Raw genomic sequence first — 115,343 nt, 5'->3', positions numbered from 1 at the left:
GCTATGAGTGGCAATAGAAACACCTGGCATATTTCCTGCATAGCCAATTCCATGAATGTGCTCGATTTTTCCAGATGTAATTTCTTTATAGAAGTCTTGCGGATTCGTATTTGCTGTTTTTGTATTTTTTGGTTGAGATTGCGCCGTTCCTTTCTTAACTGGTGCTGTTTCGACGTTGCTAGAACATCCTGAAATTATTAATAAAGAAGTAATTGCTAACCCTGTTGCTACATAATGTTTCAAATTTGTAGGCCCCTTTCCTATATACGTGATTTTAAGTATATGGAATAAATGTCAAGAAATTGTGGAGTGGTATGCATAATTTAGCGTGGAAGGGACCTTAGTAATGAAAATTCTCCTTTGGCTATGAGTACTATTAATTGACGAAAAATTATAACAATAATAGAATGAATTGTATTGATGATTAGTTTCACAAGCATACATAGAACACTAGGGGGATTATTATGAAATCAACATTTTTTGCTCAAAATAGAGAACGATTAGCAAACACATTACCAGAGGGATCTATTACGATATTATTTGCGGGACAAGCACCGCATATGTCAGCTGATGCACATTATAAATTTGTACCGAATCGTAATTTTTACTACTTAACGGGAATCGATGAACCAAATGTTATTTTTATGCTGAAAAAGGTTGGAAGTAGTGTTGAAGAAACACTTTTCATTGAAAAGTCAGATCCAGTAATGGAAAAATGGGTCGGTAAAACAGTTTCTAACGAAGAAGCAGAGAAAATTTCAGGTATAAAGAAAGTTGTATATTTAGATAGCTTTGAAAAGACAATGTCAAATATACTTTTTACAGAAAATGCGAAGCATCTATATTTAGATATAGAACGTCGTGATTGGAATGGTACGGAGACAAAAACATTAGCATTTGCTAAACATGTAAGAGAAAAATACCCACACGTAACAATTGGTAATGTATATCCGAACATTTGTGAATTACGAGTATTTAAAACAGAGGAAGAAATTGAAATTATTAAAGAAGCGATTGCTATAACGAAAGACGGTATTTACAACGTACTTAAGCATGCAAAAGCAGGCATGATGGAGTATGAATTAGAAGCACAATTTGATTTTACACTGAAATCATCTGGCATTAAGCACCATGCGTTCAATACAATTTTGGCGAGTGGGAAAAATGCTACAGTTCTTCATTATGAAGATAATGATGCACAAATTCAAAATGGTGACTTAGTATTACTAGATTTAGGTGCTCAAAAAGACTACTATAACGCTGATATTAGTTATACATTCCCGGCAAATGGAACATTCTCTAGTCGTCAAAAACAAATTTATAATATTGTATTAAAAGCATTAAAAGAAACAACAGCGCTTATTAAGCCAGGATTAAAGTTCGCTGCATTAAATGAGCATACAAAAAAGGTACTGGCAGAAGAGTGTAAAGCAATTGGTTTAATTCAAGAAGATGAAGAGTTATCAAAATACTATTATCATGGTGTCAGCCATTTCCTTGGTTTAGATACACATGATGTAGGAACATATAAAGATAGAGTGTTAGAAGAAGGTATGGTTATAACAATTGAACCTGGTCTTTATATTGAAGGAGAATCAATTGGAATTCGTATTGAAGATGACATTCTTGTAACGAAAGACGGGTATGAAAACTTGTCAAAAGATATCATTAGGGAAGTTGAAGAAATTGAAGAATTTATGAGTGTAAATAATGAACATGTAAAAGGAAACCAAGCTGTAGTTAAATAATAAAAGAGTCATCACTAATTTATTTGAACTTTATCTCGAACCGTGGACAATTAAAAAATCCATGATTCGGGATAGGGTTCTTTTCTTCGAAATACTAATCTTTAATTATTAATCCTAATAAAGTAGCAAACTGAACAGCTTGATATGTTGATACTTTACATCCTCTTAAATCGTTCACTGAAACTGTAAGTGTATCAAAGGTAGAAGAACTAATATCTATCCCCTTCAGTGATGTCTGATCAAAATTAGCTTCATCAAGACTACATAATTGGAATTCAACTTTTTTAAGTTTACAGTCAAAAAAATCTGCATTATTTAATGAAGTTTCATTGAAGATGATTTTTTCTAGTTTGGAATTTCCAAATGCTGCTAAATTCAAAATTGAATTCTCAAATTTAACATTTCCTAAGCTAGATTCTGTGAAATTTACTCCGATTAATTTACTGTTTTTAAATTCGACTCTGTGAACAGAAGAATTGCTTAAATTAACATTTGATAAATCACAGTTTTCAAAACAAACATCTGTAATATCAATATTGCTAAAGTCTGTATTAGTAAACTTACAGTTTTTTATCACCGCATCATATAATCGCACTCTATCTACACATTCATTTTCGAAAGTGGAGTCTATAATTTCACACACTTCCAATGTTGGATCTTCTTCATAAAAAATATCTTGAAAATTCTTTGAAGATAACTCTGGTGAAATTTTTGGTCTATCAATTTTCATCGTATATCAATCCTCTTCTATTTGATATATTTGTGTAATTTGAGTCTATTGTCTTCTTGTAAGGAACATTAGTTCTTATTATACAAAAATGTAAGTTCTTTTGTGAAGAGCATTTTAGCTACATTTTTCTTATTTAATAATAGCAGTGTTATTGTTTCTTAAGAAATAACGTCAAAACAAATACGAGAACGGCTAGTATAGTCGCTACAAGGAAAATATTTTGTATTTCTAAAATATTCGCCTCTTGTAATGTCTCCGCTTTTAGTAATCTTCCAATTAGCTTACGTAAGATCTAATTACATCTCCTTATTTTCTTGAAAATCAACTTCTATAATGATTTTGAAAAAGAAAAAGGAGGGATTTTCCATGAAGCGATTTGTATTAACAGCCGTTACAGTCTCTGTAATATTTTTAATTGCTGCCTGTTCTGTGACGACAAATATAACAAATGATCATAAAAATATGAATGATAAAAAAACACTACAGACTGAAACAGCTACAACACCATTGAAAGTTGAAAAAGGACCAGAAGTTACTTTAATAGCGAAAGAAGAAAAGCAAAAATTAAGTAACGGTGTTATTGTTCCAGTCTGGACATTTAATGGCTCATCTCCTGGTTCAGAAATTCGGGTGAAAAAAGGTGAAAAGGTGAAAGTGACATTAAAAAATGAATTATCTGCACCAGTATCTATTCATTGGCATGGATATCCTGTCCCAAATAACATGGATGGAATTCCAGGCGTGACACAAGATGCAGTTGAACCAGGAAAAAGTTTCACTTACGAATTTGAAGCGAACGTACCAGGAACGTACTGGTATCACTCGCATCAAGATTCTGTAAATCAATTAGATAGAGGTTTGTATGGAGCGCTCATTGTAGAAGATACAAAGGAAAAATATGATAAAGATTACACATTAATGTTGGATGAATGGGTTACAGATAAAGAAGAAATGAATAAGCAGTTAAAAGAAATGACAAAAGGGCAAATAGGTAATAAATCTAAAGGTAATGAAAATGGGGAAAAGAATGATGATAAGAACGGCATGGATCATTCTGATATGAACATGGGCAGTGATAAAAAAGACTCTAGTAATATGGAAGGAATGGACCATGGAAATATGAAGATGGAAGGTCATGATATGAGTATGTACGATTTATTCACAATCAATGGAAAAAGCGGTGATTTAGTAGCGCCATTAAAAGTGAATAAGGGAGATAACGTTCGTCTTAGACTCGTCAATGCTGGTTATCTATCACATGATATACATGTTCATGGCCATGATATAAAAGTAATTGCGACAGATGGTCAACCAATAAACGATCCAAAAGTTATAAAGGATAAAGTAATTTCAATCGCACCGGGTGAACGTTATGATATTGAATTTACTGCTAATAATCCTGGGAAATGGTATGTTGAAGACCATTCGAAAAATAAAGGTGCAAAAGGAATGAAAGCTGTTATTGAGTATGATGGCAGCAAAGAGATGAAAGATAAAACAGACGAAAAAGAAAAATTACCGAAAGTAGATATAATGAAATATGGTACTAAAAAATTAGGTAGTTTCACGTTAAATCAAGAGTATACTGCCACATATAATATGGACTTAAATACGCAAATGAATGGAAATGAAATGGTATATACAATTAACGGAAAGGTATTTCCGGATATTGACCCAATTCAAGTAAAAAAGGGTGATTTAGTAAAAGTGAAGTTGGTAAATCGTTCTAAAATGGATGATCACCCAATGCATTTACATGGTCATTTCTTCCAGGTGTTGAGTAAAGATGGAAAACCGATAGAAGGTTCTCCGATTGTTAAAGACACATTGAATTTGAGGCCAGGAGAAGAATATGAAGTAGCCTTTGTAGCAGACAATCCTGGTGAGTGGATGTTCCACTGTCACGACCTACATCATGCTTCAGCAGGGATGGTAACGGAAGTGAACTATACAGATTATGAATCTGGTTATGTTCCAAACCCTAATATTCCTAATAAACCAGAATAATGTGAAAATCATGTAGTTTATTAATGATGAAAGCAGTTATCTTAATAGGTTGCTGCTTTTATATGTCATGTTGTGAATTGGGAATATTATTTTTATAAAAGTTTAGATAATACGAGAAGGTTATCCTGTAGAAAGAGTTTACAAGGTGAGAATGTTTTTTGTTATTTAAGAATTAAAAAACATGGTGGTTTTTGATTAGAAGTGGATAAATTTATTGTATTATATTGTAGTTCCACAAGATTGAATACTTATATTTGACCTTTCTTTTATTTTATACTACAATTCGTAGTGTGAAAGGAGAAGTCAGATATTCAAGCAAAATTATGAGTTAAATGAAGAAGGATTCAATTATGATTTTTTTATTTTTGTAGTATTAATTATAGGTGATTATTTTTTCGGTATTTTTTTGGTAATTAAAACTACATTGTGTAGTGTTCGATTGAAAGAATGAGAGGATTTTCAGAGTGTTATGAATTTAAATTTCTTTTATTACTAGATATAGATTATTGTGAATGATTAGAAATTTAATATGGGAAGTAAAAGAATAATTTTGCTGAATGGTTTAAGTGGGAAAAATATAATGATACTTGAATGTGTTTATAGGAAGGTGTTTTGTACTTATGAAAAAGATTTTAGCTAGTGTAGCAGTAGCTTCTGTTACAGGAAGTGTATTTATTAGTACTGCTCAAGCGAAAAATACTGTTATACCAAAAGACACGAAGCATGAGCAAACGACTGATGTAGTAAAATATGAAAATCAAGTAACAGTAAATACAAATGCTCTACGTGTCCGCACACAACCAAATATGTCTAGTGCAATAATGGGACGCGTGTATGAAGGAGAAGTTTTACAAGTTATTGGAGAAGAAAACAGTTGGCTGAAAATTAATCATAAAGGAAAAACTGGCTATGTAAGTAGTGAATTTGTTTCGGGAAATAATGTATCAGCGAAGACAAATGTAAGCATGAGTCGTAGTAAAACTGTAACTGCTAATGTATTACGTGTTCGCACACAGCCAAATACGTCTAGTGCAATAATGGGGCGCGTATATGAAGGGAAAGCTTTACAAGTTATTGGAGAAGAAAACGGTTGGTTAAAAATTAATCATAATGGAGAAGTAGGTTATGTAAGCAGTCAATTTGTAATAGACGGTAGTTCAAATGGAAGCGACAATAACAATGGAAAAGTTCAAGTAGCGAGTGGCAATTACAAAGTTAACGTATCTTCTCTCCGCGTACGTACAGGTCCAAGTACTTCCCATGCAATTTTAGGCTCTATACATAAAGGACAAGTTGTTCAAGTAACTGGTGAAATTCAAGATTGGGTCAAAATTAACTATAGTGGACAAACTGCTTATATTAGTAAAGATTATATTTCAAAGAGTGGTTCTAATGCAAATGTAGACCAAACAAATGAACAACAAAAGAATGTTACGGTTCAAACTGACGGCACATACATTGTAAACGCTACTTCTTTACGTGTTCGCACGGGCCCTGCTACTTACCATAGTGTAATTGGTGGTGTATTAAACGGACGAATATTGCAAGTAACTGGCGTTGAAAATGGCTGGTTGAAAATTAATCATAATGGAAGAACTGGTTATGTAAGTAGTGAATATGTAAAATTCGTTAAAGGAGGTACACCATCAAAACCTGAAACTAGTAATCTATCTACTGGGGCAACAGTTGGTGACTACTATGTTAACGTAAACGTGTTAAATGTAAGAAACGGCGCTGGTACAAATCATGGTGTAATTGGTGCATTATCAAAAGGAATAAAAGTACAGGTTCTATTTGAACAAAATGGCTGGTTGAAAATTAATTACAACGGTAAAAACGGTTATGTATCAAGTGAATTTTTATCAAAAACAAGTGAGACTGATGCAGAGAAGTGGCGGCAATCCCAAGAGGTAAATAAAACAAATGACTTTATTCAACCAGCTGCAGGAAGATATACTTCTAGATTTGAGAAACGTGGTGGGAAAATGCATCATGGATTAGATATTGCTGCTTCAGGAACAGTGCCGGTTGTTGCTGCCGCAGAGGGGGTAATCACTCGCTCTTATTATTCTACAAGCTATGGTAATGTTGTGTTTATTTCTCACAATATTAACGGACAAACATATACGACTGTATATGCTCATTTAAAGAGTCGTCCTGTTTCTGCTGGTCAAAAAGTGAAGCAAGGACAACAAATTGGCATAATGGGGAATACAGGACAATCTGAAGGACAGCACTTACATTTTGAAATCCATAAAGGTGAATGGAATGCAAAGAAGAGCAATGCTATGGATCCAAAAATATATATTGGTTAATTGAAAATTTATCCCGCACTAACGGGCAGTAAGCCCCACGTCTCAAAATTCAGCGAAAGCGAAGAAGTTAGGTTGGGGATCAACTGCCCGTAAAAGCCCGATTGGTGAGGGCTGATAATCAGTGGGGATGAACAAAACCCCTACTGATTAAAGTTTCGCTTTATTATTTCAACCTGGAATAGTATATTTTCTCAAGCAAAGAGAATTTCATAGATTTAGAAGTTTTGAACTAACAATTCAAAGTGTTTTTATCTTTGTCTGTTAAGAAATAAAAATAATGAAATCGATCCCCTCTACTATGATGAAATAGTAGAGGGGATCGATTATAGTTGTTAATGTTTATGTTGTTCTTCTGTGGAAGAGGTGGGCGGGATATGCTCTGGGAACGTTACAAATATAGTCAGGATAATTACTACACCAATTGACAGTAATAATGGAAAACGTCGCTGAATAACAGCAGAAAAACTTTCTGATAAAAACTGAATCATACATGACATAGTTATTGTTATAGTAAGTAAAAGGCTAATGAACAATATACTATGAGCTTGTTGAGCATTTAACATTTCTGTAATCATTGCTCCCATCATACTTGCCATTAATCCAGAAAACATTCCTTCTAAAGCAGTATATAGGTGAAAACGTAGACCCACTAAAAAACCGATAAAACCACTAATTAAAATAGCAAGTAAAGTAGAATATAGTAATTCCCCCTTAAAGAGAATGCCTAAATAAAAACCAATACTTAAACCGATACTCATACTAAAAGACATAATAAATACCATATACTCCATTAGGGTACCCTTACGTTTAGAAATATTGGATGTAATAAGAATTGAGGTACAGCAAAGTGTTAAGGTAGTTAACGTATAAGCAAACATTATGATACCTCCTTGTCCTATCGTTCATTTCATCATATGTGTACTTATGATAATTTATATCTGCATATTATCTGCACAATTTCATAGATGTAGGCAAAGGAACGCTTGATTTTTTAGGGCGTCTTTTTTAATTGTAAGCATGTGAAAGAAATTGTTATATTATGAGTTTCTATTGTGAAGCCATAAAGAATAAGCGTATAATATTATAGGTCTCCCATTTGCGAGACAAACCGCGAATGATAAATAAGATTGTTGTTTTATCATCGCTTCTAAACATATAGACAATGAAAGTAACACTGGAATACAGATAGGGAGTTATAAAATGAAATTAATTATTGCCGAGAAACCAGATCAAGGGTTGGCTCTTGTTTCACAGTTTAAATATCGCCGGAAAGATGGATATTTAGAAGTAGAAGCGAATGAGTTATTTCCAAATGGAGCGTACTGTACATGGGCAATTGGTCATTTGACGCAGTTATGTAATCCAGAGCATTATCACGCAGAGTGGAAAAAATGGTCACTTGATACGTTACCGATGATTCCTGAACGATTTCAATTTGAAGTAACAAAGTCAAAGTATAAGCAATTTAACGTTGTGAAACAGCTGTTACATAATCCACAGGTAACAGAAATCATTCACGCAGGAGATGCTGGGCGTGAAGGGGAACTGATCGTACGAAATATTATTAATCTTTGTAACGTGCAAAAGCCGATGAAACGTCTATGGATTTCATCTTTAACGAAGCAAGCTATTTACCAAGGATTTAAAAATCTACTTGATGAATCAGATACAATTAATACGTATTACGAAGCATACACAAGATCTTGCGCTGACTGGGTTGTTGGTATGAATGCATCACGTGTCTTTAGTATTTTGTTAAAGAAAAAAGGAATGAATGATGTATTTTCTGCTGGTCGTGTCCAAACACCAACGTTAGCATTGATTGTAAAGCGAGAGAAAGAAATTGAAAACTTTAAGTCAGAGCCTTTCTGGGAAGTGTTTGCAACCTTTAATATAGAAGGAAAGAAATATGACGGGAAATGGGAAAAGGATAATGAATCCCGCTTAAAAGACCCTGATATGGCGAATAAAATTGCGGCATTTTGCCAAGGGAAACCGGCTGTTGTGAAGGAAATGAAAACGGAGCGTAAAGAGTTTCAGCCGCCGCTTTTATTTAACTTATCATCACTGCAAGCAACGGCAAATAAAGCCTTTAAGTTTTCACCGAAAAAGACGCTTGATATAACGCAAGCACTATATCAAAAAGGGATTGTTTCTTATCCACGTTCAGATTCTAACTATGTTACACAAGGAGAAGCAGCGACGTTCCTTGATATTTTACAGAAGTTAAGTCAGTTTGATGAATATAAAGGCTTATTACCGGCTCCGGTTGAATCCATTATGAATAACAAGCGTTATGTAAATGAAAAGAAAGTAACAGATCACTACGCAATTATTCCGACAGAGCAAGTTACAAACCCAAGCAGACTATCAGGTGATGAAAAGAAAATATACGATATGATCGTAAGAAGGCTTATTGCAGCTCATTATGAAGTTGCAATCTTTGACTATACAACAATCATTACGCTTGTAGATGAACGTGCTGAATTCATTTCAAAAGGAAAACAGCAAATTCAAGAAGGTTGGCGTAAAGTTATTTTCCAAGACGATAAAGATGACGAAACCATTCTTCCAATTGTAGCTGAAGGCGAAGAAGGAAAAGTTGTAAAGGTGAAAGTGAAAGAAGGAAAAACACAGCCACCGAAGCGCTATACAGAAGGACAACTTATTACGTTAATGAAAACAGCTGGTAAGTATTTAGAGAATGAAGAGCTGGAGAAAGTATTAAAGAAAACAGAAGGTTTAGGTACGGAAGCGACTCGCGCAGGTATTATTACGATGCTGAAAGACCGTAAGTATATAGATGTAAAGAAAAACCAAGTGTATGCGACTGATAAAGGAAAAGTATTAATTACCGCAATTGGTGACAAAATACTAGCTTCACCAGAAATGACTGCGAAATGGGAACAACGTCTTGCGGAAATTGGTGAAGGTACAGCTTCACCAGCTACATTTATGGAACAGACGAAAAAGCTATCAGCTAAAATTATTGAAGATGCAGTGGAAATGTCAGAGAAATGGGACTTTACTGGATTGCATGTTGAATCGATTGAGCGAAAAGGATCGAAATTTACAACAGGTAAAAAGGTTGGTAGCTGTAAAAAATGTGATGGCGATGTAATTGATAAGTCAACGTTTTACGGCTGTTCTAATTACAACACGACACAATGTGACTTTACCATCTCGAAGAAAATATTAAGTAAAACAATTTCGCAAAAGAATATGACAAAGCTATTAAAAGGTGAAAAGACCGATTTAATTAAAGGCTTTAAAAAGGGCGAGAAAACATTTGATGCGAAGTTAGAGTGGAAAGATAATAAGATTAATTTTGTGTTTGAGAATTAAGTTGTTTTAACAAATAAAAATATGATAATTAAAAAATATCCTATAGAATAGACGCTTAAAAAAGTCTATTCTATAGGATATTTTTTTGAATAAGTAGTACTATATATTTTTGTTTGAAATGAAATATACAATAAAAAAATCTTTATAATTGATAATTATTTATTGTAAAACAATAAATTGTGTATTAAAATCATTATCATAATAAATCAGTGAGATGCTTTTTATAGAAAGGTAACAAAGCTGTTTTTTATTAGAGGAGGTAAAATTATGAACAATCAAAATTTGATTATCGAAAATATGGATAACCCTCATGAGTTGGAGAAGATGTATAGAAAAGATCCGAAAGCTTTTAAAAAATCATTCTCACAAGCATGGGACCAAAATCCTGATTCCCAGGTTCTAGCTGCTTGGTATGAAAGGTTGCATTTCAAGGAGAAGGTAAATAAAGAAAAAACATCTTTGTTTCAAAAAGGTTTCTTATTCATGGGCCTTTTAGCTATTCTGGCCGGCATAAGCACTAGAATCATTTTCCACTTTGTTGAGCAGGAAGCAATTGCTCCAATTAATTTGGCTTTTGGTGTAATTCCCTTTATTGCTGCTTATTTTGTTTACAATAATACTCCGAAAAAAAGTATTATTTATTCCCTTGCAGCGTTGTTCCTAATTTCCGGGTATTATCTTAATACGCTGCCAGTAAATTATAAAGACAGTACCATACTTGCGTATTTACATCTTCCTATATTTTTATGGGGCTTAGTAGGGCTTGCATTTACAGGAAATGAATATTCAAAAGGCAGTACAAGATTAGCCTATATTAAATTTAATTTAGAATATTGTCTTCTCTACGGGAGCATGGCAGTGAGCGGAATGATACTTGCGGTATTCACCATGCGTTTATTTAGCTTTGTTGACTTAGATATAGGAGAATTCTATTTTAGTAATGTTGTTTTATTTGGAGCAGCGGCTCTCGCTATTGTGACTGCATACTTAGTATCAATGAATCTTAAGCTTGCTAAAAATATTACACCATACATATCTAAAATTTTTAGTCCTCTCGTCCTGATTACCTTGCTTATCTATCTTATAACGGTAATTTGGGTCGGAAAAAATCCATTCTTGGATCGCAATTTCCTAATGGCCTTCAACGGAATACTGCTTGGCGTATTGGCTGTTACTATATTTTCTATCGTTGAGAGTGACTCGGACGAGAAAAAGAACATTTCAGATTATATAAATTTTTCCTTAATTGTTCTGGCGCTTATTATTGACACTGTCGCATTGTCAGCCATAGTATTCAGACTTTCTTCTTACGGGATTACACCTAATAGACTTGCTGTTTTAGGTGTAAACATACTGGTCTGGGCAAATTTAATTTGGATTATGTTTTCCTATATGCGTTTCTTGCAAAATAAATCAGGACCAAAAGCTATCCAAGATGCCGTTACGAAGTATTTGCCAATATACGGACTTTGGGCAGCTTTCGTTATATTTACGTTTCCTATCATTTTTAATTAGAAAGGATCTGTTAATGTAACGAAAAGTTAATTCTCTATAACATATAAAATTTTTAGAGCCGATCAATTTATAATTGGTATTATTACGTTTGTAGTTTCGGTAATTTCATTTGTATTGATAAATAAGAAGTAAGTGTTGTATGTAATCTTTCCATAATAAAAAACGTCCCAAAATGGGACGTTTTTTATTATGCATATTGCCGTTTTTTCTTAATAAGCAACAAAACTTGTGACACACAAGCTAGTACCGGTAACTCAATCAATGGTCCAATAACGAGTGCAAGTGCGATAAGAGGTTCGTCTGGAAAAGCGGTCACAGCGATAGCGAGTGCAACAGGTGAGTTTCTTGCTAACGTTGTTAAGCTTAGACTTACTGTATCTATGTAAGATAAATGCATCATGCGCCCGATAAATTGTCCTAGTAAAAAATTAATGATGAAGAACAATAGAACAGGAACGAGTAATAATAAAACGACATTCATATTTTGCAGTAAATATTTACCTTGTGATGCAAACATCGCTACTATTGCTAAACTTAAAAATATAATTTGAGCAGAGCTGAAAAACGGAATGAGTTTATTCTCGAGAGTTTCAGCTTTTTTCATTTTATTCATAATGAACTTTGTAGCGTGTGCAAGTATAAATGGTAAGACGATTACGATAACAATACTTTCTACTAAAACAGAAATCGCTACAGTTTTCATGACACCAGCAAATAAAAATAAATAAATGGGAAGGAGCAGTACTTGCAAAATTAAATTTACAGGTAAAATTGCAGTAGAAAGTGCTACATTACCTTTCGCTATTTCAGTAAAGATTAAGTACCAATCTGTACATGGAGTAACCATTAACATTATAAATCCAACCCAAAGTGCTGGATGATCGGAAAGAAATAGTGCTCCTAACCCCCAAGCGAGTAAAGGTGTCCATAAGAAGTTAATAGTAAGACTTGTTCCAGCAAATTTTAAATTGCGAAATCCGTTTTTTATTTCTTTTAATGGAATGCTGAGGAATAATCCATATAGCATGAAAAATAAGAAGGGGACAATAAATTTGTCTGAATACGTATGTATCATATTAAATTGTCCGAGTACGATGCCGCATGTAACAGCAAAAAGAATAATAAAAGTTTGAAGCTTTTCTATAGTGCTCATGAATAAATCCTTTCTATATATGAATTTTCCTCTCAAAGTTTATTATACAAGTAATAAAGATGTATTTGGTGTTCAATTGTATTTTAGTTAATATTTTTAAGTTGAGATTTTATTTTTTATTAAAAGTTACTTGACTAAAGTAAGTGACTATATTACAATCACTTACATAAGGTAATTAAATAACAAAAGTTGTGATAGCGTAACTTAAGGTATCTATTGGAACTTTTTCTTAGAATAAGAATTTTTATGATGATGAATAATGAATATGAAAAGAAAGATTAGGTGAAGAAAATGGGACTATTTAGCTCATTATTTGGTAAAAAAGAAGAAAATACGAATGTAGAGGGGAATAAAAAAATGTCAAAAGTATTATTTGTAAAAGCAAACGATCGTCCAGCGGAGCAAGCAGTTAGTTCAAAAATGTATGAAACATTTGTAAGTACTTATAAAGAAGCAAATCCAAATACAGAAATTACGGAATTAGATTTATTTGCATTAGATCTTCCTTATTACGGAAATATCGCGATTTCAGGTGGATATAAACGTAGCCAAGGCATGGAGTTAACTGCTGAAGAAGAGAAGGCAGTTGCTACAGTAGATCAATATTTAAATCAGTTTTTAGAAGCTGATAAGGTTGTATTTGCATTCCCATTATGGAACTTTACAGTACCAGCGCCATTAATCACATATATTTCATACTTATCTCAAGCTGGAAAAACGTTTAAATATACAGCAAATGGCCCAGAAGGTTTAGTTGGTGGTAAAAAAGTAGTTGTGTTAGGTGCTCGTGGTTCAGATTACTCTTCAGAGCAAATGGCTCCTATGGAAATGGCAGTTAATTACGTAACAACGGTACTTGGATTCTGGGGAATTACAAATCCAGAGACAGTTGTAATTGAAGGACACAATCAATATCCAGATCGTTCACAACAAATTGTTGAAGAAGGTCTAGAAAACGTTAAAAAAGTAGCAGCAAAATTTTAATTCATGATAGTAAATGGAAAAACCAACATGGATGACCATGTTGGTTTTTTAGTCTATTTTTCATGTTAAAAAATGTATATTTATAAAATAAAAGAAAAGTTCGAAAATAGTATTGCAAAATATTATATAGCAAACTATAATGAGTTCAAGAATAGTTGATACTTAAATTAAATATTCAGAAAATTCAATTAGTTAAAATTGGAAAATGAGATAAGGAAACTTGAATGGGGGTTATATTATGGCGAATAAAGTACCGTTTTCGTTCATAGTAGTTATTGGATTAATGTTATTTGCACTATTTTTTGGAGCGGGAAATTTAATTTTCCCAGCGATGCTTGGTCAATCAGCAGGAGAGAATGTATGGATTGCTAACGCTGGATTTTTAGTAACTGGTGTTGGATTACCATTACTAGGTGTGCTAGCATTTGGTTTTTCAGGTAAAGATGATTTGCAGTCGTTAGCTAGTCGTGCTCACCCAGTGTTTGGGATTGTGTTTACAACAGTTTTATACTTAGCGATTGGTCCGTTATTTGCAATACCGAGAACAGGAAATGTTTCTTATGAAATTGGTCTTAAACCATTTATGCCAGAAGGAGTAGGTTCTACACCTTTAATTCTTTTCACAATTATATTCTTTAGTATCACTTGTTTTTTTTCGCTAAATCCCGCGAAAATTGTCGATATTGTTGGAAAAATCTTAACACCAATTAAGTTGACTTTCATCGGTATTTTAGTAATCGTTGCTTTTATACATCCGATTGGAGATATGCAAGCACCAGTGGAAGCTTATACATCACATGCATTCTTTAAAGGATTCCAAGAAGGATACTTAACGATGGATACGCTTGCATCATTCGTATTCGGGATTATCATTATCAATGCTATTAAAGAAAAAGGTGCGAAAACGAAAACACAAATTATGGTCGTTTGTGCAAAAGCGACAATTATTGCAGCATCTATTTTAGCAATTATCTATACAGCACTTTCTTATATGGGTGCTTCAAGTGTTGCAAAACTTGGACATTTAGAGAACGGCGGAGAAGTATTAGCGAAAGTTTCTAACTACTATTTCGGATCATATGGCGGAGTATTATTAGGATTAATGATTACAGTAGCTTGTTTAACAACTAGTGTGGGACTTGTATCAGCATGTTCTTCATTCTTCCATAAGTTATTCCCAAATGTTCCTTACAAAGCAATTGCAATCACGCTATGTGTATTTAGTGCAATTGTTGCAAATGTAGGATTAACACAGTTAATCGCAGTTTCTGTTCCAGTATTAACAGCAATTTATCCACTAGCAATCGTATTGATTTTCTTAACATTCTTCCATTCATTATTCAAAGGAAGAGCTGAAGTTTATCAAGTGAGCTTAATCATAACATTTATCATCAGCTTATTCGATGGATTAAGTGCAGCTGGAGTTAACATTGAAGTAGTAAGCCAAGTGTTCACTAAATTCCTTCCGATGCAGGAAGTAGGATTAGGCTGGATCTTCCCAGCGATTATCGGTGGATTTATCGGATATGGACTTAGCATTTTAAAAGTGAAAAACCAAGTTCAACCAGCAACTAGAGCGGATAAGAAAATAGGTTAAATAAAAAAAGTTATAGAACTTGTTTCTATAGCTTTTTTTGTTACTATTAATAATGAGAAAAAATAAAGTAGTAGGGGAAATAAAATGAAAAAAACAATTGATCATATCGGAATTGCAATTCGTGATATAGATAGTACGATACGTTTTTATGAACAGATTCTATCAGGAGAATTAATAGATCGTTACGTAAGTGAGACAACAGGTGTAGAAAGTGAAGTAGCCATTCTTGAAGTGGATGGAGATAGAATTGAATTACTTGCACCGACAAATAACACCACTTCACCAATTGCCCGATTTATAAAACAAAAAGGTAAAGGTGTACATCACGTTGCGTATCGTGTCGATGATTTAGATGTGGCTCTAGAAGAGTTAAAAGAACAAGGTATTCGGACATTAGAGCATACACTACGCATTAATAAGCACGGTAGAAGGTTAATTTATCTTAACCCAGCGGATACTGAAGGAACGATTATCGAGTATTGTGATTATCCGGAAGAGAAATAGGAGAAGGATATTTTTTTAAAGGTGTTACGTAATAACGTAATACCTTTTTATTTATGTATTTCACATTTTCTTCACAAATGATTCACGATAACTTTTCTTCTTTGATAACTTACATAAATATATTTTATGATATAATAACAATCGGCTTTAAAAATGTAAGTTGTATCCATCATAATAGTTACTATTATATTGGAAGTTTAGAGGTGGAAGAGAAATAAAGAGTTATACTTTATAGAAATTTATATTTAATCAGGTTAATATTTCTACGGAGAATCAAACTTTGGAAGTTAAAGGAATGAAAATAGAGCAATGAGGAAGAAAGAAGTGAAATGAGTGTGAAAGTAATGAGAAGATTAGGGACATGGTTATTACTTGCATGTGTGCTTATCATATTGATACCGAAAAGTGCATCTGCTCATGCGTACGTTGTGAAATCAAACCCTATGGAAAATGAAACGTTGAAGAGAGCACCATCTGTTGTAAAAATTGAATTCGATGAGGACATACAAGTTTCACGTTTTAATACATTGTACGTGAGAGATAAATCAGGTAAAAGGGTCGATTTAAAAGATGCTCATATTGATAAAAAAAATAAAAAACTATTAGAAGCCGGATTAAAAGAAAACCTCAAAAATGGTCTCTACTCTATTCAGTGGAAAGCTATTTCAGCTGATGGACATCCAATTCAAGGGGTTATTCCATTCCGTATTGGATTAGCGGAAGCGGAAACAGACGATGTACAAGTGGAAGAAATGGGGTATGTTCCGCAAATTGATATGATCATGGAACGTGGAATTTTATATACAAGTTTCTCACTATTTATAGGAGTGCTATTCTTTAATCTTATTATGTATAAAGGGAATGCAACCTCGGTTCAATCAAGGAGTAAGAACATAATATGGATTTCCTTATTAGGGATATTTATTAGCTTGTTATTCAATCTACCACTGCAAGCGAAAATAAATGCTGATGTTTCGTGGCTAGAAGCATTCAATCCTTTACTATTAAAAGAAACATTACAGCTTTCTGTTTTTGGTTATGTATGGATTACTCAAATGGTTCTCATTAGTACGCTTATAATTGTTACGTATTTTGCGGTGAAGCATGAGAAGTTTTCGTCGTTTAAAGTATGGAGTATTCCAATACTATTGTTTATAGGGTTACTTGTTATGAAAGCCTTTAATAGTCACGCATACGGTTTAAAGTTTAAAGACATTGCTGTCGTTATGGATTTTCTACATTTATTCGCAGCTTCATTATGGGTTGGTGGTTTATCATCTATTATTCTTCTTTTACGTAAAGAGGATAACAAGTGGCATATGTATTGGGATATGATTAAGCGTTTTTCACCGTGGGCAACAGGTGCTGTTATCGTGATTTTAATAACAGGCCTTTTTAACAGTACATTTTTTATTCCAACAATCCACTCGTTATTTGATACGAAGTATGGATTGGCTTTATTAACAAAGATACTTTTATTCATTTTCATGGGGATATTGGGAATTATTCATTATATGAAAGGGAGAATGCGAGCGAAGCAAGGATTAGGTGCTACGGTGAAAGTAGAGTTTATCATTGGAATTATCATTTTCGTAATTGTAGCTTTTATGACAAACGTACAAACACCACCGATGCCTCCTACTGGACCTTTTACAGAGAGTAAACAATTAGATAATGGATATGAAATGACGCTAAATGTAAGTCCTAATAGAGTAGGACAAAATATATTCCATATTACTTTAAAGGATGAGAACGGACAACCCGTTACTGATATGGAACAAATTATATTAACGACTCAATCGTTAGATATGAATATGGGAAAAGGATCATTTAAAGTTTCGGCAGTTTCACCGGGAGAATATGAAGCAGAAGGTATGTATATTAACATGACAGGAAACTGGAATATACAAGTACACGGATTAACGAAATCGCTTGATAGCTTCGATACGGATTATAAATTTATTGTAGGTGGCAGATAAAGTGAAACTTTAAGCAGCCCTCATCAATTGGGCTACCCGGCGAATAGCGGGATAAAGAGTAGGTATAGATAAAAAGGAGCTAATTGAAAATGAAACGCATAAAAAAATTAGGAACAACAATGATCGCAACAGTAATTGCAATGGGAATGTTTTCGTTACCTGTTAGTGCGCACGTTACTGTGAAGCCAGCAACTTCTGACATCGGTTCTTGGGAGACTTACACGATAAAAGTACCAGTTGAAAAGAATATAGCAACAACAAAAGTTACACTGAAAATACCGTCTGGTGTGGAATTCCAACAGTATGAACCAGTGCCAGGGTGGAAAATGGAAGAGCAAAAAGATAATGCCGGAAAAGTGAAAACTGTAGTATGGGAAGCAATAGGAGAAGGGATTTTACCCGGTCAGTTCCAGCGATTTACTTTCGTCGCTAAAAATCCGGATAAAGAACAAAAAATAGCTTGGGATGCATATCAACAATATAAAGACGGAGAAATTGTTGAATGGACAGGCGATGAGAGAGCTGAAAAACCGCATTCACTTACTACAATTGCAAAAGGTACGTCATTAACAGGAGAACATGGTGAAGTATCTAATGTAGAAAAGAATGAAGGTACTAGTAATATGCAATTGATAGCGATTGTTTTATCTATTTTGGCGATAGTATCGTCGGTAAGTGCGTGTGTTCTTGTAGTACGTCGTAAAAAGTAAGACGTAAGAAAGAGCCTACAAACAGTAGGCTCTTTCTTACGTTTATTTCATTTCAACTTGCTGCCTTACAGCAAGTGTTTTCGGTTTCATATTTACAAAACAAATACTCACAACAATAAATAATAGTCCGATGAATAAGCTAATGGTAATAGCCTCATGTAAGAAAATTGAACTTACAATAATAGCTATTAGTGGAATGAGGAAGGTATAAGCCCCAACTTTACTTGCTTCACCAGCTCCAACAAGTGTGAAGTATGCAAGCCACCCCATTGCAATAACAAAGAATGAAATAAAGAGAAGTACGCTAACAAATGGCATACTCCAAGCGATACTAGACCAGCTTTCAAACTCTGAACCAAATCCAATTAAGCAAAGACCACCAATAATAAGCTGAAGTGTTACCATCCAAATGGCATTCACACGGTGACCAGTCTTCTTAATGAATACTGTGCCAAGTGCCCAGCCAATAGCGCATCCTAACGCGAGAAGGATTCCAATAACAGAAATATGTCCTGTTAAACTGCTTGAGCTAATAACGCCTACACCAATAAATCCGAGAACAAGCCCGAAAATTTTCAAGCCGTACATTGATTCTTCAAGCCATATCCACGAGAAAATACCGAGTAAAACTGGTTGTAGAAATACAATGGCGGAAAATAACCCAGCAGGCATATATTGAAGGCCGACAGTTTGTAATCCGTAAAATATAATGATGTTAAGTAAGGAAGAAATAACGTATAAATGCCACGTTTCTTTTAAATGTAACTCTTTGTATTTCGGTAATGCGAACAGAAGTAAAATGAATCCTCCAATTAAAGTTCGAACGCCTGCAAATAAAACAGGTGGTGTATAATGCAGGGCAAACTTTGATAAAGGCCAATTGATTCCCCACATGAAAACGAGAAAGGTAAGGATGATGGCCGTCTTAGTTCGAGAAAGCTGTGTCACTGAAAGACCTCCTTGTTGTTATTCATTTCACTATGATATGATATCGACTGTAATAAATAAAATGAATCTTTTTTATGAGGAGTATAAGTGATTAGTTATGACCATTACACAACTGCAAGTATTAATAAAAACTGTTGATTTAGGTAGTTTTACGAAGGCTGCCAGGGTGTTAAATATGACGCAGCCAGCTGTTAGTCATGCGATTTCAAGTATTGAGTCAGAGTTAGGAGTTACTATTCTTATACGTGATAAACGAAAAGGGCTACTCGTTACGGATGTAGGAAATAGGATTCTTGTACATATTAGAGAGATTTTGAACGGTGTAGCGAAGATTGAACAAGAAGTTGCGATGGAGAAAGGACACGAAGTGGGGACGATTCGAATTGGGAGTTTTCCGAGTGCTTCTGCACATTTCTTACCGAAAATGATAAACCATTTTAAGGAGAAGTATCCGAGCTTAGAGGTCGTTCTTTGCGAAGGAACAATTAAAGAAGTTGAAGATTGGTTAATATCGAGGGTTGTTGATATAGGAATTGTTATTTTGCCTAATAAAGAGATGGAGATTGTCCCGTTAACGAAGGGGAAAATGGTTGCTATCTTAAGAGAGGATCATCCTCTTTGTAAGAAGGACTCTATTACAATTCGTGATTTGGAGAATGAACCGATCATATTATGTAAGGGCGGATACGAACCACCCATCATTGATATGTTTAAACAAGCCAACGTACCACTTCGGGCTGAGTATGTAATTTCTACCGTTACTACAGCTTTAAATATGATTCAAGAAGGATTAGGCATTGCAATATTAGCTGAATTATCTTTAACGAATTTACCACATAATGTGCAAACGAGAGAATTGGAACCGCAAGTATGGAGAGAAATTGCTTTAGCTGTTCCTTCATTAAAGGATTCTTCAATCGCTGTACAGCTATTTATTGAAGAATTTCAAGCGCTATTTGCAGAATAAAAAGGGGTGTCTCATATATCATAATGGGGCACTTTTTAATTTGCTTATAAAAAATCTATGAAAAGGATTGACTTATTTTTTAGTTGTAACTATAATGATTACATCGAGGTGGTGATTACGATGAAAATTAGTAGCCGCTTTTCCATAGCTGTTCATATTTTATCTATTTTGAAAAACAATCCATCTTCACTTTGTACTTCAGACTATATGGCTGAAAGTGTAAATACGAATCCGGTAGTCATTCGTAAAATGATGTCGTACTTGAAACAAGCTGGCTTTGTTTACGTAAATCGTGGACCGGGTGGCGCGGGATTACTAAAGGATTTACATGAAATCACATTGTTAGATGTGTATCATGCAGTGAACGTAGTCGAAGAAGACAAGCTATTTCATATTCACGAGCAACCGAATCCAGATTGTCCAATTGGGGCGAATATTCAAGCGGTGTTAGAAATTATTTTAATTCAAGCGCAATCCGCGATGGAAGAAGTTTTGAGAAATATTACGATGGGGCAGTTGTTTGAAACTTTGCAAGAAAAAATGAATGTTTAAATAATATTTATATTTTTTTATCATCAATGTAACTGGTTTGATTACAACGATAAGGTAAGGTGTAAAAGTTATGACTGTAAAAATGAAAGTATACTCAGATTTTATATGTCCGTTTTGTTTTTTAGCAAAAGGTCCATTAGATGAGGTAGCGAAAGAGAAAGATGTAGAGATTGAATGGATGCCATTTGAATTACGTCCAAGTCCATATTCAAAAATAGATCCATGGAATGAACCAGAAAAATTAGGTTCATGGGATGCTTTCATTCTTCCGACAGCGAAGAAGTTAGGAATTGATATGCGCTTGCCACGTGTTTCACCACATCCATATACACATTTAGCTTTCGAAGGATGTCAATTTGCAAAAGAACGTGGACTAGGTAATGAGTATCATCACCGCGTATTCACAGCATTTTTCCAAGAAGAGCAAAACATTGAAGATATTGATGTGTTAACAAAATTAGCGGTAGAAATAGGACTTCCTGAGGCGGAATTTAAAGATGCTTTAGTAACTCGTAAATATAAAGAAAAGCATCAAGAAGCAATTCAACACGCATATGATGAAGCGAATATTATGGCTGTTCCAACTGTCATGATTGGAGATGAAGTCATTCAAGGGCTTGCTAGTAAAGAAACACTAGAAAGGGTCATTGATAAAGAAATTGAAAAGGATAAAACAAATTCATTTGAAGGTATGCAATGTAATACCGATGGATATTGCTAATTCGCTTGTTATGAAATAACAAAATAAATTATAAAACAAACATTTGGAGGAATTAAAATGTCAGCAACTACAACAAACTTAAAAGAAGCAATCGTGAACCGCCGTTCAATTCGTAAAGTAACAAAAAATGATGCAATTACGAAAGAAAGAATTGAAGAAGTGTTAAAAACAGCTTTACACGCACCAACATCTTTCAATATGCAAAGTGGTCGTATGGTTGTATTAATGGATGGAGAGCATGAAAAGTTTTGGGATATCGTTAAAGAAACACTAAGAGCACGCGTACCAGCAGAAAACTTTGAAGCGACTGTAGAAAGACTAAAAGGCTTCCATGCAGGTGTAGGAACAGTTCTATTCTTTGAAGATCAAGCAACTGTAGAAAAAATGCAAGAAAATGCTCCATTATACAAAGATCAGTTCCCATTCTGGTCTCATCAAGGAAATGCGATGTTACAACATACTGTGTGGATGCTATTATCTGCTGAAGGAATTGGGGCCTCATTACAACATTACAACCCAATCGTAGATGCTGAAGTGAAAGAAACTTGGAACATTCCGGCAGAGTGGAGCTTAGTAGGTCAAATGCCATTTGGTGAACCAAACGAACAACCAGCAGAAAGAACGTTCTTGCCTACTGAAGATGTAGTGAAATTTTATTAAGAAATACAATATGTAACGAGAAGGAAGCTGTGCTAAAAAACAGCTTCCTTTTTTGTAGTGGTGTTAATTTATGCGCATTTAGGGAAGAAATATAAGAAATAATACGGTGAGAAGGGAATTAGAAAAATGAATGATGAGAAAAAATATACAGTGGTAGGTACTGATGTTGAGGAAGTAAAGCGTTTAAATAAAAATTCAGGATTAACGTATAATCAAGTGAAAGAAATGTTAGCAAAGCAAATGCAAAAAAAGAAGTAATTAGATTGAAATCTTTCATTTTTTCATTTAGCATTTTGATTGGAGAGAGTTAAGTAAAAGGTAACTCTCTTTTTTGTATAGCTAAGCATCTTATAGAGTGGAGGAAGCAACATGAAGAAATGGGTAAAGGTAACGCTGTCTATCACTGGAGGCATTGTCTTATTAGCGTGTGCCGGCGGATATTACGTGTATAAAAATTATTTTCCAAAGGAACCTGAGCGTATTGTATATGATAAAGAAAGAGTGCTACAACCGATACATAATCAGCTTAAAGGAATCAATATAGAAAATGTAAAGATAAAAGAAAAAGAAGTCGTAAATTCGACTATAGATGAGCTTCAAAAAATGATTGATGATGGAAAGTTGTCATATGAAGAATTAACGAGTATTTATCTCTTTAGAATACAAGAACATGATCAAAATGGAATAACATTAAATTCTGTTACAGAGATAAATCCTAATGCGATGGAAGAAGCAAGAAAGTTAGATCAAGAGCGGGGGAGAAACAAAAAGTCGAATTTATATGGTATTCCTGTCGTTGTAAAAGATAATGTACAGACGGAAAAAGTGATGCCGACTAGTGCAGGAACTTATGTATTAAAAGATTGGATTGCAGATCAAGACGCAACAATTGTGAAGCAGTTGAAAGAAGAAGGAGCATTTGTTTTAGGAAAAGCGAATATGTCTGAGTGGGCGAACTATTTATCTTTTACAATGCCAAGCGGGTATAGCGGGAAGAAAGGACAAAATTTAAATCCGTACGGTCCGATTACATTCGATACTTCAGGATCAAGTTCAGGATCTGCTACAGTAGTTGCAGCAGATTTTGCGCCGCTTGCAATTGGAACAGAAACGACGGGATCGATTGTTGCACCAGCGGCGCAGCAATCAGTAGTTGGGTTACGTCCATCTTTAGGTATGGTAAGTAGAACAGGAATTATTCCATTAGCTGAAACTCTTGATACAGCAGGACCTATGGCAAGAACAGTAAAAGATGCAGCAACACTATTTAATGCAATGATAGGTTATGATGAAAAAGATGTTATGACAGAAAAAATGAAAGATAAAGAAAGGATTGATTATACAAAGGATTTATCAATAGATGGATTAAAAGGGAAAAAGATAGGGCTTCTTTTTTCTGTAGACCAACAAGATGAAAATAGAAAAGCAGTAGCAGAAAAAATTAGAAAAGACCTTCAAGATGCAGGTGCGATATTAACTGATAATATCCAGTTAAGTGCTGAGGGTGTAGATAATTTGCAAACATTAGAATATGAGTTCAAGCATAATGTAAACGACTATCTTTCACAGCAAAAGAATGTACCGGTAAAATCGTTAGAAGAGATTATAGCGTTTAATAAAAAGGATAGTAAAAGACGAATAAAATACGGACAAACATTAATTGAAGGGTCTGAAAAATCTGCTATAACGAAAGAAGAGTTTGAAAACGTAGTGCAAACGAGTCAAGAAAATGCAAGAAAAGAGCTAGATAGGTATTTAGTAGAAAAAGGTTTGGATGCTCTAGTTATGATTAATAACGATGAAGTCCTTCTATCAGCTGTAGCTGGTTATCCGGAATTAGCGGTTCCTGCTGGATATGATAAAAATGGAGAACCAATCAGTGTAGTGTTTGTAGGGAAACAGTTTGGTGAAAAAGAGCTTTTCAATATTGGATATGCGTATGAACAGCAGTCTAAAAATAGAAAATCACCTAGTTTATAAAAGATTATATGAAAAATAACTGGAATCCACCGAAATTATGTTGGTGGATTCCAGTTAAACGAATCTAACAATATGAAAAGAAAAAAAGGATTCTTCTCAATTAGTAAGAAAGATTGTCTATAGGAGTTCATAAAATGTAATATATTCAATTTCCATCCATTGAAGGGGGAGGTTAATTCTTAATGAATGAAGTAAAGAGTTTTTTTCGAAGTAGAGGGTTTCAACGGTTTCTCGTTTTAATAATAGTAGCGCTTGTATTATACGCATTAAAAAGTATGATTAATTTAATATTAATTACGTTTATACTGACGTTTTTAATGGATCGATTTCAACGTTTTATTTCAAGAAAATTGAAAGTAAACCGGAAAATTGTTATTGCATGTTTATATATAATACTAGTTTCCTTTATAGGCACAACATTATATAAATATTTACCTGTGCTGACGATACAAATTTCACAATTAATTTATCAATTTAAACTGTTTTTTCAAAATCCACCTGATAATGAAATCGTTAAATATGCACTTTCGACAATTAATGGGATGGAAGTATCAAAATATATAGAACAAGGTGTAGACGTCATATATCAATCAATAGCAAATATAGGGAAGGTAAGTTTACAAATATTATTATCTCTAATTTTAAGCTTATTTTTCTTATTAGAAAAAGAGCGTATTATTACATTTACATCAAAGTTTAAAGATAGTAAGTTAAAAATCTTTTATGAAGAAATTGCATATTTTGGTGAAAGATTTGCAAGATCGTTCGGCAAAGTAATTGAGGCTCAGTTTTTAATTGCCGTTGTAAATTGTATTCTTACTGTCATTGCATTAATCGTTTTAGGATTTCCACAGCTACTTGTATTAGCTGTTATGATTTTCTTACTAGGGTTGATTCCTGTTGCAGGTGTGATTATTTCTTTGTTTCCACTTTGTATCATTGCTTACAACGTAGGCGGAGTTATGTACGTAGTATACATACTCGTATTCATAACAGTAATCCATGCTCTTGAAAGTTATTTTTTAAATCCGAAGTTTATGTCTGCAAAAACAAATTTACCAATATTCTACACATTTATGATTCTTATCTTCTCAGAGCATTTCCTCGGAATATGGGGGCTTATTATCGGGATACCAATCTTTATCTTTTTATTAGATGTACTTGATATAAATAATGAGGATGCGACTAAAAAATAAAAAATGATAGAAAATCACTAAAAAGTCATAGGAGATAATGAAAATAAAAAGCAATCCAAAATAAATTGGATTGCTTTTTATTTTCATTAAAGAACCGGAGCCATTGTTTCTTTCAATACTTGAACAGAGTGGTCGAATTTTAATTCTTCATCTTCACTTAATTCAACCTCTAAAATTTCACGAACACCGCCGCGATTTAAAACAGCAGGTACCCCGATATAAACATCTTTTTGACCGTATTGACCTTCTAAGTAAGCTGATACAGTTAATACACTATTTTCGTCGTTTAAAATTGCTTTTGTAACACGTAGAAGTGACATACCGATACCATAATAAGTTGCGCCTTTACGCTCAATAATATGGTAAGCTGCATCACGGACGTTTATGAAAATTTTGTCTAAATCTTCTTGATTATACGTGTTGTCTTTTTCAAGCAGTGTTTGTAGTTTTTGGATACCAACGGAAACATGACTCCAAACAGGAAGTTCAGTATCGCCGTGCTCTCCGATAATATAAGCGTGAATGTTGTGTGGACCAATATCGAAGTACTCACCTAACATATAGCGGAAACGAGCAGAATCAAGCGTTGTACCAGAACCGATTACACGTTCTTTCGGTAAACCAGATTCTTTCCAAGTTACGTAAGTTAAAATATCTACAGGGTTTGTTGCGATTAAGAAGATGCCATCAAATCCGCTATCCATAATACTGCGAACGATTTGTTTGAAGATTTTAGCGTTTTTCTCAACTAAATCTAAACGTGTTTCGCCTGGTTTTTGTGGTAATCCAGCTGTAATAACTACAAGGTCAGCATCTTTACAATCTTCGTAGCTGCCTTTCCATACTCTAGTTGGAGCTGGTGCGAATGGAACAGCATGACTTAAGTCCATTGCTTCCCCTTCAGCTTTTGCCTCATTTACATCGACTAAAACAAATTCTTCAGCTACAGCCTGGTTAATCATGCAGTAAGCATAACTACATCCAACTGCTCCTGTTCCTACTAATACAACACGGTTAATACCTTTTTTCATTTCAAAATTCCTCGCAATTTCATTGATTTTATTATGTAAGATAATACGTCTTACTTCTATAGAGTCATATCTAGTTTATTACATTTTATAAAAGATATTCAAGTATTTGAAAATGTATCCGTGCAAATCAGCGAACAAAACATAGGAATTCAGTGAACCGAATATAATTCAGTAAAATCCTTTGTAAAAGGGGAAATGGCATGGGGAATCCATTAGCAATGGAAGAAATGCTTCATATTATTCATGCAGGGCTTGTTAAAAAGAATAACCCAAAACGGATTACGATTGCAGGTGCAGGGATTTCTGGATTAGTTGCAGGTTCTTTATTAAAAGAGGGTGGGCACGAAGTAACGATTATAGAAGCAAATAACAGAATAGGTGGCAGAGTGTATACGATTCGGGAACCATTTAGTGTGGGTTTATATTTTAATGCGGGCCCGATGAGAATCCCTGACACCCATAAGTTAACCTTAGCGTATATTCATAAATTTAAACTACCTTTAAACCTTTTTATAAATAAAACTTTTGCAGATATCATTTATACGAATAACATTCAAACGAGATTGAATGTGTTTGAAAATGATCCAAGTGTACTTGAATATCCGGTTTTGGATAAAGAAAGAGGAAAAACGGCAGAAGAGCTAATGATTGAAGTATTAGAACCAATACTAAATTACATTAAGAAGGATCCTGATAAAAACTGGCTTATCGTTGAAAAAAAGTATAAAACGTATTCGCTTGGTTCATTTTTAATGGAGTATTATTCAGATGGTGCGATAGATATGATTGGGGTACTTCTTGATATGGAAGCTTATATGGGAATGTCCTTAATTGAAGTATTACGTGAAATGATTTTCTTTACTTCAACAACGAAATATTATGAAATAACTGGTGGAATGGATAAGTTATCGAATGCATTCTTACCACAATTAAGGGAACATATTTTAATGCCGTATAAGGTTGATAAAATTATACAAGAAGATAATAAAGTAATGTTACAAGGAAATCATGAACAAACGTTAGAGCAATTTACAATAACAAGTGATTTTGCTATTATTACAATTCCATTTTCAGCGTTAAGATTTGTAGAAGTTCAGCCATACTATTTATTCTCTTATTTTAAAAAAAGAGCAATTCGTGAATTAAATTATATTGCTGCAACTAAAATTGCAATAGAGTTTAAAAGTAGATTTTGGGAGAAAGCGGGACAGTGTGGCGGTAAATCTATTACTGATTTACCGATACGGTTTACATACTATCCGAGTTATGGCATTCATACTCCAGGACCAGCTATCGTTATAGCAAGTTATACGTGGGCAGATGAGGCGTTAACATGGGATAGTCTCCCGCAAAGAGATCGTATTCGTTACGCATTAAAAAATTTAGCGGAAATATACGGTGACATCGTCTATAGTGAGTTTGTCACTGGAACATCTTTTAGCTGGAGTAAAAATCCGTATTCTTGCGGTGCATTTACAGCTTTCGAACCAGGCCAAGAGCTCGAGTTATTTCCGTATATTACACCACCATCTGGAAAAGTACATTTTGCAGGAGAGCATACGACATTAACACATGGATGGATGCAAGGGGCAATTGAGTCTGGAGTTAGAGTTGCATATGAAGTAAATGAACAGTGAATCTCTTATATTTACAAAAGGTCATTCTTTTAATAAAATGATAAATATAAATCGTAATTATTACGCTTTGAATACATTTGAAGTAAAGAAATGGATGGTCGGTTGAATGAATAAAGTGGAGATTCATATATTAGGTGGTTTTTTAGGTAGTGGAAAATCAACATTATTACAAAATTTATTGTTAGCAGAGAAAAAGAAGAATAGAAAAGTTGCAGTATTAATGAATGAAATTGGTGAATACTCAGTAGATACAGATATTATTGGAAAAGAGAATGTTTTAAGAGAACTTCTTAAAGGATGTATTTGTTGTACGTTAAAAGAAGAGCTTGAAATACAATTACATTCGTTATACCAACAAGAAAGACCAGATGTAATTTATATAGAAACGACAGGTGTTGCGCATCCAATTGAAGTGTTAGACGCGTGTGTCTCGCCAATTTTAGCTCCTTTTCTGGAAGTGAAATCAATTGTAGTCGTTTTAGATGCAGTAAGGTGGTTAAATCGAAGTATATTAAGTGCAAATGTACAACAGCTATTGCATGAGCAACTGAAATTTGGTAGTCACATTCTTGTTAATAAAGCAGATTTACTAACAGATGAAGATAAGAATACAGTATTTGAAGAAGTAAAGGCAATAAATGATCATGCGAAAATGTATGAGACAAAGTATTGTAATATATCTTTAAAAGATATAGAAGAAGCAGAATTTCCAAATGATGAGGAACACGAGACACTACATGTCAAACAGCATTTACATATACAAACAATGACATATCAATTTACGAAACCGATTGATCAAGACAAATTATATGAATGGCTTTCGAATTTACCAGATAGTATTTATCGAGTGAAAGGTTTTGTGAAATTCCATGGAGATAAATACCCTCACCTATTCCAATATTCGTTCGGAGTACCAACTTTATTAGAACAAGACTTCGGTTTCCCGACAAACTTAGTAGTAATAGGAGAAGGACTAGATAAGAAACAATTGGCTGAAGGGTTAGAGAAAGTAGAACTTAACTCTAATTAAGGGGAAAAGACTAACTTAAAAATAAGTTAGTCTTTTTGTATGGTCATTACTGAAATGAAACAGTATTTTCAATTGGATTGCAGAATATATATTGATTGTATGTTCGTTTCCATTACATAGGAAGGTGATTATATATTTGTGCCGAATGTAGAGGGTACTACAAGAGTTTTCCATTATCTATCGAATTAGTTAGTCATGATTACGGACAGGGGATTTTGGCGTGTTTGATTCTATCAGAAAGTAAAGTATGGGGAGGATCACAATGTCGATGAAAAAACGTAAGTGGCTAAAAACAATGTTTACTGGTTGTGTTTTAGGTTCGTTATTAATAACGGCAGCTTGTTCAGGAAAGAAAACAAGTACAGAGGATGAAAAAACGATTAAGGTAGGAGTCCTTGCTTCTTTAACAGGACCGCTAGAATCGTATGGAAAACAAACAGTGAACGGATTTGAATTAGGGTTAGATTATGCAACTGGTGGAACTGGGAAAGTAGATGGGAAAAAGATTAAGTTTGTTGTAGAAGATACAGAAACGAAAGCGGATGTAGCAGTTAAAAAAGCTACGAAGTTATTAGAAGAAGAGAAAGTTGATTTTTTAGTTGGATCGTCTAGTTCAAGTGATACGTTAGCGGTTTTACCACTGGCTGAAGAATATGAAAAGATTATGGTTGTAGAACCGGCAGTTGCGGATAGTATTACCGGGAAGAACTGGAATAAATATATTTTTAGAACTGGAAGAAGTTCCTCACAAGATGCGATTGCAGGAGCAGCAGCAATTGCGAAAAAAGATGTAAAGATTGCAACATTTGCCCCAGATAACGCTTTTGGTCGTGAAGGGATTGCTGCATTTAAAGCGGGTGCGAAAAAATTAGGTGCGAGCATTGTGAATGAGCAATACGCGGATACAAATTCAACAGATTTTACAGCGAATATTCAAAATATCATTAGTTCAAAACCAGATTATTTATTTATCGTTTGGGCAGGGGCAAATTCACCTTGGAAACAGTTGAAAGATATGAATGTGGAAGCGCAAGGTATTAAAATTTCTACAGGTGCGCCAGATATACCAGCATTAAAAACAATGGATGCATTAGTAGGTATGCAAGGTTTTTCTGTATATTATCACACACTTCCAAAAAATAAAGTGAATGATTGGCTAGTTGAAGAGCATAAAAAACGTTTTAATGGTGTAGTGCCAGATTTGTTTACAGCGGGAGGAATGTCAGCAGCAATTTCTATTGTAGAAGCCTTAAAGAAAACAAAAGGTGATACAGATGTAGATACCTTGATTAAGAAAATGGAAGGAATGGAATTTGATACACCGAAAGGAAAGATGAAGTTTAGAGAGAAGGACCACCAAGCGATGCAGACGCTGTATTCTATCACATTGAAAAAGCAAGATGGTGTTGATTATCCGGTGCCAGTGTTAGAGCGAGAATTAACGATGAAAGAAACAGAACCACCAGTTCAAAATAAATAGACTGAATTTTCTGTTGTTTTTGTATAAAGAGGGGGGACCCTCTTTATACATATTTCCTTCATACTCACGGCTTTAAAGGGAGGGATTTCGTGACACATTTGCTAGAGACGAAAAATCTTAGTGTATCTTTTGGTGAACATCAAGTTATTAAAGATGTAAATTTAACTGTCCAAAAAGGAAAGCTCATTTCTATTATCGGGCCAAATGGTGCGGGGAAGACAACATTATTTAATTTATTAAGTGGACAGATTTCACCTACAACAGGTGAAGTGTATTTTAAAGGGCAAGATATTACAAAACTATCGATTTCAGATCGAACACGCTTAGGAATCGGTCGCTCTTTTCAGCTTACAAACATATTCCCAGAATTAACGGTACTTGAAAATGTCCGTTTAAGTGTTCAATCATTCGTACAAGATTACTATAGTTTTTTCCCGAGTTCAGCAAAATTAAAGCAACAAGTTGGAGAGGCGAGACGTTTCTTAAAAACAGTATTACTTCACGAGAAAGAGAACATATTAGCGAAAGATTTGGCACATGGAGAGAAAAGAAAGCTAGAACTTGCGATGTTATTAGCTTTAAAAACGGATGTGTTATTACTTGATGAGCCGACGGCAGGTATTTCGGTTGAGGAAGTCCCTGCTATATTACAAGTGATTGAAAATATTAAGAAACATCCAGAGAGCACAATTGTACTTATCGAACACAAAATGGATATGATACTAGGTTTGTCAGATCATCTTATCGTTTTATTTCATGGAGAGTTATTGGCTGAAGGATTGCCAGAAGAAATTATGAAAGATGAGCGTGTACAAAGTGCTTATTTAGGGGGATTATATAGTGGCACTATTACAAGTGAATAATATAGAAACGTATTTAGATCAGTTTCATATTTTGCAAGGAGTATCTCTTGCTGTTGAGAAAGGGACGATTACTGTACTGTTTGGTAGAAATGGGGCAGGAAAAACAACGACATTACGTTCAGTGATGGGGTTTCACCGCATTGCAGATGGTGAAATTTATTATGATAGTGCAAAAGTGAGTGGATTACCTACACATTTAATTTCAAGGAAAGGAATAGGGTATGTACCAGAAAATCAAGGTATTTTTCATGATTTGACAGTAGAAGAAACTTTCGCTCTTGCTAGGGGAAAATGTGAGGAAGTAGAAGGGAAAATAGAGTGGATGCTGGAACTATTTCCGGATTTAAAGCAGTTTTGGAATAAGAAAAGTGGGCTCTTGAGCGGAGGGCAAAAGCAAATGTTGGCTATTTCAAGAGCGTTTATTAATAGTGATGGATTATTACTTATTGATGAACCGAGCAAAGGGCTATCCCCGATAATGGTGGAGAAATTAATGGTAGCTATTTTGAAGATGAAAGAGAAAACAACAGTTTTACTTGTTGAGCAAAATTTTATGATGGCCAGTCAAATTGGCGATTATTTTTACATTATGGATAACGGACGAATTGTTCATAACGGTTTTATGAATGAATTAAAAAAGGATAAGGAAATGTGTCATAAATATTTAGGAATCTCTTAACATGAATCCGAGGTGAAAAGGATGGATGTGTTAATCAATTTATTTGTAAATGGGATTTCAACAGGGATGCTCATTTTTTTGTTAGCATCAGGTCTTTCACTTATTTTCGGTCTAATGAGCGTTTTAAACTTTGCACACGGTGGTTTATTTGCATGGGGAGCATTTACAGGTGTTTGGTTATTTAATATGACAGGAAGTTATATATTAGCTTTAGTTGGAGCAGTAGCCATGGGAATGTTCCTAGGATTTATTTTAGAAAGGTTTCTTATTAGACCGGTATATGGAAATCATGTTCGACAGCTGCTCGTTACGCTTGGAGGAATGCTCGTTCTTAGTGAGTGTATTAAAATATTTTGGGGGCCAAACCCTATTAGTGCAAAATTACCGTTATGGTTACAAGGAAGTTTTACATTCGGAGGTATTATATTAATTAAATATCGTCTATTCGTTATTTTAATTGGGATAATTATTTACATTGCACTACTACTATTACTCAAAAAGACGAAGATAGGTCTTATGATCCGTGCAGGTGTAATGGATAAAGAAATGGTTCAAGCGCTTGGTATTAATGTAAAAGCGATATTTTCTTTCGTCTTTTTATTAGGGGCAGGGATGGCAGCTTTGGGAGGGTTCTTATTAGCACCGTATTCGGGCGTTATTTTCGCCGAGATGGGCATGCAGTATGCAATTTTAGCTTTTATAGTAGTAATTATCGGTGGATTAGGAAGCGTTCAAGGTTCAGCTATTGCTTCTTTAATTGTCGGATTAGCTGGTGCTTTTACAGCGTATTTTATACCAGATTTATCACTTGCAATTAATATGTTAATGTTACTATTTTTCTTAATAGTGAAGCCAACTGGACTTGTTGGTGAAAAGGGGTGAAATGGTGAACAACACATCGGACCGAATTAAAGTATACTTCGGAGTATGTATGCTCATTTGTTTAAGTGTATTTCCGTTCGTAAATGATTCACGGAGCCTGTTAATTTTGTTCACTCAAATCTTCATCTTTGCTATTTTTGCAATGAGTTTTGATGTATTGCTTGGGTATACAGGAATTGTATCGTTCGGTCATTGTATGTTCTTTGGGATAGGAGCATATGGGGTAGCGCTTTTATTTGATCGACAAGGCGTATCAATAACGAACTTTTTAATTGGAATAGTAGCTGCAATTATCGTTTCAGCAATCGTTAGTTATATAATTGGTTTGCTTTCTTTACGATTGAAAAGTCATTTTTATGCAATGTTAACACTTGCTATTTCACAGTTATTTTTCGTACTTGCTGAAAAATGGCGTGGGCTTACTCACGGAGGAGATGGTTTTACATTTGGGGTACCAGACGTATTCCGTGATCGTTTTACGTTTTATTATGTAACACTTATATGTTTACTGATCATTTTTGTTCTGTTACGTCTTTTCACCAAATCTTCTATTGGAAAAGTATTAAAGGCAATTTCCCAAAATGAGCAACGTGTTGAAGCACTAGGATATAAAGTGCTTCATTATAAAATTATTGCTAGCATTGTTGCAGGAGTAGTAGCTGCGATTAGCGGTGGTTTATTTGTTATCACATTGCGTTTTGTTAATACGACTGTATTTTCAATTGAAATGACATTAAATGCATTATTGATGACGATGATAGGTGGGGTTGGAACGTTAATTGGAGCAATTGCAGGAGCTGGAATTATTGAATCTCTAAAATATTATTTATCAGAACTAGCTACAGAGTATCCGATCTTTGAACGATGGACGATTATTCTTGGTTTATTGTACATTATCGTATTGCTAGTTTTCCCGAAAGGATTAGTTGGCACGGTTAAGGGACTGAAGAATATGAAACGGAATAAGAAGGAGAAAAGTGCAGAAGTGGAGCAAAATGTGTGAAAAATCAATTGTATAGAATATGAAAATCCCTCTTTTAGATTCATAAAGGAGGGATTTTTTATTAACCAAATAGTTCATCAGGGATTTGTTTGAAAGAGTTTTGATTTGTAAAAAAATGAACAGCTAATTTCTCAACTGGAACATCTTCAATTGGTACCAATTTATCATTTTTAATCGGCAAAAAGGCTATCCCTTTTCCGTCCTGAATAAACTCTTCCATAAGCGAATAAGAATCTAATTGTTGAAGTTGACGCTGAGATAAATTATTTTCTTTTAGAAATTGTATCGTCTTATTTCTAAAAGGGCACTTTTTGTCATTGCTAACGAAGAAAATTTCTTTTGAATAATCAATGGTACATTTTTCTTTCGCTTTTAATAAGCCTACAGAAATTGAGGTCGTGAACACTTTTTTAAACGATGCGTCAGGATAATCCTCATAAGTTATGACCATATCAACTTTTTGTTGCTGCAGTAATTTTTGCAAATGACTACTACTTTCTACATATATTTGATAATTTCTAAAGTTTTCTTCAATACGCTTACTTAAATAATTTGTCAAAATAGATTGTGACGTCGCTATTATATAAGAAGAACCACTCGTTTTAATTTCATCTTTTACTTCTTCTAATAGAGTTAATATTTGATTCGTGTAATCTAATAAAATGTCACCAGAAGGTAATAAGGAAACGCCTTTGTTATCTCTATGTAGTAAGGGCGTTTCTAATTCTTGTTCTAATTTTTTGATTCTTTCAGTTACGTTCGGTTGAACATAACCTAACTCTTTAGCAGCTTTACTAATAGAACCCTCACTGGCTACAGTTTTGAATATAATAAGATCATTTATTTCCATATATCTCAGCCCCTTATGCACTATCATTATAAATGATACCAAACATAATTTATACCTATTTTACGTTAGCTGCTTATCGATTTATCATAATGTATATAAGATTGAAAGCGAGTGATAAACATGATTGGAATGCAATATAAGGTCATTTTGCCAAAGGATTATGACATGGAAATTATTAAGAAAAGGGTAAAGGATAATGGTTATAAAACTGATGGTTTCCAAGCACTAAATTTTAAAGCTTATTTAATTACGGAAACGGAGAAAGACGGGAATTTTTATAACTGCTATGCACCTTTATATATTTGGGATGGTCATGAAGGGATGAATAAATTTATATTTGAAGGGTACTACGATAATATTTTACAATCTTTTGGATGGCAACAAATACATATAGGTGTTCCATTAGTTGTTAATCTAAGTGATGATTTTAAGAAATGTAAGTATGTTGTTGAATACGTGGGGAGTATTTCTCAAAAGAATTCATTGATTGAAACTCAATTTAACTTTTTTAATAAGAATGTCCAGAATACAGAAAATTGTAAAGGGAATGTAATAGTGTATAACCCAGATAAGTGGGGATATAGTCAGTTTGAATTTTATGAAGTAAAGCCTGAAATTGAAGAGATAGAGGATATTACATTATATGAGGTTTTACACATTTCACAGTAGATGCGGAATTGAAATAGAAATAAATTATTTATAAAAAATCCATTTTGATTCAAGTAATAATGTTCAAAATGGACTTTTCTTAATTATCTTATGTATATTCAAAACAAATTACTGCTTTTCTTAATTCTTTATTAAAGAATAAGTAAATACGATCGGCACCATAAGCTTGAAAATAATATCCTGTAACAAATCCAACATATGTAAAGGGATGTCCATATTCATCTTTTGGTACATATAGAAGATTCGTAAAGTCAAAAATTTCGTCTTCGTTATCACAGTCTTCTAATAATTCTTCACCTTCTTCTGTCATAAAACGAATATCATCTAGGATACCATTTACCACAGGATAATTTAATCCCCAGCCATTTGTTTGTTTTTCAGCAAACTCTTGTTCTAATACTTCTACAGATGTTATTTCTTTTCCTAAGCTAGAATAAGGATAAATTTTTTGATTACGTTGAAAATACTCTTTACGGATTTGATAATCTCTTTTATTACGCTCATAGGCTTGTTCTATTATGTCAGAATTATTTTGTTCGATTTCGAAATAATTCCAATCCGCTTCAAATTTATATTTTCCATTAATGACATCGAATCCTAATGTATCTGCTTTCGTAAAATTTGTGTGAAATGGTTTGGTGAAATCACCCACGCAACCATCATGGATTTCTTTTGCTGACACAATATGTACCCATTCGTCTAATTCCGGTTCAATACATTGTAAGTTTATAGAACAAATGGGTAAAAAGTGCTTTTTATGTTGTTCCAAATCATCATAAAATATGTCTTCATATTCAGGGAATGGTTGTATAAATTGTTTAGAAATATGCATGTTCTGCCCACCTTTATATTAGTGATTTGTTTAATTTTATCATTTTATTTTAATTTTTTCTTATTTAAAAATTTATGATACACATAGTTAAGGGAATAAAGAGTTCGTAAGTAAGGTGGATGTCTTATTGTTAAAATTTTATCATATGTCGAACAGTTGAGAGATGAAGCAAAGTAAGACTTCATACTTATACATAGCTTTATTACATTCGACACATAACGACAATATGCTGTTCATTTATCTGTTAGTATAATATATAGTTTTTGGGAATTTTTATCATTTTTACATTGGGGGAAGGGAATTTATGTTTAAAAAAATCGCGACAGTCACTTTAGCAGGGACGTTAGCTTTCAGTTTATCGGCATGTGATGAGAAGAAAGAAGTAGCTAAAACTGTATCAAATAATACGAAGGAAGAGCAAAGTAGTGCCAAAAAAGAAAATACGAAGAATGAAGATACAAGAGAATATAATGTTGAAAAAACTACTCAAATTAGAAATCAAAAATTAACAGTCCATAAAGTACAAATAGCACAAGTGGCAGAATATGATAAGCTGGAAAAAGGTAATGAGTTTGTTATTGTTCATGTTACAGTAGAGAATATTGGTAATCAAAAAGTTAGAATTAATCCATTAGATTTTTACCTTGAAAGAGGAGATGGAAGTATCGTGGACCATACATTTTCAACTAGTAATAAAAACGTTTTTAAAATTAAAGATGTAGATCCAAACGGTAAGATAACAGGAGCCATAACGTTTGAAGCGAAAAAAGGTGATTCTAATCTTGAATTAATTTATAGACCTGATGTTATGTCTAAAGAGGAAGTAAAGGTAGAACTTAAATGATATATCCTGTAAAAGCCCAATTGGTGTAAACAAGGTTTTTTATGCAAACTTATACAGGTTTTACATGAAGACGGTATGCTCAAATGAATTTACGTTACGATAAAAGAAAATAATAGATTAGATGGTGTGAATTTCAAACATACTGTTTTGAAAACAAAAAATAAATGCATGATAAGGATTGGCGTTGGAGCTTAATCCTTTTTTTATGAAGATGTAGAGAATGGCAAGTAGACCTAATACTACACGAGTGATGCCTTTAGTTAAGTAAAAGTAAGTTGAGTTATATAAAAAATGTGATTTTCTCTTGCATTACTATCACTTGAGTGGTAAAGTGATAGTAAGATTCACGATAGGAAGTGATCAAACATGCGTGATAATACGATAGGATCATTAATATGGTTACGTTTAATACGATTTACGAACCAAAGTAATCAAATGTCAAATGAGTTTTTAAAACGTTTTGATTTAACGACAGCTCAATTTGATGTGCTTTTGCAAATACGTACGTATCAACCACTAACACAAATGGAGTTAGCTGAAAAGGTAACTGTTACACAAGGTGGCATTTCTCGAATGTTAACTCGTCTTGAAAAAGAAGGATATATTGTACGAAAACAAGATTGGAAAACGAAAACAATTAGTCTTACAGAGCAAGGAGAAGCAGCTTTAGAGAGAGCATTGCCAGAACAACTTGCATTTCAATCTTCGTTTTTTGATGATGTATTAAATGAAGAAGAGCAGAAAATATTATATGAGCTGATGACGAAAGTTCATAAGCATAGTAAAAAAAAAGAATTACCGCAAGAGTAATTTTTTTTACACCATCAATTGACTAATCAAGTGATGGTGTAGGTAATACGGAGATAAACTTGACTTACCAACGTTTTTAGAAAAAAACTAATACTACTTTATTAAAGGGGAGAGTAACTATGGAAAAATACCGTATAGATACAAGAAAAGGAATTGAGTTTGGATTATATTCAATTGGTGATCATGTTTTAAATCCACATAATGGGGAGAAAATTACGCCAGAGAAAAGAATTCACGAACTAATTGATACAGCTAAGTTAGCAGATGAGGCAGGACTTGATGTGTTTGCTGTCGGCGAAAGTCATCAAACACATTTTACAACGCAAGCTCATACAGTTATTTTAGGTGCGGTCGCGCAAGCTACGAAAAATATAAAAATTGCAAGTTCAGCAACGATATTAAGTACATCTGACCCAGTTCGAGTATATGAGGATTTCGCTACAATTGACTTGATTTCTAATGGACGTGCAGAAATTGTGGCTGGTCGTGGATCTCGTATTGGGGGATATAGTTTACTTGGTTATGACGTGAATGATTATGAAGAATTATTTGAAGAGAAGATGGATCTTTTATTAAAAATTAATAACGAGGAACATGTAACATGGAATGGACAGTTCAGAGCACCACTCGCACATGCATCGGTGATTCCAAGAGCGAAAAATAATAACTTACCAATTTGGCGTGCAGTTGGAGGTCCACCAGCTAGTGCAATTAAGGCCGGACGTGCAGGTGTGCCAATGATGATAACAACACTTGGTGGTCCAGCAATTAACTTTAAAGTGTCAGTAGATGCTTACCGCGAGGCTGCTCAGCAAAGCGGATTTGATCCAGCTAGTTTACCAGTTGCGACAACGAGTTTATTTTATACGGCAAAAAATTCACAAGATGCACTTAGTGAATATTACCCTCACATTAATGCTGGTATGCTTACACTGCGCGGTGATGGGTATCCGAAACAGCAATTTACAAATGCAATAGATTACCGTGATGCTTTAATGGTTGGTAGCCCACAACAAATCATTGAGAAAATGCTTTACCAATATGAATTGTTTGGCCAACAACGCTTTATGGCACAAATTGATTTTGGCGGTGTACCATTTGATAAAATTGAGAAAAATATTGAATTCATTGCTACTGAAATTTTACCAGCCGTTAGAAAACATACAGCAAAATAAATAAAAAAACTGAGAGTTTAATCGACTCTCAGTTTTTTTATTTGTTCTGGAAAAATGACAAAAAAATGAACTTTTAGTCGAGGAAGAGGGAAGTTATTTTCTATTTTTGAATAACATTATTTCGAGTTTGAATTTTGAAAATACATTTTTCTCTTGACAAAAAATAAGCATTTATCGTGGGTGCTTTCGAGGACATTTTTCCGAGTAAAAGTCAAGCGTATGAAGAAAAAACGATTGTTTTATAGATATAAAAGTAAGAAGTATATTGAAAAAACACATTTTGCTAATGAGAAAAATCTGATTCAAAAAAATGACAAAAGACATATTTCAGACAAAATGATGTCAATAATACGTCAAAAATAACCTGAATTTACTATGCAGGTATATTATACAATTCGATTAACGAATAAAACACTACAGAAATAGTAAAAAGGTAAAAAATAGCATTACAATAGTTTGAAAAACTGAAACTTCATATTTTTCGACAATACATACAAAATGTTTTTGTCTTTTCGTATTTCTTAATAATTGAGTTTGATAAGATTGCTCAATTAACTTTTATTATAAAAACTATGAAGGAAGTGATTTTAGTATGGAAACGCTCGAATTGGCACGAATACAGTTCGCATCAACAACGATTTTCCATTACTTTTTTGTTCCGCTGTCAATTGGTTTAGCTTTTATTATTGCGATCATGCAAACGTTGTATGTGGTAAAAGGGCAAGAGGTATATAAGAAGATGGCAAAGTTTTGGACGCAATTATTCCTTATTAACTTTGCAGTAGGTGTAGTAACAGGTATTTTACAAGAATTTCAGTTTGGTATGAACTGGTCAACGTATTCACGTTTTGTAGGTGATGTATTTGGTCCCTCGCTTGCAATTGAAGGATTACTGGCATTTTTCATTGAGTCTACATTCCTAGGTTTATGGGTATTCGGTGAGGACAAATTACCGAAGCGAATTCACTTAATGTGTATTTGGCTCCTTTCAATTGGAACGATGTTATCAGCATTCTGGATTTTAACTGCAAGTGCATTTATGCAGTCACCTGTCGGGTATGAAATGGCAGCTGATGGTCGTGCGCAAATGAATGATTTCTTAGCCATTATTCAAAACCCACAACTATGGGTACAATTCCCGCATACAATTACAGCGGCAATTGCAACAGGTGCATTCTTTATTGCTGGTGTAAGTGCATGGAAAATTACAAAAGGACAAGAAACTGTAGTATTTAAAAAATCTTTCCGCATTTCTATCATTGTTGGAACAATTACAACGGCGCTTGTATTATTCTTTGGTCATGCACAAGCGCAACAATTAATTAAGACACATCCAATGAAGATGGCGGCAGCTGAAGCGCTATGGAATACAAGTGAGGATCCAGCACCATTTACAGTATTTTCGAAAATTGATACAGAGAAGAAAGAAAATTCGTTTGAAATTCAAATCCCTTATATGCTAAGTCTATTATCGTATGATAAGTTTAGCGGTCAAGTTGAAGGGATGAATCAAATTCAAAAACAATATGAGGAAAAATATGGACCTGGAGATTATATTCCTCCAGTGCATACAATGTTTTGGAGTTTTAGAGCGATGGTAATGAGTGGAACATTCATGCTTCTTCTAGGAGCTTACGGATGGTTCTTATCAAGAAAAGATCGTTTAGCTGAAAAAACGTGGTATTTAAAATTAATGGTGTATGCAATTTCTCTTCCATTCATCGGTAATACAGTAGGGTGGATTATGACTGAAATGGGTCGTCAACCTTGGGTAGTATTTGGGGTAATGAAAACAGAAGATGCTGTATCACCAAATGTAACATTCGGTGAAGTATTATTCTCACTTATTTCATTCACATCAATGTATTTAATTATGGGTGGAATTTGTGTGTACTTATTTGTTCGTACCATTAAGGGCCACACGAATAAGAAAACGAAAAAGGATTATCAAAGCCATGATCCATTTGATAAGGAGGAAGAGTATGTTATCTCTTAATGAGTTGTGGTTTTTAGTTATTGCAATCTTGTTTGTTGGATTCTTCGTACTGGAAGGTTTCGATTTTGGTGTAGGAATGGTTTCGAGGTTTTTAGGAAAGAATGATTTTGAAAAACGAGTTTACTTAAATACAATAGGACCGTTCTGGCACGCGAATGAAGTATGGCTTGTTTGTGCTGGTGGAGCCATGTTTGCGGCATTTCCGCACTGGTATGCAACTTTATTTAGTGGTTTTTATATTCCATTTGTATTTATGCTTCTTGCTTTAATTTTAAGAGGTGTTTCTTTTAAATTTCGTGCGAAAATAGATAATCATAAATGGAAGAGTGCATGGGATTGGGGGATGTTTATTGGAAGTATGTTACCTCCTATCCTTTGGGGAGTTGCGATTGCAAACTTTATGGTAGGTGTACCTATTGATGAGAGTAAAAATGTTGTAGGTGGATTCTTGCAATTACTTCATCCATTTGCGTTACTTGGAGGAGTAATGTTTCTCCTACTATGTATTGTTCACGGATTACAATTTCTTACGATACGTACAACTGGTAAATTGAGAGAACGTGCACGAATTGCTGCAATAAAAATTGCACCATTTTCATTAATTACACTTCTTGTTTTTGCTGGTGTGGGGTTATGGAAAACCGACATTTTCACTGCTCATGGAACAGAATGGATTATGGTACCAATCGGAGCTTTTGTAGCACTATTAGTGTCCACTTTATTAAATAAAAGAAGAAGAGATGGTTGGGCTTTCTTTATGACGAGTTTAACAATCATTTTACTAAGTGCGAGTGTATTTATCGGTATGTTCCCACGTGTTATGATTAGCTCTTTAGGAGCAATGAATGATTTGACAATTTACAACGCAGCATCAGGAGCTTATGCATTAAAACTTATGACTTACTTTGCGATTGCTATTTTGCCTTTCGTTATCGGAAGTCAAATATGGAGTTATTATGTATTTAGACAACCTGTTAAGTCAGACAACGATTTGGAGTACTAATGAAAAGAAAAAGAGGACTTCCGTCTTATCCCGGTAGCCGTATTTTATATGTAGCGTTAACGATTATTAGTATTTTAGAAGCTTTTAGTATTATTGCGCAAACAATCTTTTTAGCACGAGCTATTACGTTTTTATTTCATGGAGAGACAGTACAAACAATATTAAGTGAAGTTGTGTATTTTGGTATCGCGTTTGCAGCGCGTAACATAGTAGTTCGAACATCACAAATATTAGTGGAACGTTTTGCTGAAAAAACAGGGTCGTTACTAAGAAAACAATTGATAGAGGCATATTTCACATTAGGTCCAAGGTATGTTCAAACTGTTGGAACTGGTCATCTGGTTACCTTATCAATTGAGGGGATTGAGAAATTTAAAACATATATTGAATTAACGATTCCTAAAATGATTAGAAGTAGTATCGTTCCAGGTCTAATTGTACTATATGTTTTTACGCTAGATATTGAGTCTGGAATCATTTTAGTTGTAACGATTCCTATCGTGATCATATTTATGATTCTTCTCGGATTAGCAGCGCAAAAAATGGCAGATAGTCAGTATGAGATATATCGTGTACTTTCGAATCATTTTGTAGATACGTTAAAAGGTTTAGAAACATTAAAGTATTTAGGGAAAAGTGAACAGCACGAAGGAAAGATTGAAAAAGTAAGTAAAAGATATAGAAAAGCAACGATGCGTACTTTGCGAGTTGCTTTTCTTTCTTCTTTTGCATTAGATTTCTTTACGAGTTTATCAATTGCGTTTGTGGCAGTTGGATTAGGGATACGTTTAATAGATGGAACGATTATACTATTACCAGCCCTTACAATTTTGATTTTAGCTCCGGAATATTTTCTGCCGATTAAACAAGTGGGAGCAAATTATCATGCGACATTAGATGGACAAATTGCGATGGAGCAAATAGAAGAGATTTTGCAACAACAAAAAGGAATACAAAAGAAAGATTTAAATGAAGATATAGTATGGAATGCCTCTAGTAGCTTGAAATTACAAGACATCAAAGTTAATAATACTGAATCTGAAAAGGCTATATTAGAAGGAATTAATTTTACTTGGGAAGGTAACGGTGCTATTGGTGTTATTGGTGAAAGTGGTGCAGGGAAATCGACGTTAATCGACGTATTAGCAGGTTTTTTATCTCCTTCGAGTGGAAAGATGTTAGTAAATGGTCTAGAAGTTGATGGATCTACTCGTGAAGATTGGCAAAAAAATATTGCTTATATTCCGCAGCAACCTTATATTTTTCCGCTTTCATTAAAGGATAACATTCGTTTTTATGAAACAAATGCAACAGATGAAGAAGTTGAAAGAGTTATTAATGAAGTCGGCCTTCGTTCACTCGTTACATCACTTCCAAATGGGATACACGAAAGAATTGGAGAAGGTGGACGTATGCTAAGTGGCGGACAAGAACAGCGTGTTGCTATGGCGCGTGCGCTTTTAAGTAAAAAACCAATCATTTTATTAGATGAGCCTACGGCACATCTTGATATTGAAACCGAATTTGAAATAAAGCAAGCGATGTTACGTTTATTTAATGGAAAGTTAGTATTTTTAGCAACTCACCGTCTACATTGGATGAAACAAATGGACCATATCCTTATTTTAAATAAAGGGGAAATGAAAGAAAGTGGGACGTATGAAGAACTTTTAGAGAATGAGACATTACATTTTCATAGGGAAGAGAGGGGAGAGAAATGAGTAACTGGGTTAAACCTTATATAAAACAAAATAAAGGTAGAATGACTTTAACTATTTTCCTTGGTCTTCTTGGAGTTAGTTCAGGAGCGATGTTACTTTTTATTTCAGGTTATTTGATCTCAAAATCTGCCCTTAGACCAGAAAATGTAATGGCTGTATATGTTCCTATTGTTGCAACAAGAGCGTTTAGTATAGGGCAAGCTGTATTTCATTATATAGAGCGCCTAGTCGGGCATGATGTCGTACTACGTATATTAGAAAAAATGAGAACGAGGCTATATAGAATAGTAGAACCACAGGCGTTATTTTTCCGTTCTCGATTTCAAACGGGTGATATGTTAGGAGTGTTATCCGAAGATATAGAGCATTTGCAAAACCTATATTTACGTACAATATTTCCTAGCATATTAGCGTTAGTTGTTTATAGTATCTTCGTACTTGTTATCGGTGCATTTGATTTTGTTTTTGCACTTATTGTAGGTTGTATGTTAGCTATTATCGTTTTTCTTCTTCCGTTTGTATCATTACTTTTGATGAAGAAACATCATGTTACTTTAAAGCAAGGAAGAAACAGTTTGTATCAACAACTGACAGATGCTGTTTTTGGATTATCTGATTGGCAAGCAAGTGGTCGTAAAGATGAATTTATTAATGAGTATGTAAAACAAAATGATCAGTTGTTAAAAATCGAAAAGAGAGTGAAACGCTGGTATCATATTCGGGACAGTATCATTCAATTAGTAGTAGGTATTGTAGTTATTTCGATGATCATATGGACTGGGAATGAAGCGGCAAGTGAACAAATTGCTCCTACAGTTATCGCAGCTTTCGTATTAATGACTTTATCTGTAACGAACGCGCTTATTCCTATTGTAGATGCCATCGATCGAATACCGTCGTATGTAGAATCTACCCATCGTCTTAATGGCGTAGAAAGTAATAGTGTTTTACATGATGAAACGGATTTGCATGGAGAGAAAGATTATATTGAACCAAAACATGTAGATATTGAACTGAATCACGTATCGTATAGTTATCCAGATAGTAATGAGATTGTATTAAAAGATGTATCATTACAAATAAAAGCAGGGAAGAAAATTGCTATTTTAGGGAGAAGTGGGACAGGGAAATCTACTTTACTAAAATTGTTAACAGGGGCGTTAAGCCCAGTAAATGGCCAAGTTGTCTTGAATGGTGAAAGAGCTCATACGAATCTTTTATCTAAATATATTTCTGTATTAAATCAAAAGCCGCATTTGTTTGATACGACAATTGGAAATAATGTACGAATTGGCAAACCAGAGGCGACGGATGAAGAGATATGGAAAGCTTTAGAGAAAGCACAATTAGCTTCACATGTTACTTCTCTTCCGGACGGATTACAAACAAAAATGCATGAAATGGGAAAGCGGTTTTCTGGTGGGGAAAGACAAAGGGTTGCTTTTGCTAGAACTCTTATGCAAGAAACACCAATTATTGTACTTGATGAACCGACTATCGGTTTAGATCCAAAAACAGAATTGTCTTTAATCGAAACAATGTTTTCTGCAACGGAAGAAAAGACGGTTATTTGGATTACGCACCATCTTGTAGGAATAGAACATGTAGACGAAGTTATATTCCTTGATCGTGGCCAAATTGTCATGCAAGGTAGTCATAAACAACTTCTGAAAGAAAATGAAAAGTATCGTAAACTTTATGAGTTAGATAAAGGAATATAATTTGAATAAGCAATAATTGTAAAAATAGCTACGCCTAATGGTGGAGCTATTTTTTTTGTTAGATTGCAGGTGTATATGATTGTTACGAATTAAAAATGAATTTCATATTATACATATAATGGAGGGGATGTACATGAAGGAGCAATATAAAATCATTGTTTTAAGTGATGAGTTATCAGGGGAGAGGATTCGAAATACGTTAGACAAAAATAAATGTAAAACAATAGTTCATGTTGTAGACGTTTCAGATGTTGTTCGTATAGAAAGTTCTTTTCAATATATAGTCATTTGGAGAGGGGACGCAGAAAAACTTACAAATGACTTGATAAATAGGGGCGTGCAAAGTTCAAAAATTATTAATTTAACAAAATACATGTATGAATGGAAGGATAAATTAATTTCTATCTATCAAATAAATCCGGATCTTATGTCTTTATACATTTCTATGAAAAAAGCAAAGAGTGATCCGACGTATGAATTGTTTGCTACCGGTTTGTCTTATCCACATTGTGGCATAAGTACGGAGCTTCTCTCAAAAAAGTCAATAAAATTAACACTTCCATCGCAAGATCTATACTATGATTATTTAATAGCGTCACAACTTTTATCAAACAATCATTCATTTCAATATTGTTTAATAGGAATAGCCTATTTCTCGTTTTACTTTGATATGTCGTTATCATCTGAATCATATAGAATTCACAAAGTATATTATCCATTGTTTCAAGATGGTCATCATACTGTAGTTCACTCTCCTCTACCCACTGATGGATTCTCACATCTAAATACTCCGAAACCACTTCTTTCTATTTTTAATTTGCATTTTGAATATATTTTATTAGACGAACTAAAAGATGAATCATTGATACTGCCTTGGATAAATGCTGAATGGAATACTACTTCTCTTCATATTCCTTTTGAAGAACACGGGAAAATAAGAGCAGCTTCACATGCTAAATTGGCGTATCCTCATACTTTAGTTGAAAATAAAATGATTTTTAAGAAATATTTAGAATTACTGTTGAAAAATGATATAAAGCCATTAATTGTTGTGTTCCCTGTTACTTCACATTATTTCAATTGTAGTAGTAAGAAATTAAAAGAAGATTTTTATAAAGTTATAAATGATTTTCAAACTCAATATTCTTTTCAAATTATAGATCTATTTGATTCACCATTATTTTGTGATGATGATTTTTATGATAGTGATCATATGAATAAAAAAGGTGCAAATAAAATGTCCGCGTTATTAAATATGTTTATTTAGGAACGAAAAGTATGATATTTTGTTTCATGTTTGCATAAAAGTATATAGGCTCCATACAGTTAAAGTAATGTGATTTTTGTGTCGCGTATATAAATAATATGCGAAGAGGTGAGAGAGTTAAAATGAGAACTCGTATTGAAAGAAATGAAGAGGTGGTAGAGCAACTTCCGTTGGTAAGTGTATTAATTCCTACGTACAATCGTCCTCTTTACTTTGAAAAGGCGTTATGTAGTGTGTTAGAACAAACGTACCCTAATATAGAAATTATAGTTGGAGATGACAGCACGAATGATGAAACAGAAAAAGTGTTACAAAAATACTTATGTGATCATTCAAATATTATTTATATAAAAAATAGATCAACTCTCGGACAATTTGAAAATGCGCTAATGTTATTTAATGAAGCGAACGGTGAATATATAAATTTTTTAATGGATGATGATGTATTTCATATGAATAAAATTGAAAAAATGATGAAGTATTTTTTCAATGATTTAGATAATGAAATTAAGCTTGTAACATCTCATCGTCAAGTCATTGATGATAAAGGGAAAGAGCTACGACATATTTATTCGACTGTCCGTTTATTTGAAGAAGATACGATTATAGAGGGAACAGAATTAGGAAATAAGGTAATTGTGGATCAAAAAAATTATATTGGAGAACCGACAACAGTTTTATTTCGTAAAAATGATTTACAAGAACCATATGGAATTTTTGATAAGAGGCGGTATTTATGTAACGTAGATATAGCTTCATGGTTATCTTTATTAAGTAAAGGAAAAGCAGTATATATAGCAGAAACGCTTAGTTACTTTCGATTACATCCAGATCAACAGTTAAATGAATCTAATAAAATGATGGATGGGTTAGAAGATTTTTCACACAGTATTATAGCAGGCGAAAAATATGGTTTCTTATCCACTGAAAAAGAGTTAGACAAAGCAATAACTAATTTTCTAGATTATGCAAGAAGGATAGTTCCATCATCGATATTATATACATTAGACTATTACCAAAAAATTAGAGCGAAGAAAATAAACATAGAAAAGAAAAAACAACATATAAATAATAATTCTTCATTACCGAAAGTAAGTATACTTATTCCTGCATACAATAGACCTTATTACTTGGAATTAGCACTCAACAGCGCTTTGAATCAAACATATGAAAATATTGAAATTATTATTTCTGACGATAGTACAAATAATGAAGTCAATGCTATGATTCAACCGTACTTACGTGAATATGAGTGTATTACATATGTTAAAAATGAAACGCCGTTAGTTGCCGAAAACTTTAATAAGTGTGTAGAACTTGCGAATGGGGACTATATAAACTTTTTATTAGATGATGATTTATTTCATCATGAAAAGATCGAGAGAATGATGAAATACTTTTTGACGTTAGAAAATATTTCATTTGTGACGTCATATCGTGAACTGATTGATGAGAATGGAGAGATATTACCACCTTCAACATTAAATATGAAAATCGCGAAAGAAACTACACTTTTTGAAGGAAAAGAATTAGGAAATTATATGTTAAAAAACTTAAAAAATGTAGTTGGTGAGCCGACAACGGTTTTGTTTAATCGGGATTTGTTTGACGAGAAGTTTGGATATTTTAAAGGAAAGGCTTATTCTGCTATTAATGACATTGCAACTTGGCTAGATATGATGAGGAAAGGAAAAGTAGTTTATATGCAAGAACCTCTTAGTTATTTTAGACAACATAGTGGACAAAATCAAAAACAAATGCATTTTATTTTAATGACAATTGAAGAGTGGATTGAATTAATTATAGATGCATATAATAGTGGATTTTTAAGCTCCGAAAGTGAGTATAAAGAGAGTTTATCTTATTGTTTAGAAAATGCGGGATTTATAGTTAAGGATGCAGTAAGAAATGGCGAACTAGATCAAATTTATAATGAAAAGATAAAAAAAGGGTTAAACAAGTTAGTTGCTCATATGTTTGAGAAAGAATCTTGTTATTGTCAATATTGCAATCAACAATTTGAAAAATTTTCACCTTGGCCAGCGCATTATGATTTTCCGAAATATAAATTTGAGATGTGGAATAAAGATACAGGGATATGTCCAGTTTGCAATTCGATGGATCGTGAAAGATTGTATCGTGCGTACATTGAAACGGAAACGGACTTGTTAAATAGAAACTATACAATGCTTCATATTGCACCTGAAGCGAAGTTAAGAGATTGGTTTAACGAGTATAAAAATATTACGTATGTATGTGGTGACTTAGAACCAAAGGATCCATTAATGAAGGAAATTGATGTTACAAGGATTACATATGATAGTAATACTTTTGATGTAATATTATGTAGCCATGTGTTAGAACACGTTCCTGATGATGACAAAGCAATGCGAGAGTTATATAGAGTGTTAAAGCCAAATGGATGGGGAATTATTCAAGTACCGATCGTAATGAATGTAGATTTTATTATAGAGAATGAATTAATTGTAACACCACAATTGAGGAAATTAGCTTTTGGTCAAGAAGATCATGTGAGAATTTACAATCAATCGGGATTTATTCAACGATTAATGAATGCAGGATTTAAGGTAGAATTATATAACATAGCGGAAAAACAAGGAATGAAAAGTGCTAGGAAATTTGGATTATCTGAAACAGATATGCTCTATATTGTCCGAAAATGATAGGAAGGAATAGATAGATATGGAGAATATTCCTTTTTTACGTGCTTCAACTGTACCTGTAAGTGAGTATTTGGACGAATTGAAGGAAATTGATACATCTCACATATATACGAATTATGGACCTATAAATCAACGTTTCGAGGAAACAATTATGTCGTCATTTTTTCAAAACAGGGGAGCTGTTACAACAGTAGCAAACGCAACGTTAGGGTTAATGGCGGCTATTCAACTAAAGAAAAGAAGAAAGGGAAAGTATGCTCTCATGCCTAGCTTTACATTCCCTGCGACTGCCTTAGCCGCTATTTGGTGTGGATTGGAACCTTACTTTATTGATATTTCAATAGATGATTGGTATATGGATAAAACCGTACTTTTGGATAAAATAGAAGAATTAAAAGAAGAGGTTGCGATTGTTGTCCCGTACGCCACTTTTGGATCATGGATGAACTTAGAAGAATATGAAGAATTAGAGAAGAAGGGGATTCCGGTTGTCGTAGATGCGGCGCCGGGATTTGGTTTAATGAATAGAGGGATGCATTACGGTCAAGATTTTAGTGGAATGATCGTATATAGCTTTCATGCAACAAAGCCGTTCGGAATTGGTGAAGGAGGGCTCATATATAGTAAAAACGAAGAAGATATACAACGTATTAAAAGAATGGGGAATTTCGGATTTGATAAAAATCGTGAATGTACGATGATGGGGTTTAATTGTAAAATGTCTGAATACGCAGCAGCTATTGGGATTGCGACTATAAAAAAGTGGGATCAAAAATTAAAAGAACGTACCCGTATTTCTGAATGGTATAAACAGTTGTTACAAAATACTGGGTTAATGAAAAAAGGGTGGAAAGCCCAAAAGACAGAAGCAGTTATTCACCAATTTATGCCTATCATTTGTCCAGAAGAAGTTCGCAACATACAAGTAATTGAAGAACTGAAAAAACAGAAAATAGAAGCTAGATTATACTTTTCACCATCTTGCCACCAACAAGTTCTTTTTAAAAACTATAAGTCTACAGATTTAACAAAGACGAATAAAATAGCAAAACGAATCGTAAGTTTACCTTTATGGGAAGGAATGACGAAAGAACTAGTAGAGCAAATTGTAATTTGTTTAGAGCAGAAGGTGGTGTCGGTAGATGAATAGTTTTTATAGTCAAGAAGAACTAAAGAAAGTTGGATTTTTATCTGTTGGGAAAAATGTATTGGTTAGTAAAAAAGCAAGTATATATAATCCGAGTGCTATATCAGTTGGCAATCATGTAAGAATTGATGATTTTTGCATTTTAAGTGGTAAAATCACAATTGGAAGTTATTCGCACATATCAGCGTATACAGCGTTATATGGAGGGGAAGTTGGGATTGAAATGCATGATTTTGCAAACATCTCAGCTAAAACAATCGTATATGCAGTACTTGATGATTTCAGTGGAAATACATTAATGGGTCCAACCGTCCCGAATCAATATAGGAATGTGAAAGCAGAAAAAGTTATTTTAAAAAAACATGTGATTATTGGTGCTAATTCTATTATTTTTCCAAATGTAACGGTAGGAGAAGGTACGGCAGTCGGTGCGATGAGTATGGTAAAAGAGAGTTTAGATGATTGGTATATTTACGCTGGAGTTCCCGTAAGAAAAGTAAAACCTCGTCAAAAAAAGATGCTAGAGTTAGAAATTGATTTTTTAAAAAGCATTCATTCTTAACAAAAATGAATGAATGTTTTTTATTTTTATCTCGCTATTTGCCGATAAAGATTCGACTGGTGAGGGCTAATTAAAGTTTCACTTTATGATAGAGCAGAGAGTATCTTAACTTATTGTGTTTTAAATTTTGCTGACCAAGGCAATACTGAGCCATAGTGAATGTAAAGTTGGAGGGCGAGCGTATATGTTTGATGAGGATGGGATTGTTTTAATTATGGAACCAGCTGATGAAAGAAACTTGAGGAGATTTATTTTTTCAGTGCCAAAGTCAGTGTATGAAAAGAAGGGGCTTACATTACACTATGGAACAGCTATAGGACAAGGATATATGGATATAATTGAAGATATTATAAGCGTACATATAGAAATAGATGTTGTAACGATAATAGGGCATGTAAGAGGATAAATAGCTATTTGAAAAAGGTTATAAACAATTTAGCTAGAAGTTATGTATAGAGAAAATTACAGACAATGATAAAGGCGAAGGGGGTCTAAAATGAAAATAAAATCAATTTTATTAGTATTTATAGTTTCAATTGGTTTAATGGGATGTTCAATAGTGGAAGAAGGAAAGAACTCCATAGATTATGCTCAAAAGGCGACAGACTATGTAAATGAAATAAGTGCATTTGCAAATGATGCGCCAGCATTAGCAGAAAAGGCCGTTAATGATAGCGAGGCTCGAAAAGAATTAGAAACGAAGCTTAGTGAAATTAAACAAGATATACCCGCATTCAATGAATTAACGCCACCTGATGTAGCAAAGGATCTTCATCAACAAATCGTCGGATATAATGAAAAGTTAAATACGTTAATTGATACGGCGATGACAAAGATAGAAGAAGGGAAAGTGGATGTAGAGCAATTTAAAAACTCTGAGCTTATGCAGACGGTAGATCAAGTTCGAGATTTGAAAGATAAAGTGCAAAATTTAGGTCAATAGTAAAAAGCTCCGTTTGTGATAAACGGAGCTTTTTACTATTGGATACAATAAACGATTACACCAACGATAATAATCATGTTGCCGATGAGTTTACGTTTCGTTATTTTTTCTCCTAGGAAATACCAACCGAAAATTAATATGATGATATAACTTAAGGATTCTAATGCTGATGCTTGTTTTAATGCCATACCCTTCATGGCGATAACATTTAATCCGGCGTTAATTACAAATAAAGAGTAGCCGATAATAACATAAGGATTCACATATTCTTTTATTCTAGAATCGTATTGTTGCAAAGTAGCTTTTTTTAATAATATTTGTGAGTAATTAGCTAAAATTATCCCGAAAATAAATAATAACATATAACTATTCATCTTTTGTCACCACCACAATTCCGACAATAATAATAGCTGCACCAAGTAAATGATTCCACTGAATCGTATCTCCAAATAGAAATACTGACCAAAGCATTGACCACAGTATAATAATTCCGCGATGTGAATATGCTTTTGAAATTTCGAAATGTTTAATTACTTGTTGCCATAAAATTGCATATCCGAATAAAAGTATAACTAGTCCGAAATAAGCAACAAAAAATGAGATGGAAGCAATGGGGAATTTAGCTGCCCATTTCATGTAAACCATAATGATAGAATATATCAAAAAAGCTACATGTAAAAATACGTAATTTTTAATAGTTGGTTTCATTTATTCACTCTCTTTTGCATATAAATATATATTTATACCTAATTTTTCTAATGATAGATATTGGAACGTATTTTGTTTAATCTTTCACATTCCAAATTATATAGTATCATGGCTTTTATTGTAAAACAATAGAAGCTATGCATTCATTTTTTCCAAGGTTCTACAATATGTATCGTTTTATTTGTTGCATCCAACTCTACTTGAACACCGATAGGCATGGTAATCATGGGATGTATATGACAACAATCGAAGTCAGCTAGAAAAGGAATTCTTTGATTTTGAAGTACTTCTAATAGTATTTCAAAAGGTTTTCGATTTGTACCACAATCATCAAATTGCTCATGTTTTCCAAGAATGATACCTGAAATTTTATCGAATACACCGTTAATTTTAAGTAATGAAAAGCTTCTTTCAATAGTAGCTGCATCTTTTGAACTGTCCTCAATGAAGAGAATGTCGCCTTCTTGAATATGTGGCATATAGGGGCTACCCCAAATTCCTTGTATCGTGTTTAAATTCCCGCCAATAATACGCCCAGTAGCTTTTCCATCAATTACTGAAATCCAATCGTTTGGTCGAAGTTCTTTCTCCTTCGTCTTTTCTTCCCAATTAATAAATTCATCTGACCAAAATAATGGTTGTTTTATATGATAAGGAAGAGAATGATCATGTAGTAAAGTTTCAGCAAAATATTTGTATGTGCAATCAACAAAAGGTTCAAATTCGCCAAAGGAAGGGACGAGAGCTGGTCCATAAAATGTAGGGATTCCTGTTTTGGCGTAAATTGCTAGTAATAAAGCAGTTGCATCTGAATACCCAATCATTATTTTAGGGTTCTTTAGAAAAGCATCATAATCAATATAAGGTAATATTGAATTTGAATTCATCCCACCAATTGTTGACATAATACAAGAAATATTAGGATTTCTTATTAAGACATTTAGCTCCTCAGCACGCTCTTGTATACTACCAGAACGATAAAAATCATATCGACCTGTTAATGAACCTTCTAATATATGAAACCCTTTCTGTTGTAAGTAAGATTTTGCTCGTTCAAATCTTTTTGGAGAAGTGTAGGTTACTGGTGAAGAAGGGGAGTAGATCCCAATTGTGTCTCCGTATTTTAATGATTTTGGAAGTAGCATTTGTATGAATCCCTTCTATTAAATAGTTTATCTCGCTATTTGACGGGTAGCCCGATTGGGGGGCTGATTAAAGTTTCGCTTTATTTACGAGATTTTATTATTGAATATTCTTACGTTTCAACATTGTAAGTTTAACATAAATAAATTAAAATAATCATTGCTGTATATGAATAAATATACCTTTTACCTTGACTATATAAAGGAATTGTTGATAAGGTTAAATGTGAGTGTATAAAAGGTTTGCTAAAGGAGTTTTGAAATGAATCGGTTAAAATGGGGAAGGATGACAGTCCTATTAGTCATTATTTTAGGGATATGTTGGTTCTTATTCCAAGGAAATCAAAAGAGCGTAGCGAATGTAGAGGGACAACCTTTGCAAGTGGCAGAACTACCTAAAGCAGGATTTACTGAAAAAGTAGTCCCGCCAAAGTACATCCCACCAGAAATTAACGCAAAAGCAGCTATGATTATCGATGCGAGTGATGGAGATATTATTTATCAATATAATGAAAATGAAGCTTTTGCACCAGCTAGTATGTCTAAGATGATGACAGCGTATCTCCTACTAGAGAGTATACATAACGGGAAAGTTCGCTGGGAAGATCCAGTGAAAATGAGTGCGAAGGCGGCACAAACAGAGGGAGCGAGAATCCCAGTACAAGTTAATGACACATTAACTGTTAAAGATTTATATCATGCATTAATGATTGAGTCAGCTAATAATGCAGCTGTGGCTTTAGCAGAACATATGGCAAAATCGGAGAAAGATTTCGTTCAGCTTATGGATGCAAAAGCGAAACAGTTAAAAATGTCGGAACATGCTAAATTTGCAAATGCTTCTGGATTACAAGAGCCAGATGGAAGTGAAACAAAAATGACGGCTGGTGATGTAGCACAATTGGCGTATCATCTTATAAAAGATTATCCGGAAATATTAGAAGTGACTCACTTACGTCAAAGTCAGCTAGCATTTAATAATATTAATGTTATAAGCACAAACGACATGTTAAATAAAAATAATAAAAGTTTATATATAGAAGGAATAGACGGACTAAAGACTGGATTTACAGATAGTGCAGGATACTGTTTTACTGGGACTGCAAAGCAAGGTGATAATCGAATTATTACAGTGGTCATGGGGACATCAAGTAAAACAAAACGTTTTACAGAGACAAATAAGTTAATGTCGTATGCATTTGGATTAGTTAATTAAGTAAGTAAAATACGAATCTAGATCGCTACATAAGTAAGACTGTTTGTTGTTACTAATTTTAGATAACAACAAACAGTCTTTTTATTTTTATTTTAAAAAGGAAAAAGCTTCTAAATATAAGTGTTATTATTTGAGTTTGTTTGTTGCTGTGATATTATAAAGTTATAAGCTTATTAATAATAAGTTTGAGGGGCGTAATATGATATATACATATGAAATAGCCTCAATTGAAAATTGGAGGGAATTATGATGGCAAAAGATTTTTACTCAGCAATTGAAGACAGAAGATCTATTTATGCAATTAGTAAAGAGCAAGTAGTTTCTGATGAGAAAATTCAAGAAGTGATTTATCATGCTGTAAAACATACACCTTCAGCTTTTAATTCTCAAAGTGCTCGCGTTGTTGTTTTATTAGGAGAACAACATGATAAATTATGGGATATTACGAAAGAAACGTTACGAAAAATTGTACCTGAAAATAACTTTGCACCTACTGAAGAAAAAATGAATGCATTTAAAAGTGGTTATGGAACGGTTTTATATTTTGAAGACAGTGAAGTAGTGGAAAGCCTTCAAGCTAACTTTGCATTATATAAAGATAATTTCCCAACTTGGTCTCAGCAATCATCAGGAATGTTACAATTTGCAATTTGGACAGCTTTAGAAATTGAAGGGTTTGGTGCTACGTTACAGCATTACAATCCGCTAATTGATGAAGAAGTGAGAAAAGAGTGGGATGTTCCAGAGAATTGGAAACTTATTGCGCAAATGCCATTTGGTAAACCGGTAGTACATGCTGGTGAAAAAGAATTCCAACCGCTAGAGGACCGTGTGAAAATTTATAAATAATTTAAAAAGGTGAACAGGAATATAACCTGTTCACCTTTTTTTATACGTAATAAGGGTTTTTTTGTCCGGCATTTTTCATCTGATTTTTTAATTCGTTTTTACGTGTTTCAATAGCTGATACTTTTTGTAATGTTATCATTGAAACGAATTGAATAAAAGTATAGTATAGCTCTATGTTTTTTTGTATTGGATCATCTATTATATTTCTCACAAATATGCCTCCTCTTTTTATTCCAATAAAACTCCGCATTAATGGGCAGCCCGAGTGGTGAGGGTTAATAATTAGCGGAGGATGTATAAAACCCTTCCTGATTAAAGTTTCATTTTATAAGGGAATGAAACTTTAATCAATTCGCTAAAATTCTTGTTTATTAAGATATGTATATAATACTATAAATATCCTATAAATTCCATTATAAGAAAAAGAGAACAGTTGATATAGTGTGTGTTTTCTTTAAAGGAGAAATGGCTTTTGTGAAATAAATCTTACAATTCGTCAAATTATTTCAAAATTGTAGATAGTATAGAAATTTAGTTTTCTAAAAATATTATACTATTGATAAATAGAGTGATTTTTGTCATGATGAAAGTATACTTCATGTAAGGAGCTTTATAAGGAAATACATACTTGAGTTTGTATTAGGTTAATAGAATTTTTTATAATAGATAGAAAAGGGATATTTTATATTAAAATATTAAATGGAATGTCGAATTTTCATGCGATATATAAGAAATTTGAAAAAACCATTGCAAAAACACTGTGTTTAATGATAAAGTTCACATGAAGTTCACACGGATTTCACTTTGTTCATTTAAAATGAACTCTGTGTGAAAAATAAAACTCTTGCTAAAAAATGGAACTGGATGAATATTTTACTTTGATAATATTGTAAAGTATTAAAGTTTTAGTTTTTTTTAAGAGGATAGTAGGGAAAGGAAGTAAAGACAACTTATGAAAAAAGTAATTGCAGGTTTAGCAGCAGCTTCTGTAGCTGGCGTTGCAGTTCCAGGAATGGATTCTGCTCATGCACAAGTTTCAAATGAAGCGCTAAAAGAAATTAATGGACAAACTCAAACTCAAACTCAAACGACTGTAACTGAAACAAAAACTGTAGAAACAACTTCTGAATTAAAATACACAGTAACTGCTGATGTATTAAATGTTCGTTCAGGTGCTGGTACAGGACATAACGTTATTTCTAAAGTAAAATCAGGCCAAGTGCTACAAGTAGTTGGACAAGAAAATGGTTGGTTCAAAGTAAACGTAAATGGTCAAACAGGTTATGTAAGTGGTGACTTCGTAACGACTGGTGGCAAAACAGGAACGACTGTTCAACAAGGAACAGGTACTTACACAGTAAACGTTTCTTCACTTAACGTACGTACAGGCCCAAGTACATCTCATACAGTATTAGGTTCTGTAAACAAAGGTAAAACAGTACAAGTTGTAGGTGAAGTACAAGATTGGTTTAAAATCAACTTCAATGGTGGAACTGGATACGTAAGCAAAGACTTCGTAACAAAAGGTGGTTCTGCTGTATCTAACGAAACACAACAACCAACTACAAACAACAATACTACAACAGTTCAAACTGGTGGTTCTTATGTTGTTAACACTGGTGCTTTAAAAGTACGTACAGGCCCAGCTACATACAACGCTGTAATCGGTGGAGTAACAAATGGTAAAGTATTAAACGTTACTGGTGCTGAAAATGGTTGGTACAAAATTAACCATAACGGCCGCACAGGTTACGTAAGTGCAGACTTCGTTAAGTTTGTAAAAGGCGGAGTAAACAACGTTACAAATAACAATAATGTTACAAATAACGTTCAACAACCAGGTAAAGACGTACAAAAACCAACAACAGGTGGAGATACATCTTCAATCGCTGGATTCGCTAGATCTTTAAATGGTTCACCATACAGAACTGCTGGTACAACACCTGCTGGTTTTGACTGCAGTGGATTCATTCACTACGTATTAAATCAAACTGGTCATAAAGGCGCTCGTCAAACAGTTGCTGGATACTGGAGCTCTAAAACAAAAACTAGCAATCCACAACCAGGTGATTTAGTATACTTCCAAAATACTTATAAATCAGGTCCTTCTCACATGGGTGTTTACTTAGGAAACGGTCAGTTCATTAGTGCAGAAACAGATGCAACTGGTGTACGTATTAGTTCTGTAAGTAACTCTTACTGGAGCAAGCACCTATTAGGTTACACAAAAGCATACTAAGAAAAAGTAGTTTTATATACTTTTCGTATAGAGAAAAGGCTTTCCAAGGAAACTTGGGAAGCCTTTTTATAGTTGAATAAATTGGAAGTTTAATAGTTTTTATTTTAACTTTCCATTTAAAAATCGATCATATAAGTCATGGAAATAGTTAGGACGAAATAAGTTCGCTGCATGTCCCGCTAACGGTATTTCCTTATATAGAACGTTAGGCAAAATAGATTTCAAATCAAATAGACAAGATTTATAGAGATGATCATGCTCTCCCATTACCCATAGTATAGGGTGAGGAAGTGATTTTAATTTAGATTTTAAATCGAATTCTAACCGATGTCGTAATGACTGGGCAATTATGGATGAATGTAATTGTAATCCGAAACGGTAGTAAATATTTCTTGAAATGACTGCGAACGGATTTGCTTTTAATATACCGCTTGGAAAAATAGTATTTGCGTATTGAGAGAGCCATTTAGAGTATTCATCTCCTCGCTTCTCCCAAAAATTTTGAAATACATTATATAAACGAGAAGGGTTATTGTAATGTCCTCCAATATGACAAATACTTAATACTTTTTCTGGATGCATTTGTGCAAAAATTGTAGAGATGTAACAGCCGTAACTTAGCGCACAAATATGTGCTTTTTTAATACCTTCTTGCTCATATAAGTTTAATAATTGATCTACGAGGCGCTGTAATGAAAAGTCGATTGCTTCTCCTTTATCATCACCGTGACCTAATAAGTCATAAGTTATAATGTTGTAGGAGGAAGAAAAACGTTTTTGTTCCTTTTTGAAGGCGCGACGATTGCCAACTAATCCATGAATAAAAATAATTGTTTCCTTTTCAGAATGTATATTTGTTTGCAAAAAGGATACTCCTTTCACTAACTGGAGATTTATATCGTGTTGTAAATTATTTATCTATAATTTACATAGAATAATATTAAGTACCAGGTAATAATATCAGATGTTTATATCTGTTGTAAAGATGAGTTTTTATGTATATTTTGTAAAAATAGAAAAAGTGTGTTTACATTCAGTTTACATTTGTATCGTATTCTAATTTTAGAAAGAACAGTTTTGTTTACCACGAGGAGATGAACAGGAATGGAAGTTAGAAATGAAATGAAGAAAAAAGGGAGTTGGAGGAAGTTTTTACGCCTTATTCAAGATACAAATCCTCCGAAAGGAATTTTAGTTTTTGCGTTATTAATGAGTTTGCTTTCTACGGGAGCGAGTTTATTTATTCCTATGCTGACAAAAGGATTAGTAGATAATTTTTCGCTTTCTTCAATTAGTGCAGGACAAATTGTTGGATTAGTTGCTTTCTTTGTAATGCAAACTATTGCGGCAGGGTTGTCTATATATTTACTAAATTATATTGGGCAGAAGATTGTAGCGGGACTAAGAGAACGTTTGTGGAAAAAGGTACTTATCTTGCCGGTATCTTATTACGATCAAAATAGAACAGGTGATACAATTAGCCGTATGACGAATGATACAGGTGTAGTGAAAACGTTAATTTCTGAGCATTTGTCAAACTTATTAACAGGCGGTATTTCAATTGTTGGATCGTTAATTGTATTATTTGTTTTAGATTGGAAAATGACTGCGTTACTTTTAACGGTTATTCCGTTGTCTGTATTAATTTTAGTTCCACTTGGACGAAAAATGTATAAGATTTCAAAAGCGCTTCAAGATGAAACGGCATCTTTTACAAGTGTGTTAACGCAAGTGTTATCAGAAATTCGTTTAGTGAAATCTTCAAATACAGAAAAAAGAGAATATGAAACGGGTAATACAGGTATACAAAAGTTATTACAATTTGGTTTGAAAGAAGGAAAAGTGCAAGCATTAATTTCGCCAGTTATGTCGTTTGTTTTAATGGCACTACTTGTTATTATCGTAGGATATGGCGGGATGCGAGTTTCTAGCGGTGCATTAACAACCGGTGAACTTGTAGCGTTTATTTTGTATTTAGTTCAAATTGTAATGCCAATGAGTCAATTATCTATGTTCTTTACACAATTCCAAAAGGCAATTGGTGCAACGGAAAGAATTAGTACGATTTTAGAATATGAAGTAGAAGATCATGAAACTGGTGTGAAAGTGACAAATGCTAAGCAACCGATCGTTCTTGAAAATGTACATTTTGAGTATAACGAAGAAGAGCAAGTTTTGAAAAATATTGATTTCACAATTGAATCTGGAAAAGTGACAGCGATTGTAGGACCAAGTGGTAGTGGGAAAACAACGTTATTCTCATTACTGGAACGTTTTTATGAGCCAACTAGTGGCGCCATTAAATTAGGGGAAGAATCAATTACGAGTTATTCATTACAGTCATGGCGACGTCAAATCGGTTACGTATCACAAGATAGTCCGTTAATTGATGGAACAATTCGTGATAATATTTGTTATGGCGTCGAGGGCGAAGTAACGGATGAAGAAATTGAAAAAGTAGCAGCAATGGCATATGTTGATGCATTTATTCATGACTTACCAAACGGTTATGCAACAGAAGTTGGAGAACGCGGTGTGAAGCTTTCTGGGGGGCAAAGACAGCGAATTGCTATTGCCCGAGCGTTACTTCGAAATCCGCAAATTCTTATGCTCGATGAGGCAACTTCAAGCTTAGATAGTAAATCTGAGTCTGTCGTTCAAAAAGCATTAAATAACTTAATGAAAGGCAGAACAACATTAGTGATTGCACATAGACTTTCTACTGTTGTAGATGCAGATAAAATTATCTTTATTGAAAAAGGGAATCTTACAGGTAGTGGTACGCATGATGAATTATTACAGACGCATGATATGTATCGTGAGTTTGCAACGCAGCAATTGAAAATTAAAGAGGGTGCATTATAAAATGAATCATCAGTGGGATTTTACTCCACTGATGATTCATTTTTAAAAAATATATTAGATGCTAAGTAGAAAGGAAATGGTTCCTTTGATACCTAAAATTTTAATAGTAGACGACGATCCACACATTAGAGAACTCGTTTCTGTATTTTTAGAACGAGAAGGTTTTCAAACATATGAGGCAATTGATGGAGTAGATGCACTTCAGAAAATGGATGACGTAAAAGTCGATATGGTTATTCTTGATATCATGATGCCAAATATGGATGGATTTGATGTATGTTTTGAATTAAGAAAATACTATGATATCCCGGTTCTGATGCTAACTGCAAAAGGAGAAACATCACAAAAAGTAAAAGGATTTCACCTTGGGACAGATGATTATCTTGTAAAACCATTTGATCCTATAGAACTAGTAGTGAGAGTAAAGGCATTATTGAAACGTTACCAAATTACAGTTTCGCAATCGATTCAAGTTGGAAATGTATTATTAAATCGTAAAACATTCGAAGTTACATCTGGAGAACAAACGGTTACGTTACCGTTAAAAGAATTTGAGCTGCTCTTTACTTTAGGGTCTAAATCGGGAAGAACTTGTTCGAGAGAGCAATTAATTGAAGAAATATGGGGATATGATTTTGAAGGGAATGAACGTACACTAGACGTTCATATTAATCGGTTACGTGAGAAGTTTCAAGAAGAGCAGTCGAAATTTAGTATTAAAACAATAAGAGGATTAGGGTATCGCTTAGAGGTAAGTAAATGAGAAAAAGAAAACGAATGAGTAAGTTGAAGATGCTGAAAGTATTTGGAGCGGTATTAGCGCTCTTTTCTTTTCTTACTATCATTTGGTCTATCGCATTTTATGTAGCAACTAGTATATTGAATGCTTTTGACGTAAACGTATCGCCGTTTGTTGCCTTTCTAATTAGTGATATGGTCGGTTTTGTATTTATTATTCTTATTTGGACATTGATTGGAATATTAATGAGGCCAAAACGAGAGGCAATGATTTGGACTATTATTGAACCGATACAAAAAATTGCAAAAGGAGACTTCTCCGTAAAAATAAGAAATGAAGAAAAGTATGATGGTGAAATTGGCGTGCTCGTAAAAAGTATAAATGATATGACAGATGAACTGAATACGATGGAGAAAATGAGACAAGAGTTTGTATCGAATGTTTCTCATGAAATACAGTCACCGTTAACTTCTATAAAAGGATTTGCTAGAGCACTACAAGACGATAATCTTTCTGAGGAAAAAAGAAAGCATTATCTTACCATTATTGAAACTGAAACAACGAGATTATCTAAACTAAGTCAAAATTTACTAAAGCTAACTCTTTTAGAATCAGAGGAGTATACACCAGAAAGAGTGAGCTATCGATTAGATCAACAATTAAAGCAAATTGTGTTAAATAGTGAACCACTCTGGGCTGAAAAAGAAATTGAGTTAGAACTAGATTTAGAAAAAGTATATGTTATTGCTGACCAAGAAAGTATGAGTCAAGTGTGGATTAATTTAATTCATAATAGTATTAAATTTACTCCAAGCGGTGGTACGATTACTATTCAGTTAAAGGAACATGAGACAGTAGTGGAAGTGCGTATCCATGATTCAGGAATTGGTATATTAGAAGAACAGAAACAACATATTTTTGAGCGTTTTTATAAAGCGGATTCTTCACGAAATCGTGCCTATGGAGGAAGTGGCTTAGGTTTAGCTATTGTAAAGAAAGTACTCGACCTTCATCAAGGAGAGATAAAAGTGGAGAGTGAGGAAGGAAAAGGTACTGAATTTATTGTGCGTATTCCTAATTATGAAGAAAAATAGTGTAGTGATAAAGAACCATTTTTTATTTCATACGCAGACACTCTCTTATGAGGAGGGTGTCTTTATTTTGCATGAATAATGATAAATACGTGTAATGAATGCATAGTAATTTTCTACAGTTACCTACAAGTAACCTACGCACATGAAAGTGCATCATTGCCTTTTTACATAAACATAGATACAATTTTAATATAATACATAACTGAGATGATTAAGGAGTGTTATACTTGGCAGAATTATTACAAGGTAAAAATGCTTTAATTACAGGAGCAGGTAGAGGGATTGGTCGCGCTGTAGCAATCGCATTAGCGAAAGAAGGCGTAAATGTAGGCTTATTAGCTCGTTCAGAAGAAAACTTAAAAGCTGTAGCGAAAGAAGTAGAAGCAGAAGGTGTAAAAGCTGTTATTGCAACTGCTGATGTTTCTTCATACGAAGAAGTAACAACTGCGATTGAAACGTTAAAAAATGGTTTAGGATCTATCGATATTTTAATTAATAACGCTGGTATTTCTAAATTCGGTAAGTTTTTAGAACTAGACGTTGCTGATTGGGAAAAAATCATTCAAGTAAACTTAATGGGTGTATACTATGCAACTCGTGCAGCTTTACCGAGCATGATTGAACAACAATCTGGTGATATCATTAACATTTCATCTACAGCAGGACAAAAAGGTGCACCTGTAACAAGTGCATATAGTGCTTCTAAATTTGGTGTCCTTGGCTTAACAGAATCGTTAGCGATGGAAGTTCGCAAACATAACATTCGTGTAACAGCTTTAACTCCAAGTACAGTAGCAACTGATATGGCTGTAGATTTAGGATTAACTGATGGAAACCCTGATAAAGTAATGCAAGCAGAAGATATTGCAGAATTTATCGTAGCGCAGCTGAAATTAAATAAACGTACATTTATTAAATCTGCTGGGCTTTGGTCTACTAATCCATAGGAATTAAATTTAACTTTAAAAGAAGGGATATCTATTCTGTAAGGGGTAGATGTCCCTTCTTTATTTTTTGTATTCGAGACAGAATTTTCGGTATAATTAAAAGTGAATGGTAGAAAGCATTGGGAAATTGAAAGGGATGGCAGTTGTAAAAGAGTGATGTAAGGAGGAAAAAGGATGAAAAAGAAGTTTCAAAAATTATAACATGTATCGTGTATAACGAGATTAGCTCGTGGACCTCCAATATACATAACACTATATTATATATTAAAAAATTGGAGGATATAAGTAGATGAGAACTGAAAAAGAAATGTTAGACGTAATTATAAATATAGCAAAAGAGGATGAAAGAATTCGAGCAGTTATCATGAATGGATCGCGTGTAAATCCAAATGTGAAAAGAGATTGTTTTCAAGACTATGATATTATGTATGTTGTAAATGATATACAATCTTTTACGTCTAATCATAATTGGGTTCATAGATTTGGAGAAATAATGATAGTACAAATGCCAGAAGAAATGTCGTTAGTTCAACCAGATGAAGATGGGAAGTTTCCGTATTTAATGCAGTTCATGGATGGGAATCGGATTGATTTAACGCTAGTTCCAGTTGAGTTAATAAAAAAGTTCGTTGGACAAGATAGTTTAAGTAAACTGCTTCTTGATAAAGATAATTGTATGGAAGGATTCCCGCCAGCAAGCGATAAGGATTACTTAATAAAAAAGCCTACAGAAAAAGAGTTTTTGGATTGCTGTAATGAATTTTGGTGGTGTAGTACAAATGTGGCAAAAGGGTTATGGAGAGAGGAACTTTCTTATGCAAAAGGAATGCTTGAAGGACCAGTGCGAGATATGTTCATTGTAATGCTAGAATGGCATATTGGTATGAAAACAGACTTTACAGTTAATACAGGGAAGTTTGGAAAGCATTTCGAGCAATATATTGAAGAAGATATGTGGGAGCAATTTAAAAGGACATTTTCTAATGCTGAATATGAAAACATATGGGAGTCATTCTTTGTCATGAGTGATTTATTTAGGGAAGTGGCGAACGAAATCGCTAACACGTATGAATATCAATATCCGCAAGATGAGGATGATAAAGTGACGAACTATTTAAAACATGTGAAAGCTTTGCCAAAAGATAGTACATCAATTTATTAATAATATAAAGTAGTAAGACTGTCCTAATTAAGGACAGTCTTATTTTTGTTTATGAATAACAATTTCTCTAACAAAGTGCAGATGAATCACATATGAAAATTTAGGGAGGTTTTTTATCATGTATTATTTTTATTCGCCACAAATGTTTGCTCCATATCAATGGGGACTAGAACGAGATGTTTCGTATGCTTATATGCCATATAATTCATTTTATTATGGAGACTATATAAACTCATTGCCATACGCATATATCCCTCAAAATTATGAAGTACAAATGAAAGCATATGATCGTGGATCGTGGACACCATTTTCATGGGTTGAAAAATATGCGTACGCATTTTCAGGACCGTATAATAAAGCGGAAGTCGCTCTTACATTTGATGATGGACCAGATTTAGAATTCACGCCAAAAATATTAGATAAGTTAAAACAACATAATGTAAAAGCTACTTTTTTCTTACTTGGTGAAAACGCAGAAAAATTTCCGAACGTAGTAAAGCGTATTGCAAATGAAGGGCATGTAATTGGTAATCATACGTACAGTCATCCGAATTTAGCGAAAGTAAATGACGTTGAGTACCGTAATCAAATTATAAAAACGGAAGAAATATTAAAACGTTTAGCCGGCTATGCCCCTAAATTTATACGTCCACCGTATGGTGAAATACTTGAAAATCAATTGAATTGGGCAACTGAGCAAAATTTTATGATTGTACAGTGGAGTGTTGATACAGTTGATTGGAAAGGTGTAAGTGCCGATACGATTACAAATAATGTGTTAGGGAATTCATTTCCAGGTAGTGTCATACTGCAGCATTCTACTCCAGGTGGGCATTTACAAGGATCTGTTGATGCACTAGACAAAATCATTCCGCAGTTAAAAACGAAAGGGGCACGTTTTGTAACACTTCCAAGTATGTTCCAGACATCGAAAGAAAGAAAGTGAATGTGTTATAAATTGGAAAAATAAAGGTTGTGTCGTATAATGAAAGTGTAAGTTAGGGGGGTATAATTGATTGATGCACTCGTAAACATAGGAATAAGCATATTGATTGGTATTATTTTTATACTTGCGGCAATTATTCTTCAAAAAAATCCACCGACCGATATTAATGCGGCATATGGTTATCGTACGAAACGATCTATGAAAAATAAGGAATTATGGGATGCGGGTAACAGGTATAGTGTAGAAGTGATGAAGCAAAACGGATTTATCATGATGTTAATTGGAAGTGTTATTAGTATACTGTTTAGATATCCACATACAATAATAGCGATTATGGTGGTTATGGTATTGTTAATCATTCGCTTATTTATACGAGTAGAGAACAGATTAAAGACAATTGAACAATGATGATAAGGAAAATAGGACTCTCAGTCAATGATAGATAGGAGTCCTATTATATTTACAAACTATTATTTTTTAGTAGTTCTTTTCCTTGTGCAACAACAAATTCATAGTATGCAAGATCATACGGATAAATATCTTCAAATGTTATCGTAATCGGTTTATTGTTTAAGACTGAAATTGTTTTTAAAGATGAAATCTCTCCATTTAATAGTTGTAGAAAAGAAGTTGCATGTACTTTCATCACATCGTCTACTTCTTCACCTGGTGCGAATGGAAGTGGATTGATGACATTGTGAAAATACATATGACAAAATTCACGATCAGTAAGATTTGAAATTTCATAGTCTATTTTAAAGATTCCTTTGTATACTAAATCAGTAGTTTGAAAGGAAAGCCCCAATTCTTCTTCGATTTCACGAAGACCACCAATTTGTACATCTTCATCATGCATAATATGTCCAGCTGAAGTAATATCCCATATACATGGAGCTTCTTTTTTATTTTTAGAGCGTAACTGGAAATATAAGAATATATCTTTAGCATCTTTTTCTACAAACCAACAGTGAAATGTTTCGTGCCAATCACCGTCACGATGCACTTCATCGCGTAATTTCTTCCCAAGTGTATTTCTTTCATAATCAAATATTGTTAACCACTCTGTCATTTTAATTCCCCTTTCTGCAAATTTTATTATACAATATTCGTATTGAATTTTGGGAAAATAAAGAAAAAGGGGCGATTATAAGTGGAGATAGAGCGTATGGAAATAAAATCGATTATTTCAACAGAGGAAGAGTTACGAAAAATATTGGGGCAACCAAGTGAGCGAGCATTGAAAAAAGTTATTTCATCATTAGACCACCATTGTGTAGATTTCCTTTCTAAATCTCCTTTTCTAGTATTATCTACTGCAAATAAGTTGGGGGAGTGTGACGCCTCGCCGAGAGGAGACGCACCTGGATTTGTATACGTACTCAATAATAATAAAATTATCATTCCAGAAAGACCAGGAAATCGTCGTATAGACTCCATTTTGAATATTATTTCAAATCCACGTGTAGGACTAATTTTTTTTATTCCAGGTCTTGGGGAGACACTCAGAATAAATGGCCGAGCATATATTACAAACGACGAAGAAATTTTGAAAGAAATGCAGGCGAATGGACGCAATCCGTTACTTGGAATTGTTGTTGAAATAGAAGAGTGTTACATTCATTGTGCAAAAGCGTTTATTCGTTCTAAGATGTGGGAATCAGAATCTTGGTTAAATAAAAAAGAGTTACCTTCAGCAGCAAAAATGTTGCTGGAGCATGCGAAAGTGAATACTTCAGAAGAAGATGTTGCACGTTCTTTAGAAGAAAGTTATACAAAAAGATTGTATTGAAAATTTTATTGATATAGTTTTGTAAGGTGGGTATGTACGGGTTTTAGAATGGGGAATTTATCCCGCATTAACGGGCAGTAAGATTCCTACCTCAAAATTCAGCGAAAACAAAGAAGTTAGGTGGGGATAAACAAAATCCCCACTGATTAAAGTTTCACTTTATATATGAACCGTTGATTTATAAACTGGAGAAATGACAAAATAGGTAAATTGAGTGGCAGTTGCATAATGTTATTGTGAAATATAATAAAAAATTATTTTGAAAATAGTTAGTAAAAATAGGCTTGCTTTTTAAAAAGTTGATAACTATAATAAGTTAACAAATAGACATGAACGAAAAAGTAATGATAAGGACACGAAATCATTTTTACGGTTTACAGAGAGGGAAGTCAAGGGTGTGAGCTTCCTAACACGAGAAATGGTTTTACCACCTTTGAACTTCAATAGTGAACGAGTAATCTAGTAATTATTGGCGGTATCAGCCGTTATCTGAACTTGAGCAATCTAGGAGGAGGTACGTCTAGATTGGAACAAGGGTGGAACCACGAAAACACATTCGTCCCTTTCCTAGGGAAGAATGTGTTTTTTTATAGAATTATAGATTGAAAATTTAAAATAATTAAAAATATTATTGATTTTGTTTTTTATGCGAGTATAATGAGTTAACAAATAAACATGAACGAAAAAAGTAACGATAAGGACACGAAATCATTTTTACGGTTTACAGAGAGGGAAGCCAAGGGTGTGAGCTTCCTAACACGAGAAATGATTTTACCACCTTTGAACTTCAATAGTGAACGAGTAATCTAGTAATTATTGACGGTATCAGCCGTTATCTGAACTTGAGCAATCTAGGAGGAGGTACGTCTAGATTGGAACAAGGGTGGAACCACGAAAACACATTCGTCCCTTTCCTAGGGAAGAGTGTGTTTTTTTATTACTTTGAAAGGAGGTGCGGTAATATGAAACGATTTATAAGTACGGAAATAACCACCACCTGCATGACAAAAAAGCAGAGTAAGGTGATTTATAGATGTAACAATTAAACTTTTAGGAGGAGATTAGAAGATGAATAACGTTATAAATGTTGGGGTATTAGGTTTAGGTACGGTCGGAAGTGGTGTTGTTCATATTTTGAAAGAACATTATAAAAAAATCGCACTTGATACAGGATACGAAGTGAAAGTGAAAACAGTCGTTGTACGTGATTTGGAAAAAGAACGCGATGTTTGTATTGATGGAATTGCAGTAACAAGTCATGCAGATGAAGTTCTAAATGATTCAAATATTGATATTGTAGTAGAGGTAATGGGTGGAATTGAAGAAGCAAAGCAGCATATTGTTAAGGCTTTACGAAATAAAAAGCATGTCGTAACAGCAAATAAAGATTTAATGGCTGTATATGGTGCAGAGCTTCTTCAACTGGCGAACGATAATGATTGTGATTTATGTTACGAAGCGAGTGTAGCGGGCGGTATTCCAGTGTTAAGAGGACTAACTGATGGGCTAGCATCAGATCAAATTGAAAAAATAATGGGAATTGTAAATGGTACAACAAATTATATGTTAACAAAAATGAGTCAAAATGGATGGTCTTATGAAGAGGCTTTACAGGAAGCACAAAAATTAGGCTTTGCAGAATCGGATCCGACAGCAGATGTAGATGGACTAGATGCGGCAAGAAAAGTAGCAATTCTTGCAAACTTAGGTTTTTCGATGAATGTTTCATTAGATGATGTGCAAGTAAGAGGGATTCGAAAGGTCGAAAAAGAAGATTTACAAATGGCTGAAAAGTTAGGATTTACTATGAAGTTAATTGGTAAGGCTGAAAAACAAGGACCAGCCATTCATTTAAGTGTAGAACCGACGCTTTTACCGAGCCAGCATCCATTATCAAATGTGAATAATGAATTTAATGCGGTGTATGTCCATGGCCAAGCGGTAGGAGAAGTAATGTTTTATGGACCCGGAGCTGGGAAGTTACCGACTGGTTCTGCTGTAGTAAGTGATATTATTTCAATCGTTAAAAATATGAATCAAGTTCCGAAAAATAAAAGTGCGTTAAAAGAACCAGTTCCTTATGAATTACAAGGTGATGAAGAAGTAGTTTCGAAATATTTCTTACGTATTTCATTACGAGATGAGCCTGGGATGTTACAAAAAATAACAGAATGTTTTGTTAATTATTCTGTAAGTTTAAAAGAGGTTATTCAATTACCTTTAAACCGTGAACTGGCAGAAGTCGTTGTTGTGACACATCGAACTTCCAAGTATCAATTTGAACGAGTTTTAGAAGCGATAGAAGCTGTCGCAAGTGAAATAAACAGTTACTACATTATTGAGGAGGAAAAACAATATGTATAAAGGACTATTAAAACAGTATGCGTCTTATTTACCAGTGAATGAAAATACACCTGATGTCAGCTTAATGGAAGGAAACACGCCACTTATTCCATTATTAAATATATCAAAACAATTAGGGATTCAGCTATACGGTAAGTACGAAGGAGCGAATCCGACAGGTTCTTTTAAAGATCGTGGTATGGTCATGGCAGTTGCTAAGGCGAAAGAAGAAGGTTCAGAAGCAATCATTTGTGCATCAACAGGTAATACATCAGCATCAGCTGCAGCATATGCGGCACGTCTTGGGATGAAATGTATTATCGTAATACCAGAAGGAAAGATTGCACATGGAAAATTAGCGCAAGCGGTCGCTTATGGAGCTGAAATTATTTCAATAGAAGGGAATTTCGATGATGCACTTAAGGCTGTAAGAAATATTGCTGCAGAAGAGCCGATTACGTTAGTAAATTCAGTGAATCCTTATCGAATTGAAGGGCAAAAAACGGCAGCATTTGAAATTTGTGACCAATTGCAAAATGCACCAGATGTTCTAGCTATCCCTGTTGGGAACGCAGGAAATATTACAGCATATTGGAAAGGTTTCTGTGAATATGAGAAAGAAAAAGGTTATAAGAAGCCAAGAATCCATGGTTTTGAAGCGGAAGGAGCAGCTGCAATTGTAAAAGGGCATGTAATTGAAGAACCTGAAACAATTGCAACAGCGATTCGCATCGGTAACCCAGCAAGTTGGTCGTATGCAGTAGAGGCTGCCGAGCAGTCTCGTGGTGAAATAGATATGGTATCAGATGAAGAAATTTTACATGCGTATAGGTTATTAGCAAAAACTGAAGGAGTTTTCGCTGAACCAGGATCAAATGCTTCATTAGCCGGCGTAATTAAACATGTTGAATCTGGAAAAATCAAAAAGGGAGAAACAGTTGTTGCAGTATTAACTGGAAATGGTTTGAAGGATCCTGATATCGCTATTTCTTCAAATCAACTAGACATCGCAAATGTGTCAAATGATATAGAACAAATTAAAGATCATATTAAAGGGGTGATTATGTCGTGATACCATTTAGCGTTCGTGTCCCTGCTAGTACGGCGAATGTTGGTCCTGGATTTGATTCAGTTGGAATAGCTTTGTCATTGTATTTAGATGTGGTGGTTAAAGAAAAAGCTGATAAATGGCAAGTAATCCATTCCTTTGAAGAATCAATTCCAGCAGACGATAAAAATTTAATCGTTAGCACGGCATGTAAAGTATGTCCTTCTATATCACCCCATATAATAGAAGTTACTAGTAATATCCCATTAACGAGAGGGCTAGGAAGTAGTGCATCAGCGATTGTAGCTGGGATAGAGCTTGCGAATCAACTAGGCAATTTGAACTTAACTGCTGATCAAAAAGTTCAAATTGCTACAAATTTTGAAGGACATCCTGATAATGTTGCTGCTTCTATATTAGGTGGAACTGTAATTGGAGCACTTGATGGAAAGGATGTTTCCGTCGTAAGAATTGAGAGCAAGGAATTAGGTGTAGTTTCTCTCATTCCGAATGAAGAATTAAATACAGATGAAAGTCGATCTGTATTACCAAAGATGTTTCCGTTTCATGAGGCAGTTAAAGCGAGTGCGATAAGTAACGTATTAGTAGCTGCATTATGTCAAAAGCGGTGGGAAGTTGTAGGTGAAATGATGGAGAGAGACCATTTTCACGAGCCATATCGTTTAGAACTCGTACCGTTATTACCATCTATTCGTAAATGCGCAAAAGAATTTGGTGCGTACGGCACAGCACTTAGCGGTGCGGGACCATCTATTTTTATATTAGCACCATATGAGAAACGTCAAGAAATCGCTGGGCAGTTAGCGAGAGTATTTACAGATATGAAAGTATGTGAGCTTGAAATCGACCATAAAGGTATTATTGTAAATAAGGAAGAGCATATTGGATCGTAAAGAAAGCTGGCATGGCTAGCTTTCTTTACGTTGCAAACCTATTTTAAATTAGGTTTTTTCGGAAGAAAATATAAAACAAATGTTGATTTTGAATAATGTAAGTAAAGAGTGCATTCATTTTGGAGGTGATTACATGAATAAAGAGTCACCAGAAGAAAAAAGAGAGCGTATGAGACAAAGTGAATTAAAAAGTAATCCTACGGGTTCTTTACATGACGGACTCAATAGAGCGGAAACAGGTAGTCCAGTTGATATAGCAGGCGGTATGAATTGGAAAGGCACAGGAATAATCATTTTAGTACTATTTTTAGGATACATTGTATACACTTATTTTTTCAGTTGAAGAATGCTTGTTAAAATTTTGATTTGTTTAGTTTCATAATTATTGAGAAAAAAACGCAGTTACTGTATTACATATCTTCTAAGCAAGTTATAGTTGTTCATATCAACTTTTAATACTCCAAATAGAGCTAGCAAAATGCTAGCTCTATTATTTTTTGCCACATTCCTGTAACAAAGCACCTGTATATTCATTGGTGGAGGTGCAGAGGATGAAAAAAATGATAGCGATATGTCTTCTTACAACTATGTCGTTTTCGACTTTAGTCGGTTGTGACGTAAAAGGTAGTAATGCTGTACAAGAGTCTAAAATAAAGAAAGCGACGTATAAAGATTTTACTTATGATGTAAATCCAGAAACATTCACATTAACTGTAGAACATGAGGGGGTAAAGGAACAGGCATCACAACCCCTACCGAAAATGAAGGTATCGAATGTAAAAAAAGAAAAGGATCGTACATCGTGGGAATATCCAGATCAAAAAGTAAAAATAAAATTAGAAAAGAAAAAAGACCACTTAAACATTGAAGTGGAATCGACTGGTGCAGAAAGCTTTACATGGCCGAAAGTAGAAGCTGAAAATTATACACTTCCGTTATGGGAGGGTAAGCAAATTCCGAGCAATGATGAGAATTGGAAGAAGTTTTTAAAGGATGATGCATATTCATTTGCTGAATCATTTTCTATGAAGTTTTTCGCATTAAATGGTTCGAAATATTCAATTGTATATATTGCAAAGAATATGTTTAATAATGAATTGAAATTTCATTCGGATCCGAAAATAGGATTTGATTTTACACATGAATTTCCGAGCATAAATAAAAATAAAACATATGGATTTCAATTATATGTGACAAATAATGATGCGGTAAGCATTACTAAACTGTATAAGGATGATATTGTTCAAAAAGGTGAATTTAAAACATTACAAGAAAAGGCTAGAAAAAATAAAGAAATCGAAAAGTTATATGGAGCGGCGCATTTTTATTTTTGGAATCAAAATGGTTTATCAGAAAGTAATATAAATTGGTCAAAACTAAGAGAGCAAATAAATAGCCCGCTGTTTAGTCATATAAAAGAACTTATTCAAAAGAATAGTTCAGAGCCTGGGGAACTGAATGTATTAGATCAAGTAAGTAAACAAGATTTTATTGATAAGTATCAAAAAAATGTTATTTTACGTTATATAAACGAAGTGTTATCTATGAAGGAATTTTATAAAGAGGATATTTTTCAAAACGTTAATCAGGAAGCTAGTGTGCTATTAAAGAAAGGTGTAGGTCACTTAACGAATACAGAATTGTATAGCTTAAATAAGCATTTATTAAAGTCGCTACTTGGTGATGCGGTTGAAGAGGTAAGTAAATGGGGTAATGCAGATGGAACGGACATACTAAAGGAAATGAAAGAGGCAGGAATAGAAAAAGCGTGGATTGGTCTGCCGAACTGGGAACAAGGATTTATGCAACCTAATTTCGTGACAAAAGCGAAGGAAATGGGGTATTTAGTTGGTCCGTATGATTCATATCATTCCATTCACGAAAAAAGTGATAAAAATTGGAACACAGCATCCTTTAATGACCCATCATTATATGAAGAGGCTACTGTAACGAAGAAAAACGGAGAAAAGGTGCAAGGCTTTTTAGGCAGAGGTCGCAAGTTAAACCCGACTTTATCGCTGCCTAGTGTAAAGGAACGCATGAATGATATATTACAAAATGGTCCTAAATATAATTCATGGTTTATTGATTGTGATGCGACAGGTGAAATTTACGATGACTATTCAGCGAAACATATAACGACACAAGAGCAAGATTTAAAAGCACGTTTAAAACGAATGGACTACATTGCGCAAGAAAAGGGTATGGTCGTTGGTTCTGAAGGTGGAAATGATTTTGCTAGTAGTACGATTGCATTTGCACACGGAATTGAAACACCTGTTATTAAATGGGACGATGAAGATATGCGGAAAAATAAAACAAGTCCGTATTATGTCGGTGGATATTGGTCACCAAATCAAAATGTGCCTGAAAAATATGCAAAACAAGTACCATTGAAAGAAGAATATAAACAAGTGTATTTAAACCCAGTATATTCGGTACCATTATATAAATTAGTATACAATGATTCCGTTATTACAACGCACCATTGGGAATGGGGAAGTTTAAAGGTAAAAGATGAAGTTGGAAATCGAATGCTGTCTGAATTATTGTATAATGTTCCTCCGTTGTACCATTTAGATGAAGTAGAGTGGAATAAACATAAAAAAGAAATTACAGAGCATCTAAAAGTTTGGAATGAAGTTCATGAAAAAGCAGTAAAAGAAGAGATGACGAATTTTGCGTATTTGTCAGAAGATAAGCTAGTACAATCTGTTTCTTATGGAAAAAATATTAAAATCATTGTGAACTTCTCAAATGAAGACATGGAAGTAGAAAAAACGAAAATAAAAGCAAAGTCGGCTTACATTGATAATCAGGGGAAGAAAAGCGTGTATACGCCGTTTGAGAAATAATAACGTCAAATATACTGTATTCATAGAGATTTTATAATTAGCTGGATTCTTTATTCATATCGTTTGTTAAGAAAAAGACATTCTAATTTAAAATGAAAGAGTTAATAAATTTGTAAATTCATATGTTGCGAAGTGCTAAATTTTTGAAATTGGTAAATAGTGACTTGCCAAAAATAAGTACGAGAGTATAATGTGAAATGGAATACGTATTGGGTTTAAGTAGTAACCTTACAAAATTGTAAGGTTAGTGAAAGGAAATTCAATATGAAGATAAATAGACTTACATTATACTTGGTAAAGAGAAAGAGAGGCGAATGGGTATGAGCTCTGAATTAGAACAAAATACGAGAAGTAATAAAAAGCGTTCTAAAAGAAAGTCAATGAAATGGTTCATATTAATTCCATTTTTCCTACTTATTTTTGGAGGAGTAGGATATGGTTCGTTTATATATAATAAAGCAAAAGCTGTTGTAAATGATGCGTATGCAAAAATTGATAAGTCATCAAAGCGTGATAAAGAAGTTGAACCTTTAAAGGATAATATTTCAATATTAATCATGGGTGTAGATGGAAGTGAAATGAGAAAAAGCCAATATGGCGAAGCAGTTCGAACAGATGCACTTTTATTAGCAACAATTAATAAAGATGATAAGTCTGTTAAGCTAGTAAGTATCCCACGTGATTCACGTGTTTACATTCCAACTAGAAAAAAATTAGATAAAATTACTCATGCTCACGTATTTGGTGGCGTAGAAAGTACACGCGATACGGTGGAAAGATTTTTAAATGTACCTGTTGATTATTATGTGAAGTTTAACTTTGAATCATTCGTACAAATTGTCGATTCAATTGGTGGTATTGATATTGATGTCCCAGTTACTTTCACTGAACAAGATAGTAAAGACCAGGCTGGTATGATCCATTTAGAAAAAGGTTACCAACATTTAAATGGAGAACAAGCACTTGCACTTGCAAGAACGCGTAAAATTGATAGTGACGCAATGCGTGGACAGAGACAGCAACTTGTAATAGAAGCAATTGCTAAAAAAGCGATGTCTGTTCAATCAATTAGCAAAATGGGCTCTTTACTGGATGCGGTTGATAAAAATATGAAAACGAACTTAACATTTGACGATATGCTGGCCATTACAAAAAATATGGCAGGATCTAATTTGGAAATGGAAAAAATGCAAATAGAAGGTACAGATAAACGTATCGGTGGTATTTATTATTACATTCCAAATGAAAAAAATGTAAAAGATATTTCAAAAAAATTAAATGATCATTTAGGTGTAACGCCAAAATCAGTCCGAAACGAATAATAAAAAAAGATTGGCTTTTGCCAATCTTTTTTTTTGGAATGTATTTGTAACTTTTCTGTAACGATTTTTTAGTTTAGAAAAATTATACTCATATGTATGAGTATAATGGATAGGTAAAAAAGTAAAAGGACATATTCAAAATTTGTGGTAAGGAAAGATATCATATGCAGAAATGGTTAAGCATGATGGGAATTATCTTTATATTGACTGGATGTAAAATGTCTGAAGCTCCAACAAGTCTAATGGAAGCTCCTACAAATGAAAAATGGATTAATGAATTAAAGGAACAAATTGATAAAGATTTACCTGTTAATTATCGCTTACTTACTCCAATGTCTAACAAAGATAAACAGATGATTTGGTCAATGAATTTTAAACAAGATAATAAGAAAGAAGCCATCTTATTTTATAAATTGCCGAATGAAGATCATAGCGTATATTTAGCCGTATATGAAGAAATCGGAAATGGCTGGAGAATAAAGTCCACACATAAATTTGATGGTGGAGATGTAGATATCGTTGAAGTCGGTGATTTTACAGGGAACGGGAAGAGAGAGTTGTTAATCGGAATCTCTGTAAATCGTGAATCGTTAGAACATGTTATGTATGTTTTTTCGGAAGAAAATGAAGAGATGAAGGAAATATATAATCGAAGTTATACGAAGTTATTCATAGAGGATCTAAATGAAAATGGACTGAAAGATATAAGCCTTGTTACATTTGAAAAAGATGAGAAGCTGACAGTTGAGTTCATGGAACAATTTAAGACTTTATCTGAAGTGTCATACGATCCATTTATAAATAGTATTCAAAGAATACAAATGGGCCGTATTTCTAAATCATTAAAGGCAGTTGTAATCGATGCGGGAACAGGGGCTCATTCAGGTATAACTTATGTAGCAAAATTTGATCAGGATCATTATGAAGTATTACCTATAGGTGGGAAAGAAGATTTATTTAATGAATATGTTGTAGAAAGTAAAGATGTTAATGAAGACGGCATTATTGAATTTGTTCGTACTGTACGTCCAAAAGGTTGGGAGGATAAATCACATGGTGATAGTCCGCTTTTTGAACGTTACATACAGTGGAGTGAATCTGGAATTAAACCAATTGAAGAACGATATATAGATATAGAAAAAGGGTATTATGTGAAAATTCCTAAAGAGTTAATAGGGAAAATTACAATACCAGATCAGCAAAAAGAATCAAATTCTCAAAAGTTTTTGGATACAAGAACAAATAAAATATGGCTTGAAGTTCATATTTTTAAGCGGAAAGAATGGTTCAATATAAAAGGCTACAGCGCAGCAATTAAAACGGCTTCTCACGTATATGCAGTACCGAAGCAATCGGAATTTGAAAAAGTGAAAGCATATATAAAACCGCTAGCGGATTATCAACAAGAGTAGGAGGTGGGAATTATGTCAAAAATTTTAGTTTTAGAAGATGAATTAACGATCCGTAGCTTTATTGTTTTAAATTTAAAACGTGCTGGATTTTATGTAATAGAAGCTACTACTGGAGAAGAAGCGTTACAGATTTTGAGTGAACAAACTGTTGATATAGCATTGCTGGATGTAATGTTACCGGGGATTGATGGTTTAGAAGTTTGTAAGGCTATCAGGAAAGAAAATAAAAAAATGGGTATTATTATGTTAACCGCACGTGTACAAGATGAAGATAAGGTGCAAGGACTAGGAATAGGTGCAGATGATTATATTGCAAAACCGTTTAGTCCAGTAGTATTAACTGCACGTATACAGTCTTTATTAAGAAGAATAGAAGTACATGAAGAAAAAACGAATATTGTTACGTCAGGTCCATTTTCGTTAAATATTATAGAAGAAAGATTGTATAAAGATGGACAATTAGTCGATTTAACACCTACAGAGTATATGATATTACAGTATTTAATGAATCAGGCTTCAAAGCCAGTTTCGCGTGATGAAATTTTAAATATGATTTGGGGAACCAATTACGTAGGTGAGACGAAAGTAGTAGATGTAAATATGAGACGGTTACGTCAAAAGATAGAATGTAATCCATCAGAACCTGAATTTATTCTTACGGTGTGGGGAAAAGGATATGTGTGGAAGGAAAGTATGAGATGAAACGGAAAGTGACTTTATATTTTATGACGGTCATTACACTTATGCTTGTATTATTTGAAGTTGTATTTTCAGTCTCAATTTATCGATACTATTATAATGGTATTGTGCAATATATAGAGTCTCATGCGAAAACGAGTACACGTTTTTTTTCAGAATACAATTCACTATACTTTATTCGATTACAAGAATATAGTGGTGACATAATTAGTAGCTTTCAATTAGAAGGAACAGAATTACAGTTAATTGATCGTCACGGCTCGGTTATACAATCTTCAAGTGGTGAAAAGGTAAAAGGTAAAGTGAATATTCCACAATCATTATTAGAAGGTGAAATGTATAATCAAGTTACTACGAAAGGTAATAAAAAACAACTAGAGGTGCTAAGCCCACTTATACATCAAGGACAAACTATTGGTGTTTTAAAATATACGACTGTTTTAACAAATGTAAATAAAAAGATTATTGAAATTATTACGTTTACTATTTCTGTAGGTATTGTTATTTCGGGAGTCGCCTTTTTAATTAGTAGACGTTTGGCAAATTCATTTGTTGAGCCAATTGAATCTATTATTCAAGCCTCTTCACAAATTGCAGAAGGCACATTAAAGCAAAAAATTAAAGAAGATTATCCTGGAGAATTAGGTGAATTGGCACATAGTTTAAATTATATGGCCTATAAAATAGATAAGGCTGAGCAGATGAAAAATGAATTCATTGCTTCTATTTCGCACGAAATACGAACGCCTTTAACAGGAATTAAAGGTTGGAGTGAGACGTTAAAAACAGTAGATCATTTAACAGAAGAAGAAATAAAGCAAGGTATGGGCATTATTTCAGGTGAGACAGATAGATTAATTCATTTAGTAGAAGAATTGCTAGATTTTTCAAGATTACAATCAAATCATTTTAATTTATATAAACAAAAGGTGCAGTTGTACGATATACTAGAGGAGACGATTTGGCAATTAACTCCTAAATCGGAAGAGAAGGAAATTCAATTTATTACTACTATAGACCGAATTGAATTGATGGGAGATCGAAATAGGTTAAAGCAAGTTTTCTTGAATATTGTTCAAAATGCAATTAAGTATTCACATAAAAAAAGTACAATACACATTGAAGCGACTAAAATAGAAGGACAAGCAGTGATTAAGGTAAGAGACGAAGGGATTGGAATTGCTAAAGAACATTTACCATATATTGAGCAATCATTTTACCAAATTAATAATCATGCTGCAGGTGCAGGTATTGGTTTAGCTATCGTTAAAAAAATGGTAGAGCTTCATGGCGGTGTGCTTAGTGTTACAAGCAAAGAAGGAATAGGAACAACAATTTTGATAAAACTCCCATTATAATACAAATAAAATCTATTTATATGGTGAAATAAAAATAAATAGATGTATAATTATATTGGGCGATTTATATATAAGATTAATAGGGAGAGGAATTCGATAGAATGGAAAAAGCTTTAAAAATTAAACAAATAGTAGTCGTTTTAATAGCGATTGCCGCAGTAGCTATTGGGTATTACATGTTTCAATCAATTACTTCACCAGCAAAAGCTGTTGCGAAACAAGAAAATGTAGTGCAGCTTGCAAGTGAACAGCCGAAAGTTGAAATGAATAAAACGGCACCAAGTCGTTTTAATGGAAAAGAAAGAAAAGTTGCTTATCTTACATTTGACGATGGGCCAGGGAAATATACGGCTGAATTATTAAATACGCTAAAACAACATGATGCGAAGGCGACGTTCTTTTTAATTGGAGCGAATGTAAAAGAATTTCCTGATTTAGTGAAACGTGAAAATGCTGAGGGTCATTATGTAGGCATGCATAGTATGACACATAATTTCGCAAAGTTATATAAAAATGGCGAGTATGTAAATGAGATGAAAGAAGATCAAGGTTTAATCGCTAATATTATTGGGAAATCACCTAAATTAACACGTCCTCCATATGGTTCGATGCCTGGATTGAATGAAGGTCTTCGAAATAAAGTGGTAGAAGGCGGATTTAAAGTATGGGATTGGACAATTGATTCATTAGATTGGAGATACAATAAAATGCCAGTTGATGCAGCTGCAGCACAAATTGCTCAAAACGTATTAACAAACGCAACAAAACCACAAGAAGTAATTTTAATGCATGATATTCACCCGCAATCAGTTGCTGCTGTGCCAGCAATTTTAAAGGGGCTAAAAGAAAAAGGTTATGAGTTTGAAGCTTATCATGAAGAGAGTCACTTCCCAGTGAACTTCTGGCATGATAACCGTATGTAATGGAGGAATGAACGTTGAAGTATGGAAAAGTAGCAGTAGTTGGAGCATTATCAGTAGGACTTTTAACAGGTTGTTTCGGTGAAAAGCCAGAAGAAAATCTATATACAGCTTTTGAAACAGCAGCAACACAAGAAAAATCTTTAGTGGATGAAGCAAAAAAATTAGAGCAGTTAGAGAAACAAGGGCAAGAATTATATGCTCAAATTTTGCAAGAAGGTAAAGATCATAATGAAGCAGTTGTGAAGAAAATAGAGCAAGCTACTGCAAATGTAGATGATCGTGAAAAAGTATTGAAAAGTGAGAAAGAAATGCTAGAAAAAGCACAGAAGGAAACGAAATCTGTTCAAAGTAATATAGAGAAGATTGAAGATAAGAAGTTACAAAAACAAGCAAAAGCAGTAGAAGAGTCGTATAAGAATCGTTATGATGCATTCCAAAAGATGAATGAAAATTACACGAAAGTGTTAGCAACTGAAAAAGAACTGTATGAAAAATTAAAAGTAAAAGAAACGAAATTAAAAGAAATCGGTGAAAAAGTTAAAACTGTTAATGAATTAAATGTGGAAGCACAAAAGTCGAAAGAGCAGTTTAACAAATTTACAAAAGAGTATAATGACAGTAAATTAGCATTCTACAAAGGTGCAGAAATTAAGATTAAAGATCAGAAATAAAGAAGAATCTAAAGTGTAATAAAAAGCCGGAGAAACATCGTTATAAATGTTTTTTCGGTTTTTTACGTTAAATGAATAGAAAAGACTGGAATTGATATCATAAAAGAGTTATAGTGAGTTATTCTAAGGGAAACATTGTAAAGTAAGGAGAATAGGAATATGTCATATGAATTTTTACTCAAATTAGGTTTAGCACTCTTTTTAGGATTATTCATCGGGATAGATAGGCAGCTAAAGAATAAACCACTTGGTGTGAAAACAAGTATGGTTATTTCTGTAGCAAGTTGTTTAATTACGATGGTTTCAATTGAATCTGTGCATGTATATTCTGTTCCAGGACATACAAATATGGATCCGATGCGACTGGCCGCTCAAATTGTTAGTGGAATTGGTTTTCTTGGCGCAGGTGTCATTTTACGAAGAAGTAATGACGTTATTTCTGGATTAACAACAGCTTCTATGGTGTGGGCTGCTTCAGCTTTAGGAATCGCAATTGGTGCGGGATTTTATTTACAAGCGACAGTTGCTATGGTTTTAATTATTTTAGCGATTAATGTACTTCCGCAACTTGTGAAAATTGCAGGACCGTATTCATTAAGACAAAAGGATTTATCTATAAAAATTACTGTTAAAGAGCATCATGAGTTAGATGGTATATTTAAGCAAATTAAAAATTTAGGCATGCATGTGAAACGCGTGAAAATTAAAGATATAGATAGTGGAGCATTTCAGCAACTAGAGATGGTTATTTTAGCTCCAGAAGATTTATATACAACAGAATTATATAGTTCCCTGAAAGAGATTGATCGAGTAGTTTCAGTTGAAGTGGAAAGTAGATAATTGTGATAAAAAAGAGTGAAGTGAATTCACTCTTTTTTATTTGGATTTTGAAGGAATGAAATTGATATAATGATGAGTAATAAAGGGGGAGAAATGATGGGAATACATATTAGAAGAGCAATAAAGGATGATATACAAGGTATAGCAAAGGTGCATGTCGATAGTTGGAAAGCAACGTATAAAGGGATATTTGCTGACGAAATTCTAGATAATATAGCATATGAGAAACGAGAAAAACAATGGGAAGATATTTTTCAAAAAGAAGGTAATCATCAATTTAGATTTGTAGCAGAGAATTTAAATGGAGAAATAGTTGGATTCATCGATGGGGGGATAGAAAGAACTGATACATATAATTGTGATGGAGAATTATATGCAATCTACCTTTTACAAGAGTATCAAGGAATGAAAATAGGACAAAAGTTATTTCAAGCGTTACTATCAGAATGTGTAAAGAATGATATGCAATCACTTTTAGTTTGGGTTGTTACGAATAATCCTTCTAAAAAGTTTTATGAAAAATTTAACCCGGAAAAAATTGATACAAAATTTTTAGAGCGATTACAGGTAGAAGAGACAGCATATTGCTGGAGAGATATAAATAATATTATTATGTAAATTTTATGTTTGAAAGAGGTATACCAATTAAGGTATACCTCTTTTGTTTAAACATTTTGGATAGATTACTAATGAAAAATAGTAAGTATGTAGTTTGAAACTGAGTATTTTTTTGTGTATTTTTAACTAGATTAAAGAAAAGAGGGAAAACAATAAAAATTAAAGCAGATAAAAAAATTCTGAAATATACTCTTGAATTGAATATCATTATCAATTAGAATCAGAATTGATAACGATATTCAATTATCGTTTATTATATAAAATTTCGATAGCTTTAATATAAAGAGGAGGACCAACATGCAGCATGCGAAACAAATCGCAGAACATGCAACATTACAAAGCTTTTTAAACTGTTATTTAAGAGAAACAGGGAGTGGAGAATGGATTACAGAGGATGAAAGAATGAAAAGTATCTTCAGTAATACGTTGAATAGAGATACAGTCCCCACATATTTATGTTGTCGGCTATCGGCACAGAACGTTACTTTGTATGGAGAAGTTATATATAAATCATCAACAGATCGCCATTTGTTTGGAGAACAATTTTATTATCAAATTGGAGATAGTAATTCCGTTATTACAGCAGATTACGTTACAGTTATTACATTTTTAATAAAAGAGATGTCGATCAACTACGGAGAAGGAACGAATCCTGCGGAACTTATGCTTCGAGTTATCCGTAGTTGTCAAAATATTGAGGAATTTACAAAAGAGAGAATAGAAGATACATCCGCATTATACGGTTTCCATACAACTTTTATAGAAGCGGAGCAGTCTTTATTATTTGGGCATTTAACTCATCCTACACCAAAGAGTAGACAGGGGATATTGGATTGGAAAAGTGCAATGTATTCTCCAGAATTAAAAGGGGAATGTCAGCTTCATTATTTTCGAGCACATAAAAGTATAGTAAATGAAAAATCATTATTATCAGATTCTACAACAACGATTATAAAAGAAGAATTAAGTAATGATGAGATGGTTAGTAAGGAATTTATAGCGAAGTACTGTAAGGAAGATCAATATGCATTAATTCCAATTCATCCGCTTCAGGCAGAATGGCTCTTGCATCAAGCTTACGTACAAGATTGGATAATTCAAGAATTGCTTGAGTATATTGGTCCTGTAGGTAAGTATTATATGGCAACATCATCACTAAGGACGCTATATCATCCCAATTCGAAGTATATGCTTAAGTTTTCATTTCCGGTGAAAGTAACGAATTCAATGCGTATTAATAAACTGAAAGAACTTGAGAGTGGTCTTGAAGGGAAGGAAATGTTAAATACGGCTATTGGTGAAGTACGAGAAAGATTTCCAGGATTTGATTTTATTTGTGATCCAGCCTTTATTACATTAAATTATGGAACACAAGAATCTGGATTTGAAGTGATTATTCGTGAGAATCCTTTTTATAGTGAACATGCAAACGACGCAACATTAATTGCTGGGCTAGTTCAAGACGCTATACCTGGGGAGCGTACGCGGTTATCGAATATTATTCATCGCCTAGCAGATTTAGAAAGTAAAAGCTGTGAAGAAGTAAGCTTAGAGTGGTTTAGACGATATATGAATATTTCTTTAAAGCCAATGGTATGGATGTATTTACAGTATGGTGTTGCATTAGAAGCTCATCAGCAAAATAGCGTTGTTCAGCTAAAAGATGGTTATCCGGTCAAATATTATTTCCGTGATAATCAAGGATTTTATTTCTGTAATTCAATGAAAGAGATGCTTAATAATGAATTAGCTGGTATTGGAGAACGTACTGGAAATTTATATGACGACTATATTGTGGATGAGAGATTTCGTTACTACTTAATTTTCAATCATATGTTTGGCCTCATTAATGGTTTTGGCACAGCAGGATTAATTAAGGAGGAAATTCTTCTCTCGGAATTAAGGTCTGTACTTGAATCATTTCTTCCATATAACCGGGAACCTTCTACATTTTTAAGAGAATTATTGGACGAAGATAAGTTAGCGTGTAAAGCAAATTTACTAACGAGATTTTTCGATGTCGATGAGTTAAGTAATCCATTGGAGCAAGCTATTTATGTGCAAGTACATAATCCACTCGTTAGAGAAGTGGCTGTTCGGTCATAAATAACGTTAAAATTTCACGTAATACAAATAATGGTATTTTGTCATAAGGTGGAGGGTTTTATGAGAGTGGACATGTATCATACGAAAGTATTGAAGGCGCTCGAATCAGAAGATTACATTTCAGTACGAAGAAGAGTGCTACGTCAATTAGTAGAATCGTTAATTTATGAGGGGATTATTACACCGGTTCGCATAGAAAAAGAAGAACAACTTCTTTTTCTAATACAAGGACTTGATGAAGAAGACAAAAGTGTCACGTACAAATGCTATGGCAGGGAACGGATGACATTTGGACGTATTTCGTTAGACTCATTAATAGTAAGAGTTCAAGATGAACAGCAAGAAATACAGTCTGTCTCGCAATTTCTAGAAGAAGTTTTTCGGGTTACTAGTGTAGAACAAGCTAAATTAGATTCTTTTATGCACGAATTAGAACAAACAATATTTAAAGACACGATTGCACAATATGAAAGAAATAATAAGAGAGAATATACTCAAAAATCTTACGATGAGTTTGAAAGCCAATTAATAGATGGCCATCCATATCATCCTAGTTATAAAGCACGTGTTGGATTTCAATATCGTGACAATTTTCAATATGGTTATGAATTTATGCAGCCAATAAAACTCATATGGATTGCAGCACATAAGAATTATGCGACTGTAGGTTATGAGAATGAAGTGATGTATAACAACCTTTTAAAAGAGGAGATTGGCGATCGTAAATTAGAAGAGTTTATGGAACGAATTCGTAATAAGGGATGTAATCCAAAACAGTACGTGTTTATACCTGTTCACCCATGGCAGTGGGAGAATTTCATCATTTCAAATTATGCGGATCATATACAGGGTAAATTTATTATTTATTTAGGAACATCAGAGGACGATTATTGCGCGCAACAGTCAATGAGAACGTTAAGAAATATTACGAGTCCAAAGAAACCGTACGTTAAATTATCGATGAATTTACTCAACACTTCAACACTTCGTACGCTGAAACCATACTCTGTTGTGAGTGCACCAGTAATATCAAATTGGTTAAATGATGTTGTAAGTAATGACGCCTATTTAATGGATGAAGCACGTTTAATCTTGTTAAGTGAGTTTTCAAGTGTAACGTATGACACGAATAAGAAAGCTATATATGGTTCATTAGGATGTATTTGGCGCGAAAGCGTTCATAAGTATTTAGATGCAAAAGAGGATGCAATTCCTTTTAATGGTTTATACGCTAAAGAGAAAGATGGTACACCAATTATTGATGTGTGGTTGAATAAATATGGAATGAAGGATTGGCTACAATTACTTATTCAAAAAGCGATAATACCAGTTATACATCTTGTTGTAGAGCATGGCATCGCACTGGAATCACATGGACAAAATATGATTCTAGTCCATAAAGAAGGGGTGCCTGTTCGTATTGCGTTAAAGGATTTTCATGAAGGGCTTGAGTTTTATCGTCCATATTTGAAAGAAGTTGACAAATGTCCCGACTTTACTAAAATGCATAAAACATATGCGAATGGAAAAATGAATGATTTCTTTGAAATGGATGGCATTGAATGTTTGCAAGAGATGGTGTTAGATGCACTATTCCTGTTTAATTTAGGAGAATTAGCATTCGTACTTGCGGATGAATATGGATTGAAAGAAGAACATTTTTGGATGATGGTTGTTGAAGAAATTGAAGATCATTTAAGAATATATCCACATTTGAAAGGTAGATTTGAAAATATTCAATTATATGCACCTACATTCTATGCTGAACAATTAACGAAACGTCGATTATATATGGATGTGGAATCGCTTGTTCATGAAGTTCCAAATCCATTGTATAGAGTAAGAAAACTTATGAAACAAAAATCAATTGTTACAGGGGGAAATTATGCTAATCGTTAATAAACAAGAGTATAGCAAAAGTGATTTTAATTTGAGATTACAAGTTTATGAGGAATTGGAACAATTTCAAGAAGCAGAAGGAAATAGATTTGCACTTTGTCTGAAAGATCCATTCGATATTATTACGCTTGTGTTTTTCTTAAAAGAAAAGAAATCATCAGTATTACTTATACATGAAGATACGCCAAAAGAAACGGCTATTGAAATGGCAAAGCGTGCAAATTGTGTAGGAGTTTTATATGGAGAATATGGCGATTTTACAAAATTAGAAGTAGGGAACTTTTTACTAGAAGAGCCTTCTTTATTGCAATATAGTTCGGGAACTACGGGAGAACCGAAACTGATTCGTAGAGCATGGACGGAAGTTGATACAGAAATTACTGCCTATAATGAAGCTTTAAACTGTGAAGTAGATGAAGTTCCAATCGTTATGGCTCCTGTTTCACATTCATACGGACTAATATGTGGTACGTTATCAGCAATTACGAGGGGGAGCAAGCCTGTAATCATTACGAACAAAAATCCTAAATTCGCATTAAATATAGTTCGCAATACAGAAAAACATATCATATATGCAGTACCACTTATGTTACACATTATGGGGAGTTTTCCATTAGGAACGTTCCAGTTTCATAAAATTATGACATCAGGATCGCCTTTGCCAGAAGCACTATTTTATAAACTAAAAGAAATGACAACATATATGATGCAGCAATACGGTTGTTCTGAAGCAGGTTGTATTAGTATATGTCATGATATGAAAAGCCATTTAGATTTAGGAAACCCTCTACCTCATGCAAGTATTAGCATAGGTTCAGATGAAAATGCACCGGAAGAAATTGTCGTGAAAATGAATGATAAGGAAATTTTCACGAAAGATTTAGGGTATAAATCTGAGCGTGGCATTCATTTTATGGGGCGTATGGACGATGTAATTAATGTTTCAGGATTAAAAGTCTTTCCTATAGAAATAGAAGAAACGATGCTTCGATTGGAAGGTGTGCAAGAGGCAATTGTATATCGAGGGAAACATCCTGTGATGGGCGAAATAGTTAAAGCGAAAGTGATCTCTCATGTTGATCCAGTGAAAATAAGAGAATGGTGTATTCAGCACTTACCTTCTTATAAAGTTCCGTATGAAATTGAAAGTGTAAATGAAATTCCTAAAAATAAAACTGGAAAAGTAAGTAGAAAGTTACTAGAGATGGGAGAGGTTACAACATGAGACGGGAAGCGTTAAAGAATGCCGTGTTAAAAATTATGATAGAAAAAATGGAACTGAAAAATGTAACGCATTTAGAAGAAACGATGCGCTTAAATCAAGATTTATATATAGATTCGGTAATGATGTTACAGCTTATTGTATACATAGAAATGGATGTAAAGCTATGCGTTCCAGAGGATGAGGTAGATCCAAAGGCATTTCTTACTGTAGGATCTTTGCTTGATTTTATGGAGGAGTTAGAGCCGTTACAGGAAGTAAATGTGAATAACTAACCTTTAGGAAAGTGGATGAGAGTATGACTTCAATTAAAGTGCACTGTTTAGTGAGTTGTTTTTGTGAAATTATAAAAAGGCGTAGCGACATTGATTTTCGTCCATTTTATTTTGGACTATGGGATGGAGATTTTGATATAACAGAAGGTGGAATTATTTCATATCACTCTGAAAACATTAACCATGATCATTATTTACTTTGGTTTGAAAAATTGTACGGTATTAAAGTAAACGAATGGTATGATCATGCAAAAGATAAAGATAGCAATGTAGAAACGTTTTTAGAATTAGTAGAAAACAAGCCGGAAAATCGTTATGTCATTGTAATGGTTGATATGTCTCTATTACCAGAGAGGGAAAATAAATTTCATCAAAAACCGTTTCCACATTATTTAATGATATCAAAAACAGAGAAAGAAGAAGAGTGGTTCATGCTAGATCCTGATTTTCGTTGGGAAGGAAATATGGAAAGAGAAAAAGTACTTCACTCTATTCAAGATAACCCATTTGGTGGAGGGTATTTCATTGATATAGAAGGAATTGGGGAGCCAACGCAAGAAACAGTAGCTAGTTATTTCACAGAAACATTCAAAAAGAACGACAATGAACTGACTATGGAGCTGAAAAATTTAATTGTAAAAATGGCAAATGAGGAAGAAGGATATGCGCTTTCTGGACTTGTAGCAGCAGTAAAACAAATACCAGTACTTGCAATTCGTAAATATAGTTATGAGCATGCCTTTGCATACTTCCGTGAAACGTTGCAATATTCGGAGCAAGAATTTGATTATTGGTGTGATCGGGTAGAGGATATTGTACAAGGATTTACAAATGTACAGTATCGTGCAATTAAAATGGCAATGACGAATAATAAAGGTATGCTAGTATCAATTATTGAAAAACTGGATGAAATGAATGCAATTGAACTGCAGATTAAGAAGGAATTAGAGAGACAGTTTCTATCATGGAAAGGTATGAAAACAAATCAATCTGTCGCAACTCTTTAATAAGCTAACTGAATTTAAGATAGGGGAGTTTAATGCTATGAAATATTCGCTATGTACCATTTCATTTCGTCATCAATTAATTTCATTTACTGATATTGTTCAATTTGCATATGAAAACGGTTTTGAAGGAATTGAATTGTGGGGGACACATGCACAAAATTTGTATATACAAGAACGCGAAACGACAGAACGAGAATTGACTTTTCTAAAGGATAAAAACTTAGAAATTACGATGATAAGTGATTACTTAGATATATCATTATCAGCAGATTTTGAAAAAACGATAGAGAAAAGTGAACAACTTGTAGTACTAGCTAATTGGTTTAATACGAATAAAATTCGCACGTTTGCTGGGCAAAAAGGGAGCAAGGACTTCTCGGAACAAGAGAGAAAAGAGTATGTGAAGCGAATACGTAAGATTTGTGATGTGTTTGCTCAGCACAATATGTATGTGCTGTTAGAAACACATCCCAATACACTAACGGACACATTGCCTTCTACTATAGAACTATTAGAAGAAGTAAATCATCCGAATTTAAAAATAAATCTTGATTTTCTTCATATATGGGAGTCTGGCGCAGATCCAATAGACAGTTTCCATCGATTAAAGCCGTGGACACTACATTACCATTTTAAGAATATATCTTCAGCGGATTATTTGCATGTGTTTGAACCTAACAATGTATATGCTGCAGCAGGAAGTCGTATTGGTATGGTTCCGTTATTTGAAGGTATTGTAAATTATGATGAGATTATTCAGGAAGTGAGAGGTACGGATCTTTTTGCTTCCTTAGAATGGTTTGGACATAATGCAAAAGAGATATTAAAAGAAGAAATGAAAGTATTAATAAATAGAAAATTAGAAGTAGTAACTTCGTAATGTGAAATGATGTGAGAGTCTCGTTTTAGAGGCTCTTTTTTTATGGTAAAAAATAACCAAAAATTTCCATGTATTTTAATTTGAATTTAACACAATTTATATATAAATAAGGAGGTGATTGGTAATGGCTAGAAATCGTAATTCTAATCAATTAGCATCACATGGAGCACAAGCAGCTTTAGATCAAATGAAATATGAAATTGCACAAGAGTTTGGTGTACAACTTGGCGCTGATACTTCTTCACGTGCAAACGGTTCTGTAGGCGGTGAAATTACAAAACGCCTTGTAGCGATGGCAGAACAACAACTTGGTGGCGGATATACTCGCTAATTGTAGAAGGTTATAGGAGAAAGGAAGGATTCTTCCTTTCTTTTTTTTTCAATTAATTGGTATGGATATATTGTGAACTGGATTCAAAGAATAGGAATAATACTATAATTTCCCCAATTTCTTTTGTTGTGAATGGGAAGTAGTAAAGATGTAATAGCCCTGGTGGAATGAAAAGTTACGTTCCAGCGGGGCTATTATATGGTAAGAAATATATGATGAAAGGTTTCGAAGCCAACATGTTAAAAAAAGAAAACTGTTGTTTAATTGCGCTTGCATCAGTTCCACTTGTTATGACATTAGGGAATTCAATGCTCATCCCAATTCTGCCGACTATTGAAAAGAAATTACATATTTCATCGTTTCAAGTATCCATGATTATTACAATTTACTCTATCGTAGCCATTCTACTTATACCGATTGCTGGTTATTTATCAGATAGATGGGGACGAAAGATGGTAATGGTTCCGAGTTTGCTGATTGCAGCTATAGGAGGAGCGATAACTGGTTGGGTATCTTGGAAAGTTGATAATCCCTACAATTGGATATTGATTGGTAGAGCGATTCAAGGTATTGGTGCTGCTGGTGCAATGCCAGTTGTTATACCGTGTGTTGGTGATTTATACAAAGACGAAAAACAAGTTAGTACAGGTTTAGGAATCATAGAAACATCCAATACATTTGGGAAAGTGCTGAGCCCTATTTTAGGGTCTGCTCTTGCTGCCGTTGTATGGTTCTTACCATTTTGGGCGATTCCAATTTTATGCGTAGTATCAATTGTTTTATTACTTGTTCTAGTAAAGGCAAAGAAACAAGAAGGAGAAGTACCACCACTTAAAGAGTTTATAAAATCTATTCTGTCTACGTTTCGAGAAAAAGGAAGATGGTTAATTGCCATTTTTGCATTAGGTGCAATTATTATGCTTATTTTATTCGGAATTCTCTTTTATTTGTCGACTATACTGGAATCAAAGTATGACATTCATGGTATATGGAAAGGGTGTGTGCTTGCTATCCCGTTACTTGTACTGTCACTTAGTTCATATATGGCCGGTAAAAAAATTGGAGATAATCAAAATGTTATGAAGAAGTGTATCTATATTGGTTTTTTAATGGCAGCTGCATCAGTCATCATTCCTTTATTTATAAAAGGGATTTATTTACTACTTCTTTGTCTCGTTATTATGGGGATAGGGATTGGTATGGCACTCCCATGTTTAGATGCCCTCATTACACAAGGAATTGAAAAGGAGCAAAGGGGAACAGTTACGTCATTTTACAGTTCAATGCGATTTATCGGTGTAGCAGCTGGACCACCTTTATATTCTTTTTTCATGAAAGGGGCGGACCATGAAGTGTTTTATTTGACAAGTATTTTCGCTGCCATTGGTGCTGTCATAGCAATCATTTGGATTAAACCAGCAAAGGATGCAAAGACGGTAAAACCGAAACCAGAGCCTACTTCATAATTTGTAAGAGAATTGCATGATGTTTTGAGTAACATGCAATTCTCTTTCGTTCATTAAGAATAAATAACTTGTTTTAACATATAAAGCGCGACACCCCATATGATGAGACCAGAAAATTTATTTAATAATAAAATTGTCTTTCCGGTTGAGTCTAGTCTTTTTAGAAATTTCCCCGCTAACGCTAAGCTTATAAACCAAATCCAAGAAACGATAATAGTTGCAAGTGTGAAAGCCCATTTTTCACTTCCTATGTATTGAATAGAATTTGTTCCAATTACACCGATTGTGTCTAAAATAGCATGTGGATTTAATAACGAAACGGATGCTGCGAAAAGGATTTGCTTTTTTAAGGGCATACTTTTTTCTTGTTTTACATCGTTGGAAGGGTTACTTCTCCAAATAACAAAGCCCATGTATAGGAGAAAGAAAAATCCAATTATATATAACGAGTTAGTTAGCCAAGAAAAAGTAAGGAGTACAAGGGAGACACCTTGCACTGCAATCAATATGAGTAACGTATCACATATAGAGGCAGTTAATACTACAGGGGCTGCCCTCCAAATGTTTGGTTGGCTCGCACCTTGGTTAAAGACAAAAACATTTTGTACACCTAATGGAATGATAAGTCCAAATGCAAGAATGATACCATGAATAATTGCTTCACTCATCATATTACCTCCTATTTTAATTCATTATGATAGTGTATATTGTATAGAAGAAATGAAAATTTGTATCCATCCATATGGTTGGGGAGGTTACCAACCAAAAAGAATATAAGGTGATATAATGGAAAGATTCGTTTGGAAACCGAATATGTCTCTAGCGACTCCTCTGTATAAACAAATAGAAACGTATATAAAAGAAAGGATCGTTAATGGAGAATGGACCGTTGGAACGAAATTACCTTCACAAAGAGATTTGGCACATACATTTGGTGTGAATCGAAGCACAATTGTAATGGCTTTCGATGAACTAGTTGCAAAGGGATACATAGAAGGGAATGGCAGGAAAGGAACAATTGTTGTAAATAATAATGAGAATGCTTCAACTTACGCACCTCCGCCTAATTGGCAGTCTTATGTAGAAACAGGACTTCATTATCCGAATCTCCCAGCTATTCAGGAGATTAATCAAGCTGAATTTTATCCACATGTAATTCGATTAGGAACAGGTGAGCTCGCGCCGAGTCTCTTACCTGAGAAACAGATGAAAGAAATTATGAATAAGCTTTTAAAGTCAAATGTGACGCTTGGGTATGAAGAGCCGAAAGGAAATTTTTATTTAAGGGAAAAGATTTCCGAATACTTAAAGGGGCATGGTATATGTGTATCTCCGGACTCTATATTAATTGTTTCAGGAGCAATTCAAGCGCTGCAACTTATCTCTATGGGGCTTCTTCCAAAAGGGGCATCCATCTTATTAGAAAAACCATCCTATTTATATTCGCTTAATGTTTTTCAATCCGCAGGAATGCGTTTCATTGGAATACCAATGGATGAGAACGGTTTAAATACATCATATATTACAAAATATAAGAAGCAATTTAATGCATCTATTTTATATACAATCCCGTCTTTTCATAATCCAACGAACTTTAGTATGAATGCGAAGAGACGAATAGAAGTGATGGAAATATGTAATGAAATTGGATTACCTATTATAGAGGACGCAGTGTATCAAGACTTATGGTTTGATGCACCTTGTTCGAAACCTTTAAAAGCCTATGATAAAAACGGAATCGTACTACATATTGGAAGCATGTCCAAAGTAATTAGTCCAGGGTTAAGAATTGGATGGATTGTTGGACCTGAGCCAGTAATTCAAAGATTGTCAGACATAAAAATGCAAACAGATTATGGTTCAAGCACTATATCCCAGCAAATTGCAGCAGAGTGGTTTACAAATGGTCTATATGATGAGCATTTGCGCTTTGTAAGAAGTGAATTGAAAAAACGAAGAGATTTTATGTTACTAATGTTAGATAAATATCTTCGTGAAATAGCAACTTGGCATGAACCAACAGGGGGATTTTATATATGGGTACATATAAAAGTAACCATTTCATATCGCAGTTTATTTGATAAAGCTCTGCAAGAAAAGGTTTTATTAAACCCAGGTACTTTATATGATAGAAGTGCAAATCAATTTTTGCGCCTATCGTATTCATACGCAACGTTAGAAGAAATTGAAATAGGTATAAAAAAACTTGCACAACTAATGAAAAAGTAAGAGGAGAAAGTAATGAAACAATATGTAATTTGCCAAATGATCAATGGAGAAAAATATTTAGCTGCTTATGCGGAGACGAAGCAAGAAGCGATTGAAAAAGCAGAACTGTTAGGATTAAGAACGGGAAATCGTTACATAGTTATTACTGCAGAGGAAGCCGAAGGGTTAACGTATCCTTAAACAATGTACGAGATTATATAATAATAAATAAGTCTAGTAATATAAGAAATTACTAGACTTATTTATTATTAAGTTGTTAAACGTTCTCGTATTTATACGCAAAGTAATAATATTATGAGTCAAGTTGACGAAAAAATCGATTTGTCTTTCGGTCTTGCTTTCCTTTTCTATATTCATCGATATATTGCCTAAAGTTCCAAGCTTGTAAAAATTTATTAGCAGAGTTATAACCAGAATTGTAAAGCCATTCTTTTTCTTCCTTTGTCAGTTCAAAATTAGTACTTGTAATCGTTCCTGTTGGAATTATAATCGTTCTTGCTTTTGATTCCTTATCTAAATGACGTAAATCATGAGCTTGCATCATTGTTTTAAATAGTCCTTTGAACATGGAAATAGGCTCGTTATAGTGAGCAGGATCAGCTTGAATCTCATCTTTTACAAAATGAAATCCGAAAGTCGGCCAGCGAGGAGTGGTAGGTGAATCGAAGATCCAAATTGGATAATTACTTAGAATTCCTCCATCAACCATATAACAAGGCTGCTTCCATTTTGGAGTTCTCCATTTTACGGGTTCAAAGAAGAAGGGGATTGTACTACTCATTCTTACCGCTTTAGCGATAGAGAAGCGATAATTTAAAAATCCGTAGTTTGGTAAGTCGTCAGGAAAGACAACCATTTTACCATTACTAATATCAGAAGCGATGATTTTGAGTTTGTTTAGATCCGGTAAATCAGTAAATAAATGAACACCTTTTTTTCGAAGTAATTCTTCAATCCATTCTTCTATAAATACATTAGAGTATATACCTAGAGTAGTCCATGCACTTAGTCCTTTTCCGATAAAGGGGATTTTGTCAATAAAGGTTTTCTTCGTAAATTTGTTATAATCGATATCAGTTATAATCGTTTTTAGCTCTGAACAAGAATATCCTGCCGCTACAAGTGCCGCGATAATTGCACCAGCTGATGTTCCAGCTACACGTTCCCATTCATAACCTTTTTCGGCTAATGCGCAAATTGCTCCAACATGTGCAATACCGCGTACACCGCCTCCTTCAAAAACACCATCGATCTTCATTAAACATACTTCCTTTCAAATAAAAGATTTGGAAATGGCAAAAAAGCACGTATTGTACGTGCTTTTTTACAATGGTTTTTAAGTTTACTAGCAGCCTACAAAGCCGCCCCAACAGCTAGCTCCGATGATGATTAGAAGGATGAATAAAACGATTAATAAAGCGAAACCTCCGTAACCACAACCACCACAGCTACCGCCGTAACCGTAACCGCCGCAACTATATCCGTAACCCATGTGGAATTCCTCCTTATATTAAAAATAAAAATGAACGAGGGGAAAATGTACTGGAAGAACTAAAGAACTATCGTGTTTGTAGGAACAATGTATAGTATGCTTTTTTAAACTTGTTCGCGTACGAAGGATAAGCCCGTTTTTGGGAGGCTTGTTGATTTTGTAAAGAATGAAGTATAATCTTTGTACTATGATATAAATAAGTATGTAAATGTAAGGAGAATTTATGAATAAAAAAATTGAAGTATTAATTGATAAATATGAACTAACACACTTGAAAGAAGAACTTATTAATACTGTATTTCCTTGTATAAAAGTTGTGCCAAAGCAGCAGGGAACTGTTGCGATAGGTAGTTCGAAAATGGGAGGAGTTCCTGATCTACCAGCTTTATTTGAATATCCAAAGCATAAAGGAAATCCACTACAATTTATCGCGCAATTTAACTTAAGTGATTTACAAAACGTTGGTATGGATCACAATCTTCCTAAGACGGGGATGCTGTATTTCTTTTGCATTGAAAATTATTTTGAAGAAAATGTGAATCTAACAGAAGCTGGGCGTGTACTTTATTATGATGTTCCTGTAGAGCAATTACGAAGAGAAAATGAAATACAAGCGAAATATAACCAGTGTGCAATTACTTTTGAACTGACATACAAATTACCAGAACTTTTCATTGAAGATGAGGCTGATTCAGATCGTTTCTTGCAATTACTTGAAGAGCTAATTCCAGATAACTACGATAACCATCAAATGTTTGGTGAGCCATTCTCTGTACAAGAAGAAGTGTTATATGAGACAGGAGAATATATGGGAGTAGACCCGCAGCAAATGACTCTTTTATTCCAAATTGATTCAGATCATAAAAATTGTAATATGGTTTGGGGAGAACTAGGGATGCTATATTTCTGTATTAGTAATGAAGATTTGAAAAATCAACGTTTTGAAAATACATGCTGTGTATTACAAACATGCTAATGAAAAAAGGTTGTTCTTTTAAAAAGAACAACCTTTTTATGTGAATTAGTTAATATGCATAATCTCATATGACCTATACGAAAAAGTATTGTATACTCTGAAACTATACGATACTTTTTCGTATAGTTATAGAATATAAGGAGTGACAAGATGGGAAAGACAAGTAAGTATGTGACAGCTGCCGCACTTTGTTCAACTATAGTAATGGGAGGCTTGCAAGCGTCATCTGTATCTTATGCAGCTACAAATCCGACTACAGTGACAGCACAATCAGATGTAAAGTTATTAGATGATTTCAGAAAAGAATTAAAAAAACAGATTGATAATCGAGAAGAAAATATTACAATCACATATAAAACAAAAGATAGAAATGCTAGAAATATTATGGATCAATTGTATGGTGAGTTTAATAAAATTGTAGATGCTGATGAGTATGTAAAATATAATGTAGCGTCTACTAGATATTCTATTAAAGGAATGCCAGGGGACTATACGTTTACACTGCAAGTAAAATACCGTGAATCAAAAGAACAAACTCAATATGTAAAAGCTCAGGCGAAATCAATTGTTGGATCAATTGTAAAACCAGGGATGGATGAGCATGAGAAAGTAAAAGCTATTCACGATTACGTTGTTAAGCATGTGTCTTATGATACGTCTTATCAAGCGTATACAGCATATGAAGCATTAGCGAATCGTTCTGCCGTTTGCCAAGGATATACATTATTAACGTATGAGTTGTTAAAAGAGGCAGGTATTCAAAACCATATTGTAACAGGCACAGGAAACGGACAAGCTCACGCGTGGAATTTAGTGAACATTGAAAACAAATGGTATCACCTAGATACTACATTTGATGATCCAGTACCAGATAAAGCAGGGCGTGTAACTTACTCATATTTTAACATGTCTGACGAACAGTTAAGTAAAGATCACGACTGGGATCGTAGTAAATATCCAGCAGCAACTACAAGTTATTTTGGTGAATTAACAAACAAAATAAAAGCTGGTAGCTCAAAAACTGTCGTATATGAGCAGATGTTAAAAGAAACAAATTTACAATACTTATCTGCAGAATACGGAGCAGAAAATTATAATGAATTTAAGCAAAAGTTGCAGCAACAGTTTGCAGCCAAACCAGAAAAAGTAGAAGTGCGATATAAGCAGTCCATGGATGGGACGATGCAAGATATAAAGAAAGTATTAAATGAAATAAATTGGCCAAAAGGTGCAAAGCGTGTGTCTTATCAAGTAGCGCCTTATAGTGCATTGGCGGGTTATTCATTAGCGACAATTACATTTACGTATTAAGCAATGGGGAAAAGCACCTGTAAAAGGTGCTTTTTTTATTTATTGATTGATTACTTTTGAATATTAAGAATTATGTGATAAAATAAAAGGATAGGGATGTAAATGTGGAATGAACTTGTTCGAAAGCGATATTTTTACATTGATATATACTTGTTTAGTAATCGGACTTATCGTTTTGTTTTTCATATCATTTACTTTGTTTATTAGAAGAGTATTACAAAGCAGTGCTGCAAAGAAACACCACGTGATTAATATGAACCAGAAGCTAGATCGAATCATTGAATTGCTTGAAAAAGATAAGAAATAGCGATAGAAGAGGTATGAAAAGGGGAATGAGAATGGCGAATTATATAAAAGAATTACGTGAAAAAGTAGGACATGATTATGTTTTCTTAAACTTTGCCGGTGGTTGTGTATTTAATAAAGAAGGAGAAGTATTACTGCAAAAAAGAGGAGACTTTAACGCTTGGGGCTTTCCAGGTGGTGCAATGGAGATAGGAGAATCAGCTGCGGAAACTGCAATCCGGGAAATAAAAGAAGAAACCGGGTATGATGTAGAAATAAATGAGCTTATTGGAGTGTATACAAAATATTTTCAATCATATCCAAATGGAGACAAGGCCCAGTCAATTGTGATGTTCTTTTCATTCTCAATAGTTGGAGGTGACAAAAAAGTAGATGGTGATGAAACGTTGGATTTGAAGTTTTTCCCGTTAGACGACATGCCACCGTTATTTTGTAAACAACATGAAGATTGCCTGCAAGATTTATTGGAGAAAAGAGTAGGGGTATATCGTTAACATATAAAAAAGAAGCTAAATGAAGATTAGCTTCTTTTTTATGTTTAATTTATTTCCACCAATCATCAAACATTGACGCTGGTACTTGTCTTTTATGCTCACTCACTGTGTAACGTTTTTCAATTTTCTCTGCAACGTCAGCTGGAACTGCTTTACCTTCTAAATAATCATCTAATTGATCATAAGTAATACCTAACTCTGTTTCATCAGCTTGACCTGGTTTTTCATCTAATAAATCAGCTGTTGGCATTTTTAAGTACAGTCGCTCGTCTGCGCCTAACTCTTGTAATAATGCACGTCCTTGGCGCTTCGTTAATCCCGTTAATGGTAATAAATCTGCACCACCATCTCCGAATTTTGTGAAGAACCCTGTTACAGCTTCTGCAGCGTGATCTGTTCCGATAACAAGTAGCCCTTTTTGTCCACCAATTGCATATTGAGTAACCATACGGATACGTGCTTTCACGTTACCTTTATTGAAATCTGTTAATGATTCACCCAATAAGTTTTCATATTGATTTGAAAAAGCATCAACAGTTGAAGCAATATCAAATGCAACAGATTGATCTGCTTGAATGAATTGTAATGCTAATTGTGCATCATCTTCATCTTTTTGTACTTTATAAGGAAGACGCACGGCGATAAACGTTGCATTACCACCTTCGTTACGAATTTCTTCAACTGCAAGTTGTGCTAAGCGTCCTGCTAATGTAGAGTCTTGTCCGCCGCTAATACCAAGTACAAATCCTTTTGCACCTGTTTTTTTTACATAATCCTTTAGGAAATCAACTCGTTTACGAATTTCAACTTTTGGATCAATTACAGGCTGAACATGTAATGCTTTCATAATCTGTTCTTGTAATGTCATTATGTTTTCCTCCTATTCATATTAAAGCGGTAAATAAGTTTATATGTATAATGGTACATACTTCTATCCTTTATTATTTCGCAAAACTAACGAATATACAATAGGATGTGTGTATGAATATGAATGTAGTCATTATAAATAAAGTGCTACGTATAAGCAATTTTTTTAAACCTTTCAAAAATGTAAGGTTTTTGTCATTTGAATCGATGGAAGGTATTTCCGCACTTTACTAATATAAAAACATAGATAGTAGAAGGGCGGAGAAGTAATATGAACATTAGAGAACTAGCATATCGGAATGTAACCCGAAATAGACGGACATACTCAGCCTATTTTTTGAGTAGTGCATTTGCAATTATGGCCTTTTTTGTGTATTCATTTTTTGCGTTTCATCCGGCATTAAGTGCAGGAGAATTAGGTCAGTACGTATTCGTAAGTATGTCTTTTGCACAGTCTATTATTTACTTATTTACATTCTTCTTTATTTTATATTCGATGGGAATGTTTTTAAAAACGAGAAAGCGTGAACTAGGAATTTTAATGATGCTAGGTATGACGAAATATCAATTAAAGCGTCTGATCTTTTTTGAAAATATTATGATTGGAATAGGGGCAATTATTTTTGGTATTCTTTCAGGTATGTTATTTTCAGGGGTATTACTATTTGTCGCTCCAATGATATTGAAACTAGATATCTCCTTATCCTATTACATACCGATGAAAGCAATTGTTGTAACGGGTATTATGTTTTTTATTTTATTTATGATCATATCATTGTTTAGTGCAGGAATGATTCGTAAAAATAAGATTATGAAGTTGTTTAGAGGATCAGCAGAGGCGAAACCGGAACCGAAAGCATCAATCATTTCTTCAATATTAGCAGTAGTATTGCTTAGTGCTGGCTATGTAGGAGCTCTTCTATCACATGGAGCAATGGTATTTATTATGATGATTCCTGTTACAACGGTAGTTATTATCGGGACGTATTTGTTGTACAAGCAGCTGAGTGTCTTTATTATTCGATTATGTAAAAAAAGTAAACGTTTCTATTGGACACAGACTAATATTATTACGTTATCAGATTTAGCGTATCGTATGAGAGATAACGCAAGAATGTTCTTTATTGTAACCATTATTTCTACTGTAGCATTTTCCGCAATAGGGACATTAGTAGGCTTCGCATCCATGACGAAAGGGATAATGGAGAGACCAATTGCGTTTCATTACCATTCTAAGCAAGGGAATAGTAACGAATCACAACATATACAAATGATTGACAAAGGATTAAAGAAACATAATATAGCAGCTTCAAAAACTAATATTTCGACAAAGAAAACGGAGGAACAGTCGTTAAGAAGCGCCACTTTTATAAAAGAATCAGACTATAAGGAATATGCAAAGTTAACGGGAGAACCATTTAATACTGTAGCAAATAAAGAGGTTGTATTTTTGTCAGCTGATATACCAGGGCCAGCGATGAAAGAAAGAAAAGAAATTACTTTACCTAATATGAATGAAAGTTTAAAGGTGAAAAAAGTTACTTCATCTTCATTGGGGAAAATATTAAGAGGAAATGTTTATGTAATCTCTAATGATCAATATGATTCATTACAAGATGGATTTATAGAGACAAAAGATTATATGTATAAAACTGAAAGAACGAAAGATGAGATTGAAATTGGTAAAGAGCTTACGCATCAAATTAAACCGTATCAAGAATATTCAACGTTTAGTGCGGAAGAGTACGAGCAAAACCAAAGTTTACAAATTGCAGGACCGATTTTATTTGTAGGTTTCTTTATTGGTATAGTATTTTTCGTTTGCGCAGGAAGTTTCCTTTACTTCCGTTTATTCTCCGATTTGGAGGATGATGTTCGCTTGTTCGAAATGATTCGAAAAGTTGGATTGACAAGCAGTGAATTATCGAAGGTAGTTACAATTCGATTGGCGCTTTTATTCTTCGTTCCAATTGGTGTTGCAACATTACATGGGGCAGTAGCCTTAACGGCGTTAGGGCAAATGTTTGAGTACTCATTGTTTAAAGAAAATACAGTTGTATTAAGTATTTTCATAGGTATTCAAGTTGTATACTTCTTACTTATAAGATCCCGTTATGTAAAACAATTGAAAGAGAGATTACGTATGCATTAAATGTGTTTTTTTAACTCGAGTACAAAATTTTCTAAAAAGAGGCAAGTATTGCCAAAAAGTGATAAAATGGAAAAAGTGAGGTGAAAAAAATTAATAGAGAGAAAGGGGGGAGAAATATGAAAGCAACAGGAGTTATTCGAAAAGTAGACGAATTAGGACGAATTGTTATCCCTAAAGAATTACGCGATGTATTGGGAATACAAATCAAATCACCGCTTGAAATTTTTGTAGAAGCAGATAAAATCATTTTACAAAAATATCAACCTTACAATGCTTGCCAAATCACAGGTGATGTTTCAGAGCAGAACATATCATTAGCAAATGGAAATATTACTGTTGGGATAGAGGGAGCGGAATATTTAGTAAAAGAAATAGAAAAGTTTTTAAACAAGAGTGAGGTTTAGTCTTAATTTATATTATTTTTCAAATTACATATCATTCTTTTAAAAGACTGTAAGAGGACCATTAATTGGTCCTTTTATTTTGGTTATTAGTTGAATGACCCAGGCTGTTATTTCCTATAAATCATAGGGGAAATACAAAAGTAGTATAGAGTTAGTAAATGATGTTGAGAAATATTTGAAAAGAAGGAAAACAAAAAGAATAAAACGAATGTTACATTTACACGTATTCAAAAGTGGTCTGAAATGAAAATAATACATTTTCAGGAGGGATTACGATGAGTAGTACAGTGAATAAACAAAAAGGTATACAATTGATTCCATTTACCGTAAATAAGGTTGTAGAACAAGTAAATGAAATTCCACCAGGTGTACAACTGATTCACGCTCCGCAAGTATGGGAAAAGAGTGTGAAGGGGCAAGATGTAGTCGTTGCCGTATTAGATACAGGGTGTGATACTAATCATATAGATTTAAAAGATCGTATTATCGGCGGAAGAAATTTCACAAAAGATTATGAAGCTGATCCAAATGTGTATCTTGATAATAACGGACATGGTACTCATGTCGCGGGGACGATTGCAGCAACTGAAAATGGTGTCGGTGTATTAGGAGTTGCACCACTTGCTAAAATGTTAGTATTAAAAGTTTTAGCGGGAGATGGTTCTGGAAGTTACGAGCAAATTATTGAGGCAATTCATTATGCTGTAAATTGGAGAGGGCCGAATCAAGAGAAAGTGAGAATTATTTCAATGTCACTTGGTGGTCCGCAAGATGTTCCAGAATTACATGAAGCAATTCAAAAGGCGGTAAAGCAGGATGTTCTCGTTGTATGTGCTGCTGGGAATAATGGAGATTGTAATGATAATACAGAGGAACTAGATTACCCAGGTGCTTACTCGGAAGTAATTGAAGTCGGCGCTGTCAATTTAGAACGGAAAATCACATGTTTTAGTAATTCAAATCAAGAAATTGATCTAGTAGCGCCAGGTGATGAAATATTATCTACGTATCCAGATGGGAAATATGCAGTGTTAAGTGGAACTTCCATGGCGACGCCGCATGTTGCTGGAGCGCTTGCCTTGCTCATTAAACAGTGTGAGAAAGAATACGGTCGAAAGTTATCAGAGCCGGAAATATATGCACAACTTATTAAAAGAACTGTACCTTTAGGGTATGAACGTACATCCGAAGGTAATGGATTATTAGATTTATTAAAAGAATAGCCATATTAAAAAAACATCTCATATGAATATGAGATGTTTTTTTAATATGGCTCTGTCGCATGTAATACAACTTGTAATAAACCTGGGAATCTAGCATTTAAATCTTCTTCACGAATTGAAATGAAACGTTGTGTTCCTTCAAGGCGCGTGTACATAACACCTGACTCACGTAAAACTTTGAAATGGTGAGATAAAGTTGATTTTGCAACAGGGATGTTTAAAGCACCACAAGATTGTTCATTTTTCTCTAGTAACATATTTACAATTTGTAAACGAATTTGATCGCTAAGTGCATATAAGACAGAAGAAAATTGAATTTCTTCTCGATTTGGATGATAGAGTGTACGCATATTTCACCTACTTGTATAAGTTAAGATATTTGCACTATAACATATAAAGTGGTATATTTCTATTGTTCGAATATGTTCGAACAATAGAAATATAGGGGGAGAAAAAATGAAGTATACAAAATTGCAAAAGGCAGGATTAAATATTTCAAAGTTGGGTTTAGGTACAAATGCAGTAGGGGGACATAATTTATATGCTAATGTGAATGAAGAAGAAGGAAAGCGATTAGTAGAAGAAGCTATTCAGCAAGGGATTACATTTTTTGATACAGCAGATTCATATGGTTTCGGTAGATCAGAGGAATTAGTAGGAGAAGTATTAAAGGGAAAACGTCATGAGTTTATACTTGCTACAAAAGGTGGAATTCAACCGTTGTTAAATGGAGAAACTTATATTAACAATGAACCAAGTTATTTAAGGAATGCTGTGGAAAATAGCTTAAGAAGATTACAGACTGAATATATTGATTTATATTATTTACACTTTACAAATCCTGAAACAAGTTACATAGATTCAATCGGAGAGCTTACTCATTTAAAAGAAGAAGGGAAAATTCGTTCAATTGGAATATCGAACGTAAACATAGAACAATTAAAAGAAGCGAACCAACATGGTCATATAGATGTTGTACAATCACCGTACAATATGTTAGAACGTACGGCTGAGGAAGAACTTTTGCCGTATTGTATAGAAGCGGGTATTTCATTTATTCCATATGGACCTCTTGCTTTTGGAATGTTAGGTGGAAAATATACAGAATATTTCAAATTGAATGAAGTCGATTGGCGCCAAAGTGTAAATCTATTTGAAGAAAATACATATAAGAGTAACTTTAAGAAAGTGGAAAAGTTAAAAGGGCTAGCTAAAGAAAATGATATTGAAGTGTCTCATTTAGCATTAGCATGGTTATTAAATAAAGAAGGAATTGATACTGTTATACCTGGTGGAAAGCGGGCAGAGCAGGTAAGAGAAAGTGTGAAAGCGGTAGACGTTGCATTGAATGAAAGAGTCATGAAAGAAATCCAATCTATTTTAGAAGATTAGTTAAACAGAGGGAGAGTACCCTCTGTTTATATAAGGAGAAGGTCTAAATGAACAGAGTACTAGCTGTATTTTTTATGATAATGTTTATGATCGGTACAGATACTTTCTTAATTTCACCACTGTTGCCGACATTGCAACAGGTGTATCATGTTTCAACTGAGTTGTCAGGATGGATGGTGAGTTCGTATGCTTTAGGGTATGCTGGATTTGCGCTTATTGCTGGTCCTATATCAGATGGATTAAACAGAAAAAAAGTGATGGTACTAGGTATGAGTTTTTTTGCAATAAGTACGTTTTTGTGTGGAATTGCACCGAGTTTTTTATGGATGCTAACATTTAGATTTTTAGCAGGTGTAAGTGCAGCTTTTGTATCTCCACAAGTGTGGGCATCTATTCCGCTCCTTATAGAGAAGAAGCAAATTGTGAAAGCAATTGGGGTTGCAACAGCAGGGTTATCAATCTCTCAAATTTTAGGGCTGCCACTGGGAGCTTATTTAGCAACGATACATTATACAATCCCATTCTATTTCATTGGTATATTATCAGCACTACTTGTCATTCTTATTTATGTTGTATTACCAGAAATACAGTCGGTTCATATAGGTGGAAATAAAAAAGCGATTTTACAGCGTTATAAACAATTACTTACAGATTCAAAGGTTTCACTTTCTTATTTTGCATACTTTGTTTTTCAAACCGGAAATTTTGCTGCATTTTCATTTTTTGGTGTATGGCTTTCCATTCAATTTGGCTTACAAGTTCATGAAGTAGGTACAGCTATGCTCGTATTAGGGTTAGGAAATTTAACTGGTAATATTTTTGGTCCTAGAATCGTAAATAAAATTGGTTATAACCTTTCTTTCTATGGTGGAATTATATTTACAGCAGTGCTATATGTATTACTTCCACATGTAAAGAACATTGTATTGGTGGAGTTATCGTTCTTTGCTTTGTTTTTTTGGACAGGAATTTTGTTTGTATTAATGATGAGGCACTTACAAAACATATCTAGTGCAGCAAGAGGAACAGGAGCCGCGCTTGCAAATGCTTCTATGTATATTGGTCAAATGATTGGTGCGGCAATAGCAGGAATGTTATTTGCAGTATCTCACAATTTTATACTTATAGGTAGTTTTACTGCGTTACTATATATAGGAGCTTTATTTTTGTTTAGAAAAAGTGAAAAACTTACTGAAAATAGTGAAACAGGAATTGCATCATAAAGCTTGTATAAATATTTCGCAAATCAGAATTAATAAGAGTGTGAATACATGAATGTGCTTTTAATTAAAGTAGTTACTAAAAGTATAGAAATAGTAGAAGAAATGTATTGTAACAAAGTTATGAGGAATCAAAAAATAAAAATCCCTATAAAGATAGGGATTTATATATCGGCATATAGTTCCTTGGAAAAGGATATACTTAGTTTAGCATATCGGACTACTTATATTTGTGAAATAGATGTGAAAGTAATGTGAAAAATGCCGAAGGAAAAAACTATTTAAATAGAGGGCAATTTAGATGGGGATATGGATTTTACATAAATGTTGTGTTATATTTCTACTTATCTGTTAATAATTACATATTTTAATTTTATTAGGGATAAAAGGGAGAGGTTTAAATGCAATGGTATTTGAAAGCTCTAAAGAATTATGGGAATTTTAGTGGTAGAGCTACGCGAAAAGAGTACTGGATTTTTAGTTTATCCAATATCGTAATTTTTTGGCTACTGTTATTTTTATCATCATTTTCAGAGGTGTTAGTTGCTATTATTGCGTTGCTATTTATGTTAGTAATGATTATACCAAGTTTTTCGGTTGGTGCACGACGATTACATGATATTGGGAAAACGGGATGGTGGCAACTATTAAATTTTGTACCGTTTGGTAGCGTTGTTTTACTTGTATTTTTTATCATTGAAAGTGAAGAAAATGACAATCAATACGGACCAAATCCGCATTCAGATTTAAAAGAAGCGATTTAATAAACTTATTTAGTTTGTAGCATTACTAGTTCAATTATTTTATCTATTATTAAAATGGTTTGCGTGGGCTAATATTATTAGGTTGATCTTTAGGTCTAGATGACTTTTGAAACTGTAAAAATGGAAAGATAAAGGCGGAGAGAATATAGCATGGAAAGAAAAAAATTCTAAATAAAAAGCACTGTTTTAGCTAATGTAGCTAAAACAGTGCTTTTCTCTTTGATTGAACAGTTGCAGCATTTTCATCATGTATACCTGCATCTTTAATAATTCGTTGTTTTGCTTTATTTAATAGATGGTTTACTGCTTCACCAAAATAGTTAGCTTCGCTTTTTGTGCGGGCTTCTCGTAAACATTTATAGTTTTCTAGCAGTTCCTCTTTTTCGGAGTTTGTTAAGAAATCTTCTATTTTCTTTTTTGTCATACGAAACACCCTTTCTCCTGACAAACGACGCAATAGAAAATATTTATTTCTCATTATAACAATAATTTTAAAAGAAAGTATACACTAACGTCGCAATAATTTGTCAATTTCTTGAATCTTCTCATCAGCTTTCCCAATTTGCGTATTTTTAGCCTGTTCGCCACCAAGAGCTTGATGTAGTAAGAAAGTTTGGCCAGAAATAGCAGTTACAATGGATACTTTTATAATTTCTTTTATCGCGGTGACATCGAATAAAACGAGCCCAAGAAGTGCGGCTAGGCTACCAGTAAAAATATCAGTTAAAAATCCAAAATGAAAAAATGTTTTCAAACGGCGTGGAAGCAATAACTTACCTTGGTTATTGATTAGATGGGAAACGAAGCCGGTAATGCCACCAACGAGAACAGCGGTTAGCCATTGATACATTTCCATCGAATCCACTCCTTTTAGTGAATAAGATTCGATTATTTTATATTGATTCCTTTTAATATTTCATATAAGCATATTGAGAAAGTTTGTTTGAGTATATTTTGTATTCAATTTAATTATAACAGAAAATTTCGAAAGGTTTCAGTCTATTATATGAATCATTTTTACAATAATATGAATGCAGAAAGGGGTGCGTGATATGAAGATAGATTATCGAATAAGAAGTGTAGATGGTTATACAAAAAATATAGGGGAATTAGTAAGCATGCTGGAGCATACGAGAGCTGTAACATTAGGCGAAGTAAAAAATTTATCAGTTGAGCAATTAGATTTAATTATGCAGAGCAGCGGAAATTCAATTGGCGCCTTATTAAAGCATATAGCAGCTATTGAAAAAGTTCATCAGCTTATTTCATTTCAAAATCGTGACTTTACAAAAGAAGAATTAGAAATATGGGAAGATGCACTGTATTTAGGGGAAGCGGGTAGAGCGATCCGTGGTCATGAAATACAGTATTATGTACAACTTCTACAAAGTGTTCGAGAAGAATCTCTGAAGTATTTAAGTGAACAAGGTAATGAGTGGCTCATGTCAGAAAGAAAGTGGCCTAACGGTGTAGTATATAACCAGCACTATCTTTGGTTTCATGTGCTAGAAGATGAAATTAGTCACCGAGGACAAATTAGAATGCTCAAAAACAAGTTGTTTGAAAATTACGTTAAATGATGTAGCTTTTTATAGGAGAATTCCATATAATGAGGGTAATTAAAATAAGAACGGGGTGATGTATTATGGCGAAAATAACTTATATGAATAATAAACCAAATACAAAGGTGGATGGAAAGGGCGAAACGATATAAGTGAGCGCACTATCCTTCCACTTAGCTTACACTAGGGAGGATATCAATTTGAATCAAAATATTTTAGAATCGTATGGCTGGGATTCTTTTTTTGAGGAACAAGCTGTAGAGAACTTTGAAGTAGGGCGTATTTTACTTGAGCATAAGCATATATATCGAATTATTTGTAATGATGGTGAATATATGGCAGAACTGTCTGGGAAGTTTCGGCATGAAGCAGTTACGAAAGGCGATTATCCAGCAGTTGGTGATTGGGTGTATATAAAGAAAATAGAAGATGAAAAGAAAGCGATTATTCATCGTATTTTCCAGCGAAGAAGCTCTTTCTCAAGACAAGAGGCTGGAACAAGAACAGAAGAACAGATTATAGCAGCAAATGTAGATTATTTATTTTTAGTGAATGCACTTAATCATGATTTTAATGTTAGAAGGATGGAACGTTATTTATTATTAGCGTATGAAAGTGGCGCTATGCCAGTTATTGTTTTAACAAAGAGTAGTATATGTAATGATATAGAACAAAAAATTGTAGAAACGGAAGCTATAGCAATTGGTGTTCCTATTTTTGTTGTTGATAGTTTAGAGCATACAGGTATTGATTCGTTGAAACAATTCGTTTCTTCAGGGAAAACAATTGCTTTAGTTGGGTCATCAGGGGTAGGAAAGTCAACTTTGTTAAATGCGCTAATAGGAATTGAGGTAGCAAAAACGGGAGATATACGTGAGGAGGATAGTAGGGGAAGGCATACGACAACGCATCGAGAGTTATTTCAATTGCCAAGTGGCGCTCTCGTAATTGATACTCCCGGTATGAGGGAATTGCAACTTTGGGAAGGAAGCGAAGCGATTCAAACAACATTCTCTGATATTGAAGAACTTGCGACAACATGCCGTTTCCGTGATTGTAAGCATGAGAATGAACCAGGGTGCGCGGTGTATAGTGCAATTGAAAACGGACTTATTACGATAGATCGTTTGAAAAGCTATAAAAAATTACAAAGAGAACTGGCGTATTTTATAAGAAAACAAGATGCAATCCTTGCCAGAGCAGAGCGTGATAAGTGGAAAAAACTTTCTAAACAACATAAAAAAATGTAAAAACCAAAGGGTGCCCCTTTGGTTTTTTCTATTTGTAAATTTTATAATAATATTATTTATATATATAGACAAAGGGAAATTAATTGTTTAAACTTTACAAAGTATTCATCATAATAGGTTATGAAAATAATAATTAGGGATTGGGAAATATTCATAATTAACTCAATTTAACTTTTAAATTTGAAAATTAGGAGGTTCATAATGGGTAAACTATTAAATTTGTTTCGTGATATGAAAGTAGCAAAAAAGCTATTAATTTCATTCTTTGTAATTTTAATTGCGGCTGTGTCTATTATCGGAGGCATGTCTTATCAAACAGCCAAAAAGAATTTTGAATCGCAAATTAAGAGTAGTGCCAACGACAATATAAAAATACTGGATAATTTAATCAATCAAATGATTGATGCAAAATTTAATGATGTGAATAATTTTGCACGGGTGATTCAGGGGAATATGTATCAAGGAGATAATCAGGATGAATTAAGAAAAATGTTATCTCAATATATAAATTTAAATAAAGATATTGAACAAGTATATGTTGCCGGAAATGATAAAAAATTTGTACAAGAACCAAATATACAAATGGCAGCAGACTATGATCCAACAGAGCGTTCTTGGTATAAAGATGCGGTTGCAAAACAAGGTGGTATTGTTGTTACTGAGCCATATAAGGCAAAAGGAAATGGACATATTGTCGTAACAATCGCAAAACAAACAGAAGATAAAAATGGAGTTGTTGCGCTAGATTTAAGTTTAGATAATTTATTAAAAACATCAAAGTTAATTAATATTGGTAAAAAAGGATATGCCTTCATTTTAGATGGAAAGCAAAAAATAATTGCTCATCCACAAGAAAAATCAGGGGAAAAAGCGGCTGATTCTTGGGCAAAGAAAATTTATGAAGATAATCACGGTGCTTTTTCATATTCTTATGGCGGTAGTGAAAAGAATATGGTATTTGCTACAAATGTAAAAACAGGTTGGAAAATTGGTGGGACGATGTACTCAAGTGAAGTAATTGAAGCTGCTCAACCTGTATTTTATAATATGTTAATTGTTATGCTTATCTCATTAGTAGTAGGCGGGGCACTTATTTATTTTGTAACACTTTCAATTACGAAGCCTTTAAAGAGATTAGTTGTTACCTCTAAAGAAATAAGCGAAGGGGATTTAACGCAAACAATTGAAATTCATTCTAATGATGAAATCGGCCAACTTGCTAAAGGCTTTAATGAGATGACGAATTCGTTACGGACGTTAATTGGAAGAATTAACGATTCAGCTGGGCATGTTGCAGCGGCATCAGAAGAGCTAACTGCAAGTGTAAGGCAAGCGAGTGAAGCGACTGAGCAAATCACAATCGCAATGGATGAAATATCAAGTGGGGCAACGACGCAAACAACAAGCGTAGAAAATGGCGCTATGTTACTGTTTGATGTAACGGAAGGAATTCAACATGTAGCAAATAGTTCATCATCTATTAATACGGCTTCTGCACATACTCGTGAAAAAGCAGAAGATGGTGGGAAACTAGTAGGAAGAACAGTAAACCAGATGCAGTCTATTGCAGAATCGGTTTCACAATCAGATGCAGTTATACAATTACTAAATAATAAATCAAAACAAATTGGTGATATTTTAGAAGTAATTCAAAATATTGCAGATCAAACAAACCTTCTAGCTCTAAATGCGGCGATTGAAGCCGCAAGAGCCGGTGAGCATGGAAGAGGTTTCGCAATTGTTGCAGATGAAGTGCGTAAATTGGCAGAGCAGTCTAGCGTATCTTCTAGTGAAATTAGTAAATTAATATGTGAAATACAAGATGATATGGGTAAGACAGTCAAATCTATGAATCATGTAAATGAGGAAGTTCAATCTGGACTTGTTATCGCAAATGAAACGAAGCAAAACTTTGCTGAAATCTTACAATCTACAAATGAAATAGCTAATCAAATTAAGACGATGGTTGAAACGGCTAATGGAATGTCAAAAGGGGCAAATGAAGTATCTATTTCGGTAGGACAAATTGCAATGACAGCACAAAATAATGCGACAAGCACACAAAATGTTGCGGCTTCAGCTGAAGAACAGCTAGCTTCGATGGAGGAAATTGGATCTGCAGCAGGCACGTTATCTCAAATGGCTGAAGAGTTGCAAGGACTAATTGAGAGATTTAAAGTTTAATAGAGAACAGACTATCCCCTAGTAGCATTATGCCAATAGAGGGTAGTCTGTTTTATTGTGTAAAATCAAATGGAGATGTAAACTTCCTTTATGACGTTTAAAATGGTATTTTGCATAATGTTTGTCGAAAAATAGAGGTATTTGTTAGCTTTGTGTATAATTATTAACGTATAGAATACAAATAAAAGGAGAGTATTATGGGAGTGTATTGGGGGACAAAAAGACATTCTTGGCTTAGTTACGTCTCATTTTGGCTAAGTATTTCATTTTTTATTGTTTTTCTAATTGAAGTGTTTATATTAAAAACACTTTCGAATAGCTCGGTGCAAATTGTTAAATATTTTTATTTTATATTTGTACCAGTAAATATTTTTCTTAGTTTAAAGTTACTATTTAAGAAGAATGAAAAGAAAGCGTTACCTATTTTTAGTTTCATTGTCTCATTATTATTTGCAATTTTAATAATCGTATTAGTTTTAGCAGCTATAGGGAAGGTCTTTTGAGGGGAGTGGTATAAGTCACTCTCCTTTTTTATTTGTGGTAGTCTTACTATATGTAAAAGTGTGAATGCTGTGAACTAATAAAAGCAGAGAGTAGACAATATTTGCATGGATTAAAGTCTGTCGTTATTTGAACTTGTAAGAGTGTATGGAGTAATGAGGTAATATACATAATAATGGAGATAGAATTAGTTATTTTATAAGTATGTATGAAGCAAATGAATACGGTAAGAACGTTGATATATGGTACAATAGCTATGGATAGTGATAGAGATAAAGGGTATATAAAATACTCATCGTTTTTTAGTAAGAGAGGGGTTATCTTATGCTATACGAGGATTTGGAGACATTATTTCAAACAGCTCCGAAAGAAGATAGAGGCGGATGGAAATATATAATCCAAGAACAAAATAATACATTTAAAATTGTTGATGAAATACTGAAAAATCAAATGAGTGTCGAATTATATTTTAATGAATACGATGAGGTGAAAATCACTTTATATAAAGATGGAATTCCCATTACGACTATGCAAAGAATTGCGATTTCAAAAGTTGAATTAGACGAAGATGAAGAAGGTATTCACTTTGTTTTAGAGCGCATGCCTAGTCGAATGATTCGGTTGCAGTTAAAGCCATATTTAGCATTAGAAATGGGACCGTATTGGGAAGTATGTGATGATTGTGAATGAGCATAAAAAAGCATCCAATAACATGGATGCTTTTTTATGTTTTTTGAAGTTGTTTAAACGCAATGATTGGCAGTATAACAATACTTACCCATCCGATGATAGGATATAGAATGTGAAGTAAGTCACTGTAACCGATGTAGCTAAAGCAATAACTAATTAGTAAAATGAAGAAAATAATATTGTTATTTTTCCACCCAGTAATAGATTGCATCTGTTTTGTCATTCCGAACACATTACCAACTAAAGTTGTGAAAACTTCACCGAAAATAATGAGAACGAAAAAGAAGTGAAAAGTTGCATTAAATCTTCTTATGACTTCAGCCATTGGGATGTTATATTGGTAAAATTGATCGACTGATAAGATTGCTAAATGGCTGCATAATAAAATTAAAGAAAGTCCAGCACCACCTAAAATCCCACCCCAAAAAATAGCTTTTCGATCCTTTACTTCACTGGCTAATGGGACGAGAACACTTTGGGCGAGAGAAAGATTTAAGGCGACATATGTAATAGGGCTAGTAATCCATTTCATATTCCAGCTCTCTGCAGGAATAGTGTTGTTAATAGGAGTTGTACCGTGAAAAAAGGTTGTAATAGCAAGTCCGATAATAAAAATCATCATAATAGGTACGACAAGTGTATTTACTTCAAAAACACCTTGTAATCCGCGGCTACTTATAATGAGACAAGCGATAACTGTAATAAGAATACCGAGTTGTCTTGGTAAGCGAAGTTGCTCTTCAAATACTGCACCAGCCCCTGATAACATAACGCTCGTTACGCCGAATAAAACGAGTAATAATAATGTGTTTACAACATTCCCAAATACATCCCCAAATAAATATTTGTTAAATTCTTGCGCTGAAAATGCCCCGATTTGTGATGAAAGTAACATCATCTTTGTGCCAAGCCAAATAAAAAAAAATCCACTTACACATATGCCAATTGTCCCGTATAATCCATTCACTGTGAAAAATTCAACAATTTCTCGTCCAGTAGCAAATCCAGCTCCAACGACAGTTCCGATATAAGTAGCGGCTACTTTCTTTGCTACTTGCCATTGTTGATTGTCCATGTTATCCCTCTTTCTACTATGATGAGCTTGATGTACTATTATGCATATGTATGAGCTTGGACAATTAGACGTATGAAGTGTTTGAAAAAATACATGAATTTAATGATATTAGGGAAGCATTAAAGGTGTTAAAACTTTGTTACATATAAGCCAATTGTTCGAAAGGAAAGGGAATGTATGGTAAAATGTAATTAGGTTATTAAAAGATAAACATTACAAAATGATAAGAGGAGTGATTGTATGAGTACGAAAACAAATGTTGTTGAAGTATTAAACAAGCAGGTAGCAAACTGGAATGTGTTATATGTGAAACTACATAATTATCACTGGTATGTGACAGGGCCACACTTCTTTACATTACATGAGAAATTTGAAGAGTTTTATAATGAGGCTGGAACGTATATTGATGAGTTAGCAGAACGTATTTTAGCTTTAGAAGGTAAACCATTAGCGACAATGAAAGAATATCTCGCAACATCTAGTGTCAGCGAAGGGACAAGCAAAGAATCTGCAGAAGAAATGGTGCAAACATTAGTGAATGATTATTCTGCACTTATTCAAGAATTAAAAGAAGGTATGGAAGTTGCAGGTGAAGCTGGCGATGAAACATCAGCTGACATGCTGTTAGCAATTCATACAACATTAGAACAGCATGTATGGATGCTAAGTGCATTCTTAAAATAACGATAAATATAATAGAAACCCATTGAAAAATTATTTCAATGGGTTTTTTTATGATTTTTCAGTTTTCTTTTATGCTATAATATAGTAAAAAGGAGGCGATGCGATGTTTCGCTTTTTCAGAACTGGAAAAGAAGAGCGGGAAATTACGAAAGATGAATTAGAACAAGCGATGGCTCAGTTTTTAGAAACGAATGCTAATATCGTTTATACAGTATTAGTAAATGAAGATTATACAGTAAATT

Annotated in this window: 112 protein-coding genes, 1 pseudogene and 2 other annotated features (2 of these 115 only partly in view); of the genes and pseudogenes, 91 read left to right on the top strand and 22 right to left on the bottom strand. The window is 33.8% G+C overall.

Annotated elements, in window-relative coordinates; genetic code table 11:
- On the bottom strand, positions 1–243 hold the beginning of the coding sequence (locus ACZDYH_RS14775; RefSeq protein WP_069604609.1) for a F510_1955 family glycosylhydrolase. 741 nt of this gene lie to the left of the window's left edge; only the first 243 of its 984 coding nucleotides appear in the window; its start codon is at positions 241–243; the stop codon falls past the left edge of the window.
- 221 nt (positions 244–464) lie between these two features.
- On the opposite strand from ACZDYH_RS14775, the gene ACZDYH_RS14770 reads away from it, so the two are divergent.
- Entirely contained in the window at positions 465–1,748 is a 1,284-nt protein-coding gene (locus ACZDYH_RS14770) for an aminopeptidase P family protein (RefSeq protein WP_089170810.1), read from the top strand.
- Between the two features lie 94 nt (positions 1,749–1,842).
- Here the strand turns inward: ACZDYH_RS14770 and ACZDYH_RS14765 are convergent, their stop codons facing one another.
- Positions 1,843–2,478: a pentapeptide repeat-containing protein gene (locus ACZDYH_RS14765; RefSeq protein ID WP_000687265.1), complete on the bottom strand. Its 636-nt coding sequence runs from the start codon at positions 2,476–2,478 to the stop codon at positions 1,843–1,845.
- A 366-nt stretch (positions 2,479–2,844) separates the two neighbouring features.
- Between ACZDYH_RS14765 and ACZDYH_RS14760 the strand changes: the two genes are divergently transcribed.
- Positions 2,845–4,485, top strand: coding sequence for a multicopper oxidase family protein (locus ACZDYH_RS14760; RefSeq protein ID WP_474886489.1), 1,641 nt, complete (start codon positions 2,845–2,847; stop codon positions 4,483–4,485).
- Positions 4,486–5,105: 620 nt separating this feature from the next.
- The gene (locus ACZDYH_RS14755; protein ID WP_049107641.1) at positions 5,106–6,800 is read left to right on the top strand and encodes an SH3 domain-containing protein; all 1,695 of its coding nucleotides are present in this window, start codon (positions 5,106–5,108) and stop codon (positions 6,798–6,800) included.
- Between the two features lie 332 nt (positions 6,801–7,132).
- Here the strand turns inward: ACZDYH_RS14755 and ACZDYH_RS14750 are convergent, their stop codons facing one another.
- Positions 7,133–7,678: a hypothetical protein gene (locus ACZDYH_RS14750; protein ID WP_025710121.1), complete on the bottom strand. Its 546-nt coding sequence runs from the start codon at positions 7,676–7,678 to the stop codon at positions 7,133–7,135.
- Positions 7,679–8,000: 322 nt separating this feature from the next.
- Here ACZDYH_RS14750 and topB point away from each other — a divergent pair, with 322 nt between their 5' ends.
- Positions 8,001–10,145 (top strand): DNA topoisomerase III, encoded by a 2,145-nt coding sequence (gene topB / locus ACZDYH_RS14745; protein ID WP_474886487.1) that lies wholly within the window; start codon positions 8,001–8,003, stop codon positions 10,143–10,145.
- Between the two features lie 267 nt (positions 10,146–10,412).
- Positions 10,413–11,660 (top strand): DUF4153 domain-containing protein, encoded by a 1,248-nt coding sequence (locus ACZDYH_RS14740; RefSeq protein ID WP_006922049.1) that lies wholly within the window; start codon positions 10,413–10,415, stop codon positions 11,658–11,660.
- Between the two features lie 187 nt (positions 11,661–11,847).
- Here the strand turns inward: ACZDYH_RS14740 and ACZDYH_RS14735 are convergent, their stop codons facing one another.
- Positions 11,848–12,813 carry an arsenic resistance protein gene (locus tag ACZDYH_RS14735; protein WP_474886484.1) on the bottom strand — a complete coding sequence of 322 codons (966 nt, stop codon included), beginning with the start codon at positions 12,811–12,813 and terminating at the stop codon, positions 11,848–11,850.
- Positions 12,814–13,104: 291 nt separating this feature from the next.
- Between ACZDYH_RS14735 and ACZDYH_RS14730 the strand changes: the two genes are divergently transcribed.
- The 5 genes from ACZDYH_RS14730 to ACZDYH_RS14710 all read left to right on the top strand — a co-directional run bounded on the left by ACZDYH_RS14730 (position 13,105) and on the right by ACZDYH_RS14710 (position 18,587).
- Positions 13,105–13,797, top strand: a complete 693-nt coding sequence (locus ACZDYH_RS14730; RefSeq protein WP_000522528.1) for an FMN-dependent NADH-azoreductase — start codon at positions 13,105–13,107, stop codon at positions 13,795–13,797.
- A gap of 238 nt (positions 13,798–14,035) precedes the next feature.
- Positions 14,036–15,394, top strand: coding sequence for a branched-chain amino acid transport system II carrier protein (gene brnQ, locus ACZDYH_RS14725; protein WP_474886482.1), 1,359 nt, complete (start codon positions 14,036–14,038; stop codon positions 15,392–15,394).
- An 84-nt stretch (positions 15,395–15,478) separates the two neighbouring features.
- Complete coding sequence (locus tag ACZDYH_RS14720; protein ID WP_474886481.1) at positions 15,479–15,898, top strand: VOC family protein; 420 nt, start codon at positions 15,479–15,481, stop codon at positions 15,896–15,898.
- 329 nt (positions 15,899–16,227) lie between these two features.
- Positions 16,228–17,877: a copper resistance CopC/CopD family protein gene (locus tag ACZDYH_RS14715; RefSeq protein WP_474886479.1), complete on the top strand. Its 1,650-nt coding sequence runs from the start codon at positions 16,228–16,230 to the stop codon at positions 17,875–17,877.
- 89 nt (positions 17,878–17,966) lie between these two features.
- On the top strand, positions 17,967–18,587 hold the full coding sequence (locus tag ACZDYH_RS14710; protein WP_474886478.1) for a YcnI family copper-binding membrane protein: 621 nt from the start codon (positions 17,967–17,969) through the stop codon (positions 18,585–18,587).
- A 42-nt stretch (positions 18,588–18,629) separates the two neighbouring features.
- Here ACZDYH_RS14710 and ACZDYH_RS14705 read toward each other — a convergent pair whose 3' ends face one another.
- The gene (locus ACZDYH_RS14705) at positions 18,630–19,535 is read right to left on the bottom strand and encodes a DMT family transporter (protein ID WP_023521703.1); all 906 of its coding nucleotides are present in this window, start codon (positions 19,533–19,535) and stop codon (positions 18,630–18,632) included.
- Between the two features lie 97 nt (positions 19,536–19,632).
- Here ACZDYH_RS14705 and ACZDYH_RS14700 point away from each other — a divergent pair, with 97 nt between their 5' ends.
- From ACZDYH_RS14700 to ACZDYH_RS14670, 7 genes are all read left to right on the top strand, one after another.
- On the top strand, positions 19,633–20,502 hold the full coding sequence (locus ACZDYH_RS14700; RefSeq protein ID WP_016122323.1) for a LysR family transcriptional regulator: 870 nt from the start codon (positions 19,633–19,635) through the stop codon (positions 20,500–20,502).
- Positions 20,503–20,622: 120 nt separating this feature from the next.
- Positions 20,623–21,054 carry an Rrf2 family transcriptional regulator gene (locus ACZDYH_RS14695; RefSeq protein WP_042515328.1) on the top strand — a complete coding sequence of 144 codons (432 nt, stop codon included), beginning with the start codon at positions 20,623–20,625 and terminating at the stop codon, positions 21,052–21,054.
- A gap of 70 nt (positions 21,055–21,124) precedes the next feature.
- Complete coding sequence (locus ACZDYH_RS14690) at positions 21,125–21,775, top strand: DsbA family oxidoreductase (RefSeq protein ID WP_006922059.1); 651 nt, start codon at positions 21,125–21,127, stop codon at positions 21,773–21,775.
- Positions 21,776–21,832: 57 nt separating this feature from the next.
- The gene (locus tag ACZDYH_RS14685) at positions 21,833–22,435 is read left to right on the top strand and encodes a nitroreductase family protein (protein ID WP_001277021.1); all 603 of its coding nucleotides are present in this window, start codon (positions 21,833–21,835) and stop codon (positions 22,433–22,435) included.
- A 126-nt stretch (positions 22,436–22,561) separates the two neighbouring features.
- Entirely contained in the window at positions 22,562–22,693 is a 132-nt protein-coding gene (locus tag ACZDYH_RS14680; RefSeq protein ID WP_000997344.1) for a hypothetical protein, read from the top strand.
- 111 nt (positions 22,694–22,804) lie between these two features.
- Positions 22,805–24,415: an amidase family protein gene (locus tag ACZDYH_RS14675; protein ID WP_474886475.1), complete on the top strand. Its 1,611-nt coding sequence runs from the start codon at positions 22,805–22,807 to the stop codon at positions 24,413–24,415.
- A 182-nt stretch (positions 24,416–24,597) separates the two neighbouring features.
- Positions 24,598–25,611 carry an AI-2E family transporter gene (locus ACZDYH_RS14670; RefSeq protein ID WP_001006597.1) on the top strand — a complete coding sequence of 338 codons (1,014 nt, stop codon included), beginning with the start codon at positions 24,598–24,600 and terminating at the stop codon, positions 25,609–25,611.
- Between the two features lie 86 nt (positions 25,612–25,697).
- Here the strand turns inward: ACZDYH_RS14670 and ACZDYH_RS14665 are convergent, their stop codons facing one another.
- Positions 25,698–26,642: an L-lactate dehydrogenase gene (locus tag ACZDYH_RS14665; protein ID WP_000715321.1), complete on the bottom strand. Its 945-nt coding sequence runs from the start codon at positions 26,640–26,642 to the stop codon at positions 25,698–25,700.
- 200 nt (positions 26,643–26,842) lie between these two features.
- Here ACZDYH_RS14665 and ACZDYH_RS14660 point away from each other — a divergent pair, with 200 nt between their 5' ends.
- The 7 genes from ACZDYH_RS14660 (at position 26,843) to ACZDYH_RS14630 (ending at position 34,216) form a co-directional block, all read left to right on the top strand.
- Entirely contained in the window at positions 26,843–28,279 is a 1,437-nt protein-coding gene (locus ACZDYH_RS14660; protein ID WP_474886473.1) for a flavin monoamine oxidase family protein, read from the top strand.
- Positions 28,280–28,385: 106 nt separating this feature from the next.
- Complete coding sequence (locus ACZDYH_RS14655) at positions 28,386–29,309, top strand: CobW family GTP-binding protein (RefSeq protein ID WP_001044939.1); 924 nt, start codon at positions 28,386–28,388, stop codon at positions 29,307–29,309.
- A gap of 262 nt (positions 29,310–29,571) precedes the next feature.
- Complete coding sequence (locus ACZDYH_RS14650; RefSeq protein ID WP_098126087.1) at positions 29,572–30,789, top strand: substrate-binding domain-containing protein; 1,218 nt, start codon at positions 29,572–29,574, stop codon at positions 30,787–30,789.
- Positions 30,790–30,878: 89 nt separating this feature from the next.
- Positions 30,879–31,652 (top strand): ABC transporter ATP-binding protein, encoded by a 774-nt coding sequence (locus ACZDYH_RS14645; RefSeq protein WP_000149337.1) that lies wholly within the window; start codon positions 30,879–30,881, stop codon positions 31,650–31,652.
- Complete coding sequence (locus ACZDYH_RS14640; RefSeq protein ID WP_474886471.1) at positions 31,630–32,331, top strand: ABC transporter ATP-binding protein; 702 nt, start codon at positions 31,630–31,632, stop codon at positions 32,329–32,331. The genes ACZDYH_RS14645 and ACZDYH_RS14640 overlap by 23 nt, the downstream gene beginning before the upstream one ends.
- A 21-nt stretch (positions 32,332–32,352) precedes the next feature.
- On the top strand, positions 32,353–33,213 hold the full coding sequence (locus ACZDYH_RS14635) for a branched-chain amino acid ABC transporter permease (RefSeq protein WP_000382787.1): 861 nt from the start codon (positions 32,353–32,355) through the stop codon (positions 33,211–33,213).
- Between the two features lie 49 nt (positions 33,214–33,262).
- Positions 33,263–34,216 (top strand): branched-chain amino acid ABC transporter permease, encoded by a 954-nt coding sequence (locus ACZDYH_RS14630; RefSeq protein ID WP_002040965.1) that lies wholly within the window; start codon positions 33,263–33,265, stop codon positions 34,214–34,216.
- Between the two features lie 61 nt (positions 34,217–34,277).
- On the opposite strand, the gene ACZDYH_RS14625 is transcribed toward ACZDYH_RS14630, so the two are convergent.
- The gene (locus tag ACZDYH_RS14625; RefSeq protein WP_166695400.1) at positions 34,278–35,066 is read right to left on the bottom strand and encodes a LysR family transcriptional regulator; all 789 of its coding nucleotides are present in this window, start codon (positions 35,064–35,066) and stop codon (positions 34,278–34,280) included.
- A gap of 120 nt (positions 35,067–35,186) precedes the next feature.
- Here ACZDYH_RS14625 and ACZDYH_RS14620 point away from each other — a divergent pair, with 120 nt between their 5' ends.
- On the top strand, positions 35,187–35,735 hold the full coding sequence (locus tag ACZDYH_RS14620) for a DUF4865 family protein (protein ID WP_166695399.1): 549 nt from the start codon (positions 35,187–35,189) through the stop codon (positions 35,733–35,735).
- 88 nt (positions 35,736–35,823) lie between these two features.
- On the opposite strand, the gene ACZDYH_RS14615 is transcribed toward ACZDYH_RS14620, so the two are convergent.
- Complete coding sequence (locus tag ACZDYH_RS14615) at positions 35,824–36,567, bottom strand: hypothetical protein (RefSeq protein ID WP_044307241.1); 744 nt, start codon at positions 36,565–36,567, stop codon at positions 35,824–35,826.
- 304 nt (positions 36,568–36,871) lie between these two features.
- On the opposite strand from ACZDYH_RS14615, the gene ACZDYH_RS14610 reads away from it, so the two are divergent.
- The 13 genes from ACZDYH_RS14610 (at position 36,872) to ACZDYH_RS14550 (ending at position 52,440) form a co-directional block, all read left to right on the top strand.
- Entirely contained in the window at positions 36,872–37,411 is a 540-nt protein-coding gene (locus tag ACZDYH_RS14610; protein ID WP_000473159.1) for a DUF4352 domain-containing protein, read from the top strand.
- 366 nt (positions 37,412–37,777) lie between these two features.
- Complete coding sequence (locus ACZDYH_RS14605) at positions 37,778–38,221, top strand: MarR family winged helix-turn-helix transcriptional regulator (protein WP_474886469.1); 444 nt, start codon at positions 37,778–37,780, stop codon at positions 38,219–38,221.
- 119 nt (positions 38,222–38,340) lie between these two features.
- Positions 38,341–39,396, top strand: coding sequence for an LLM class flavin-dependent oxidoreductase (locus ACZDYH_RS14600; protein WP_166695398.1), 1,056 nt, complete (start codon positions 38,341–38,343; stop codon positions 39,394–39,396).
- A 592-nt stretch (positions 39,397–39,988) separates the two neighbouring features.
- On the top strand, positions 39,989–41,392 hold the full coding sequence (gene cydA / locus ACZDYH_RS14595) for a cytochrome ubiquinol oxidase subunit I (RefSeq protein WP_000448870.1): 1,404 nt from the start codon (positions 39,989–39,991) through the stop codon (positions 41,390–41,392).
- A complete protein-coding gene (cydB, locus tag ACZDYH_RS14590; RefSeq protein ID WP_000950083.1) occupies positions 41,379–42,395 on the top strand; it encodes a cytochrome d ubiquinol oxidase subunit II in 1,017 nt (338 codons plus the stop codon). Before cydA ends, cydB begins: the two co-directional genes overlap by 14 nt.
- Positions 42,395–44,116 (top strand): thiol reductant ABC exporter subunit CydD, encoded by a 1,722-nt coding sequence (gene cydD, locus ACZDYH_RS14585; protein WP_000824036.1) that lies wholly within the window; start codon positions 42,395–42,397, stop codon positions 44,114–44,116. The genes cydB and cydD overlap by 1 nt, the downstream gene beginning before the upstream one ends.
- Positions 44,113–45,837 carry a thiol reductant ABC exporter subunit CydC gene (cydC, locus tag ACZDYH_RS14580; RefSeq protein ID WP_006921899.1) on the top strand — a complete coding sequence of 575 codons (1,725 nt, stop codon included), beginning with the start codon at positions 44,113–44,115 and terminating at the stop codon, positions 45,835–45,837. Before cydD ends, cydC begins: the two co-directional genes overlap by 4 nt.
- Before the next feature lie 133 nt (positions 45,838–45,970).
- Positions 45,971–47,104, top strand: a complete 1,134-nt coding sequence (locus tag ACZDYH_RS14575) for a hypothetical protein (RefSeq protein WP_140335821.1) — start codon at positions 45,971–45,973, stop codon at positions 47,102–47,104.
- 122 nt (positions 47,105–47,226) lie between these two features.
- Positions 47,227–49,788 (top strand): glycosyltransferase, encoded by a 2,562-nt coding sequence (locus tag ACZDYH_RS14570; RefSeq protein ID WP_474886464.1) that lies wholly within the window; start codon positions 47,227–47,229, stop codon positions 49,786–49,788.
- Positions 49,789–49,807: 19 nt separating this feature from the next.
- On the top strand, positions 49,808–50,938 hold the full coding sequence (locus ACZDYH_RS14565) for a DegT/DnrJ/EryC1/StrS aminotransferase family protein (protein ID WP_152121322.1): 1,131 nt from the start codon (positions 49,808–49,810) through the stop codon (positions 50,936–50,938).
- Positions 50,931–51,497: an acyltransferase gene (locus tag ACZDYH_RS14560; RefSeq protein ID WP_074553840.1), complete on the top strand. Its 567-nt coding sequence runs from the start codon at positions 50,931–50,933 to the stop codon at positions 51,495–51,497. The genes ACZDYH_RS14565 and ACZDYH_RS14560 overlap by 8 nt, the downstream gene beginning before the upstream one ends.
- Positions 51,498–51,681: 184 nt before the next feature.
- Positions 51,682–51,903, top strand: a complete 222-nt coding sequence (locus ACZDYH_RS14555) for a hypothetical protein (RefSeq protein ID WP_000459099.1) — start codon at positions 51,682–51,684, stop codon at positions 51,901–51,903.
- A 90-nt stretch (positions 51,904–51,993) separates the two neighbouring features.
- A complete protein-coding gene (locus ACZDYH_RS14550; protein ID WP_000695203.1) occupies positions 51,994–52,440 on the top strand; it encodes a DUF6376 family protein in 447 nt (148 codons plus the stop codon).
- Between the two features lie 35 nt (positions 52,441–52,475).
- On the opposite strand, the gene ACZDYH_RS14545 is transcribed toward ACZDYH_RS14550, so the two are convergent.
- From ACZDYH_RS14545 to ACZDYH_RS14535, 3 genes are all read right to left on the bottom strand, one after another.
- Positions 52,476–52,814 carry an EamA family transporter gene (locus tag ACZDYH_RS14545; RefSeq protein ID WP_001089868.1) on the bottom strand — a complete coding sequence of 113 codons (339 nt, stop codon included), beginning with the start codon at positions 52,812–52,814 and terminating at the stop codon, positions 52,476–52,478.
- The gene (locus ACZDYH_RS14540; protein ID WP_000805125.1) at positions 52,807–53,148 is read right to left on the bottom strand and encodes an EamA family transporter; all 342 of its coding nucleotides are present in this window, start codon (positions 53,146–53,148) and stop codon (positions 52,807–52,809) included. The genes ACZDYH_RS14545 and ACZDYH_RS14540 overlap by 8 nt, the downstream gene beginning before the upstream one ends.
- A gap of 143 nt (positions 53,149–53,291) precedes the next feature.
- Positions 53,292–54,293 carry a S66 family peptidase gene (locus tag ACZDYH_RS14535; protein WP_474886460.1) on the bottom strand — a complete coding sequence of 334 codons (1,002 nt, stop codon included), beginning with the start codon at positions 54,291–54,293 and terminating at the stop codon, positions 53,292–53,294.
- A gap of 259 nt (positions 54,294–54,552) precedes the next feature.
- On the opposite strand from ACZDYH_RS14535, the gene ACZDYH_RS14530 reads away from it, so the two are divergent.
- Together ACZDYH_RS14530 and ACZDYH_RS14525 are read left to right on the top strand one after the other, a co-directional pair.
- Entirely contained in the window at positions 54,553–55,506 is a 954-nt protein-coding gene (locus tag ACZDYH_RS14530; protein ID WP_001080877.1) for a D-alanyl-D-alanine carboxypeptidase family protein, read from the top strand.
- Between the two features lie 246 nt (positions 55,507–55,752).
- Positions 55,753–56,355, top strand: a complete 603-nt coding sequence (locus ACZDYH_RS14525; protein ID WP_001987122.1) for a nitroreductase family protein — start codon at positions 55,753–55,755, stop codon at positions 56,353–56,355.
- Positions 56,356–56,395: 40 nt separating this feature from the next.
- Here the strand turns inward: ACZDYH_RS14525 and ACZDYH_RS14520 are convergent, their stop codons facing one another.
- A complete protein-coding gene (locus ACZDYH_RS14520) occupies positions 56,396–56,566 on the bottom strand; it encodes a DNA mismatch repair protein MutT (protein WP_139849607.1) in 171 nt (56 codons plus the stop codon).
- A 741-nt stretch (positions 56,567–57,307) separates the two neighbouring features.
- Between ACZDYH_RS14520 and entFM the strand changes: the two genes are divergently transcribed.
- Positions 57,308–58,594 (top strand): enterotoxin EntFM, encoded by a 1,287-nt coding sequence (gene entFM / locus ACZDYH_RS14515; RefSeq protein WP_000755513.1) that lies wholly within the window; start codon positions 57,308–57,310, stop codon positions 58,592–58,594.
- Between the two features lie 99 nt (positions 58,595–58,693).
- Here entFM and ACZDYH_RS14510 read toward each other — a convergent pair whose 3' ends face one another.
- Positions 58,694–59,458 (bottom strand): alpha/beta fold hydrolase, encoded by a 765-nt coding sequence (locus tag ACZDYH_RS14510; RefSeq protein ID WP_001194309.1) that lies wholly within the window; start codon positions 59,456–59,458, stop codon positions 58,694–58,696.
- 240 nt (positions 59,459–59,698) lie between these two features.
- Between ACZDYH_RS14510 and ACZDYH_RS14505 the strand changes: the two genes are divergently transcribed.
- From ACZDYH_RS14505 to ACZDYH_RS14475, 7 genes are all read left to right on the top strand, one after another.
- Entirely contained in the window at positions 59,699–61,459 is a 1,761-nt protein-coding gene (locus ACZDYH_RS14505) for an ABC transporter ATP-binding protein (protein ID WP_049107614.1), read from the top strand.
- Positions 61,460–61,544: 85 nt separating this feature from the next.
- Positions 61,545–62,222 carry an envelope stress response regulator transcription factor HitR gene (gene hitR, locus ACZDYH_RS14500; RefSeq protein WP_000612414.1) on the top strand — a complete coding sequence of 226 codons (678 nt, stop codon included), beginning with the start codon at positions 61,545–61,547 and terminating at the stop codon, positions 62,220–62,222.
- Positions 62,219–63,292 carry an envelope stress sensor histidine kinase HitS gene (gene hitS / locus ACZDYH_RS14495; RefSeq protein WP_049107615.1) on the top strand — a complete coding sequence of 358 codons (1,074 nt, stop codon included), beginning with the start codon at positions 62,219–62,221 and terminating at the stop codon, positions 63,290–63,292. The genes hitR and hitS overlap by 4 nt, the downstream gene beginning before the upstream one ends.
- A gap of 227 nt (positions 63,293–63,519) precedes the next feature.
- The gene (locus tag ACZDYH_RS14490; RefSeq protein ID WP_000818985.1) at positions 63,520–64,239 is read left to right on the top strand and encodes a 3-ketoacyl-ACP reductase; all 720 of its coding nucleotides are present in this window, start codon (positions 63,520–63,522) and stop codon (positions 64,237–64,239) included.
- 289 nt (positions 64,240–64,528) lie between these two features.
- A complete protein-coding gene (locus tag ACZDYH_RS14485; RefSeq protein WP_001258539.1) occupies positions 64,529–65,401 on the top strand; it encodes an aminoglycoside 6-adenylyltransferase in 873 nt (290 codons plus the stop codon).
- Positions 65,402–65,519: 118 nt separating this feature from the next.
- Positions 65,520–66,347 carry a peptidoglycan-N-acetylglucosamine deacetylase gene (locus ACZDYH_RS14480; RefSeq protein ID WP_000291222.1) on the top strand — a complete coding sequence of 276 codons (828 nt, stop codon included), beginning with the start codon at positions 65,520–65,522 and terminating at the stop codon, positions 66,345–66,347.
- A 66-nt stretch (positions 66,348–66,413) separates the two neighbouring features.
- Complete coding sequence (locus tag ACZDYH_RS14475) at positions 66,414–66,755, top strand: SdpI family protein (protein WP_000564329.1); 342 nt, start codon at positions 66,414–66,416, stop codon at positions 66,753–66,755.
- 52 nt (positions 66,756–66,807) lie between these two features.
- Here ACZDYH_RS14475 and ACZDYH_RS14470 read toward each other — a convergent pair whose 3' ends face one another.
- Positions 66,808–67,416 carry an NUDIX hydrolase gene (locus ACZDYH_RS14470; protein WP_049107617.1) on the bottom strand — a complete coding sequence of 203 codons (609 nt, stop codon included), beginning with the start codon at positions 67,414–67,416 and terminating at the stop codon, positions 66,808–66,810.
- An 81-nt stretch (positions 67,417–67,497) separates the two neighbouring features.
- Here ACZDYH_RS14470 and ACZDYH_RS14465 point away from each other — a divergent pair, with 81 nt between their 5' ends.
- The 22 genes from ACZDYH_RS14465 to ACZDYH_RS14360 all read left to right on the top strand — a co-directional run bounded on the left by ACZDYH_RS14465 (position 67,498) and on the right by ACZDYH_RS14360 (position 92,325).
- Entirely contained in the window at positions 67,498–68,136 is a 639-nt protein-coding gene (locus tag ACZDYH_RS14465) for a pyridoxamine 5'-phosphate oxidase family protein (RefSeq protein ID WP_000402142.1), read from the top strand.
- A 335-nt stretch (positions 68,137–68,471) separates the two neighbouring features.
- Positions 68,472–68,703 (top strand) — a binding site (T-box leader).
- Between the two features lie 115 nt (positions 68,704–68,818).
- Positions 68,819–69,050: a binding site (T-box leader), on the top strand.
- A gap of 154 nt (positions 69,051–69,204) precedes the next feature.
- Entirely contained in the window at positions 69,205–70,500 is a 1,296-nt protein-coding gene (locus ACZDYH_RS14460; protein ID WP_001066901.1) for a homoserine dehydrogenase, read from the top strand.
- Positions 70,493–71,551 carry a threonine synthase gene (gene thrC, locus ACZDYH_RS14455; RefSeq protein WP_000276437.1) on the top strand — a complete coding sequence of 353 codons (1,059 nt, stop codon included), beginning with the start codon at positions 70,493–70,495 and terminating at the stop codon, positions 71,549–71,551. The genes ACZDYH_RS14460 and thrC overlap by 8 nt, the downstream gene beginning before the upstream one ends.
- Positions 71,548–72,441 (top strand): homoserine kinase, encoded by an 894-nt coding sequence (gene thrB, locus ACZDYH_RS14450; RefSeq protein ID WP_000612098.1) that lies wholly within the window; start codon positions 71,548–71,550, stop codon positions 72,439–72,441. The genes thrC and thrB overlap by 4 nt, the downstream gene beginning before the upstream one ends.
- A gap of 133 nt (positions 72,442–72,574) precedes the next feature.
- Positions 72,575–72,784 carry a DUF6366 family protein gene (locus ACZDYH_RS14445; RefSeq protein WP_001031478.1) on the top strand — a complete coding sequence of 70 codons (210 nt, stop codon included), beginning with the start codon at positions 72,575–72,577 and terminating at the stop codon, positions 72,782–72,784.
- A gap of 208 nt (positions 72,785–72,992) precedes the next feature.
- Positions 72,993–75,296, top strand: a complete 2,304-nt coding sequence (locus ACZDYH_RS14440) for a glycoside hydrolase (RefSeq protein ID WP_375367201.1) — start codon at positions 72,993–72,995, stop codon at positions 75,294–75,296.
- 320 nt (positions 75,297–75,616) lie between these two features.
- The gene (locus ACZDYH_RS14435; protein ID WP_002100920.1) at positions 75,617–76,618 is read left to right on the top strand and encodes an LCP family protein; all 1,002 of its coding nucleotides are present in this window, start codon (positions 75,617–75,619) and stop codon (positions 76,616–76,618) included.
- Between the two features lie 164 nt (positions 76,619–76,782).
- A complete protein-coding gene (locus tag ACZDYH_RS14430) occupies positions 76,783–78,030 on the top strand; it encodes a hypothetical protein (protein ID WP_109140156.1) in 1,248 nt (415 codons plus the stop codon).
- A gap of 12 nt (positions 78,031–78,042) precedes the next feature.
- A complete protein-coding gene (locus ACZDYH_RS14425) occupies positions 78,043–78,732 on the top strand; it encodes a response regulator transcription factor (RefSeq protein ID WP_000036071.1) in 690 nt (229 codons plus the stop codon).
- On the top strand, positions 78,729–80,087 hold the full coding sequence (locus ACZDYH_RS14420; RefSeq protein WP_000824536.1) for a sensor histidine kinase: 1,359 nt from the start codon (positions 78,729–78,731) through the stop codon (positions 80,085–80,087). The genes ACZDYH_RS14425 and ACZDYH_RS14420 overlap by 4 nt, the downstream gene beginning before the upstream one ends.
- A 101-nt stretch (positions 80,088–80,188) precedes the next feature.
- Complete coding sequence (locus ACZDYH_RS14415; RefSeq protein ID WP_000409484.1) at positions 80,189–81,010, top strand: peptidoglycan-N-acetylglucosamine deacetylase; 822 nt, start codon at positions 80,189–80,191, stop codon at positions 81,008–81,010.
- Positions 81,011–81,024: 14 nt separating this feature from the next.
- Positions 81,025–81,681, top strand: coding sequence for a YkyA family protein (locus ACZDYH_RS14410; RefSeq protein WP_000873566.1), 657 nt, complete (start codon positions 81,025–81,027; stop codon positions 81,679–81,681).
- A gap of 159 nt (positions 81,682–81,840) precedes the next feature.
- Positions 81,841–82,521, top strand: coding sequence for an MgtC/SapB family protein (locus tag ACZDYH_RS14405; protein WP_000119510.1), 681 nt, complete (start codon positions 81,841–81,843; stop codon positions 82,519–82,521).
- A 96-nt stretch (positions 82,522–82,617) separates the two neighbouring features.
- Positions 82,618–83,139 carry a GNAT family N-acetyltransferase gene (locus ACZDYH_RS14400; protein WP_136363314.1) on the top strand — a complete coding sequence of 174 codons (522 nt, stop codon included), beginning with the start codon at positions 82,618–82,620 and terminating at the stop codon, positions 83,137–83,139.
- A 297-nt stretch (positions 83,140–83,436) separates the two neighbouring features.
- Entirely contained in the window at positions 83,437–85,245 is a 1,809-nt protein-coding gene (locus ACZDYH_RS14395) for an IucA/IucC family protein (protein ID WP_001163356.1), read from the top strand.
- Positions 85,246–85,305: 60 nt separating this feature from the next.
- Positions 85,306–87,144, top strand: coding sequence for an IucA/IucC family protein (locus tag ACZDYH_RS14390; RefSeq protein ID WP_113304161.1), 1,839 nt, complete (start codon positions 85,306–85,308; stop codon positions 87,142–87,144).
- Complete coding sequence (locus ACZDYH_RS14385; protein WP_113304160.1) at positions 87,131–88,369, top strand: AMP-binding protein; 1,239 nt, start codon at positions 87,131–87,133, stop codon at positions 88,367–88,369. The genes ACZDYH_RS14390 and ACZDYH_RS14385 overlap by 14 nt, the downstream gene beginning before the upstream one ends.
- Entirely contained in the window at positions 88,366–88,641 is a 276-nt protein-coding gene (asbD, locus tag ACZDYH_RS14380) for a petrobactin biosynthesis protein AsbD (RefSeq protein ID WP_001250560.1), read from the top strand. The genes ACZDYH_RS14385 and asbD overlap by 4 nt, the downstream gene beginning before the upstream one ends.
- Before the next feature lie 23 nt (positions 88,642–88,664).
- The gene (locus ACZDYH_RS14375; protein ID WP_000200705.1) at positions 88,665–89,648 is read left to right on the top strand and encodes a DUF6005 family protein; all 984 of its coding nucleotides are present in this window, start codon (positions 88,665–88,667) and stop codon (positions 89,646–89,648) included.
- Positions 89,649–89,685: 37 nt separating this feature from the next.
- Positions 89,686–90,528 carry a sugar phosphate isomerase/epimerase family protein gene (locus ACZDYH_RS14370; RefSeq protein ID WP_000877670.1) on the top strand — a complete coding sequence of 281 codons (843 nt, stop codon included), beginning with the start codon at positions 89,686–89,688 and terminating at the stop codon, positions 90,526–90,528.
- Between the two features lie 124 nt (positions 90,529–90,652).
- Positions 90,653–90,859, top strand: coding sequence for an alpha/beta-type small acid-soluble spore protein (locus ACZDYH_RS14365; protein WP_000113545.1), 207 nt, complete (start codon positions 90,653–90,655; stop codon positions 90,857–90,859).
- Positions 90,860–91,095: 236 nt separating this feature from the next.
- Entirely contained in the window at positions 91,096–92,325 is a 1,230-nt protein-coding gene (locus tag ACZDYH_RS14360) for an MFS transporter (RefSeq protein WP_044306618.1), read from the top strand.
- A 53-nt stretch (positions 92,326–92,378) separates the two neighbouring features.
- On the opposite strand, the gene ACZDYH_RS14355 is transcribed toward ACZDYH_RS14360, so the two are convergent.
- The gene (locus tag ACZDYH_RS14355; protein WP_001287303.1) at positions 92,379–92,993 is read right to left on the bottom strand and encodes a LysE/ArgO family amino acid transporter; all 615 of its coding nucleotides are present in this window, start codon (positions 92,991–92,993) and stop codon (positions 92,379–92,381) included.
- A 118-nt stretch (positions 92,994–93,111) separates the two neighbouring features.
- On the opposite strand from ACZDYH_RS14355, the gene ACZDYH_RS14350 reads away from it, so the two are divergent.
- Complete coding sequence (locus ACZDYH_RS14350; protein ID WP_474886448.1) at positions 93,112–94,554, top strand: aminotransferase-like domain-containing protein; 1,443 nt, start codon at positions 93,112–93,114, stop codon at positions 94,552–94,554.
- A 12-nt stretch (positions 94,555–94,566) separates the two neighbouring features.
- Complete coding sequence (locus tag ACZDYH_RS14345) at positions 94,567–94,734, top strand: DUF3933 family protein (protein WP_000816389.1); 168 nt, start codon at positions 94,567–94,569, stop codon at positions 94,732–94,734.
- A 112-nt stretch (positions 94,735–94,846) separates the two neighbouring features.
- Here the strand turns inward: ACZDYH_RS14345 and ACZDYH_RS14340 are convergent, their stop codons facing one another.
- Positions 94,847–95,812, bottom strand: coding sequence for a patatin-like phospholipase family protein (locus tag ACZDYH_RS14340; protein ID WP_474886446.1), 966 nt, complete (start codon positions 95,810–95,812; stop codon positions 94,847–94,849).
- An 87-nt stretch (positions 95,813–95,899) separates the two neighbouring features.
- Positions 95,900–96,046, bottom strand: coding sequence for a YjcZ family sporulation protein (locus tag ACZDYH_RS14335; protein WP_000540425.1), 147 nt, complete (start codon positions 96,044–96,046; stop codon positions 95,900–95,902).
- A 223-nt stretch (positions 96,047–96,269) separates the two neighbouring features.
- Here ACZDYH_RS14335 and ACZDYH_RS14330 point away from each other — a divergent pair, with 223 nt between their 5' ends.
- From ACZDYH_RS14330 to ACZDYH_RS14315, 4 genes are all read left to right on the top strand, one after another.
- Positions 96,270–97,022: a YwqG family protein gene (locus ACZDYH_RS14330; RefSeq protein WP_001034844.1), complete on the top strand. Its 753-nt coding sequence runs from the start codon at positions 96,270–96,272 to the stop codon at positions 97,020–97,022.
- Between the two features lie 150 nt (positions 97,023–97,172).
- Complete coding sequence (locus ACZDYH_RS14325; RefSeq protein WP_000520862.1) at positions 97,173–98,333, top strand: transglutaminase domain-containing protein; 1,161 nt, start codon at positions 97,173–97,175, stop codon at positions 98,331–98,333.
- 109 nt (positions 98,334–98,442) lie between these two features.
- The gene (locus ACZDYH_RS14320) at positions 98,443–98,640 is read left to right on the top strand and encodes a DUF4083 domain-containing protein (RefSeq protein WP_001048091.1); all 198 of its coding nucleotides are present in this window, start codon (positions 98,443–98,445) and stop codon (positions 98,638–98,640) included.
- A gap of 31 nt (positions 98,641–98,671) precedes the next feature.
- Positions 98,672–99,133, top strand: coding sequence for an NUDIX hydrolase (locus ACZDYH_RS14315; RefSeq protein ID WP_000024999.1), 462 nt, complete (start codon positions 98,672–98,674; stop codon positions 99,131–99,133).
- A gap of 49 nt (positions 99,134–99,182) precedes the next feature.
- On the opposite strand, the gene nadE is transcribed toward ACZDYH_RS14315, so the two are convergent.
- Positions 99,183–100,001 carry an ammonia-dependent NAD(+) synthetase gene (gene nadE / locus ACZDYH_RS14310; RefSeq protein WP_000174901.1) on the bottom strand — a complete coding sequence of 273 codons (819 nt, stop codon included), beginning with the start codon at positions 99,999–100,001 and terminating at the stop codon, positions 99,183–99,185.
- Between the two features lie 270 nt (positions 100,002–100,271).
- Here nadE and ACZDYH_RS14305 point away from each other — a divergent pair, with 270 nt between their 5' ends.
- From ACZDYH_RS14305 to ACZDYH_RS14295, 3 genes are all read left to right on the top strand, one after another.
- Complete coding sequence (locus ACZDYH_RS14305) at positions 100,272–102,152, top strand: FtsX-like permease family protein (RefSeq protein WP_474886442.1); 1,881 nt, start codon at positions 100,272–100,274, stop codon at positions 102,150–102,152.
- A gap of 116 nt (positions 102,153–102,268) precedes the next feature.
- Positions 102,269–102,556 carry an AbrB/MazE/SpoVT family DNA-binding domain-containing protein gene (locus ACZDYH_RS14300; protein ID WP_000648324.1) on the top strand — a complete coding sequence of 96 codons (288 nt, stop codon included), beginning with the start codon at positions 102,269–102,271 and terminating at the stop codon, positions 102,554–102,556.
- A 275-nt stretch (positions 102,557–102,831) separates the two neighbouring features.
- Positions 102,832–103,779 carry a serine protease gene (locus tag ACZDYH_RS14295; RefSeq protein WP_006928047.1) on the top strand — a complete coding sequence of 316 codons (948 nt, stop codon included), beginning with the start codon at positions 102,832–102,834 and terminating at the stop codon, positions 103,777–103,779.
- Positions 103,780–103,820: 41 nt separating this feature from the next.
- Here ACZDYH_RS14295 and ACZDYH_RS14290 read toward each other — a convergent pair whose 3' ends face one another.
- Positions 103,821–104,129, bottom strand: coding sequence for an ArsR/SmtB family transcription factor (locus ACZDYH_RS14290; protein ID WP_001259906.1), 309 nt, complete (start codon positions 104,127–104,129; stop codon positions 103,821–103,823).
- A gap of 106 nt (positions 104,130–104,235) precedes the next feature.
- Here ACZDYH_RS14290 and ACZDYH_RS14285 point away from each other — a divergent pair, with 106 nt between their 5' ends.
- From ACZDYH_RS14285 to ACZDYH_RS14270, 4 genes are all read left to right on the top strand, one after another.
- Positions 104,236–105,171 (top strand): aldo/keto reductase, encoded by a 936-nt coding sequence (locus tag ACZDYH_RS14285; protein WP_426937806.1) that lies wholly within the window; start codon positions 104,236–104,238, stop codon positions 105,169–105,171.
- A gap of 47 nt (positions 105,172–105,218) precedes the next feature.
- Positions 105,219–106,394: an MFS transporter gene (locus ACZDYH_RS14280; protein ID WP_001082492.1), complete on the top strand. Its 1,176-nt coding sequence runs from the start codon at positions 105,219–105,221 to the stop codon at positions 106,392–106,394.
- Positions 106,395–106,442: 48 nt separating this feature from the next.
- Positions 106,443–106,649: a hypothetical protein gene (locus tag ACZDYH_RS14275; RefSeq protein ID WP_001101741.1), complete on the top strand. Its 207-nt coding sequence runs from the start codon at positions 106,443–106,445 to the stop codon at positions 106,647–106,649.
- Between the two features lie 143 nt (positions 106,650–106,792).
- Entirely contained in the window at positions 106,793–107,155 is a 363-nt protein-coding gene (locus ACZDYH_RS14270; protein ID WP_001198796.1) for a DUF805 domain-containing protein, read from the top strand.
- Positions 107,156–107,354: 199 nt separating this feature from the next.
- Here the strand turns inward: ACZDYH_RS14270 and ACZDYH_RS14265 are convergent, their stop codons facing one another.
- Both ACZDYH_RS14265 and ACZDYH_RS14260 read right to left on the bottom strand, forming a co-directional pair.
- Positions 107,355–107,579: a hypothetical protein gene (locus ACZDYH_RS14265; protein ID WP_000162602.1), complete on the bottom strand. Its 225-nt coding sequence runs from the start codon at positions 107,577–107,579 to the stop codon at positions 107,355–107,357.
- Positions 107,580–107,663: 84 nt separating this feature from the next.
- The gene (locus ACZDYH_RS14260; protein WP_000426317.1) at positions 107,664–108,011 is read right to left on the bottom strand and encodes a DUF4257 domain-containing protein; all 348 of its coding nucleotides are present in this window, start codon (positions 108,009–108,011) and stop codon (positions 107,664–107,666) included.
- 196 nt (positions 108,012–108,207) lie between these two features.
- Between ACZDYH_RS14260 and ACZDYH_RS14255 the strand changes: the two genes are divergently transcribed.
- From ACZDYH_RS14255 to ACZDYH_RS14230, 6 genes and pseudogenes are all read left to right on the top strand, one after another.
- Positions 108,208–108,735, top strand: coding sequence for a DinB family protein (locus ACZDYH_RS14255; RefSeq protein WP_000687337.1), 528 nt, complete (start codon positions 108,208–108,210; stop codon positions 108,733–108,735).
- A 182-nt stretch (positions 108,736–108,917) separates the two neighbouring features.
- Positions 108,918–109,967, top strand: a complete 1,050-nt coding sequence (rsgA, locus tag ACZDYH_RS14250; protein ID WP_001073088.1) for a ribosome small subunit-dependent GTPase A — start codon at positions 108,918–108,920, stop codon at positions 109,965–109,967.
- Between the two features lie 201 nt (positions 109,968–110,168).
- A pseudogene (locus ACZDYH_RS14245) lies at positions 110,169–111,209 on the top strand (HAMP domain-containing protein); the annotation flags it as partial.
- Positions 111,204–112,151, top strand: a complete 948-nt coding sequence (locus ACZDYH_RS14240) for a methyl-accepting chemotaxis protein (RefSeq protein WP_407707358.1) — start codon at positions 111,204–111,206, stop codon at positions 112,149–112,151. The pseudogene ACZDYH_RS14245 and the gene ACZDYH_RS14240, both read left to right, overlap by 6 nt.
- 197 nt (positions 112,152–112,348) lie before the next feature.
- Entirely contained in the window at positions 112,349–112,654 is a 306-nt protein-coding gene (locus ACZDYH_RS14235; protein ID WP_000539569.1) for a hypothetical protein, read from the top strand.
- A gap of 322 nt (positions 112,655–112,976) precedes the next feature.
- Positions 112,977–113,342 (top strand): DUF3979 family protein, encoded by a 366-nt coding sequence (locus tag ACZDYH_RS14230; RefSeq protein ID WP_000965067.1) that lies wholly within the window; start codon positions 112,977–112,979, stop codon positions 113,340–113,342.
- Positions 113,343–113,376: 34 nt separating this feature from the next.
- Here ACZDYH_RS14230 and ACZDYH_RS14225 read toward each other — a convergent pair whose 3' ends face one another.
- Positions 113,377–114,417 carry a YkvI family membrane protein gene (locus tag ACZDYH_RS14225; protein ID WP_000370210.1) on the bottom strand — a complete coding sequence of 347 codons (1,041 nt, stop codon included), beginning with the start codon at positions 114,415–114,417 and terminating at the stop codon, positions 113,377–113,379.
- 240 nt (positions 114,418–114,657) lie between these two features.
- Here ACZDYH_RS14225 and ACZDYH_RS14220 point away from each other — a divergent pair, with 240 nt between their 5' ends.
- Both ACZDYH_RS14220 and ACZDYH_RS14215 read left to right on the top strand, forming a co-directional pair.
- Positions 114,658–115,101 (top strand): Dps family protein, encoded by a 444-nt coding sequence (locus ACZDYH_RS14220; protein WP_000105199.1) that lies wholly within the window; start codon positions 114,658–114,660, stop codon positions 115,099–115,101.
- A gap of 103 nt (positions 115,102–115,204) precedes the next feature.
- On the top strand, positions 115,205–115,343 hold the start of the coding sequence (locus tag ACZDYH_RS14215; protein WP_000488210.1) for a DUF3939 domain-containing protein. The gene runs 317 nt beyond the window's last position; the window shows 139 of its 456 coding nt (coding positions 1–139); its start codon is at positions 115,205–115,207; the stop codon falls past the right edge of the window.

The sequence above is a fragment of the Bacillus sp. EB V-12 genome (assembly GCF_056158125.1).
This window is presented reverse-complemented; position numbering and strand designations above follow the sequence as displayed.

What these genes read in the sequence shown, in the direction of transcription:
- ACZDYH_RS14770 (WP_089170810.1), top strand. Translation starts at nt 465, where the DNA reads ATGAAATCAACATTTTTTGCTCAAAATAGAGAACGATTAGCAAACACA.
- ACZDYH_RS14765 (WP_000687265.1), bottom strand. Translation starts at nt 2,478, where the DNA reads ATGAAAATTGATAGACCAAAAATTTCACCAGAGTTATCTTCAAAGAAT.
- ACZDYH_RS14760 (WP_474886489.1), top strand. Translation starts at nt 2,845, where the DNA reads ATGAAGCGATTTGTATTAACAGCCGTTACAGTCTCTGTAATATTTTTA.
- ACZDYH_RS14755 (WP_049107641.1), top strand. Translation starts at nt 5,106, where the DNA reads ATGAAAAAGATTTTAGCTAGTGTAGCAGTAGCTTCTGTTACAGGAAGT.
- ACZDYH_RS14750 (WP_025710121.1), bottom strand. Translation starts at nt 7,678, where the DNA reads ATGTTTGCTTATACGTTAACTACCTTAACACTTTGCTGTACCTCAATT.
- topB (WP_474886487.1), top strand. Translation starts at nt 8,001, where the DNA reads ATGAAATTAATTATTGCCGAGAAACCAGATCAAGGGTTGGCTCTTGTT.
- ACZDYH_RS14740 (WP_006922049.1), top strand. Translation starts at nt 10,413, where the DNA reads ATGAACAATCAAAATTTGATTATCGAAAATATGGATAACCCTCATGAG.
- ACZDYH_RS14735 (WP_474886484.1), bottom strand. Translation starts at nt 12,813, where the DNA reads ATGAGCACTATAGAAAAGCTTCAAACTTTTATTATTCTTTTTGCTGTT.
- ACZDYH_RS14730 (WP_000522528.1), top strand. Translation starts at nt 13,105, where the DNA reads ATGGGACTATTTAGCTCATTATTTGGTAAAAAAGAAGAAAATACGAAT.
- brnQ (WP_474886482.1), top strand. Translation starts at nt 14,036, where the DNA reads ATGGCGAATAAAGTACCGTTTTCGTTCATAGTAGTTATTGGATTAATG.
- ACZDYH_RS14720 (WP_474886481.1), top strand. Translation starts at nt 15,479, where the DNA reads ATGAAAAAAACAATTGATCATATCGGAATTGCAATTCGTGATATAGAT.
- ACZDYH_RS14715 (WP_474886479.1), top strand. Translation starts at nt 16,228, where the DNA reads ATGAGTGTGAAAGTAATGAGAAGATTAGGGACATGGTTATTACTTGCA.
- ACZDYH_RS14710 (WP_474886478.1), top strand. Translation starts at nt 17,967, where the DNA reads ATGAAACGCATAAAAAAATTAGGAACAACAATGATCGCAACAGTAATT.
- ACZDYH_RS14700 (WP_016122323.1), top strand. Translation starts at nt 19,633, where the DNA reads ATGACCATTACACAACTGCAAGTATTAATAAAAACTGTTGATTTAGGT.
- ACZDYH_RS14695 (WP_042515328.1), top strand. Translation starts at nt 20,623, where the DNA reads ATGAAAATTAGTAGCCGCTTTTCCATAGCTGTTCATATTTTATCTATT.
- ACZDYH_RS14690 (WP_006922059.1), top strand. Translation starts at nt 21,125, where the DNA reads ATGACTGTAAAAATGAAAGTATACTCAGATTTTATATGTCCGTTTTGT.
- ACZDYH_RS14685 (WP_001277021.1), top strand. Translation starts at nt 21,833, where the DNA reads ATGTCAGCAACTACAACAAACTTAAAAGAAGCAATCGTGAACCGCCGT.
- ACZDYH_RS14680 (WP_000997344.1), top strand. Translation starts at nt 22,562, where the DNA reads ATGAATGATGAGAAAAAATATACAGTGGTAGGTACTGATGTTGAGGAA.
- ACZDYH_RS14675 (WP_474886475.1), top strand. Translation starts at nt 22,805, where the DNA reads ATGAAGAAATGGGTAAAGGTAACGCTGTCTATCACTGGAGGCATTGTC.
- ACZDYH_RS14670 (WP_001006597.1), top strand. Translation starts at nt 24,598, where the DNA reads ATGAATGAAGTAAAGAGTTTTTTTCGAAGTAGAGGGTTTCAACGGTTT.
- ACZDYH_RS14665 (WP_000715321.1), bottom strand. Translation starts at nt 26,642, where the DNA reads ATGAAAAAAGGTATTAACCGTGTTGTATTAGTAGGAACAGGAGCAGTT.
- ACZDYH_RS14660 (WP_474886473.1), top strand. Translation starts at nt 26,843, where the DNA reads ATGGGGAATCCATTAGCAATGGAAGAAATGCTTCATATTATTCATGCA.
- ACZDYH_RS14655 (WP_001044939.1), top strand. Translation starts at nt 28,386, where the DNA reads ATGAATAAAGTGGAGATTCATATATTAGGTGGTTTTTTAGGTAGTGGA.
- ACZDYH_RS14650 (WP_098126087.1), top strand. Translation starts at nt 29,572, where the DNA reads ATGTCGATGAAAAAACGTAAGTGGCTAAAAACAATGTTTACTGGTTGT.
- ACZDYH_RS14635 (WP_000382787.1), top strand. Translation starts at nt 32,353, where the DNA reads ATGGATGTGTTAATCAATTTATTTGTAAATGGGATTTCAACAGGGATG.
- ACZDYH_RS14630 (WP_002040965.1), top strand. Translation starts at nt 33,263, where the DNA reads ATGCTCATTTGTTTAAGTGTATTTCCGTTCGTAAATGATTCACGGAGC.
- ACZDYH_RS14625 (WP_166695400.1), bottom strand. Translation starts at nt 35,066, where the DNA reads ATGGAAATAAATGATCTTATTATATTCAAAACTGTAGCCAGTGAGGGT.
- ACZDYH_RS14620 (WP_166695399.1), top strand. Translation starts at nt 35,187, where the DNA reads ATGATTGGAATGCAATATAAGGTCATTTTGCCAAAGGATTATGACATG.
- ACZDYH_RS14615 (WP_044307241.1), bottom strand. Translation starts at nt 36,567, where the DNA reads ATGCATATTTCTAAACAATTTATACAACCATTCCCTGAATATGAAGAC.
- ACZDYH_RS14610 (WP_000473159.1), top strand. Translation starts at nt 36,872, where the DNA reads ATGTTTAAAAAAATCGCGACAGTCACTTTAGCAGGGACGTTAGCTTTC.
- ACZDYH_RS14605 (WP_474886469.1), top strand. Translation starts at nt 37,778, where the DNA reads ATGCGTGATAATACGATAGGATCATTAATATGGTTACGTTTAATACGA.
- ACZDYH_RS14600 (WP_166695398.1), top strand. Translation starts at nt 38,341, where the DNA reads ATGGAAAAATACCGTATAGATACAAGAAAAGGAATTGAGTTTGGATTA.
- cydA (WP_000448870.1), top strand. Translation starts at nt 39,989, where the DNA reads ATGGAAACGCTCGAATTGGCACGAATACAGTTCGCATCAACAACGATT.
- cydB (WP_000950083.1), top strand. Translation starts at nt 41,379, where the DNA reads ATGTTATCTCTTAATGAGTTGTGGTTTTTAGTTATTGCAATCTTGTTT.
- cydD (WP_000824036.1), top strand. Translation starts at nt 42,395, where the DNA reads ATGAAAAGAAAAAGAGGACTTCCGTCTTATCCCGGTAGCCGTATTTTA.
- cydC (WP_006921899.1), top strand. Translation starts at nt 44,113, where the DNA reads ATGAGTAACTGGGTTAAACCTTATATAAAACAAAATAAAGGTAGAATG.
- ACZDYH_RS14575 (WP_140335821.1), top strand. Translation starts at nt 45,971, where the DNA reads ATGAAGGAGCAATATAAAATCATTGTTTTAAGTGATGAGTTATCAGGG.
- ACZDYH_RS14570 (WP_474886464.1), top strand. Translation starts at nt 47,227, where the DNA reads ATGAGAACTCGTATTGAAAGAAATGAAGAGGTGGTAGAGCAACTTCCG.
- ACZDYH_RS14565 (WP_152121322.1), top strand. Translation starts at nt 49,808, where the DNA reads ATGGAGAATATTCCTTTTTTACGTGCTTCAACTGTACCTGTAAGTGAG.
- ACZDYH_RS14560 (WP_074553840.1), top strand. Translation starts at nt 50,931, where the DNA reads ATGAATAGTTTTTATAGTCAAGAAGAACTAAAGAAAGTTGGATTTTTA.
- ACZDYH_RS14555 (WP_000459099.1), top strand. Translation starts at nt 51,682, where the DNA reads ATGTTTGATGAGGATGGGATTGTTTTAATTATGGAACCAGCTGATGAA.
- ACZDYH_RS14550 (WP_000695203.1), top strand. Translation starts at nt 51,994, where the DNA reads ATGAAAATAAAATCAATTTTATTAGTATTTATAGTTTCAATTGGTTTA.
- ACZDYH_RS14545 (WP_001089868.1), bottom strand. Translation starts at nt 52,814, where the DNA reads ATGAATAGTTATATGTTATTATTTATTTTCGGGATAATTTTAGCTAAT.
- ACZDYH_RS14540 (WP_000805125.1), bottom strand. Translation starts at nt 53,148, where the DNA reads ATGAAACCAACTATTAAAAATTACGTATTTTTACATGTAGCTTTTTTG.
- ACZDYH_RS14535 (WP_474886460.1), bottom strand. Translation starts at nt 54,293, where the DNA reads ATGCTACTTCCAAAATCATTAAAATACGGAGACACAATTGGGATCTAC.
- ACZDYH_RS14530 (WP_001080877.1), top strand. Translation starts at nt 54,553, where the DNA reads ATGAATCGGTTAAAATGGGGAAGGATGACAGTCCTATTAGTCATTATT.
- ACZDYH_RS14525 (WP_001987122.1), top strand. Translation starts at nt 55,753, where the DNA reads ATGATGGCAAAAGATTTTTACTCAGCAATTGAAGACAGAAGATCTATT.
- entFM (WP_000755513.1), top strand. Translation starts at nt 57,308, where the DNA reads ATGAAAAAAGTAATTGCAGGTTTAGCAGCAGCTTCTGTAGCTGGCGTT.
- ACZDYH_RS14505 (WP_049107614.1), top strand. Translation starts at nt 59,699, where the DNA reads ATGGAAGTTAGAAATGAAATGAAGAAAAAAGGGAGTTGGAGGAAGTTT.
- hitS (WP_049107615.1), top strand. Translation starts at nt 62,219, where the DNA reads ATGAGAAAAAGAAAACGAATGAGTAAGTTGAAGATGCTGAAAGTATTT.
- ACZDYH_RS14485 (WP_001258539.1), top strand. Translation starts at nt 64,529, where the DNA reads ATGAGAACTGAAAAAGAAATGTTAGACGTAATTATAAATATAGCAAAA.
- ACZDYH_RS14480 (WP_000291222.1), top strand. Translation starts at nt 65,520, where the DNA reads ATGTATTATTTTTATTCGCCACAAATGTTTGCTCCATATCAATGGGGA.
- ACZDYH_RS14470 (WP_049107617.1), bottom strand. Translation starts at nt 67,416, where the DNA reads ATGACAGAGTGGTTAACAATATTTGATTATGAAAGAAATACACTTGGG.
- ACZDYH_RS14460 (WP_001066901.1), top strand. Translation starts at nt 69,205, where the DNA reads ATGAATAACGTTATAAATGTTGGGGTATTAGGTTTAGGTACGGTCGGA.
- thrC (WP_000276437.1), top strand. Translation starts at nt 70,493, where the DNA reads ATGTATAAAGGACTATTAAAACAGTATGCGTCTTATTTACCAGTGAAT.
- ACZDYH_RS14445 (WP_001031478.1), top strand. Translation starts at nt 72,575, where the DNA reads ATGAATAAAGAGTCACCAGAAGAAAAAAGAGAGCGTATGAGACAAAGT.
- ACZDYH_RS14440 (WP_375367201.1), top strand. Translation starts at nt 72,993, where the DNA reads ATGAAAAAAATGATAGCGATATGTCTTCTTACAACTATGTCGTTTTCG.
- ACZDYH_RS14435 (WP_002100920.1), top strand. Translation starts at nt 75,617, where the DNA reads ATGAGCTCTGAATTAGAACAAAATACGAGAAGTAATAAAAAGCGTTCT.
- ACZDYH_RS14430 (WP_109140156.1), top strand. Translation starts at nt 76,783, where the DNA reads ATGCAGAAATGGTTAAGCATGATGGGAATTATCTTTATATTGACTGGA.
- ACZDYH_RS14425 (WP_000036071.1), top strand. Translation starts at nt 78,043, where the DNA reads ATGTCAAAAATTTTAGTTTTAGAAGATGAATTAACGATCCGTAGCTTT.
- ACZDYH_RS14420 (WP_000824536.1), top strand. Translation starts at nt 78,729, where the DNA reads ATGAAACGGAAAGTGACTTTATATTTTATGACGGTCATTACACTTATG.
- ACZDYH_RS14415 (WP_000409484.1), top strand. Translation starts at nt 80,189, where the DNA reads ATGGAAAAAGCTTTAAAAATTAAACAAATAGTAGTCGTTTTAATAGCG.
- ACZDYH_RS14405 (WP_000119510.1), top strand. Translation starts at nt 81,841, where the DNA reads ATGTCATATGAATTTTTACTCAAATTAGGTTTAGCACTCTTTTTAGGA.
- ACZDYH_RS14400 (WP_136363314.1), top strand. Translation starts at nt 82,618, where the DNA reads ATGGGAATACATATTAGAAGAGCAATAAAGGATGATATACAAGGTATA.
- ACZDYH_RS14395 (WP_001163356.1), top strand. Translation starts at nt 83,437, where the DNA reads ATGCAGCATGCGAAACAAATCGCAGAACATGCAACATTACAAAGCTTT.
- ACZDYH_RS14390 (WP_113304161.1), top strand. Translation starts at nt 85,306, where the DNA reads ATGAGAGTGGACATGTATCATACGAAAGTATTGAAGGCGCTCGAATCA.
- ACZDYH_RS14385 (WP_113304160.1), top strand. Translation starts at nt 87,131, where the DNA reads ATGCTAATCGTTAATAAACAAGAGTATAGCAAAAGTGATTTTAATTTG.
- asbD (WP_001250560.1), top strand. Translation starts at nt 88,366, where the DNA reads ATGAGACGGGAAGCGTTAAAGAATGCCGTGTTAAAAATTATGATAGAA.
- ACZDYH_RS14375 (WP_000200705.1), top strand. Translation starts at nt 88,665, where the DNA reads ATGACTTCAATTAAAGTGCACTGTTTAGTGAGTTGTTTTTGTGAAATT.
- ACZDYH_RS14370 (WP_000877670.1), top strand. Translation starts at nt 89,686, where the DNA reads ATGAAATATTCGCTATGTACCATTTCATTTCGTCATCAATTAATTTCA.
- ACZDYH_RS14365 (WP_000113545.1), top strand. Translation starts at nt 90,653, where the DNA reads ATGGCTAGAAATCGTAATTCTAATCAATTAGCATCACATGGAGCACAA.
- ACZDYH_RS14360 (WP_044306618.1), top strand. Translation starts at nt 91,096, where the DNA reads ATGTTAAAAAAAGAAAACTGTTGTTTAATTGCGCTTGCATCAGTTCCA.
- ACZDYH_RS14355 (WP_001287303.1), bottom strand. Translation starts at nt 92,993, where the DNA reads ATGAGTGAAGCAATTATTCATGGTATCATTCTTGCATTTGGACTTATC.
- ACZDYH_RS14350 (WP_474886448.1), top strand. Translation starts at nt 93,112, where the DNA reads ATGGAAAGATTCGTTTGGAAACCGAATATGTCTCTAGCGACTCCTCTG.
- ACZDYH_RS14345 (WP_000816389.1), top strand. Translation starts at nt 94,567, where the DNA reads ATGAAACAATATGTAATTTGCCAAATGATCAATGGAGAAAAATATTTA.
- ACZDYH_RS14340 (WP_474886446.1), bottom strand. Translation starts at nt 95,812, where the DNA reads ATGAAGATCGATGGTGTTTTTGAAGGAGGCGGTGTACGCGGTATTGCA.
- ACZDYH_RS14335 (WP_000540425.1), bottom strand. Translation starts at nt 96,046, where the DNA reads ATGGGTTACGGATATAGTTGCGGCGGTTACGGTTACGGCGGTAGCTGT.
- ACZDYH_RS14330 (WP_001034844.1), top strand. Translation starts at nt 96,270, where the DNA reads ATGAATAAAAAAATTGAAGTATTAATTGATAAATATGAACTAACACAC.
- ACZDYH_RS14325 (WP_000520862.1), top strand. Translation starts at nt 97,173, where the DNA reads ATGGGAAAGACAAGTAAGTATGTGACAGCTGCCGCACTTTGTTCAACT.
- ACZDYH_RS14320 (WP_001048091.1), top strand. Translation starts at nt 98,443, where the DNA reads ATGAACTTGTTCGAAAGCGATATTTTTACATTGATATATACTTGTTTA.
- ACZDYH_RS14315 (WP_000024999.1), top strand. Translation starts at nt 98,672, where the DNA reads ATGGCGAATTATATAAAAGAATTACGTGAAAAAGTAGGACATGATTAT.
- nadE (WP_000174901.1), bottom strand. Translation starts at nt 100,001, where the DNA reads ATGACATTACAAGAACAGATTATGAAAGCATTACATGTTCAGCCTGTA.
- ACZDYH_RS14305 (WP_474886442.1), top strand. Translation starts at nt 100,272, where the DNA reads ATGAACATTAGAGAACTAGCATATCGGAATGTAACCCGAAATAGACGG.
- ACZDYH_RS14300 (WP_000648324.1), top strand. Translation starts at nt 102,269, where the DNA reads ATGAAAGCAACAGGAGTTATTCGAAAAGTAGACGAATTAGGACGAATT.
- ACZDYH_RS14295 (WP_006928047.1), top strand. Translation starts at nt 102,832, where the DNA reads ATGAGTAGTACAGTGAATAAACAAAAAGGTATACAATTGATTCCATTT.
- ACZDYH_RS14290 (WP_001259906.1), bottom strand. Translation starts at nt 104,129, where the DNA reads ATGCGTACACTCTATCATCCAAATCGAGAAGAAATTCAATTTTCTTCT.
- ACZDYH_RS14285 (WP_426937806.1), top strand. Translation starts at nt 104,236, where the DNA reads ATGAAGTATACAAAATTGCAAAAGGCAGGATTAAATATTTCAAAGTTG.
- ACZDYH_RS14280 (WP_001082492.1), top strand. Translation starts at nt 105,219, where the DNA reads ATGAACAGAGTACTAGCTGTATTTTTTATGATAATGTTTATGATCGGT.
- ACZDYH_RS14275 (WP_001101741.1), top strand. Translation starts at nt 106,443, where the DNA reads ATGAATGTGCTTTTAATTAAAGTAGTTACTAAAAGTATAGAAATAGTA.
- ACZDYH_RS14270 (WP_001198796.1), top strand. Translation starts at nt 106,793, where the DNA reads ATGCAATGGTATTTGAAAGCTCTAAAGAATTATGGGAATTTTAGTGGT.
- ACZDYH_RS14265 (WP_000162602.1), bottom strand. Translation starts at nt 107,579, where the DNA reads ATGACAAAAAAGAAAATAGAAGATTTCTTAACAAACTCCGAAAAAGAG.
- ACZDYH_RS14260 (WP_000426317.1), bottom strand. Translation starts at nt 108,011, where the DNA reads ATGGAAATGTATCAATGGCTAACCGCTGTTCTCGTTGGTGGCATTACC.
- ACZDYH_RS14255 (WP_000687337.1), top strand. Translation starts at nt 108,208, where the DNA reads ATGAAGATAGATTATCGAATAAGAAGTGTAGATGGTTATACAAAAAAT.
- ACZDYH_RS14240 (WP_407707358.1), top strand. Translation starts at nt 111,204, where the DNA reads ATGACGAATTCGTTACGGACGTTAATTGGAAGAATTAACGATTCAGCT.
- ACZDYH_RS14235 (WP_000539569.1), top strand. Translation starts at nt 112,349, where the DNA reads ATGGGAGTGTATTGGGGGACAAAAAGACATTCTTGGCTTAGTTACGTC.
- ACZDYH_RS14230 (WP_000965067.1), top strand. Translation starts at nt 112,977, where the DNA reads ATGCTATACGAGGATTTGGAGACATTATTTCAAACAGCTCCGAAAGAA.
- ACZDYH_RS14225 (WP_000370210.1), bottom strand. Translation starts at nt 114,417, where the DNA reads ATGGACAATCAACAATGGCAAGTAGCAAAGAAAGTAGCCGCTACTTAT.
- ACZDYH_RS14220 (WP_000105199.1), top strand. Translation starts at nt 114,658, where the DNA reads ATGAGTACGAAAACAAATGTTGTTGAAGTATTAAACAAGCAGGTAGCA.